The sequence below is a fragment of the Butyrivibrio sp. MC2021 genome (assembly GCF_000621605.1).
GTDB lineage: Bacteria > Bacillota > Clostridia > Lachnospirales > Lachnospiraceae > Butyrivibrio.
This window is the reverse complement of the sequence record NZ_JHXX01000012.1, coordinates 1-115,343: the sequence shown is the minus strand read 5'-3', so window position 1 is coordinate 115,343 and position 115,343 is coordinate 1. Positions and strand designations below refer to the sequence as shown.

The window sequence follows — 115,343 nt, the reverse complement described above, 5'->3', positions numbered from 1 at the left end:
TTCTTTTTCATAAAAAGCTAAACCTCTGAATCTAAAACATATTCAAGTGAAATGCACCCGACAGGAATCGAACCTGCATCAAAGGCGTCGGAGGCCTCCGTTCTATCCATTAGACTACGGGTGCATAACGTACCCGAATATAATACCATATGTGGCCCTTAGCTGTCTATGTTATGTGTTTGAAGCAAGTTTAAGGTCCAGATCCCAGATTTTAAGCTCATCCCGCTGAAGGGAATAGTAATAAAGGCTGGGGCTTAAGACCTCTTCGTCCCTGATAACACTGGTATTGACTTCACCGATCATCTGTCTGATGCATTCAGGGGGAATCTGGCATTTAAGGGCCGGCATTACGATAGTCTCATGGACTGAAGATGGGATAACAAAAAGATCCTCCCCTACCTTCTCGGCAATCTTCCTGAGGACTCCGGGATAAAGCACGGCGCCGGCCCCCTGATAACCGGACTCAGTAGTCACCACATAAACATCATCAAGGATATCCGATACCGGCAAAAATGGCATACGCAGGTACTCGGTGATTCCTTTTACGGAAGCGGGAAATACCACTGTTGTGTTGTCCATGATATTCTCCCACAGCTCCTCCTCGGAAATCTCCCACATTTTGAGATGGTCCCTTGTTATGGTGACGCTGCCGCTCTCATTGCCTTTGATGGTGACAATGCAGATAGGAATCATGACCAGGTCTTCAATGTATCTGACGGGAACATCTCTCAGCCTTTCCCTATTTGGCTCGGCCAGGGCAAGCTTGTAGCTAAGAAGAGAACATGCCATGTCAAAATCCTTGAAAAAATCGAAATTCACCTTTCCATCCAGGCGGGACTCCCTGTAGAGCTCAAGCACCGCCTGTGTAAGCTTCCCAAAAGGCTCACCCTTTTCATAGAGATCAAAGAACTCATCATAATAAATGCTGGGTGCCACATTGGAACCCTCCTGCCTGATGGTCATGGCATTATGGATTATCCCGTTGTTCTTGATGACCTCCTGAAGTGTTATATTAAAGCCCTCTCCCAGGCTCTTCTCAACGTCATTTTTTAATTCATTTCCAAAATTAATTATATCCATATCTTCCTCCGGTAAAAATAGTTTGTGATGTTTTCAGACAAAAAAAGACAATAAAGAAGCTACTTCCAGTTTCTTTATTGTCTTACAGTTCTTTTATAAGTTTCTATAATTTATGAAAACTTGTGTCAGATATGGTAAAAAAACATATAAATCAATTAAACTCTTGAGAGATACTCACCTGTTCTGGTATCAATCTTGATAACGTCGCCCTCGTTAACGAAAAGAGGAACTGCTACGTTAGCACCTGTCTCAACAGTTGCAGGCTTTGTAGCACCTGTAGCTGTATCGCCCTTGAAACCAGGCTCAGTCTCTGTGATTGTAAGCTCTACGAACATAGGAGGCTCAACTGCGAATACGTTGCCGTTGTAAGACATAACCTTACAAACCTCGTTCTCCTTAACGAACTTAAGGGAATCACCGATCTGATCAGATGTAAGTCCGATCTGCTCGAAAGTCTCCTGATCCATGAAATTGAAAATATCGCCATCCTGATAGAGATACTGCATATCCTTCTTGTCGATACGAGCTGCAGGGAACTTCTCAGTAGGACGGAAGGTTGTCTCCTTAACACCGCCATTGATGATATCCTTGAGCTTGGTTCTTACGAAAGCAGCGCCCTTACCAGGCTTAACATGCTGGAATTCTATAATCTGACATACGTTGCCATCGATCTCGATGGTTACACCATTTCTGAAATCACTTGCAGAAATCATAAAATAAATCCTCCTAATTACTTCACATCAAACAACTATCACATTTTAAACTATCATTGATGATTTTTCAACTATTTTTTTCTGAGGAGTGTTTCTGCCCGGGCGTTTTGTCCAAATCAAAGTAAGAAATCCCCGAAAATGGACTCTGTGGGCATGGATTGGTAGGCCTTAATCAATGACTGATAGTAGGAGGACTCGGTGGTGGTGCCGAGGGTGGCGTTGACCAGGGCGTTTTCGTTGAGCTTGTTCAGAGATGTGCCGGAAAAAGCGTCGCTGCTGCCGGAGGAGGATTCCTCTTCCTCGTCGGAGGATTTGAATAAAGAGCTCTGGATCATGTTGGTGTAGAAATAGGATGAGTCGGAAAGGTCACGGAGGGCATTGGTGCTGAGAAGCCCCTTGTAGGCATCGGCATTGTCCGTGGTCTGGCCGTTATTTTTCATGATGACGGCCAGGGCATCTGCAATCTCAAGATTGCCACTGCTCTTGGACGCTGTGATCAGCTTGGCAAGGCTTGTGGCATAGTCTGTGTTCCTTGCTGCTGTCTCAGATGTTTCTGCTGCAGCTGATGCCCTGGAAACGGCATTAGCAGCGTTCTCCTGCCCAGGCAGTTCATTCACCTGAGAAAGCTGGGGCGCAGTGAAATTGTGGCTCGCAATATTTTCTTTAATTTCCTTATTTAAATCAGGTATCTCCGCCTTGGCATCGGATACTGCCTTGGAGAAATATTTCTGAAAGATCCCCTTGAGGTCACTTCCGATGGAAGCCCCCTGATTATTTACACCGGATATGGAATTAAGATATGAATTTACCGCATTTGTAAGTTCACTGATTCGAAATGCCATTTTTTACCCCCAAATGAATAAACCTCAACAAATCAGATCCATGTCACCTTAAGATTCCTGTATTCAGCCACCATGAAAGGAAGCTGTCTGAATCCTATATTTCCGCCGGTGAGTATATCACCGAAGGTCATTCCGTCGTCGTAAAACTCCAATATGGAAAGGTTATTAATAAGAAAGCTCACCCTGGCTCCCCTTTTTATAACGGTCATCCTATACCATTCTGCATCCATGGACGCATCGGGAATAGGATCCGCTCCCTGCCCCACAAGATAAGCGCCGACGCTCTTTCGAAGGTTACAGGTATGGAATGAGCGCTCCGAAGGCTCCCTTCGCCTGAAATAAGAAAGATGAAAGGCATTGATATCCCCACTGTGATACTGCTCATACTCTCCTGTCCTTGGAGAAAGAGAGCTGTCAAAGATGCTGCCGGGGCCGCTCCTTGGCTTGGCTGCAAAAAACAGCATGGCAAGGCCCGGTTCCTGAATGGGGCGAAATTCCCATTCGATCCTGATATCCGCAGGAAAGACCGAAGGACACCACAAAACAAACTTCGAATCACCGGAAAGGCGCATAACACCGCCCTTAAAGCTGATATCAGCCTGTCCCTCCAGCACGAAGTCCTTTATATCTTTTTCACATGAAAGTGGATTATCGTAGATGAGTTTAGACATTATTCCCCTCTTAATGTCTTATTTCGGACATGATTTAATACTTTTTTCATAATCTATTGTATAAGAATCCCTACAAAGATGCAATTACATGCTATACTGATAAGACACACCGGAAAGGAGTATTTTATGGAAAAAGAAGTCTTTGATAAAGAACAGACTCATTTGACCGGAACCTACAATAAACTTTTAAATATAGAAAAGAACCTGAAGGAGCAGATATCCGCCCTGAACGAGAAGGCCGTGGATGACAAGAACGATATCAGGGACAATATCCGTTTTGACTATGCGGATATCGAGACCACCATGGAAACTCTGGCTGAGATCGAGGTGTGGAACCGCTATATCGACACCTACAACGTTGAGAGTTCTTCCCTGGGAAAACGCCTTGCCACTGTGGAAAAGCTGCTGGAATCCCCGTATTTTGCCAAGATATCCGTGCAGTTCGATGGGGAGGACGAGTCCGAGGATTACTACATCGGAAGGGCCGCCATTTCAGAAAACGGCTATGACCAGCTGGTGGTGGACTGGAGGTCTCCCATCGCTGAGGTCTACTACAATCAGGAGAACGGCCGAACCCAGTACACCGTGGAGGACAGAGTTATCCCGGTTAATCTGAAGCTCCGCAGGCAGTTCGACATAGACAAAAATGAGCTTAAGGCCTATTTCGATACTCAGATAGCCATCGAGGATCCCATGCTTCTTGCATCCCTGTCCCAGACCCGCTCGGACAAGATGCAGGCCATTACCGCCACCATCCAGAAGGAACAGAACGCGGTCATCCGATATCCGGAGGTTTCCACACTTCTTGTGAACGGTATCGCAGGAAGCGGCAAGACCTCAGTACTTTTGCAGCGTATCGCCTACCTCTTTTTCCAGAAAAGAAATTCCCTGAGGCCGGATCAGGTGTGCCTTATTACACCCAATCCCATTTTCAGGGACTATATAGACAACGTACTTCCGGATCTTGGCGAGACCAATCCTGTGACCCTGACCTGGAAGGAATTCGCAGAGCATGTGGATATTCCCTTTGCTTCGGGAGAATATGACTATACGGAGGCTTCAGCCCTTGAGAAGATCCACGAGGAGCTTCCCGAACTTAAGCTCACTGCTCAGGACTTTTTTGATATCAAGCAAAAAGACAAGGTTGTTTTATCCAAAAATGATGTCTTCAATGTGGTAAAAAGATTCTCCAAGTTCCCGCCGGGAGTGAGGCTTATCCAGACTGTGGCGGACGAACTTGAAAACGTCGCCAAAAACGCCATGAGAAACATAGACACCGGCAGCGATGACGACGAAGAAACAGAAGTAAACTCAAGATCTGAGCGCGGCGAAGAAAACCGTCTTGAAAATGATTTCGGCGGAGCCCTCAGCTGCATAAGGCACTGCGGTTTTGTCAATGTGACCCACATCGCCCAGAGGATCCTCGGCAGCCGCAAGATAACCGCCGCCGAGTGGTTCTTTACCAGAATGGAGCTCACCGGAGTCTGCGACCGCAACATGCGCTACGTGATGATCGACGAGGTTCAGGATTATACAAGAGCCCAGCTCATGGTATTCAGAAAGTACTTCCCCAACGCAAGGTTCATGCTGCTTGGTGATGAATTCCAGGCCATCAGAGAAGGCACCGTGAGCTTTTCCGAGATCAAGGAAATGTTCAGTCAGGACAAAAAGAGCTTTGCGGAGCTTCCGCTTCTTACCAGCTACAGAAGCTCACCGGAAGTCACCGAGATGTTCGCATCCATACTTCCTGAGGAGAAGAAAATGCTTGTCTCCTCTGTGCAGCGCCCCGGAGAAAAGACCATTGTAAAGGCCCTGGGCAGTGATGAGGATCTCAAAAAAGAGCTGGTTAAGCTCTGTGATGAATACGGCAAAAAGGACGGACTCACCGCAGTTATCTGCAGAAACGCCGGCAATCTCGAGAGAATAAGCGAAGCTCTCGGAAAAGACTGCCCGCCTGTCATCTCGGAGAACTGCTCTCTTCCCGAAAGGGGAGCCTTCTTTATAGAGCTCAAATACGCCAAGGGACTTGAATTTGACCATGTTATTCTGCCAGATGCAGATGATATATCCTATCCCGATGACGAGATAGGAAGACATTGCCTCTATACCGCAATGTCCAGAGCAACACAGCATCTTGCTGTTCTTGCCAAAGGAAAAACGGCAGGGATCTTATGATCCCCGCCGTTTTTTATTGGTATCTTTTTTATAGCTTTCATGAAGTTTTTTTCTGATCTCCAGGGCCTTCCTGCTGTCCACTTCCGATATGGCATTGCTGCCGGGGCCTGCATATTCTGCCCTGTAATAGAGTCCGAAGATTTCTCCGATCTGCTGCCTCAAAACTTCCGGAGCTCTTTTTTCATAATCCGATAAAAGTCCCCTGTCAAAGAAACTGTCTGAATGCTTTCTTATATCCTTTTTTATAAGCTCCACATCTGTGCGAAGCTTCTCCTCGAAGGTCGCCCTTTTGTACAGAGCTTCCCTAACCAGCATGGTTCCAATAAGAAGAACCAGAAAAAGGAAAAGAACGCTGAGTATAACTGCCACCACAATGGTAATAAGTCTGAAGATACCCTTTTCAACAGGCTCTACAGTAACTTCACCGACGCCCTCTGTCTGGATTTCGGGCATATTCTGCATCAGTCCTTCCAGATAGCCTTCTGCCAGTCCCACATCTTCTACGGACTGGGCCTGTTTCGGCTCACGGTTCCAGGTTCTGTCCGCTGCGGAAAGGTATGCTCCCGTGGGTTCAAAAGGTATCCAGCCGGCCCCTTCAATATAGGCCTCGGGCCAGGTATGGGCTCTTGATGCCTCAACTCTGTATTCCTCCTGCTCCTCAAAGGGATAGAGATATGAATATCCTGCATCGCATCTGGCAGGAATCCCCGAAAGCCTAAGGAGCATGGTCATGGCTGAAGCGTAGTGGACGCAGTAGCCCTCTCCCTTTTGAAAAAGAAGAACCTCTGCCAGCTCGCTCATTCCCTCAGTCTTTGACATATCAGAAACACCTGCATCTCCCATGTTCAGATTATAGGGAAACTGCCTCAGGTACTCCTCTATGATTCTGCATTTATCATATTCGTTGTCGAGATCATCAGTAAGCTTGTGGGCAAGGTCAGACAGCTGAGGACTACAGCCTGTGGTATCAATGTAAAGCGCCATGGTTTCGGCGTCATTTCCGGCAGTCCCCGTCATGGCTGCATATTCTTCCTCTGTAATAATGTAATCCAGATTGATGGTGTATATCTTCTTTCCATAATCGCAGAGCTCTTTGTAAGAAATCTCTTCAACGGGGTAGGAATCTGCATTTCTGACTACATCCACAAAATAAGGACTTCCGTAGTCGATATCAATATATGTGGCATCAAGGGTATAGCCCTTTTTATGGGGACTGTCGCTGCTGCCCTGAAGGACAGGCTTTCCGGATGAAGTAAGCTCAACACAGCCCATGGGGGCGATCTCATCCCCGGTACGAAGATACCCGTACTCAAGCTCCAGGGTAGTCTTCTGGGAAAAGGCATCCGTCAGCTCCTTGGTGGCTCCCGCCCTATAAAGCAGGGTCAGAAGGTCCACAATTCTCTCCTTATCTACACCCCTTCCGCCTACAAGGTAAACAGATCTTCTTCTCTTCATGAGTTTGCCGTTTTCCTTGTCCTTAAACAGCACATAGGTCTGACTTTTCGTCCGTAAGAAAAGCTCTGTATTATTGTTTTCGGAAGTGCTTGCTCCGGTCAGCCCAAGATTGCTGTAGCCTGTTGCAAAGTCATCGCTCTTAAAAAGTCCGGAAGCAAAATAGAATGCATCGCTGTAGGCATCCTCCGCTCTCTGCACAAATCTTTTCCCTGCATCAATAACGGGATTCCAGTTGATGGGCTCCTCCCTGGCAGGCAAAAGAACCACCGCCACTGCCATCACCACAAAGAAAGCATAGGGGAAGGGCTCTTTTCCCTTTTCAAGTATCAGATACTGAAGCCCTGACATGACCAGCATGGCAAGGCAGGCAAAGGCCGCCGTCTCCGCCTTGTCCTCGGGCCAAAAGGCTCCGTTACTGAGCCTCAGAGAAACAGCCACCGCCAGAAGAATAAAGCTTCCGAAAAGAACAACCTTTTCCCTGAAGGGAACAAAATCGGTAAAAAGCCTCAGAAGGGCCGCCACCATAACCGCAGTCTGAAGATAGGGAAAGTTCTCAATATCTTTTACCAGAAAGAACAGAACCACTGAGGGAAAAACGGAAACCAGTGCAGAAATGATCCCTCCTGTGAAGGTTCTGAAAAGGTGCTCAAGACAGCCGTAAAAAACAAAGGAAATAAGCACAGCAAGAACAAAGGCGCTTCCGTACATTTCCCGAAGATCGCCCTTTGCAAGGTATGCTCCCCAAAGGCATACACAGGTCAGTGAAAATATGAACATACAGATCTTGAGCTCAGTCGATAACAGTGCAGTAATCGTCTCCCGGCTCCTTGTCTTCTCTGATGAGAAGCCTGATATCCATGTCATCCCAGTTGTCCCCCTTTGAATCCGCAATGTCTTTCATCTTGTCGTAGTCGCTGTCGGTGCTGTAGAAGATGCCGTCAGCCACAATGTTGTAAAACTCAAGGAACGTATCATACGAATCCACCACCGACTCCCTCACTGTGCCGGCGGGATAGATCAGCTTCACAGGAATCCTCTGCTGGCCAAAATGCCAGGCTGCGGAAACAACAAATTCCAGGAAGTAATCTCTTTTTTTCAAAAACTCCGTATCCTGTTCTCTCTCAGGCACATTGACAGCCAGGAGAATCAGCGTAACGGTGCGCTTTTCCAGTTTGTCCGGAACTCTGACCATAAGCTCCGAGAGCCTAGCGGAAACCTTCCAGTTGATGGCAGAAAGAGGATCGCCGCTTCTGTAGGCCCTCATGTCACTTCCCGGGGTCTCCTCGAAGAGCCTTGCGCTCTTAAGACCGCTGCTGTTCACCATGTTCTCTATGTCCAGGAAATCATCGGCGATATCGGTGATCCTGGGACTGACAATGGCTCTGAAGGAATAGGGCACAGGATATTTGAGCCGCATGATCCTGAAGGGATCCGTAAAAAACAGATCCTCCACTCCGATATTGTAGGCCCCGGCGTATTTGCAGCTGATGCCGGAAGAGATTTCCTTCTTCTGCCTGACATCCAGCGACACCTCATCCCCGTCCCTGAGGCTCACAAATTCGCTTCTGTCCCGGTAAAGGCCGAAGGTCATGTTGTGGATTGGGAGAATTCCGCTATTTTCCACCAGAACCCTGTAGTTATGGGTATCTCCCTTGGCCAGCTTGTGGACCTCTATCTCCTGGTACAGGGAGACAGAAAAAATGTTTATTATCATGTAGATCAGAGAAATGGGAATCATCAAAAGCAGTGCATACAGCAGCACAAAGGAAACCGGCCCTCCGTAGAAGGACGCAAGGACCAGGCTTCCCAGTAGAATCAAAAGATATAGCAAAAGTCCTTTTTTACTGAAAGAAATACTCATGATACCTTCACCCTCTCAAGAATCTGTCTTACAAGAAAATCCTTGGTGGTGCGGCTCATTTTGGCCTCGGTGGTGAGAACCAGCCTGTGAGGCAGTGTAAGTTCTGCGGCCATGGCGATATCCTCAGGCACGCAGTAGTTCCTGTCATCCATATATGCAATGGCCTGACTGCATCTGATCATGGAAAGAAGGGCCCTCGGTGAAGCGCCGCAGGCAACCTGATCGTTTTTCCTGGTGGCTTCCACTATATTAACAGCGTAGGCCCTAAGCTCCTCCTTGATGGTGACAGCGGCCACCTCTTCTCTCATGGCGCAGATATCCTCACCGGAAAGCACCGGCTCCACCTTCTCATGAAGGTGCCCGGTAAGGAAACGCCCGGTCATATCTATGGAGGCCTCGGTATCGGGATAGCCCACAGAGAGCTTCATCATAAATCTGTCCATCTGAGATTCCGGGATAGGATAGGTTCCTGCCATCTCGGAAGGGTTCTGGGTTGCTATTACCATAAAGGGCTCCGGCACGGGAATAGGGGTGCCGTCAATGGTTACCCTGTGTTCCTCCATTACCTCCAAAAGCGCAGACTGGCTCTTGGGTGAAGTCCTGTTCAGCTCATCCGCCAAAACTATATTGTTAACGATGGGTCCCGGAAGGACATTGAAAGATGCCTTGGAGGGATCATAAACAGAAAAGCCTGTTATGTCCGAAGGCGTTGTATCCGGTGTACACTGAATCCTTGAAAAAGAAAGGGACAGTGAATCAGAAAGTGCCTTGGCCAGGGAGGTTTTGCCCACTCCCGGCACATCCTCCAAGAGAACATGGCCGCCGGATAGCAGTGAAATAACGAGCCTGTCTATCACCTGCTCCTTTCCTACTATTCTTTTTTCCATGCTCCCCCTGAGCTTTGCTACTTTCTCATTCATACGCTGTCCCCCATGTTAGTCTGATTTTTGAGATAATTGTCTGATAAATCTGACAATTACCATTAGATTATACTACCATCAGGCGAACTGTGCCATGTAAAGATCGTAATAAGCACCCTTTTTGTTAAGGAGCTGCTCATGGCTTCCGCTCTCTAAGATACCGCCCTTGTTGATGACAAATATCCTGTCTGCATTCTTAATAGTAGATAAGCGGTGGGCGATAACGAAGCTTGTCCTTCCTGACAAAAGAGCCTGTATGCCCTTCTGCACCAGCATCTCTGTATGGGTGTCGATGCTGCTGGTGGCCTCGTCCAGAATAAGGATCTTGGGCATTGAGATCATGGTCCTTGCAAAAGCGATGAGCTGGCGCTGTCCGATGGAAAGTCCTGCGCCCCTCTCCTTGAGCTCAGTGTCATAGCCCTTTTCCAGCTTCATGATAAAGTCGTGGGCATTGACAGCCTTGGCTGCGGCTATCATCTCCTCCTCGGTGGCATCAGGCTTGCCGTAAAGGATGTTCTCCCTGACGGTACCGCTGAAGATGAAGTTATCCTGAGTCATGACGCCCATCTGGCGGCGAAGGCTCTCGATAGTAACATCGGAAAGGTCATGTCCGTCAATAAGGATGCGGCCCTTCTGAATGTCATAGAACCTGCTGATAAGGTTGACGATGGTGGTCTTGCCGGCGCCGGTGGGGCCCACAAGGGCGATGGTCTCTCCGGACTTGGCTGTAAAAGATACATCCTCGAGAACCTTGGTCTCTTCCTTGGTTCCAACGTCATAGGTAAAGCCTACGTTTCTGAAGGTAACTTCTCCCTTTATCTCAGGAAGCTCCTCAGCCCCCTCTTTATCAACTATCTCCGCCTCGGTATCAAGAAGGTCAAATACTCTCTCTGCGGCAGACATATTTGTGACCAGCTGGTTATAGTATCCTGAAAGGCCCATGATAGGTCTCCAGAACATATTGGCATAGGTTGCAAAAGCAACGATCATGCCCACGCCGGCCTCGGTGTAACCAAGAAATACCACAGCCACCAGATACATCACCATGCTGCTGATGGCCCAGCTCATGTCGATAGCGGGTCCGAAGAGATCAGAATACATGCAGGCCTTGATATAGGCATCTCTGTGCTCGTTGGCCAGATCCCGGAAGGTACTCTTGGTCTCATTTTCCGCATTAAAACTCTGAACCACGGAAATTCCTGCTATATCCTCATGGATATAGGCACTTAAGTTGGAGGACTTCTTTCTTACATCCTGCCAGCCCTTGTGATTTTTACCCCTGATCCAGAAGATGCTCACCAGCATAAGAGGCATGGAGCAAAGGGTTCCAAGGGCCAGCTTCCAGTCCTTGATCATCATGATCACCACAACTCCAAGAACCGTTACGAAGTTGGGGATCAGATTGGTGATGGTGTTGTTCATGACCTCCTTCAGGGAGTTAACATCACCGATGATCCTTGAGAGGATCTTTCCTGTGGGTCTTGAGTCGAAAAATGTCAGTGACAGGGTCTGAACGTGCTCATAGAGCTCCTGTCTGATGTCCAGTAATATTTTGTTTCCAATCCTGCTCATGAAGTAAATACGAATTTTAACAAAGCCTGCATATACAAAGCCAAGAAGGACTATCAGTCCCGCCGTCAGCATAAGGCCCTTTATGTTTCTGTTTGCCACATGAACATCTATTGCATATTCCATAAAAAGCGGGCTAACCAGATTGATCAGCACACAGGCTACCAGTGAGATCAAAACCGGTATTATCTCTTTTATGTGAGTCTTGAGATAGCCCATCATTCTGACGAAGACCTTTTTCATGTCCGTGTTCTTGATGGTTTCGTCTTCGCGAAATGAATTAGCTGCCATTACGCACTCACCTTCCTTTCTTCAAGCTGTCCGTACTGTGCCACGTAGGTGTCGTAATATAAGCCCCTCTTTGCCATCAGCTGGTTGTGGGTTCCTCTCTCCGCGATCTGCCCGTCCTTAAGGAAAAGGATCTCATCCGCATTTCTGACAGCGGATATTCTGTGGGCAACGATGACGCGGGTTACTCCTGTGATGGTATCCAGGGTCTTTTGTATCTCCGCCTCTGTTTCCATATCAAGGGCTGAGGTTGAATCATCGAGAACCAGAATCGGTGCTTTCTTGGAGATAGCTCTTGCGATGCTGATTCGCTGCTTCTGTCCTCCGGAAAGGCCTACACCTCTTTCTCCGATAACGGTCTCGTAGGAATCCTCAAGCTTCTCGATAAAGTCGCTGGCCTGAGCCATTCTTGCGGCACTTTCTATTTCTGTTTCTGTCATCTCGTCTCTTCTTCCCATCTTGATGTTCTCAACAATGGAATCCGAGAAGAGGAATGAATCCTGCATAACTACTGCAGAGGCGCTTCTCACCTGACTAAGCTCCATATCCTTGATCTTTACTCCGTCGATACGAATATCACCCTTGGTGGGATCATAGAATCTCTGGAGAAGGTTGATGATGGTAGACTTGCCGGAGCCGGTCTCACCCATGATTCCCAGGGTCTTGCCGGAAGGAAGGCTAAAGCTTACGTCCTTAAGAACCTCTTTATCTCCGAAGGATAAGGAAACATGGTCAAACTCAATGCTTCCATTTATCCCCGGCAGGGTCACAGGGTCATCATTTTTCTCCAGAGTGGAGTGGTTCTCGTAGATCTTTTTGATCTTCTTAAGAGAGGCAAAAGAGCTGGTGAAGCCGTTAACTATCCAGCCGATCTCCTCCATGGGCCAGGTGCAGCTGCGGCTGTAGATGATGTACGCTGTAAGGCTTCCCAGTGTCATCTTGCCGTTAACAACTGCGATTCCACCAAGGACCGCGCAGATAACGGGAAGGAGCATGGCTGAAAGCTGGAAAATGGGATAATACCTGGCATCAGCCTTGGCTTCCTTCATGTTGAGTTCATAGTAGTGTCTGTTGTGCTTCATGAACTTATCAATTTCCATCTTTTCCCTGGAAAAGGCCTTAACGGTTCTGACGCCTGCCAGGTTCTCCTCTGCGATGGTGGTGATAGTTGCGTTCTCCTCACTGATCTCGTCGTAGACCTTGTCCAGCTCCTTCTCCATGACGATGGCGATGGTTCCGCAGATTGCCATGGCGATAACGGGAACGATGGTCAGGAGCGGATCGATGGAGATCATGAAGTATAAAACAAGAACCACGTTCAGGATTACCTCCATGCCCATCATGGCCTCCATGCCCACCATCTGGAAGGTCTTGTCCACGTCATCCTTCACACGGGCCATGAGTTCGCCGGTGTTGGTATCGTCAAAATAGTCCAGAGACAGGCCCTGAATGTGATTGAACAGGTCCTTTCTCATCTCTGTGCCTATGGTTATACAGTTTTTGTCAAAAGTAAATTCCTTAAAATATCCAAAGATGCTCCGTCCGATTCCGATAAGAATGATAAGCGTAAGGAAAAGGGGAAGCCTGTGAAAATCTCTTCCGACTATGGATTCATTTACTATAATTTCAGTTATTTTCGGATATATCATGTCCAGTGCAATGGCAAAGAGCATGAATATCACAGCCATGGTGTAGGTCGCCCAGTGCTTTCGCACATAACTTGTAAGTGTCTTCATTGTTCCTCCTCAATTACTGTTTCCTGGTGCTTCCAGGTTCCCCGGGATGTGATAATTTCTTGCGTTTCGGCCGAATCAGAAAAAAGGACGCAAAAAACCCCGGTTGGTCTATCTAAAGACTTAACCGGGGTACAACTATCACAATAAACTATTCAGATATGGAATGCTCCCTTATCCAAACACAGTTTCCCGAGGTAAAGTCCTAGAAATATAATGGTTATCATATCTTCTTGCCACATTTGTCATAATTCCTTACCTCGCTTTCTTAGTATTTATCGGCCCGTAGCACGGCCAACAGTCATATTATGCGCTCAGCATCTGAACTTGTCAACAGAGTTTCCGAAAGTTTTATTTTTTTCTTCTTGTGAGAATGATTGCAATGGCTGCCACAGCTGCGGCAACCAGGGCAACGGCGCCGGCTGCCACTCCGCCGTTGATGCCGGGCTTTGTGCCGGTTGAAGTGCCGGTTGAAGCCCCGGAGCCTGCAGGTCCCTTTGTAAGGATCACTGCAGATACAGGTGATACTGTAATGCTACCATTTGCTTCTCCAAGGGATGTGGTTCCTGCCTTGCCCTCGGAAACGCAGATGTTCCAGCTGCCCTCGGGAAGTGTGACCGTGGTCTCCTTCTGGTTTGGATTAAAGATCAGGAAGATTCCCTCCGCGGTCTCATCCTCCACAGCCTTGTCGGAATTATCCATGTGGAAGGCTATAACGTTCTTATCAAGGCCCTCTGCCGCTGTAACTCTCTGGGATATTTCATCGGTAGTCGTGAGTCTTAAGAGGCCGTGCTCTTTTCTGAAGGCAATAAGTCCCTTATAGTACTCAAGGTTCGCCGCATACTCAGGATCATCCAGTGTCTCCCACTTGATGCAGTTCACTTCATCTCCGGAGCTGTAGCTGTTGGAGTCATATGTTCCGTCCTCCTTAACCTTGGTACGAAGGATCTCCTCTCCTGCCTGCATAAAGGGAATTCCCTCAGAGGTCATATAATATGCTGCAGCCAGATTGCTCATTTTTATCCAGGTGTCACGGTCAAGGTCTGACCTGGCGGTGGCGATCCTGTCCAGAAGAGTGTTGTTATCGTGGCAGGATGCGTACTGAACGATCTGTGTGGGATCTTTACTCCAGCTCTCTGCTGCCAGGAAAGAGCTTATCAGCTGTCTCTCTTTTCCTGTGGAGCCGGAGGCCCAGCCTGTCTCTGCGGTATTAAATACGCTGCCCTTAAGACCGTCTCTTATATTGTCGTTAAAGAAGGCAAAGCCCGGTACCTTTGCAGAGGACTGCTGTGTGCACAATGTCACATTTTCCTTGGTGACATCGGTGTTCATGCTCCAACCCTCTCCGTAGAAGATAACATCGGGGTGAGTCTTATGTACCTCTGCCATGATCTCATTTATGGTGTCCACATCAAGAAGACCCACCAGGTCAAATCTGAAGCCGTCGATATGATACTCCTCTGCCCAGTAGCAAACTGAATCCACGATGTACTTTCTGACCATGGAGCGCTCTGAGGCTGTATCATTGCCGCAGCCAGAGCCGTTGGAATAGGTTCCGTCAGCATTTATTCTGGAAAAATATCCGGGAACCAGCCTGTTTATGCAAAAGTCCTTTCCGCTGTAAACATGGTTATAAACCACGTCCATAACCACAGAAAGACCGTTGTCATGAAGGGCCTTCACCATCTGCTTGGCCTCGGCAACTCTTACTTCTCCGTGATAAGGGTCTGTTGAATAGGAGCCTTCAGGAACATTGTAGTTCACAGGATCATAGCCCCAGTTAAACTGCTCTGTGGAGGTTGCATTCTCATCTACTGAACCGAAATCATAGAAAGGAAGCAGATGAACGTGAGTAACGCCCAGATCCTTAATATAATCAATTCCGGTGGAATTACCTCCGGCAGTCTTTGTTCCTGTTTTGGTAAAAGCGGTATATTTACCGGCATCTTCGATTCCACCGGCCTCAGAAACCGAGAAGTCCCTGATATGAAGCTCATAGATCACGGCGTCGTTTATCTTTTCCCCGCCGTGAGGATTAAGGTCGCTGTCCCAGCCTACAGGGTTGGTGCTGTCAAGATCCACCACCATGGCTCTTTTGCCGTTGACACCGGTGGTGCGGGCATAGGGGTCACAGGCCTCTACGTTGAGGCCGTCAAGGACCGCAGTAAAAGTGTAATAGGTTCCCGCAAGGTCCCCCTGTACATCAAGCTGCCAGGTTCCGTTCTCTGCCGGCTTCATCTCAAGCTTATCTGTAAGATCGTTTTCCCAGGGATCTCCTGATTTATAGAGATTAAGAAAAACAGTCTCTGCTGTGGGAGCCCAGAGGCGGAAGGAAGTCTTATCCTTACTGTAAACCGCTCCCAGGTCATCTCCCTGATATGTGTATTTATCCTCAAATTCCTGTGTGGAATAAATAATGGGCATGTTGATGGGATACTCCTCATCCTCGAAGCCCACTCTGTAATTTCTGCCGCTTTCAAGCTCGCTCTCTATAGCAAGGTCATAGTAATACTCGCTGTCAGAAGCCTTTTTGGCCAAAGTAGCTTCTGTTACCCTGATCTCCCCAAGGCGTCCGATCACATAAAAGCCTTCCAGCTGCTCCTTAGAAAGCTCACCTGTAAAAAGAACTGTAACTGTTTTTTTTCCATCATAAGTTGCGCTTTTTAATTTTGTCCCCGTCACAACGTCTCCTCCGTATTCCTTAACTGCGCCTTCTACACCTGATTCCACGTAGGCATGTACTGTTCCCGATATTACTTCCGAAATGTCAATAAACTGGTCCTTATCTATATCCTTGGTCCAGTCTGCGGTTCTGACGATAAAGCCAACCTTGGTGGCTCCGGGCTTTACCTCCATGGTTGCCACCATTTCTCCGTCCTCGTCCACAAAGGGGTATCCTGCTCCATCGCCGTTATCCGGCCAAAGCCAGGCATCCCAGGCTGCATAGTCCCCATCCTCTCTGTGATAATGGAGCTTCAAGGTAACTCCCCCTTCAGCCTTCGCTGTAATTACCATACCGGCCTCGGACAAAACCAGTGTCAGTGCCATGATCACGCCTATAAAAAGGGTGATCATTTTCTTAACTCTTTCCACTTTATAACCTCCCTATACAAAAAATTGTCATGGAAAACGTTTTCCATGACAATTTTACTACAGCTGATTTGATTCGTAAATACTAAAACTTCAAGGCAGTGAATTCATTTTCAGGCAGTGCCTTGTAGAATAAAAAGCCCTGCATCTCCGTACAACCTATCTCCTTCAGGTATTCGGCCTGCTCTTTTTCCTCCACGCCCTCTGCAATGATCTCCATTCCAAGATCCCTTACCATCATGATGATATGCTTTAAAATTATATCTCCCATGCGGCGGTTGCCGATGTTTGCCAGGAACCGGATATCCAGTTTTATCCTGTCCACGGGAACCTCTTTAAGCATATTCAGTGAAGAATAGCCGCTTCCAAAATCATCCATCTCCACCTGGAAACCATAACTTCGAAGCTTATAGGTAGTACTGATAAGAAGGTCAGGATCCTCCACATAGGAGGTCTCTGTAATCTCGATGCAGAGCTGATCCGCAGTCAGATCATATTTTGAAATAAGGTCAGAGAAATAAACCGGAAGTTCTCTGTTTTTCTGAATATCCACCCTGGACAGGTTGACGGATATCTTCCTTTTCTTTCCCATTTTGTTCCAAAGAGCCAGATCCTGACACACTCTGTTCCAGACAAAGCAGTCCATGTCATAGATAAGCCCCGCTTCCTCCAGGGCAGGGATGAACTCTGCAGGAGAAATAAAGCCAAGCTGCTCATCCTTCCATCTGCACAGAGCCTCCGCTCCTATGATCTTACCGGAAATATAGTCAACCTGGGGCTGGTACCAGACCTGCAATTCCTTGGACCTTAAAGCCACAGGGAATCTGCTGATAATATAGGCAGTGCGCTTACTCTTTTCCCATTGAACAGGGTTATAGAACTCGTAGCCATCCTTCTTGCTGTCATGGACCTTTTTCTCCGCCATTCTGGCCTTATCCAGCATAACTTCCACATCTATCTGCTGATAGTCCGAAGGCATCAGGACGTAGATTCCGCTGCAGATGCGAACCTTTAAGTCTTTTCCTCTGTCAATAAAAAAGTTTCTTAAGGGCTCAAAGACATGCTGCTCATCGAGAGCCATTTTCTCACTTCCGCCGATTTTTCTGAGCACAACAAAATGGTCACTCTCAAGGCGGCCTATGGCCTCTTCCTCTGATAAAATCTCAAGGGACCTGCTTATCCAGAAATTGAGCATTTCATCCGCAGCATTCCTTCCCATGGTGTCGTTGATAAACTTAAAGTCTCTAATGTTGTTAAAAGAGATCATGTAAGGAATATCCGGATGCTCCATAAGGAGTTTTTTCACCTCTTTTACAAAACCATCATGGCTCAGTGCTCCGGTCAGTGGATCGTGGTCTATCATCTTTTGTATCTTCTTTTCGTTTTCCAAATGAACATAGCGAAGTCTCATGACGATGATGACAATAATAAGGCTGAAGAAAACCGCTATGGCAAGTAATAAAGGTCCAATCTCATAGATTGTGTCAACAATAGTCTTCTTATATAGCCTTCTGTTGGTATAATCCAGAACAATGGCCTGCTTTTTGGTCTCAGGGATGCTGTCTATTCCTTCATTCAGGCGCCTTACAAGTTTTCTTGCTTCTACAGAGTCAAGGGTGCCGGCGCGGAAATCCATGGAAAACATGGCTGCAGCCTCAATGGAAAGGTCCGAATATGACGGTTTTTGAAGCACATAGCTCCAGACATAGGAATTATGCAAAAGAGCGTCCACCTCACCTGCGCGAAGGGCCTCTACACAGTCATCCATAGTATCGAACATATAGATATCCATTCCCGGATACAGAGTTTCTATAGTTTCCGCAGCACCTCCAAGAGACTTGATCATGCCTATGTGAAGGCTGTTCATGGGAGGCAGTACATGATTATTTTTGGTCACAAGAACAAAGGGAGTCTGGGTAAGATTGGCTGTTACTATGGAATAATGCCCGGCTGAGCTTTCCACAGCGCTTCCAAAGGGCATTATCAGATCATATTCGGGATTATCCAGAGCATCCTTGAGATTACTTTCCTTCAGAGGAACAAAAGCCGCTGTATAGCCCGCATTTTGAGCAGCCTCAGCCATAAGATCCACACCGATTCCGATAATCTCTTCCGTATCTTCATCAATGTAAAAAACAGGGCATCTGTCCGTGGGAACTCCTATGATAAGCTCTTCTCCGGAGGCTCTCCCAAGCATGCCAAAAAGTGGTATCAGTACTAAAACCAGCACCAAAACCACTGCTTCAAAGGCTCTAAGTATTAAATAAAAGCCTGCTTTTTTCTGCAAGACAGTACTCCATCCTCTCAAAAATGCTTAAAAAGCGCATTCGTATATATACTATCTCAACATACTTTCAGACTTTTTGCCAATTAAATATTGATAAATTTTTATTTGTTTTTGGATAAAAAAGAGGGGTAAGTCCCCTCTTTTCATTCTTTGATGAAGTCCATGGCTTCAAGATAGCCCTGAAGGCCGTGGCCGTAGATCTGCTTGTCGCAGGCCGGTGCTGTGACGGAAACCTTGCGGAATTCCTCCCGGGACTGGATGTCGGAGATGTGAATCTCCACCTTGGTGATGTTCTCAAGGCTCTTTAATGCATCATGAATGGCATAGCTGTAATGGGTATAGGCACCGGGATTTATCACGATGCCTTCTGTCCCATCAAAGTACGCTTCCTGAAGTCTGTCTATGATGGCACCTTCGTGGTTGGACTGGAACAGTTCAACCTCGTCGCCCTCCGTGTCAGCCTTTTCCCGGATCATATTGCAGAGATAGTCATAGTCCTGATTGCCGTATACGGCCTTCTCTCTGATGCCAAGGAAATTTAAGTTTGGTCCGTTGATTACCAGAATTTTCATATATTCACCTGTAAGTTAAATCTTCGCGATGTCAACAAGCTGCAGTGTCTCTTCGGTACTCTCGTTCTCAAGACTGGTTACCAGTGCTCTTGCGGTATCAAGGGCTGTTATTACATTAACACCGGTCTCGATGGAGGTACGGCGGATAAGGAATCCGTCACGACTCTTGTCGCGGCCCTGAGTAGGTGTATCGATAACAAGGTCGATCTTGTGGCCCAGGATAAGGTCGATGACCGTAGGCGACTCCTGGCTGATACGGTTGATCTTTCTTGCCTTAACACCGTTGTCGTTAAGAGTGTCCGCTGTGGATCTTGTGGCGTAAATGATATATCCCAGTTTTTCAAATCTTCTGGCGATGTCGATAATTTCACCCTTATCTGAATCCTTAACAGTGATGATCATCTGCTTGTACTTGGGAAGGTTGATGCCTGCTCCAAGGAAAGCCTTATAGAGAGCTTCGTTAAAGCTCTTGCTGATTCCAAGGCACTCACCGGTACTCTTCATCTCAGGTCCAAGGCTGATCTCAGCGCCTCTGATCTTCTCGAAGGAGAATACAGGCATCTTGATGGCTACATAGCCTGCCTCAGGCTGAAGTCCGGGAGTATAGCCAAGATCCTTGAGCTTCTTGCCCATCATTACCTGGGCTGCCAGATCAACGATAGGAATACCTGTTACCTTGCTGATATATGGAACAGTTCTGGAGGATCTGGGGTTGGCCTCGATGATGTAAACCTCATCTCCCACCGCAATGAACTGAACGTTGATAAGTCCGATTACATGAAGAGCCTTGGCAAGTCTTCTTGTGTATTCCGCAATGGTCTCTTTTACCTTTGCTGAAAGAGACTGGGCAGGATATACAGAGATTGAGTCTCCGGAATGGATTCCGGATCTCTCGATATGCTCCATGATACCGGGGATAACAATGTCCTCGCCGTCGCAAACCGCATCAACCTCGGTCTCGATTCCCTGAAGATACTTATCAACAAGGATCGGGTGATCCTGGGAATATCTGTTGATGATGTTCATGAACTCTTCTATCTCTTCATCGGAAAGAGCGATCTGCATGCCCTGTCCGCCCAGAACGTAGGAAGGTCTTACCAGTACTGGATAGCCCAGTCTGCCTGCAACCTCTTTTGCCTCCTCTGCGGTAAATACAGTGGCACCCTGAGCGCGCTTGATCTGGGTCTGCTCAAGAATCTGGTCAAAAATCTCTCTGTCCTCGGCTGCATCTACATCCTTGGCATCTGTGCCGTAGATCTTAACACCCATTTCCATAAGGTCCTGAGTGAGCTTGATGGCTGTCTGTCCGCCGAACTGAACCACTGCTCCGTCGGGCTTCTCAAGCTTAACGATATTCTCAACATCCTCGGGAGTAAGAGGCTCAAAGTAGAGCTTGTCTGCAATATCAAAGTCAGTACTTACTGTCTCCGGGTTGTTGTTTATGATGATTGTCTCAAATCCTGCCTTCTTAAATGCCCAGGTTGCATGTACTGAGCAGTAGTCGAACTCGATACCCTGTCCGATACGGATAGGTCCCGAACCAAGAACAAGGATTTTCTTCTTATCAGAGCTGCTCTTAAGTCCTGCCTCGTTCTCCTCATTCTCATCTCCGTATACTGAGTAGTAGTAAGGAGTCTCAGCTTCGAACTCTGCAGCGCAGGTATCAACAAGCTTGTAAGCTGCCTTGATTCCGTAGAGATCTCTGAGAGCCTTGATGGTATCTACTGAGAATCTTGTAAGTCTGCTGATTACCTTGTCCGGATACTCAAGCTTTTTAGCTTTAAGCAGAGTATCAGCGGTAATGATCTTCTTAGCTTCCTCAAACTCTGATACATTTTCTGATGTTACTTTATGGCGGGCAATAGTGCTCTTCTCGCCCAGTCTAAGGAGCTTAAGCTCCATCTTGACCAATGTATGGATCTTGTCGATGAACCAGTGATCGATCATTGTGATCTCATGGATCTCGTCATAGCTGAAGCCTCTTCTGAGGGCCTCGGCGATAACCCAGATCCTCTGGTCATCTACGATCTTGAGCCTGTCCTTAAGCTCATCATCATCAAGCTCCGAGAAATCATAGCTTGTAAGGCAGTCCACATGCTGCTCCAGGGAGCGTATAGCCTTCATCATGGCACCCTCAAAGTTGGTGCAGATACTCATTACCTCGCCGGTGGCCTTCATCTGTGTTGTAAGGGTTCTCTTGGCGGTAATGAACTTATCGAAAGGAAGCCTTGGGAACTTAACTACGCAGTAGTCCAGTGTGGGCTCGAAGCTGGCGTAGGTCTTTCCTGTGATAGCATTCTTGATCTCATCAAGTGTATATCCCAGAGCGATCTTGGCTGCAACCTTGGCAATAGGATATCCTGTAGCCTTGGAAGCAAGGGCTGAAGAACGGCTGACTCTGGGGTTAACCTCGATTACGCAGTACTCAAAGCTTGTGGGATGAAGTGCGAACTGAACGTTACAGCCGCCGGTGATCTTAAGCTCATCGATGATATTAAGAGCTGCGCTTCGAAGCATCTGGTACTCTTTGTCTGAAAGAGTCTGGGAAGGAGCCACAACGATTGAGTCTCCTGTGTGAACGCCGACAGGGTCGATGTTCTCCATGTTGCAGACTGTGATGCAGTTACCTGCTGAGTCACGCATTACCTCGTACTCGATCTCTTTCCAACCTGAGATACATCTCTCAACAAGAACCTCATTGGCTCTTGAAAGTCTCAGACCATTTTCCAGGATCTCCTCGCACTCTGCCTGGTTGTGGGCGATACCGCCGCCGGATCCTCCCAGGGTAAAAGCGGGACGAAGAACAACGGGATATCCGATCTTGGAAGCAAAGGCAACGCCGTCCTGAACGTTGTGAACTACCAGGGAAGCTGCGCAGGGCTCACCGATGCGCTCCATGGTATCCTTGAATTCCTGTCTGTCCTCAGCCTTTCTGATGGTCTCCGCAGTGGTTCCAAGAAGCTTAACATTGTGGGACTTAAGAAATCCTGACTCATCAAGCTCCATACCAAGGTTAAGTCCTGCCTGTCCTCCAAGGGTTGGAAGGATTGAGTCGGGCTTTTCCTTTTCAATAATCTGCTCAAGGACCTTCACTGTAAGGGGTTCGATATAAACCTCATCAGCGATGTCCTTATCTGTCATGATCGTTGCAGGGTTTGAGTTAACAAGAACAACCTCGATGCCCTCTTCCTTGAGAGAGCGGCATGCCTGGGTTCCTGCGTAGTCAAACTCCGCAGCCTGTCCGATTACAATAGGTCCTGAACCGATAACCAGAACCTTTTTTACATCCAAGTTTTTTGGCATTTATTTTCCTTTCCCGCCATGCCGACATACTCGAAATTGCTTCGCAATTCCTCGTTGTCGCGGCGTCGCCGTATATTCATCGTGATACATAAAAAAGTACTTGCGAGCAATTATTTTTTATGTATCGCGCTGAATGCATGGCTCTCTTTTCGCGCACATCAGTTCCACGAATCTATCGAATAAGTAGCTTGAATCCTGGGGACCGGGGCATGCTTCGGGGTGGAACTGAACTGTGAAGATGTTCTTTCCCACATAGGCAAGGCCCTCGTTGGTGCCGTCATTAACATTTATGAAAGCAGGCTCAGCTACTGTTTTGTCGAGCTTGTCCATGTCCACAACATAGCCGTGGTTCTGGGATGAAATATATACTCTTCCTGTGGCAAGATCCTTGACAGGGTGGTTACCGCCTCTGTGGCCGTACTTCATCTTGAAGGTATCTGCGCCTGTTGCCAGTGCCATGATCTGATGTCCAAGGCAGATGGCAAAGATCGGAACGTCGCTGGCATATAATTTCTTAACTTCCTCGATCACCCCAACACACTCCTTGGGATCTCCGGGACCGTTGGAAAGCATGATTCCGTCGGGCTCATCCTTAAGGATCTCCTCTGCTGTGGTGTTGTAAGGATATACTGTGACATCACAGCCTCTTGCTGCCAGGGAATCCGCAATGTTTCTCTTGGCACCCACATCGAGAAGTGCAACCTTGAAGCCCTTGCCGTTGAGCTTTTTAACAATGGCAGGTCTCTTCTCTCTCTTGGACTTATCCCCTGCAAGACTTGCCTCATAGGCCTCCTTGTCAAAAGAAGCGCTGCCGGATAAAGGTCCGTTCTCTGAAAGGTCGCTCACACCCTTAACAAGATATTTTTCTTTGCAGGAAACCTTGGAAACCACATCTCCTGTGGTGTAGGCGGAAAGTCTCTCCTTCACATCCTCGAACTTAAGGTTCTCGTTGGTGGTGATCATTCCGTTCATGGTTCCCTTTTCACGAAGAAGTCTTACAAGCTTTCTTGTATCTATGCCTTCAATTCCGGGAATCTCATACCTTTCAAGAAAGTCCTGAATTGACATATCACACCTGAAGTTGGAAGGAATATGAGAAAGCTCTCTAACAATGATTCCATCAACCCAGGGTCTTTCTGACTCCATATCATCAAGGCACACGCCGTAGTTACCGATCAGGGGATAGGTCATGCACACCGCCTGTCCCGCATATGAAGGGTCGGTAAAAACTTCCGTGTAGCCCGCCATAGAAGTATTAAAAACAATCTCGCTGATAACGTCTTTATCTGCGCCGATGTGCTTACCGGTAAAGATTGTTCCATCCTCTAAAATCAAGAATGCTTTCATAAAAACTCCTCCTGAATAATATACACATAAGGTCAGGCATGGATCTGTGCGAGCACATCCATGCCTAACTTTGAATCCCTTTATCACTCAAAGTATCTTACTCCGCTCTCAAAGATCTTAAGATCCTGCTCGCCGTAGATGTTTACTGCTACGCCGTCGCCGCGACGCTCTGAGTGAGCCATCTTACCAAGGCATCTTCCGTCAGGGGAAAGGATACCCTCAACTGCCATGTAGGAGCCGTTGATGTTCCACTCGTCATCCATGGTCACATTGCCCTCAAGGTCGCAGTACTGGGTTGCGATCTGGCCGTTCTCAAAGAGCTTCTTGAGAACATCCTCGGGAGCAACGAATCTTCCCTCACCGTGGGATGCAGGGTTGGTGTAAACGCCGCCCAGCTCAGCTCCAGTGAGCCAAGGTGAATTATTTGATACAACCTTGATGTATGCCATCTTGGAGATATGTCTTCCGATGGTGTTATAGGTAAGGGTAGGTGAATTCTCATCCTGTCCTGTAATGCTGCCGTTAGGTACAAGGCCCAGCTTGATCATAGCCTGGAAGCCGTTGCAGATACCAAGTGCAAGTCCGTCTCTGTTGTGGAGAAGGTCCTCTACTGCTGCCTTGATCTCCTCGTTCTGGAAGGCTGTTGCGAAGAACTTGGCACTTCCGTCCGGCTCGTCACCTGCGGAGAATCCGCCGGGGAACATGATGATCTGGGCATCTGAAATTGCCTTTTTAAACTCAGCAACAGACTCTGTGATATCCTGAGCATTTCTGTTTCTGAAGATCCTGGTCACTACGTTGGCGCCTGCTCTCTCAAAGGCCTGAGCACTGTCGTACTCGCAGTTGGAGCCGGGGAACACAGGGATAAATACGGTGGGCTTAGCTACCTTGTGCTTGCATACATAGATGCTGTCTGCCTTGTAAAGTCCGCTCTCAACAGGAGTCTTCTCAGCATTAACTGTTGAGTGGAATACCTTCTCAAGCTTGCCCTTCCAGCTGGAAAGCGCTTCTTCCATGGAAAGAACAGCTCCTGCTGCCTCGAAGGCTGCCTTATCTGTAACTTCACCGATCTCTCTGCTGCCCTCTGTCTGAAGAACCTCAGCCAGCTTATCAGCAGGAACCTCTGCGATGATGTCTGCGATATCGTTGGTGAAGAGCTCTTTTGCCTCGACAGCATCAGCAATCTTAACACCAAGGCCGTTACCGAAGGCCATCTTGCTGACAGCTGCTGCGATACCGTAAGCATCCTCAGCGTATGCGGAAACAATTGCTCCGCTCTTCATAAGCTCGTGGATCTCTCCGTAGAGCTTCATAATCTTCTCGTAATCAGGAAGATCGAACTCGTCTTTTGCAATCTTGAACTGTACCAGCTTGTTGCCTGCCTTCTTGAGCTCAGGAGTAACAACATCCTTGAGGCTTGCTACATCTACTGCGAAAGAAACCAGTGTAGGAGGTACGTTTATCTCATTGAAGGAACCTGACATGGAGTCCTTACCGCCGATGGATGCGATGCCGAATTTCATCTGGGCATCGAAGGCACCCAGGAGTGCGGTAAATGGCTGGCTCCAGCGTGTAGGGTCCTCAGTCATTCTCTTAAAGTATTCCTGGAAGGTGAAGTGGAGCTTCCTGTAATCACCGCCTGCAGCTACGATTCTTGCTACGGATTCTGTTACTGCGAAGGCTGCTCCGTGGTATGGGCTCCAGCTTGAAAGATAAGGATCAAAGCCGTAGCTCATCATTGTTACTGTATCTGTCTTTCCTGACAAAACAGGAAGCTTGGCGATCATGGTCTGGGTCTCTGTAAGCTGGTACTTTCCGCCGTAAGGCATTACTACTGTGCCTGCTCCGATGGAGGAGTCGAACATCTCCACAAGGCCCTTCTGGGAACAAACATTGAGATCCTCAAGTTCACCCTTCCATGCTGCCTTTACATCGCCCTTTGAAAGAGCTGCTGCAGCGCTCTCTGATGCGATCTTGCCAAAATAGTTGTCTTCCCTGGAAGGAACCTCAACCTTAACGGTAGTCTCCTGATGAGCTCCGTTGGTATCAAGGAAGGCTCTCTTGATGTCTACGATCTTCTTGCCTCTCCAGTTAAGAACAAGTCTGGGCTCCTTGGTTACAACAGCAACCTTAACTGCCTCAAGATTCTCCTCTGCTGCATAAGCAAGGAACTGCTCAGCATCCTTAGGAGCAACCACAACTGCCATTCTCTCCTGGGACTCGGAGATAGCAAGCTCTGTTCCGTCAAGACCTGCGTACTTCTTGGGTACAAGGTCAAGATTAATATCAAGACCGGGAGCCAGCTCACCGATAGCTACTGAAACACCGCCGGCACCAAAGTCGTTACACTTCTTAATAAGTTCTGAAACCTCAGGTCTTCTAAAGAGTCTCTGAAGCTTTCTCTCTGTGGGAGCGTTACCCTTCTGAACCTCTGCTCCGCAGCTGGTAAGAGACTTGGAATCGTGAGCCTTGGAGGAACCTGTTGCTCCGCCGCAGCCATCTCTTCCTGTTCTTCCCCCGAGAAGGATGATGATATCATCGGGATCTGCGCTCTCTCTGATAACGTGCTCCTGAGGAGCTGCGCCCATAACAGCACCGATCTCCATTCTCTTGGCTACATAGCCGGGATGGTAAACTTCCTTAACATATCCTGTGGCAAGACCGATCTGGTTACCATAGGATGAATAACCTGCTGCTGCGCCTCTAACCAGCTTTTTCTGTGAAAGCTTGCCCTTCATGGTCTCGGATACGGGAACTGTAGGGTCAGCCGCGCCGGTTACACGCATAGCCTGATATACATAGCCTCTTCCTGAAAGGGGATCTCTGATAGCTCCGCCCAGGCAGGTAGCAGCGCCACCGAAAGGCTCGATCTCTGTGGGATGGTTGTGGGTCTCGTTCTTGAAGAATACAAGCCAGTTCTCAGTCTCAGGTCCCTTGCCGTAGTCCACCTCAACAGGTACAACAACGGTGCAGGCATTGTTCTCTTCAGATACTTCCATATCTGTGAGCTTGCCGTCTGCCTTGAGCTTCTTCATTCCCATAAGGGCGATATCCATAAGGGAGATGAACTTCTCCTGCTTCTTCTCCTCTGTCTTGTAGAGGTCATCTCTTGCAGCCAGGTACTCGTCATAGCTCTTTTTGATGGGAGCCTTGTAGAAGCCATCCTCGAACTCAACGCTCTTAAGCTCTGTTCCGAAGGTGGTGTGACGGCAGTGATCTGACCAGTAGGTATCAAGAACCCTGATCTCAGTCATGGTAGGATCTCTGTGCTCGTCATCATTAAAGTACTGCTGTATCCACTTGAAATCGTTGAAGGTCATGGCAAGGCCAAGGGACTCATAGAGGTCCTTGAGGCTCTTCTCATCCATGTCCTTGAAGCCGTCGAATACCTTGACATCCTCAGGCTCGTCGTAGTTCTCCACAAGAGTCTCGGGCTTCTCATCGGAAGCAACTCTGCTGTCCACGGGGTTCATGGTATAGTCCTTGATCTTCTCAAGCTCTGCCTCTGAAACATCACCCATGATCATGTAGGTAACAGCTGTCTTAATTACAGGCTGCTCGTCGCCCTTTATAAAACGCACGCACTGCTCTGCAGAATCCGCTCTCTGATCGAACTGCCCGGGAAGTGCTTCAATACTGAAAACCTTCGCACCCTGGGGCACCTCAATATTTTCTCTGTAAAGGACATCTACAGGGGGCTCTGAAAATACTGTCCTGCAAGCCTTCTCAAAAACCTCGTCAGATACATTCTCTACATCATAGCGAATGAAAATCCTGACCTCTTCCACGCTCTTGATTCCAAGATAGCTTGAAATCTCGTGGCGCAGATCCCTTGCTTTTCCTGCAAAGGGAGCTTTCTTTTCAACATAGATTCTTCTTACAGTGCTCATAAAATCTCCTCATTTCCTTATTACTTTGATGCTTTTTATTAAAATAAAAGCGCTTATTCTAAAGAAAAAATAAGCACTTTTAATTAATTACTAACTATTCATATCATCGGGCACTAACCCTTCTAAAACATACATTAATTCTCTGTCAATGGCTTCTTCGGAAACGCCGATAGTCTTGGATAAGATCTTCAGCCCTTCCACCACGTACATAAGATTGCGAGCACAGCCAACAGGGTTCTCGCAATAAAATTCGCCGGTCTCAACACCGTTTTCGATAAGCTTTTCAACGATGCGTACTGCAGTATCAAATTGATTCTTTAAGGGATTATCTTTTGTCGACACTTTATGAACGGAAAAATACTCATAAGTTGCGACAGTGAGATTGTTCTTTTTTCTGAGAATAGCTTTTTTCTGTTCTTTTAAGAAAATAGCAAGCATATCGCCTGCGGAGGCATCACCGGATAATGCAGCAACAACGGCCTCTTCATCATCCTCATCCACCTCGTCCTCAAGAACCGCCAGAAACAGTTCCTGTGTACTGGAAAAATAGAGATAAAGACCCCCGCGGCTAATCTCGCAGGCGTCTACGATATCCTTCATGGTTACGTTCTTGTACCCTTTTTCAGAGAAAACTACTCTTGCCTTATCAAGAATATACTTCCTCTTCTGTGCGGACTTCTCTCCCATGTCTCCTCCACAAAATAACTGCTGTACTATGCCAGAGGCTTGGTATCCTCGTGACCCCAAAATCTTACCAGCTCATCCATCTTCTCAACAACCATGTATAACACACCGTTGCGAACACCCTCTCCCCAGACGGTGCCCTTGGTCATACCGGTAAGTATATATTTGGAAAGAATGCCGGCCAGATCATCTATATTGGAAATCTGGGCATCCTGGATAAAACTGATCTCGTCCTTAGGACTGTTTAAATGATTTCTACTATAGACATAGACATAATTTCTGTCTAAGAGGTCGGTGGACTGACAGGCCTTAACAAAAGCAAGCAGGTTGGAGTCATATACCGGAAATGGCATAGACTTAAGATCACTACTGCTGTAACTGTGGGATATGTCCTGATTAGAGGCATTATCCTTGAGCCACCTAAGGTATGGAACTATTTTCTCAAGCTGGGGGCGATATCTTGAAACGATATCCTCAACACTGTTTTCATTGACATTGTTGTCATTTTCCATGCTCATTAAAAACCGCGCCTTTCCTGGCTTACAGCCAATCACACGAACAATTAACGGTATAAAAAAACACAAGTCATAGTTCCAAAACATTATAACAAGGGGCAGGCCAAATGTACAGATAAAAATATACCGAAACCCAAATAATGATATAATAATACAGGCCACATATCTATTGACAAAATTGACACAAAAAAGGGAAATAATTTCAAAAAATATGGTTGAAAATCTAGAGTATTACAAAGTCTTTTATCAGGTAGGAAAAATCGGCAGTATAACCGGTGCCGCCAAGGAGCTGTCTATTTCCCAGCCGGCAGTGAGCCAGTCCATTCATCAGCTGGAAACCGCTCTTGGCTGTCATCTGTTCCAGAGAACCTCCAGGGGAGTCAAGCTAACCGCTGAAGGAAGCCTTCTTTTTTCATATGTGGAAAAGGGCTATCAGCAGATCGAACTGGGAGAAAAACGCCTGGCCCAGCTTCAGCACCTGGACACCGGAGAAGTTCGTATCGGTGCCAGCGACATGACCCTTCGTTTTTATCTTCTTCCCTATCTGGAACGATTCCATGAGCTCCATCCCGGCATCAAGGTCTCTGTTACCAACGGTCCCACTCCCGAGACCCTGGCATATCTATCAGAGGACAAAATTGATTTCGGCGTGGTATCTTCCCCTTTTAACCTGAGGGATGAATATTCCTCCTTCCCGGTGGCGGAGATCGAGGATGTATTTGTTGCCGGCAGAAAATTCATTCAATATAAGAACAAAATGCTGGATTTCACTGACCTGGAAAAGGTTCCCCTTATCATGCTGGAGGGTGATTCCAGTACCAAGAGCTACGTGGATTCCTATTTAGCCAAACACGGAGCGGATGTACGACCGGAATTCCAGCTGGCCACCAGCGATATGATAGTCCAGTTCGCCCTGCGAAACCTGGGAGTTGGCTGCGTGGTCAAGAGCTTTGCCCAGGAATATCTGGACAGCGGCGTGCTGTTTGAGCTCCGCTTCCATCAGATGATCCCCAAGAGACAGATCTGCGTTGTCACAGATACGGGAAGGGCCCTGTCCCCCGCCGCAGATGCGCTTCTGTCACTGATTCGGGAAAAACAATAAAAATGTTCAAAAAAATCTGCCCACAACACTGTGGACAGATTTTATTATGCTTAAAATTTGGGCTTATCTGAATCGTATACAAACATCAGGATTCCGGGAACAAGACCTACAAAAAGAAGTGTACAAATCTTGAAGGCTGTATCGAAGGGCTCACCCCTGTCGATCTTCTTGAAGGTAATAACTGTCATAGGAATCATCCATGCCAGAGGTACAAAGCATGCACATGCTCCTGCTACGCAGGAAAGGACCATGAACACCTTGATAACGGTCTCAAGGGCATCATCCTTGTGATAAGGCTGGTTGTACTGATTGTACTGGCCGTACTGATTGTACTGACCATACTGATTGTACTGACCGTTCTGAGTATACTGGTTATTCTGATAATCCTGCTGCGGCTGAGGCTGTGGCTGAAAACTTGGTACAGCCTGCGCCTGCTGGCCCGCTGTCTGTGAAAAAGCACTGTTGGGATCAAATCCCTTGATCTGAGGCTCTTCAAAGGGAGAGCTCTGTGTAGTATTCTGTGTATTCATCTGAGACTGCTGATTTCCCACCTCAACAGATGCTCCGCAATTGGCACAGAAAACACTGCCATCCGGAATCTCAGCCCCACAATTTGGACAAAACATTTTTTCTTCCTCCGTAAAAACAATGGTAAATTACCCTACTATCTTAATATCTAACCCCCAGGTTATGCAAGTCTTTTACGACCTGGTCATAGTTTTTGTATACAATACCGTTCCATCCAAGAGCCTTGGCTGCGGTAATGTTCACTTCGGTATCATCGATAAATACGGTATTCTCCGGAACAAGCTCATATCTGCTGACAAGAAGGTTATAGATTGCGGCATCAGGTTTTACCACATGCTCCCTGTAGCTGAGGATTCCACCGTCGCACTCCTCAATAAATGCCATGGAATCCGGATTGCCCTCCAGAGCCTGCTTTGAGAAATTGGAAAGGTAGTAAACCCTGTAGCCTGCTGCCTTCAGCGCTCTTATCCAGGGAATAGTCTCTTCTCTTTTGCTGATGATGTCCTTGAGATCGGTGAAGGTCTTATAAAGCTCCTCTGCTATCTCAGGATCGTTTTCCGCAAACTTCTCTGCAATCTCTCTGGTGGTAAGATTGCCCTTGTCAAACTCAACCCAGTCATCACTGAGAACCGATGCTCTGGCGATGCGGTCTGTCATCTCGGCATCATAGCCCTTGTTCTCTATAAACTCTTTCCATACGAAGGTTCCAAGAACGTTGCCTATGTCAAAAACAACGGTGTCGATCTTGCTGTCGGGAATCACATTTCCATACTTGTCATGGCGCTTGTTGCTGGTCATGGCATCCAGGGACGCTATTGTATGTCTTCCTGTGAGAGCTCCCACAACCCAGATGGTGATCCAGAGCATAATGGGAATTGCCACTGTAGCAGCCACGCAGCCAAGGAACATATTGTAGGTGGCCGGTGAACCAAGGACCGCCAGCAAAAGAAGTGCGATGTACATTCCCACGAGAAGCACTATTCCGCACAGTGCCAGCACTCTTTTATAGGTAGGAGTCTTTTCGTTATTATTAGTCATTTTTCAAGCTGCTCTTTCTATAGATAATATCAGTTCTTGCAGGTCCGTTGCTGACCATGGTGATAGGATAACCGATCTCTTTTTCAATGAACTCGATATAGTTTCTGCAGTTCTCAGGAAGATCCTCGTAGTTCTTGATTCCTCTGATGTCACATTTCCATCCGGGAAGAGTCTTGAATACAGGCTTAGCCTTCTCAAGAAGATGAGTTACAGGGAACTCTGTTGTAACCTCACCGTTGATATCATAGCCAACGCAGACAGGGATCTCATCCAGGTAGCCCAGAACATCAAGAACTGTGAAGGCAACATCTGTTGTGCCCTGAAGTCTGCAGCCATACTTACTGGCAACGCAGTCATACCAGCCCACACGTCTGGGTCTTCCTGTGGTTGCGCCGTACTCGCCGCCGTCGCCGCCTCTTCTTCTGAGTTCCTCTGCCTCGTCGCCGAAGAGCTCTGAAACGAATGCACCTGCACCTACAGCTGATGAATAAGCCTTGGATACAGTAACGATCTGCTTGATCTCATAAGGAGGAATGCCTGCACCTATCGCGCCATAAGCTGCAAGAGGTGAGGAAGAAGTAACCATGGGATAGATTCCGTGATCGGGATCCTTCATGGTTCCAAGCTGACCCTCCAAAAGAATTGTCTTGTTTTCCTTGATTGCCTTGTCAAGGTAGAGAGCTACATTGCCCACATAATCCTTAACCTGCTCTCTCCACTCAACGATCTGGTTGAAGAGCGCCTCCTGATCAATGGGCTCTGCATGATAGAGATTAACAAGAATAACGTCCTTGATCTCAGCGATTCTTGCGATTTTCTCCTTGATTACATCATCATCCTGGAAAAACTCATTGATCTGCCATCCGATCTTGGCATATTTGTCTGAATAAAAAGGAGCAATTCCTGACTTGGTGGAGCCGAAGCTCTTGCCTGCAAGTCTTGCTTCCTCCAGAGTATCGAAAAGAACATGATAAGGCATCATAACCTGTACTCTGTCGGAGATCATGATCTGAGGAGTGGGAACTCCCTTGGAAGTAACCTCCTTAAGCTCGTTCATGAACTTAGTGATATCAAAGGCAACACCGTTTCCGATGATGTTCATAATATTCTGATGAAATACTCCTGAAGGCATTGTGTGAAGAGCAAACTTGCCATACTGATTAACAATTGTATGACCTGCATTGGCTCCACCCTGAAAACGGATTACAACGTCCGCCTGGTCTGCCAGAGTATCTGTGATCTTACCCTTTCCTTCGTCGCCCCAATTAGCACCTACTACTGCTTTTACCATTTATATATCCTCCTATTGGCGTAGTTTTCCAATAATCGCCTTAATCATAGTACGCTCATTAATCCCATAAGTAAAATCAATATTTATTATATCTGTCATAAGTTATGCTTATTTTCTAAAATTTAATACTATTTTATACTGTTTTATGACAATTATCCGTTAAAAAAGTCTAAAATATAAGTTGTATATTATCGTTATATCATTTTGTCTTTTCTTCCATGGAGGAAACCGATATGCCCGGAAGCAGTAAAAACAGTAACGAATTCACTAAGGACAGTTTTAAAAGACTAACAGTTTCAGACAAATTCAAAAAAGTCTTTAACAGATTTAAAACAAATCTTATTGTCATCTTCGTAGTGATCATTCTTATAGATATTCTTGCTCTTTTCAATCTGAGCACTATCTATAGGGTCTACTACGAGCAAAACAGTCAGCAGGGTGAAATACGAATAACCATTCAGGCCCTGGCAAAATACTATTTGTGGGCTCTGGCTGCCACCGAAGAATCAGACAGAAATGAGCAGCTGGCAGGTGTTTCAGAAAAGCTGCAGGAGTTAAACGATGGCCTGGACAGCCTCAGCAAGGTATATAAAGGCGACCTGACAGCCACCTACCAACACATTAAGGACATAGATTCCGCTGATGATCAGCTTACTAACATGTATAACAGTGGTGCCTCCCAGGAAGAAATCTACAGCTACTATGTAGGCACCATCAACGAAGCCATAAAGGTTGTTGTAAAAGACTTTAAAGAGATTGGAATATCCGCCAAAGCCCAGGCAAAATCAGCTTATTTCATTGCCATGATTTCTGTAATAGCCATGACAGTAGTTTCACTTTTGGTTGTGGTCTACGCGATCCTATATTCAACGAAAGCAAGAGCAGCTCTCACAAGAAGTATCTTAGGCCCCATCGAAGCCATATCCGCTGCTGCCGATGACATGGCAAAAGGAAAGCTGGAGGTTAAGGTTGAAACCGACTCCCAAGACGAGCTTGGGAAGCTCGCCAAGGATATAACAGCATCTACCAATGTTATTGAAAACATTGTAAAAGACATAAATGAAACCCTGGAAAGAATGTCCGCCGGTGACTTTTCAAGCGGTACAACAAACTCCAAGCTTTACATCGGTGATTACGAGGCCATCAGAAGGGCTCTTGCAAATATTTCAGAGAACCTGTCCAGCACTCTCTCAGAGGTTAAAAATTCCTCCTATCAGGTATCCCAGGGGGCTACAAATATGTCCCAGGGTGCCAGTGATCTGGCAGAGGGAGCAACGGATCAGGCTGCTGCGGTTGAGGAGCTTACAGCTTCTGTTAACTCAGTGACGGAGCAGACCAGACAGCTGGCTGAAGTAGCGGATAAGAGTAAGAGCATGGCAACTTCCGTAAGGGAAAATGCAGAACTCAGCGCCCGCAAGATGCATCTTGTAACGGATGCCATGACCAGGATCACAGAAGCTTCCGCGGAGATCGAGCAGGTTACCAACTCCATCGAAGCCATTGCCAAGCAGACTTCCCTTCTTGCTCTCAATGCTTCTATCGAAGCGGCCAGAGCAGGCGAAACAGGAAAAGGCTTTGCAGTAGTTGCGGATCAGATAGGAAAACTGGCTGATCAGTCCAGCGAAGCTGCCAAGAATACCCATCAGCTCATTGCAGACACCATGGATGAGATTGGAAACGGTAATGCGGTTGTTGCAGAGACCACAAAGGCTCTGGATGCCATGCAGCACAGCGTAGAAGAAATCACCGATATGATCGTACAGACCGGTGATCTTGCACAGCAGCAGGCCCAGAGTATGGATGAAATAGACAAAGGAATTGAAATGATCTCCAACGTGGTTCAGAACAATTCCGCCACTGCCGAGGAGTCCAGCGCAGTATCCCAGGAGCTGTCGGAACAATCGGAAAGTCTCAACAGGCTTATCGGACAGTTCACAATAAACGAGTAATCCTAGGAAAAGAATACTATAATCTTGCTAACAAAGCCTTTTGCGTATGGCTTGCTCCTGCGCGGGGGGCTTTAATTTTGCCCATAAAAATATAAAGATTGCCTACAGCCCCATGGAAAACATATAATAGGTTCTATGAATAAGAAAATAACTCTCGGCATCCTTGCCCATGTGGATGCCGGCAAAACTACATTGTCCGAAGGGATGCTCTATCTCTCCGGAACCATCAGAAAGCTGGGAAGGGTCGACCATAAGGACGCCTTCCTGGATACCTATGAACTTGAAAGAGCCCGCGGGATCACCATTTTCTCCAAGCAGGCTCTTTTCGACTGGAAAAATGTGAGCTTCACTCTTCTGGACACCCCGGGGCACTCGGATTTTTCTCCCGAAATGGAGAGAACTCTCCAGGTCCTTGACGGGGCAGTGCTTATCATAAGTGCCGCTGACGGAGTCACCTCCCAGGTTCGTCTTTTGTGGAAGCTTTTGTCTCACTATCAGGTTCCCACCTATATTTTTGTCAACAAAATGGATCAGCCCGGCATGGACAAGAACCTTATTCTTGAAAAGCTAAGGACTGACCTTGGAAACAGTGTCATAGACTTTTCCGAAGGAGTCTCCTCTCCTGAGATCCAGGAGGAACTGGCAGTTTGCGATGATGAGCTTTTATCCGGTTTTCTTGAGGGAAAAGAGGTAACGGAAGGCGAGATATCCTCTCTTATCGTCGCAAGAAAGGCATTTCCTGTGATCTTTGGAAGTGCCCTGAAGATGCAGGGAGTGGAGGAACTTCTTAATCTTATTACGGATCATCTTGTGCCTGTGACCGGTTCCGATGAGGCTCCATTTGGCGCCAGAATCTATAAGATAAGCCGTGACAGCTCCGGCAACAGACTTACCCATCTCAAGGTCACCAGCGGCTGTCTTAAGGTAAGGGACCTCATCGGGGATGAAAAGATAGATCAGATAAGAATCTACAACGGCGAAAAATTTGAGGCAGTGAAGGAGGCCCCTGCGGGCACCATCTGCGCTGTCACCGGACTTGCCACCACAAAGGCCGGGGAAGGTCTTGGCACAGAGAGCAAAGAAAAAACAGCTGAGCTGATTCAGCCCATCATCTCCTGCTCTCTCATTCTTCCCGAAGATGCAGACGTTGTTTCTTTTTACAAAAAGCTTCTGATCCTGCAGGAGGAGGAACCCATGCTGAGGATCTCCCTAAAGGAGCTTCCCGGTTCTTCGGAAAAACAGATTGAGACCCAGGTTATGGGTGAAGTACAGAAGGAAATATTAAAGCACCTTATAAAGGAGCGCTTTGACATTGATGTAGCCTTCGGCCCGGGACATATCGTTTATAAAGAAACAATAGCAGGGGCTGTGGAAGGCGTGGGACACTTTGAGCCCCTTCGGCACTACGCAGAGGTTCACCTTCTTCTTGAGCCTGCAGAGCCGGGAAGCGGCATCATCCTCGAAAATACCTGCAGCACCGACGTTCTTGCCCTTAACTGGCAGAGGCTTATCCTCACTCACCTCCAGGAGAAGGCCCACAAGGGTGTTCTCACCGGTTCAGAGATCACCGATATCAGGATCACTCTTTTGACCGGAAGAGCCCATGAAAAGCACACGGAGGGCGGAGACTTCAGGCAGGCCACCTACAGAGCCGTAAGACAGGGCCTTATGGAGGCGGACAATGTCCTTCTTGAGCCCATTTACAACTATAGAATGGAGCTTCCACAGGACTGTGTGGGAAGAGCTCTTTCAGATATTCAGAGAATGAACGGAACCGTAGGACTTCCCGACATTGAGGGCGGCAAATCCGTGCTGACGGGCACAATTCCCGCCGCCTGCCTTGGAGACTACGCTTCCCAGCTCACCTCCTACACCAGGGGTGAAGGGCATATTTATACAACTTTAAGCGGCTATGCTCCCTGCCACAATGCAGAGGAGGTTATAGCTTCCTTTGATTATGACCCGGAGGCAGACCTCGACAATCCGGCCTCTTCGGTCTTCTGCTCCCACGGAGCGGGAACCCTTATTCCCTGGAACGAGGTCAGAAACTACATGCACCTGGATACGGGCTGGGATCCCCAGGAGGGCTTTGAGAAAAAGACCGATCTTACTGACAGCATTGATATGGAGGCCCTTAAAAAACTCCAGACCCACAGAATGAAGGAAACTTCTGACAACCGCTCTTTTGCAGAAATAGACAGAGAGCTAAGGGCCACCAATGATGAGCTGAAGGCCATATTTGAGAGGACCTACGGCCAGATAAAGCCCAGATACGTAGATAGCGCGGAAAGCAGAAGGCGCACCAAAGACACTCCCCCGGCGAATTCGGAGCCGGCAGCTCCTGTTTCCCTGAGCAAAAAGAAGGCCGCCGGAATCGAGGCCAAGTCTGCCCTTATAGAGCGTCCCAAGGAATACCTTCTTGTGGACGGCTACAACGTGATCTACGCTTCCGATGAGCTAGGGAGCCTTGCCCAGACCGACCTGAAGGCCGCCAGGGATGCCCTTATCGATCTTCTTGTGAACTTCTCAGGATTCAGGCGCGAGATCACTATCCTGGTCTTTGATGCCTACAAGGTTCCCGGGGGCACAGAGCACATGGAGAAACACCATGACCTTACGGTTATCTACACCAAGGAGGCTGAGACCGCAGATCAGTACATAGAAAAAGCTGCCCACGAGATTGGCAAGAAATACCGGGTCACCGTGGCCACTTCCGATGCAATTGAGCAGGTGATAGTTATGAGCAGCGGAGCCCTGAGACTCTCCGCCAGGGACTTCCTTCTTGAGGTCAAGCATACCGAGGAACTCATTAAGGAAAAAATGAATAAATATTAAATAAATCGGATTAAAATATTATTAAATATCGCCCATATATATGCTTTTTTACGGCAATAGCTGTACAATTACTGTACCGGATTATTTATGCAAGGAGGTAAGCATATATATGAAAAATAATAAAAAGCCTTTGATACAAGCCAGTTTGGCAGCTATACTGCTGCTCATTTCAATTCCTTTCGTTGTTGCACTTACTGCAAGTATTATAAACAGTGCAATTCAGATGAACAGCATTGAGCAGACCACCGAAAAGATATACTACGACACACTTTATCAGATAAGCAGCGAACTGCTTAACGCAGACAGAGATCTGTATCAGGCCATGCTGGCCGCGACTCAGCATCAGGCCTACAGAGAGTATGCTCCAAAGGAGGTCATGGATTCTTATGCTGCAGAATTCAACGAAAACTACCAACAGGTTGTGGACCGTGTGAATCTGGTCACTTCACAGGCAAAAGAATTTGATTATTTATACAATCAGATTAAGGATGACAGCGGTTCTTCCTTCTCTCAGATGGGCAGTCAGTTTATGACCAAGCTTTCTGCCTGGGGCAAAATCTATGATTTCAATTCCGGAGAAGGCGATATCGAGCAGTTTTCCATCGAATTTAACGCTACCAGAGAATATCTCAGCAGCATGTGTGACATTGTGGAGGCATGGGCCGTTGAAGAAAAGGCCATTACCAGCAAAGAGGTTTCTTCCAAAATAGTGACTACCTTTTTGGTATTTGCCTGCATCTCCACTATCCTTCTTGTATTTGCAATATATATGCTTGTTACCATTATCAAAAGTCTTAAAGCCATTAACGGCGCTGTGGAAAATGTTGCAAGTGGTGATTTTGTCACCAAGATAAGGCTTAACAGTGCTGTCACTGACTTCAATAATATGAGTGATACTCTTGAATCCATGAGACACACTCTCAGAAATGCTCTTGTTCAGGTTATTGACCACGCAGGCTCAGTCAATAGCAAAGCCGAGATTACCAAGACCAGTATTGCAGCTTCCCAGAAATCAACCACAGATATCAGTTCCGCAGTCAGCGATCTGGCCACAGGCGCCACCGCCATGGCCGAGGATGTTCAGAGCACCTCAGCTGTTACGGTTAACATGGGAAGTTCCGTAGATAACGTTCTTGAATCAGCCAACAAGAACCTTGAGATGGGCCGCCAGGTTTATGATGAATCCACCAAGGTTAAGAATCAGCTTGAGCAGATCAAGGAACAGGATCAGAAAAATGATGAGATGGCATCCCAGGTTGCCGGCTCTGTAAACGAGACCGCGGCAGTTGTATCTCAGATCACCACTGCTGCCGAGTCCATCATTTCCATAGCAAGTCAGACCAACCTGCTGGCTCTCAACGCTTCCATTGAGGCTGCAAGAGCGGGTGAAGCAGGAAAAGGCTTCGCGGTAGTTGCCGACAATATCAAGGATCTGGCCGGTGATACCAACTCCCTGGCAGGAGAGATCACCAACATGCTTTCCACCATCTCCGATTACTCCAATAAAAACAAAGAGCTCACGGAGGCCATTAAGGAAGCTATCACCAATGAGACCGCAGCTCTCGAGGAAATGAGTGAATCCTTTAATGAAATGCAGAAGCTCCTGGAAAAAACCGAAGAAGGCAACCGTCAGATCGTTGATCTGGTTGAATCCATGAATGCAGACAAGGATAACATCCTTAACTCTGTAGAATCCCTGTCCAGTATTTCTGAGGAGAATGCCGCTTCCTCTCAGGAGACCAGTGCTTCACTTATGCAGCTCGACAGCACCATGGAATCCGTGGTTACCCAGGCTGAAGACCTGCAGCGAATCGCCGAGGAACTCACCGAAGGAGTTAAGTATTTCAAGGTTGAACTTCCTGAAAAGAAGTGATGTTTTTTTGCGGGACCTCACTGGAGGCCCCGCAAGACCCCAACTTTACTCAAATGAAATATGATCGGCAACATGGTGAAGATGCGCATTTGACACATCCTCTTCAATAAATGCATCTTCAATACGCTTTATGACCATGTCACCTTCTTCCCGGGTGATGATGGGAAGGAAAACTAATATAAGGTCTGATTTGATCTGAACGATAATATCACTCTTGCGGAGTTTTTTCTTAAGGAGCTCAATAAACTTCGGCGCCAGATCCGATGCGCTCTCTGCCGCTCCGTCCACGCATATGTTAAACAGGACTTTTTCCACGCCCTTTTTATAACGTCTAAGGAATCTCATGGCAAAGCGATAGGTATGGATAAAGGTCTCTTTACCCATGACCATGGCACCCTCTGAAGAGCTTCTTTCTTCCAGGATCTTGCAGATACGGGACATATCAGAGTCAAGATTGCTCTCCTTGGCCTGGGCGTCAACAAAGACGTCGTCCTCATAGATCCTGACACCGTGCTTGCCGTTTTGCTTAACCCGGTACATGGCAGAATCCACGCACCTGTACAGAGTATCGAAATCCCTGGAGTGCTCCGGGATAAAGGCCGCACCGATGGATAAGCCGATGGGGATGTCAAACTCACTTCCCATAAGCTCAATGCATTTATTAAGGAGCTGCTCGTTAAGTCTGTCCGCCAGGGCCTTAACGGCCGCTTTAGAATTAAAATTATCAAAAAAGATCAGGAACTCATCTCCGCCTACTCTGGTGATGATATCCCCTTCTCTTGTGTTATGGCGCATGATCTCCGAGAAGGAAATCAGCACCTGGTCTCCCATATCATGTCCGTAGATGTCATTGACAAGCTTGAAATTATCCATGTCAAAAAACATAAGGGCGCCGTCTCTTTTTTTACAAAGGGTGGCTATCTTCTCGGTTCCGCTGCCCTTGTTCATAAAGCCGGTGAGCTTATCAAGGGTGGCATCGGCGGTAAGAAGCTCGATCTTCTTGTGGTTCTCTATGGTGTTTGCGATCCTGCTCTCAAGAATCTCTTTATCAAAAGGCTTCCTGATAAAGTCCGAGGCGCCATCCTTAAGACCTCTTCTCTCAGCGGCGCTGTCGTTATCTCCGGACAAAAAAATCACCGGAGTGGCATTTCTTCCTTTTTTCTCCTCCAGCTCTCTCAAAGCATGAAAGGTTTCAAATCCGTCCATGTCAGGCATGAAGATATCAAGAAGTACCAGATCCGGCGTATTATTCTCCATAAATTGTAAAAGATCCGCTCCTGAGTGCAGACAACTAACACGCATGTCACCTGCTCCAAGGAGGTTCTTTGCGTTTCTAAGCTCTATTACATCATCATCAACTATGACAATCCAATAGCCCATTAGTTTTCTCCGTCTCAATACAAATCCCTACATTTATCCGACTATATTATCTCAAAAAGTAGTATTAATTGCTAGATAGCGTTTCAGAATGAAACATTTTTACGAATATACACATTGATTAAATATCGTAAAGACTTTATTCTTAAAATATAGAGTATTTTAGGAGGGAGACTATGGCTATAGCTTTCGGAGATACTTTGAAATCTCTTCGAACAGAGAAAAACATGTCCCAGCAACAGCTGGCGGACAAGCTTTTCGTCAACAGATCAAGTATAGCCAATTGGGAAAACGGAAGACGTCTTCCCGATCTTGTTTTGCTGCATAGAATCGCCACCTTCTTCAACGTGGATATTTCCACCCTAACAGATGTGGCGATCCAGGATCAGTCACCTCCGGAGGTCATAATTGTTGATGATGAGACCATTCTTCTGGCGGGGGTTATACCGATTTTGTCCGAGGTTATGCCCGGGGCCACCATCACCGGTTTTTCCAAGCCCTCGGAAGCAATAAGCTATGCCAAAAAGAACCGGGTCTCCATTGCCTTTCTTGATATCGAGATGGGCAAAACCAGCGGCCTGGAACTGTGCAACACTCTTATGGAAATAAATCCCACAACAAATGTGATCTTCCTGACAAGTTATCCCGACTACGCGGTAAGAGCCTGGGAAACAACTGCCAGCGGCTTTGTGGCAAAGCCTCTTCATAAGGAGGATGTGGTGCTACAGCTTCAGAAAATGAGATATCCTGTAGCGGGACTAATGGGGGAAACGACGTGATAAGCGGAATTGATATAGCTAACTTTTGCATAGCGGCCATGGGACTTACTATCTCCGTCATGGGACTGGCCCTTACTTTGCATGCGGAATTTCTGCCCAGGGGCTATAAAAGATTTTTCATAATCTTCTTTTCTGTGATAATAGCCTACGTTATAGCGGATTTCTCTTCCCAGATTTCCCTGGTACTCCTTGGAGAAGGCTACTCTGTCCTCTCAAAGGTGGGAGTATTTTTTGAATCAGCCCTATCCTCAGTTCTTATGCCCCTTCTGACGGTGTCTATCCTCCACGTCTGCGGTCAGTCTGTCAAAACTCCGTTTTTTTACTTCAACATTGCCCTGTTGGCAATCTATTACATTCTGCTGATAGCCACTCAGTTCACAGAGGATATTTACTATATCACTCCCGACAACGTTTATCACCGCGGACCTCTTTATCCTGTACTTCTTTTTCCGCCGGTTTTACTTATGGTCTCAAACCTGATCGGAGCCATTGTAAGAAAGGATAAGCTTTCAAAAAAAGAATATCATTCACTTCTTTTATTCCTGATAATCCCCATGGTGGCCATGGTTCTTCAGATGCTCTCCTACGGTCTTCTTCTGATAGTGCTTGCAACCTCCGTTTCCTCCATGATCATGTTCTATTACATCATGTATGACCAGATAGATAAAAACATTCAGAAATCCAAGGAGATATCAGATCAGCAGCTGAAGATCCGCACCCTCCAGATGAGGCCTCACTTTGTCTACAATACCCTTTCCAATATTTACTACCTGTGTCAGCAGGATCCCGTCAAAGCCCAGGAAGCCATTGACGATTTCACAAAATATCTGCGCAAAAATTTTACCGCCATTACAAAAGAGGAACTTATCCCCTTTTCAGAGGAGCTGGAGCACGCCAGGGCATATCTGGCTGTGGTTAAGGTGCGCTATGAGGATCTTTTGTTTGTGGAATACGACACTGAATTCTCAGCCTTCAGACTGCCGCCCCTGACCCTGGAGCCCATAGTGGAAAATTCGGTAAAGCACGGACTGGATCCGGATGCTGCGCCGCTTCATATCCTGATAAGCAGCAAAAGACAAGGCAATCAGGTGCTTATAACCGTTGAAGATACCGGAACCGGCTTTGATTCAGAAGAAGATCTGCAAAAGAAATTGTCGGGAAAAGATGATGAGCCCCATATAGGGCTTTCGAACGTGCAGAGCCGCCTTTCGGAAATGTGCGGCGGCACTCTCACCATCGCAAAACGCCCGGAAGGCGGAACTATTGTAACGTTGGCAATTCCGTTGTAAATGAGTCAACAGGGAAGGTTCTCGCTGTTGACTCATTATTATTTTTTATGCATTCTTGTCGTATTCCAGTATATCTCCCGGCTGGCAGTCCAGGGCTTCGCAGATTGCCTCCAGTGTGGAGAAGCGAACTGCGCTGATCTTGCCTGTTTTTATCTTGGATAGGTTTACATTGCTGACGCCCACCTTCTCGGAGAGCTCATTGAGACTCATCTTGCGGTCAGCCATAACTCGGTCAAGTCTAAGTATGATTTTTCCCATAATATTCCACCTCCTTAAAGTGTCTCGTCAGATTCCTGCTGAAGAACTGCGCCATATTTGAAGATGTATGCAAGTCCAAAGAGCAGAAGGATAATAAGCACTGTGGTAAGGCTGAACTCGATGCTGAAATTAACTGTGCTTGAAAATGCTGTTGTCATTATGTTTTTAACGATGCCACCGATTACAACCCAGGGAATCGAGAACCATACGCAGCGCTGAAGCTCGTTAATGATGTTCTCTTCAAAGGGTGAGCTGCAGCCCTCAAGGGACTTACAGAGCTTTTTAACAAAGAGAACCATAACAAAGCTGATTGCCATATAAACAATAGCTGCTGCGATCATCAGCAAGAGTCTATTTGAAGTAATAACTGCGGGAAGCTGCTCAAAGGTGAAAATAATATTGCCGTCTTCTATGTTTGCCTGGCCATTAATATAGTTAGTTGAATTGATATTAAGGCTTCCGGTTGTGAAGGATCTGAAAGTTTCAGGATTCTCAAAATCTGTGTTGGGATCCAGCTGCCTGAGGGCCTCCTCATTCATAGTTACAGTTGCGTTGCCGTCAAGGGTTAAAGTAAAAAGATTCCTGGGAAGAGCAAGGTAAGTGATGATACCTATCATTGCGCATACAGCTCCTATTACTAAAATAACCTGAAGAATGGTACTGATAACTCTTCCTGCCTTACCTATTGAATTAACTTTGCTGATTGCATTTTCTTTATTCATGTTGTCCTCCTAAAATGGTAAAATAAATTGTTTGCAGTATCTCGCATGCGTTATTTAACTTAAACATTTAACATTTAATGTTTATCGTTAAATACATATTACAGTCGTAATTATCTTTTGTCAACTACTTTTTAATGATAAACATTAAATTTTATTCGGGGAATATTTACTATGACCATAAGCAGCACAAAACAAGGCATTGATCAAAAACAAATACGCAGTTCTCTTCTTCTGTTACTGGCAGCAACAGTCTGGGGCGCAGCCTTCGTGGCCCAGTCCGTTGCGGGAGAAAGCGTAGGCACCTTTACCTTCAACGGAATCCGTTTTATCATTGGAGGAATCTGCCTCCTTCCCTTTATTAAAAAACAGGGAACCAGAGTGAGATCGGTATCAAAAAATAAATATATAGGCGGTATTATCTGCGGCTCAGCTCTCTTTCTGGCCTCCACCGCTCAGCAGGCGGGAATCGCCATGGGCGCCGATGCCGGAGAAGCGGGATTTCTAACTGCCTGCTATATCGTTCTTGTGCCTGTAATAGGAATATTCATAGGCAGAAAGTGCTCGAAACTCATATGGCTTGCGGTTTTCATAGCTCTGGCCGGCCTGTATTTTCTTTGCTTTGCCAGTGCCCCTTCCCAGGGACTGTTCTCCATGCCCGGGGCGGATATGGTTCTCTTATTATGTGCACTTCTGTTTTCTGTGCAGATCCTCAGTGTTGATCACTATGCTCCCAGGATGAGCCCTGTTTCACTGGCCTGCGTTCAGTTCTTTGTAAGCGGCGCTCTTTCCTGTATATTCGCTGTATTTACAGAATTGCTTCCTGACCCGGCGGGCTGGATCAGCTCTTTATCAGGTTTTACTGCCTGGATCCCCATTCTTTATACAGGCATTTTTTCCAGCGCCGTAGGCTATACCCTTCAGGCTGTCGGACAGAGGGACTTAAATCCTACCCTGGCGTCACTTATCATGAGCATGGAATCGGTTTTTTCCACCATATTCGGATGGCTTATACTGGGTGAAATGATGACTCCCAGGGAACTTCTTGGCTGCGGGCTGATATTTGTGGCAATTATCCTTGCGCAGATTCCTATAAGTCCAAGGACAAAAACTGACTAGTCAGAAGCCCTATAAATACTTATAATGGTTACAATACTCATGGCAAATTTGTTTTTTTGAGAATAACGGAGATATCTTATGAGAAATATTACACTTGGAACCACCGGCATTACTGCTCCTCAGAATGGTTTCGGAGCGCTGCCCATTCAAAGAGATGACATGGAAACTTCCGTAAGGATCTTAAGGAAGGCCTACGAAGGCGGCATTACCTATTTTGACACCGCCAGGGCTTATTCCGACAGTGAGGAGAAGCTTGGGGAGGCCTTTGGCAATAACGGCATAAGGGAAAAAATCTTTATTGCCACCAAGACTGCAGCCAAGACCCCTGATGCATTTTGGAAGGACCTGGAGACTTCACTTAATAATCTTAAGACCGATTATATCGATATTTACCAGTTCCACATGGTTCCTCAGTGTTTTAAGCAGGGTGACGGCACCGGCCTCTACGAGTGCATGCTGAAGGCAAAAGAACAGGGCATGATAAAGCACATAGGTGTAACAGCTCACAAGATCGCAGTTGCTGAGGAGTGCATAGAAAGCGGACTCTACGAGACGCTGCAGTTCCCCTTCAGTTACCTTTCAACCAAGAGAGAACTGAATCTTGCCGCTCTTTGCAAGGAGAAAAATATGGGCTTTATCGCCATGAAGGGCCTGGCGGGCGGACTTATCAACCGCTCCGATGCGGCTATGGCATTTATGGCTCAGTACGACAATGTAATGCCTATCTGGGGAATTCAGAAGGAGTCAGAGCTGGATGAGTGGCTCTCCTATATGGACAAGACTCCTGAGCTCACCGGTGAGATAAAAGAGTTTATTGAAAAAGAGCAGACTGAGCTGGCAGGAGATTTCTGCAGAGGCTGCGGCTACTGCATGCCATGTCCCGCAGGAATTCAGATCAATAACTGTGCCCGTATGTCATTGATGCTCAGACGTGCTCCATCAGAGAGCTGGCTAAATGACCACTGGCAGGCAGAGATGAAAAAGATCGAAGGCTGCATAAACTGCAGGGCCTGCACCACCAAATGCCCTTACGAACTCAGCACTCCCGAGCTTCTTAAAAAGAATTATGAAGATTATAAGAAAGTACTTGCGGGGGAAGTTAGTGTGCGCTAAAATGATTTAGCACAATCTTTTGAGGTATAATTATGAGTTTAAAAGATTTATTCTTTGGAAACGATACAGAAAGTGAGGAGAAAGATATGTCAGAAGTTAAGGATCTTATTACTCCCGATATGCTTGTGGGAGATATAATTACCAAGCACCCTCTTGCAGCACAGTTCCTTATGGAGTGCGGCATGGGCTGCATTCACTGCCCCGCATCAGCTATGGAGTCTCTTACAGAGGCCTGCGCTGTACACGGAATCGACAGCGAAGAGATCACAGATGCCCTGAACGAGTATCTCAGTGAGCACAACGCATAATTATTTTTTATCCCCCGGTTCTGAAAACAGTCCCGGGGGATTTTTATATGCTTTGTTTCTTAAGCCAAAAACTCTTTTGCCGTCTTCAAGGCTTCCTTTGCTCTTTCCTTGTCAGCAGCACTGGCCTTTTCAAAAAGCTTATCCATATCATAGAATTCCGCGGCCGTATATGCCGGGAAGGCTTTGAATTTATACCTCTTCGAAGATATAGAGACGGGTATCTCCTGTGCGGAAGATGCGGACATCCTGATTGTGGCCTGTGCCACAGAAGTTAGGATTAAGGGCAAGTCCGTGATTGTTGAGGGAAGCACCTGTTGCAACGGCCTTCTGCTCCTCACTGTTGATGTTGACCACCCTGTCCATTATGTTATGGATGATTCCATCCTGCTTAACGTGTACGGGAGCTACGGCATTTATAAGGCTGCCGAAGTCCTTGACGCTAAGGGGAACCACTCTGTTCTTCACATTGTATAGCTTGCTATCATCAAGGCCCACTGTTCTGACACACTTATAGTCATTGTTGGGTCTTGAATTTCTCTCCACGATAAAGGATACCGCTCTTTTCTTATCCCTGCTTACGATCATGTAGCCGTAATCAGGAAGTCTGTAGTAATCACCGAACTGGAACAGCTCTCTCCAGTTCTTGTAGAACTCAACCTGATCCGCCACAACCTTTTTATCCCCATCAGACATGTCGCAGAGATTGAGCTCATAGCCAAAGCAGCCGGGAGCTGCGATCTCAAATCTTGTCTCAAGAGGAGTGTTGTTTAGGGTCTGATGGTTAGGACATGCAGAAACATGGGCTCCTACCACGCTGGCAGGATAGCCGTAGCTGTAGCCTCTCTGAATATCCAGTCTGCACATGGCATCTGTATCATCACTTCCCCAGATCTGAGGGAAATAGCTGAGGATGCCCAGGTCAAATCTGTTGCCGCCGGCAGAACATCCCTCAAACAAAATATCAGGGAAGCTCTGGGTCAGTTCCTTCATAATGCGGTAAAGTCCCAGGTAGTACCTGTGCATGAACTCTCCCTGTCTCCTCTCCCCAAGGCTCTTGGAGAATCTGTCGGAGAAGATCCTGTTCATATCCCATTTTACATAAGATATCTTACCTGCGGAAAATACCCGCTTCATGGACTCTATAACAAAATCCTGAACCTCTGTCCTTGTAAGATCAAGGTTCATCTGATTTCTTCCCTTGGAATGAGGATTGCCGGGGATCTGAACCGCCCAGTCGGGATGGGCTCTGTAAAGGTCCGAGTCCTCATTGATCATCTCGGGCTCAACCCAGATACCGAACATCATGCCAAGGCCTATTATCTTATCAGCCAGCTCCTGGATTCCTCCCGGAAGCTTCTTTTTATTCTCGTACCAGTCACCTAAAGATCTCTTGTCATCATTTCTTTCGCCAAACCAGCCATCATCCATGACAAAGAGCTCTATTCCGCACTTCTTAGCCTCTTTTGCCAGAGAAATAAGAGACCCTTGCGTAAAGTTAAAGTAGGCTGCCTCCCAGCTGTTGATAAGAATCGGTCTTTCCTTGTCACGCCAGCTGCCGCGAACCACATGCTTTCTGACAAATTCGTGCATGTTGATGCTCATGGCGTTCATGCCCCTTCCTGAGAAGGTCATAACTGCCTCGGGAGTCTCAAAGCTGTCCCCGGGGCCAAGAAGCCATGTAAAGCTGCCGGGCTGTATGCCGCTGACAAAGCGGCTCATATTGGCTCCGTTTGATGAGAGAGCCTCGTAGTGATCACCACTGTAAATGAGGTTAAAGCCATAACATTCGCCGTGCTGATCATCCGCATCTATATCACTTACAATGACAAAAGGATTGGATCTGGAACCGGACTCTCCTGCATTAAGCTCCTCGCAGACAACCTTGCCGCCGGTGCAGACGGATTCGTGCTTTCCCATCTCATCTGCCCATCTTCCGTGGAAGGAAGTCATCTTGAAAGCAGGACGGTTAAAGTCGATCTGAGTACTGAGGATCCTGTCAATTGTCACAGGCTTGTCGCTGTCATTGTATATGATGGCGCTTCTTGTGATAACATCTATAGATTCAAATACTGAATAGATCAGCATAAGTCTCACATTGTACTGTTTGTCCTTAAGGACGATAAAAAGCTGCTCGTCAGCTTCGTAGGAGGAAGGCAGAGTCTCCAGCATTGCCTTACCCTTTTTTACCTCAAAGTTCTCAAAGAGAAAATCCACAGTCTTGGAGCCGTCAGCATAAGTAAGTTCCACGAAGGGATCCCTGATATCCCCCTTACCAAAGGATGACATCTCAAGGCCCAGCTGCTCCAGGAAAATATCGGCATGCTCATCGGAATAGACATTCATATTTCCGCCGCCGAAAAAGTGCTTGGGAGCTACAGCCTCAGTTACTTTCTCTATGTTTCCCTTAATATCCGCATCTTTTGCAAAAAGAGAGGCTCCGTAATGAACGTGCTCAAGATGCCCTGAGGAGAGCTTTCTGAACAAATATGAGGTATTTTCGGTCTGAAGTAAAAATATATTTCCGTCAGCGTAGATCATAGTGCAACCTCCCTGTTATTTAACCCTGAGACCATTGATCATGATATCGATCATCTGATTCAGAGCATCCTCGTAGCTAAGATCAGTATCATTGAGGTCCTCAGAACTAAGGAATCTCTCAATGGCACCCTCGATCATCAACTTGATGATATTAAGGGGAACCTTTCTGATAAGGCCCTCCTCCATGGCCTGAAGCAGGAGCTTATCCGTCTCTTCCCAGTCTGTCTCGATTCTGTGGGCCACCTTCTGGTAAACCAGAGGATATTTCTCCTTCAGCTGGTAAACCCTTCTGAAATCGATGTTCTTATAGTTATCAGGAAGACAAACAATGAGTCTTGATATCTTTTCAATAAGATCAAGGCTGTCATCAGCCAGTACCTCTGCCTCCTTGTTCTTAATGGCAGAGAAACCGTAATCTACTGTGGCAAAAAAGAGCTCGTTCTTATCCTCAAACTCCTTGTAGATAGTCTTCTTACTGATGTGAAGTTCTCTGGAAATGTCGTCCATGGTGAACTTCATACCTTTTTTGTTAAACTGGTTGATAACGGAATCCATTATCATCTGTCTGATCTCATTCACTACTTGTAACCCTCCTTAGTTATTTGCTGATTCCCCAATCTATGTTATGCAAGAACTGCCTTCAAAAATTCCCACACATTTCTTGTTGATGCCACTGAAAGTCTCTCCTTGGCAGAGTGGATATCGTCCATATCCGGGCCGATGGAGATACAGTCAAGACCCTCAATCTTCTCGCTTAAGATACCGCACTCAAGTCCCGCATGGATAGCTTCGATAACGGGCTTTTTGCCATACATTTTCTCGTAGGTGCTGACCATATGCTCTCTGAGGTCTGATTCCTGTCTGAACTTCCAGCCGGGATATTCTCCGCTTACGGTGTAGCTTCCACCGAATACTGTGATGATGGAAGTTACCTTTCTCATAAGTGCCTTCTTGGAAGAGCCTACGCTGCTTCTTACGGACTGATCCACGGTAACCTTCTCCTCATCGCACTTGATGATGCCAAGGTTAAGTGATGTCTCCACAAGGCCCTCAACTGATGAGCTCATGGCCTGTACTCCGTCAGGCATGGAACAGATAGCTGTAAGAACTCTTCTTGTATTCTCTAAGGTAATGGCGCTCTGTTCAGCGGCCTCAGCCACCTCTGATACCTGGATCATTACACCGGGATCCTTGACCTCCAGCTCGCCCTTAACGTCAGCAAGAGTAGCAGCTACGCTCTCTGCAAAAGCGTCTTCATCCTTCTCATCCACAAGAACAAGGGCTGCTGCAGTACTGGGAATGGCATTGTCTGCCACACCGCCCTCGATGGTAACGAGCTTTGCCTCCACCTTGTCCATGGCTTCAAGAATGGTTCTTGCAAGAAGGATATTGGCATTACCTCTTCCGCACTTGATCATCTCTCCGGAATGTCCTCCGAAAAGACCTGAAATATCAACCTTGAGAAGGCTGCCTACAGCACTTTCTCTCTTAACAGGAAACTGTGAATAGATCCTTGCACCGCCGGCACAGCTGACGATGAACTGGCCTTCCTTCTCATTGTCTATATTGATGAGCTTTTTGCCCTTCAAACCTGAAAGATCGATGGCAGCGGCACCAAACATTCCTGTCTCTTCATTGGTGGTGATAACAACCTCAAGAGGAGGATGAGGAATATCCTTGGAATCAAGAATCGCAAGGCAGTAAGCTACTGCGATTCCGTCGTCTCCGCCGAGACTTGTGCCCTCAGCCCAGACATACTCTCCGTCTGTGGCAGTGCGAAGTCCCTCTGTCTTCATATCTATATCGCAGCCATCTTCCTTAACCGCAACCATATCCATATGTCCCTGAAGGATCACAGGCTCTTTATCCTCATAGCCCGCGCTTCCGGGAGCCTTGATGATAACATTAAGCTCACTGTCCTGAGTAACCTCAAGATTTCTCTCCTTAGCAAAAGAAACAAGATAATCACTGATCTGCTGAAGATTCCCTGAGCCGTGTGGGATTCTGCAGATCTCTTCAAAGAAATGAAAAACTTCCTTTGGCTCTAAATTCTCAAATGCCATAACCAAGCACCTCGCTATTTAAATAATTTCAATAAAATAAGGAGTATCGCTATATACGATACTCCCTAATAATACTCTATAAAAACTATTTAATCAATGAAAGTTTCCACCGAAAATTCCGGTAACTTTTTATGCAATCTTCTCTTTTGCAAGCTCTGCAAGTGTCTTGAATCCATCAGGATCGTTAACTGCAAGCTCAGCGAGCATCTTTCTGTTGATGTCTACGCCGGCAAGCTTAAGACCGTGCATCATGTTGCTGTATGAAAGACCATTGATTCTAGCTGCAGCATTGATACGTGTGATCCAGAGAGATCTCATATCTCTCTTCTTCTGCTTACGTCCAGCGAATGCAGAAGTAAGTGCTCTCATAACTGACTGCTTAGCTACTCTGTACTGCTTTGATCTTGCTCCTCTGTAGCCCTTTGCAAGCTTTAATACTCTTTTATGCTTCTTCTTGGCATTTAATGCGCCTTTAACTCTTGCCATCTTAAAATCCTCCTAAAATTTCAAAATCATCTTCCTATTAACAAACAATTATGGGCTTCTCACTAGACTCGAAAAAAACTCGTCAAGTGTTCTGCTCAAGCGTAAGGAAGGATGCTCTTCATTGTCTTTACATTTGTAGCGTCAACAAGTCCGGCATGTCTAAGATTTCTCTTTCTCTTTGTGGACTTCTTTGTTAAGATGTGGCGCTTATACGCTTTGTTTCTCATGAGCTTGCCAGTTCCTGTAACCTTGAATCTCTTGGCAGCAGCTCTCTTTGTCTTCATCTTTTGCTGCATAACTAAAATCCTCCTAATTCATCAATAGATTTTTATGATATATGGAATGCATACGCATCCAGGCAAATATCATAGATTTATCTTTAACCAATAAACTGGCTAAAAATCAGTTTTTCTTCTCGGTAAGGAACATGGTCATGCTACGTCCCTCAACCTTGGGCTGCTTCTCAACAACAGCCACATCAGCAAGTGCCTCTGCAAAATCTGTAAGAATGTGCACACTTGCACCCATATGAGCCATTTCTCTTCCACGGAAACGAAGAGTGATCTTAACTCTGTTTCCTTTCTCAAGGAACTTCTTGGCAGCGTTAACCTTGGTGTTAAGGTCATTGGTGTCAATGTTGGGAGAAAGTCTGATCTCTTTGATCTCGACTGTCTTCTGTTTCTTCCTTGCTTCCTTCTCCTTGCGAAGCTGCTCATACTTGAACTTGCCGTAATCAACAACTCTGCAAACAGGTGGCTTGGCTGTAGGAGCGATCATTACAAGATCAACACCCTCATCTTCAGCGATCTTCCTGGCGTCCTGAATGGACATAACACCCAGCTGATCCCCCTCGATACCAATTACACGAACTTCCTTAGCTCTGATCTGGTCATTAATAAATAACTCGCTAATGGCTTTATCCTCCAAAATATGTAAAAAAAGTGGATACTCGCAAGTATCCACAAATAATCTGATTCCAGTCTACCCTTTACTAAAGGGAAGATTTGAAAAGATATTAACCGCTACTGGCTGTGCCGCAGGGTGAGAGTGGATACTCTGCTTTGTTTTCAAATACTCAAGTACTATAACACAAACTACAAGAATGTGTCAACACATAAATTAAATTTTGTTATGGTTTCTCGATGGGATAAGTCTTACCGTCAACTGTAACATCGGTCACATCAGGGATTGAGCTGTATATCTTCTCATCCACATAGTTGAACTTATCGGGCTGCTCCCCGTTCTCAAGGGCCTTGATCAGGGCATCAACTCTGGGACCGTGCAAGGGATTGCACTCCGCGATGCAGGAAATCTTGCCCTCTCTTGCATAATTAAGAGCCTCCTGATTGACGCCGTCAAAGGAAACCACCATAACCTCACCCTTCTGGATATTCGGTCCTACTCTTCTGCCTGCGCTCTCAAGAGCTGAAATGGCGCCGATGGCCTCGTTGTCATTTTCACAGTATACCACATTTATATTGTCAAAGCGTTTTAAAAGTGCCTCCATAACCTCCCGGGCCTTGGCCTCGGTGAAGTCCCCGGAAATCTCAGCCATAAGATCCCAGCCGTAGTCCCTGGCCGCATTGGCAAGACCTCTGGTCCTTCCGATCTGAGCAGTATTTCCGATGGTACCCTGGATATTTACTATATGAAGCTCTGAAGGGTCTATTCCGCAGCCGGTGGTATAGGCATTGATCCAGGCGGTGACCTTTTTGGCCTCCAGCTCAAAGTCAGAGCCTACCCAGCAGGAATAGAGATTCTTGTCCGAGGCATTGACTCTTCTGTCCACCAGGATAACAGGGATATGGGCATCCCTGGCCTCCGACAGCACCGATTCCCAGCCCTCTTCGTTGGCGGGAGCCAGGACTATATAATCAACATCCTGCTGTATGAAAGTCCTGATGGCAGTGATCTGATTGGCCTGCTTTTGCTGTCCGTTTTTGTAGACCAGTGAATATCCGTTTTCTTCGGTGAAGGTGGCAAGCATGGAATCCGTGTTGGCGCTTCGCCAGTCCGATTCCGCCCCCAACTGAGAGAAGCCGACCGTTATTAACGTGTCGGCTTTTTCAGTGCTGTTATCAACGGCTGCCTCATCGGAGGAAACATAGTTTCCTCCGCAGCCGATCATAAATCCTATTATAAGAAATACTACTGCAAGTAATGGTAGGTATTTTTTCATTTAAGAGCCTTCTTTTTCTGTGCCATCACTATACTCTGAATAATAAGGAAGAGACAGAGCATTGCAGCAATGGTGATTCCTGTCCACCATGCATCATCAAGACCTGCTGAAGCAACGATGTTCTGAATTGTGCTAAGTGACAATACTCCGAACAGGGTTCCGATGATATTACCTACACCACCGGTAAGCATTGTTCCGCCGATAATTGAAGAAGCAATGGCGTTCATTTCCATACCCATAGCATGGCTGGCTGCTCCGGAACCTACATGAAGGAAGTAAACATATCCGCCGATTCCTGCAAGAATGCTGCAGATAAGGTGTGAAAGGAACTTGGTACGCTTAACGTTGATTCCCATCATGAGTGCACTCTGCTTATTTCCTCCTACAGCGTAGAAGTTTCTTCCAAGCTTGGTCCAGCGAAGCACCACAAACAATAATACCACAATCAGAAGAGCTACAATAACACCGATTTCAACATAGGCAGGCATCCATACACCTTTTTTGTTGTAGGATCCCAGGAAAGGAACATTGATTCTGGTGAGCTTGAGGGCTGTAAACTCCTCGTCTGCTACGTTAAAAGGAGCTGTGTTAACGATGGTTGTCATACCTCTGGCAAAGAACATACCTGCCAGCGATACTATGAAGGGCTGGATGTCCAGATATGCTACAAGGAATCCCTGTACCAGGCCGTAAGCCAGGCCGATGCCAAGAGCAATGAGGATCGATCCCAGGATGCTTCCGTCATGGTAATCAAGGTATACCGCACAGCACATGGAAACCAGTGCAACAACGCCGCCCACGGAGATATCGATTCCGCCGCAGATCATAACAATGCTCATGCCTGTGGCTGTTATGATAAGAGAAGCGTTGGCGTTAAGGATGTTAAAGAACATCTGGGGCTTGGTGAAACCGCCGCCCTGGAAAATGATCGCTCCGATATACATCATAAAGAAAATGACAATAGTGATGATAAGAAGCAGGTTTGTATCGCTTATCTTGTTGAAAATACTGCCCTTTCTAAGTCTCATTTATGCCACCTCCTTCTTGGGTGCAACCTTTTTAACAAGATTGCCCATAGTCTCTCTCACCTTAGGTGCCGAGAATACTACAAGGAGAATAACTACAACAGCCTTGTAAGCTGCAAGAGCGTCTGACTGCACATTGAACTTATAAAGAGTTGTTGTCAAAAACTGAATAACATATGCTCCAAGGATTGATGCCCAGATATTGAACTTACCTCCTGAAAGAGCATTTCCGCCAAGGGCTACCGCAAGGATAGCATCCATCTCGATATCCTTTGCAATAACAGAATAGTTGATGGTTGAAAGACGGCTTACCTTGATAAGCGCTGCAACTGCTACGCAGATACCAAGGATTACAAAAGCCAGGAACTTGATAAATGTAGGGTTGATACCGTTAAGTCTTGATGAGCTCTCGTTGATACCAACTGCCTGTGTGTAAAGTCCCAGATTGGTGAACTTCAGCACCAGTGCGATCACTACGATACAGATGGCAGCAATGAACACTGTTGTGGGAATCGGAATTCCCGGAATGAATCCACCGAAATAGGAAAATCTAGGATCCGGAACGATAGGAAGCTCGTTGTTGTTGATCCATGCTGCAATGGAACGACCTGCAGTGAACAGAATCAGTGTTGCGATCATGGGCTGGATCTTGAATACGGAAACCAGAAGTCCGTTGAAGGCTCCGCAGAGCATACCTACCAGGCAGGCTACAAGGAATGCCACGATGATGGGCGCCTGAATGGTCTCAGGTCTTGAATCGCCGCCGCAGAGAACTCTAAGCATTGCAGATCCCGCAATTGCTATGGTAGCACCTACTGAAATGTCCTGTCCGCCGGAAGCCGCTGTTACCAGTGTCATACCGATGGCAAGAATAGCCAGCTCTGAGCCGTAATCCAAAATAGTAATGAGGTATCCGGAAAGAACCGGATTTCCTGCGTTGTTGTAACCGGGTGTAACCTTTATAAAACTGGGATCAACTATCAGATTTATTGCCGCGAGAAGAATAAGTGCAAGAAGCGGAATAAAGAGCTGATTTGATGTAAGCCTTTTTAAAAAGCTCTGATCCTTTTTCTTTTTTGTATCTGACATACCTTAATCTCCTCCTGCGATAGTACTCATGATATTGTTCTGGGTGAGACTGTTTCCTGAAAGCTGTCCCACTACTTTTCTATCGCGCATTACTACAAGTCTTGAACAGGTTCTGAGCATCTCATCTGTCTCGGATGAAATGAAGGTAACGCTCATTCCCTCCGAAGCAAGCTCAAGAACCAGCTTCTGGATATCTACCTTGGTTCCTACATCGATACCTCTTGTAGGCTCATCCAGGATAAGATACTCAGGATGCATCAAAAGCCATCTGGCAAGAATAACCTTCTGCTGGTTACCGCCGGACAATGATTTGATGGGTGTGTCCGCAGATGCGGTCTTGATATTAAGTTTCTTAATATATTCATCAGCAAAAGCATTGGCCTTGGCCTTGCTGAAGGGCTTGAAGAAGCCTGTAAGTACCTGAAGAGCCAGAATAATGTTATCTCTTACGGAAAGATCCCCGATAATTCCGTCAAGCTTTCTGTCCTCAGGAAGATAAGCTATGCCGTTCTTCATGGCATCGAGAGGATTGCTGATCTTAACCTCTTTTCCATGAACCTTGACTGTACCGCCGATAACTCTGTCAGCTCCGAAGATTGCTCTTACGCACTCGCTTCGTCCTGATCCGAGAAGTCCGGTAAAGCCGTTGACTTCACCCTTTTTAATATAGAAGTCAAAAGGTCTTATGCCTGCGTTACTCTGAAGGTCCTTGGCCTCAAATACTATCTCGCCTGCATCATCTCCTGCATAAGAAGCACTCTCGCCCTTAATGTCAGAGAGGTCATCCATCTCCTTACCAAGCATCTTGGCAACAAGCTGAACTCTGGGAAGATCCTTGATCTCATACTCGCCCACCAGCTGTCCGTCACGAAGTACTGTGATCTTGTCACATACCTCATAAACCTGATCCAGGAAGTGGGTAACGAAGATGATTCCAACTCCCATTTTCTTAAGGTCTCTCATAAGGTCAAAGAGCTTCTCAACCTCCTGCTCGTCAAGTGAGGAAGTAGGCTCATCGAGAATAAGAACCTTGCAGTCCATATCTATCGCTCTGGCAATTGCCACCATCTGCTGTACTGCTATGGAGCAGCTTCCCAGCTGCTGGGTGGCCTTTGCAGGAATGTCCAATTTCTGAAGAAGTCTGTCGGATTCAGTGTTCATATGCTTCCAGTTGGTGAAAGCACCCTTTTCTCTTCCGATAAACATATTCTCTGCCACTGTAAGGTTGGGGCAGAGGGTAATCTCCTGATAAACGGTACTGATACCGTTGTTCTGAGCTTCCTGAGGTGAATGGATGGAGACTTCTCCCTTTCCCTCCAGCTCTATTGTTCCGCCGTCCTTGGTGTAAACACCTGTAAGGACCTTGATAAGTGTTGATTTTCCGGCGCCGTTTTCCCCCATAAGGGCATGGATCTCACCTTTATTCAGGGTAAAGTCCACATTCTGAAGTGCCCGCACACCCGGAAATGTTTTGTTGATGCCCCGCATCTTCAGGATTGTCGTATCGCTCACTTTTTACTCTCCTCGCCTTTTGTTTAAAAAAGACGCGGCAGACACTGCCGCCGCGCCTTGTGTAAAGCTATATTGGACTAGACCAGTTTATCGTTTAGATGCCATAGTTGTCTACATCGTCCTGAGTAATTGTTGTAGCGTCGAAGCCCTTCTCATCCATGATGATTGTCTTCTGTGAAAGTGATCCGCCACTCTCAAGAGTCTTGATGATGTCATCGATGTAGCTAGCCTGGAAAGGATTGCACTGTCCATCGTAGTTCCAGTTCTGAGCAAGAAGCTCTTCAAGAGCCCACTTGTTGCAGTCAAAGCCCATAACAACAACGTCCTTGCCAACACCGTGTGTGATACCGGCTGCATCAAGAGCTGCAACAGCGCCCTTAGCCATATCGTCGTTCTCAGCGTATACTACGTTGAAAGGTGTGCCTGCATCGATAACTGACTGAACGATCTGCTGTGCCTTCTCTGCGTTCCACTCAGCTGTCTGCTGCTTAACAATGTTCCAGTTGCCTTCTGCTGCAACCTTAGTATCAAGAGCGCCTGATCTTCCCTGCTGAGCAGCTGATCCCATAACACCCTGAATGTGAATTACGTTGTACTCTGAAAGGTTCTGACTTGCAAGCCAGTCAACAGCTGTCTGGCCTTCCTTAGCCATGTCAGATACGATTGATGCCTCGTAAAGGCTTGAGTCTGCATCGATTGTACGGTCGAAAAGGATAACCTTTACGCCTGCTGCCTGAGCATCCTGAAGAACTGAATCCCAGCCTGCTGTGTCAGCTGCAGATAAAAGAAGATAATCAACATCATCCTGAATAAATGTCTGAGCATACTGAATCTGCTCGTCGTTCTTTAAGCTGTAAGCGAAAGATGCATCATAGCCGTTCTCTTTTGTGAACTTAGCCTTAAGGTCTGCATCGTTAGCTGTACGATATCCGGACTCGTTAGGATCGTTGTTGATGATACCAACCTTGATAAGTCCGCCCTCACCGCCTGATGTCTTAGCGGGTGCTGAACCTGTGCTGCTTCCGCAGGCAACAAGTCCAAATGCCATTACAGATGCCAATACTGCTGCTAAAAACTTTTTCTTCATAGTAACCCTCCTGAATAAATTAAAGTAGTTTATTCCTGTAAGGACTATTCCTTACACATCTATAATTCTATGGATTTGGAGAAAAAGTGCCATTCAATAAAAAACGAAGATTGTTGATTTTTTTATGATTTATTTATTTTGTTTCATTTTTCTACGATTCCGGTTAAGATTTTCGGAAGCCTTATCATAACGCAGGTGCCCTCTCCCTTGGTGCTCTCAATGGAGATGCCGTATTCATCGCCGTAGTTGAGCCTTATTCTCTCATTGACATTGTAAAGGCCGTACACCTGACCGTCGTCTTCCCTGTTGTCGGAAAGAGCCTTCCTTACTTCCGAAAGTCTCTCTTCATCCATACCGATTCCGTCATCGGTAACCTGCAGGACCATGGTGTCCTCTTCATCGATTCCCTTGACCGTTATCTTTCCAAGGGCCCTCCTGTTCTTGATGCCGTGGTAAAGAGCATTTTCCACCACAGGCTGAAGGGTGATCTTTGGAATAGTGCACTCATTGAGAGAATTCGGAACATCGATCTCATAGCTCAGGATATCCTGGTATCTTATCTGCTGGATCTCCAGATAACTTCTGACATGCTGAAGTTCATCCCTGACGGATACTATCTCTTTTCCCTTGTTGAGAGATGATTTGAAGAACTCCGAAAGACTTCCTACCATGCTGACAACCTGCTTCTGATTGCCGGCCTCCGCAGACCATACGATGGCATCCAGAGTATTGTAGAGAAAGTGGGGGTTGATCTGGGCCTGAAGAACCTCGAACTCCGCTTTCCTAAGCTTCTTCTGCTCCTCAATGACCTGCTCCTCAATGGGCCTTGTGATCCACATGGGTCCCACAACGGAAACCACTATGATAGCTGCAAGAATAAAGAAAAACAGCATAACGGAGATCCTGGCGGTGTCGATATAGAGCTGCCTGTTATCCGCCTGAGCACTCTGGATCTGCCTGTTCTCGTAGTAGATATATTCGTTGATGGTCTCCTGTAAAAGAGCCGTAACTATCTGAACGTCGTTCTCCCAGATAAGCATATTTTTCTCATACCGGTTACCGTCCTCCAGATTGACCTCGATCTTTTCGATGTATCCTGAAAGGTTATTCAGATACTTCTTGGCGCTGTCTATTCTTTTTAGATTGTCGGGGGTATCGGTATAGTCCTGAAGACTGTCAACTACTCTGCCCGCATCCTCCAAAAGCCCGGGGATCCTGGACTCTTTGGGAGTCACATTCCCGACTATCAGAAGATAGGTCTCGTAGTCAAAGTCCTCCTTGAAATCCAGACTGAATTCGCTGGCCGCCACAACGGAGCTCAGCATCTTGTTATATCTTTCATTCACCAGCCAGAGATTGTAGAAGGCATAAACCATGAAGATAATATTTGGCAAAAGAAGGATCAGATACGATATACGTATCTGATTCGCTAGCCTTGATTTATTCTGTTTTCTTTTTCTGGATCCAGTATCCGTCATACAGCTTCTCCCGGATGTCCCACTCCTCTGTACTGAGTCGTGGTCACTCCCTGAGTCTTTTTAAACAAAAATGAAAAATAGTGAGGGTCCTTATAGCCCACCAGAAGTCCTATCTCGTTGCTCTTTTTGGAGGTGGACAAAAGAAGCTCTTTTGCCTTCTCCATCCTGAAGTCCGTGAGATATTTGATGAAGGGCTGTCCCGTTTCCTGTCTGAATACCGCACTTAAGTGGTTGGGTGAAAAATTGACCACCGCCGCCAGCTGGTTAAGTGACAGTTCATCCTCACAGTAGTGCTCCTCGATATAGGCGATGACCTGGTTGACCACATCCCTGTAGCTTCCCTCTGCGGTCTTTTTCCTAAGATCGATGGCCTTGTTGATGATGCTGATGAGATAATCGCAGGTGGTCTTCTCATCCGCCAGTAGCTCCGCGGAAGGAATGATGGCATCCACGTCACTGCGGGAGAGCTTCAGCTCCGACTCTGCAAAATCCGCTACGCAAAAATACACATCCATGGCGATATACTGTCTGAGCATGGTGGATTTCATGGCATTTTTACCCATGCCGTTAAAGAACTCCTCCATGAAATACTCGGTCTCGCTCTCATCACCTCTTCTGAGGAACTCCCTGATGAGCCTTCTGTCGATATGCTTGGGATCAACCTCTGAGAGGATGACATTCTCTTTCATGGAGCCAAGCTTTTCCTCCGAACCGTACAAAAAGTCGCTGTCTGAGGACAGATAGAGGTGGGCAAAGGCGCGGCTTGCCCAGTCAAAGGACCTGGGGATATCTGTGATCCTGTCGGTGCTCTGTCCCACACCGCCGTAGTATCTGATATGATTATATCCGGAAAATACTTCCTTCATTTCCAGAAGGGCATTATCAATCCTATTATTAAGCTCATCATCGGAGTCCGCCCTGAACAAAAGAGCCTTTCCCTCCAGATTGAGGTCGAAAACAAGGGCATCATACTTTGCTGCGATGCCGTCTATCTTTTCCTCCACCTGAACCACGCTGCCGGAGTACTCTCCCGCATCATGTCTGGTGGACCATATCTTAACAAGGACAATGTTGTAGCGAAGGGCAAGAATGTTCATTGAGAGCTTCTTGGCTCTGTCCAGAATCTCGGACAGGCTCTTTCCTCCGGTGACAATGTCCTTGAAAAATTCCTGTTTATCAAGCTGCGCCTTCTCCTTCATATCCTGTTCATAGCGAAGAGCCGCCTCTTTTTCTTTTCTCTTTTCGATTATTTTTTCTGCCACATGGTCTATTTCAGAAAGAAGGTTCTGTCCGCTGATGGGCTTGGACAGATAGGATGCCACACCTATTCTTATGGCCTCCTTGGCATATTCGAAATCCTCATAACCTGTGAGCAGTATTATTTCTATTCCGGGAAATTCCGCCTTGACCATGCGACTTAAGGTAAGTCCGTCCATGAAAGGCATTCTGATGTCAGTGATAAGGATATCGGGCCGCAGCTTCTGTATCATGGAGAAGGCAAGCTCTCCGTCGCCTGCCTCTCCACAGAATTCATACCCGTGATCACTCCAATTGATATTGTTTTTGATACCCTCTCGGATGACAAACTCATCCTCGGCAAGAAATACCTTTAACATTCTTTTTTCTACCTTTTTCCCCTGCCTTCTCCCTGTGATTGGAAAGAGGCTTAAATATTGTCATTCTGCCGGTCCAGCCTACTATGCGCGTAACAATTACCCCAAGCATTACGCCGCAGCTGTCGATGAAAACGTCCTTTTTCTGAGGACTTCTTCCTCCCACAAAGGTCTGATGATACTCATCAAGACAGGCAAAAGCTATACAGAAAGACCCTGCGCAGAATACAAGCCACAATCCCCTGACCCCATATACATAAAGGGGAAATGCCACCGATACCGCCAGTAAAAAGTACTCTGTAAAATGAGCGGTCTTTCTGATATAGAACTGCAAGTCCTCCGACAGCTGATGGATATGCTCTACAGTCCAGCCTTTGTCCAGAGTGTCATTGGCCACGGTAAGGACCTTGACTCCCACCTCATAGCTGAGGCGGCTGCTCTCATATCCATCCTGTTCGGAAAACATAAAAATCAAACACATCATGATGATTGCGGGCACAAAAGACATTGGCTTAAGCACAAACCGCAATGTTTGTTTTATATACAGTAAAAAATACTTCATGTAAGACTTTCCATCTCTTCGATTGCTTCGCCGAATACCTGAAGTGCTTCCTCAAGAGGAGCCTTGGTTGTAAGATCAACACCTGCGATCTTAAGAAGGCTTACAGGATCCTGTGTACATCCGCTTGAAAGGAAGTTCTTGTATGCCTCAACTACGCCTTCCTCACCCTTCATGATGCGGTTTGCAATGGCAACTGCTGCCGCAAAGCTGGTTGCGTACTGATATACGTAGAAGTTGTAGTAGAAGTGAGGAATCCTGCACCACTCATAGCGGATAAGGTCATCCATGTTCATATCCTTGCCGAAGTACTCAAGGTTCAGGTCATAGTAAAGCTGTGATAATGAATCAGCTGTAAGAGGCTCGCCGTCCTCTGCCATCTTGCCGGACTTTCTCTCAAACTCCTCAAACATAGTCTGACGGAACATTGTGGACTTGAAGCTCTCAAGAAGGTGGTTAAGGATAAATGCCTTCTCCTTGTCATCCTTGGCATTGTTCTTGAGATAATGGAAAAGAAGCATCTCATTGGTGGTAGATGCAACCTCGGCAACGAAGATCTTGTAGCTGGAATCAAATACGTTGTGAGCATGCTCTGAATACCAGGTATGCATTGAATGTCCCATCTCATGAACAAGGGTAAATACGTCGTTTAATGTATCGTTGTAGTTAAGGAGCATGTAAGGATGAACTCCGTAAACGCCGCTGGAGTAAGCGCCGCCTCTCTTGCCTTCGTTCTCGGGAACATCGATCCATCTCTCGTCATAAGCCTTTTTAACAATATCAAGGTAATCCTGGCCCAGAGGAGCAAGAGCCTTGAGAGACATCTCCTTGGCCTCCTCATAGGTAACCTTCATATCAAACTCAGGGATCATGTCAACATAAACGTCATACATATGAAGCTCGTCAACTCCAAGAAGCTTCTTACGAAGGCTTACATACTTGTGCATCTTGTCCATGTTGCTGTGAACAGCCTCGAAAAGTCTGTCGCAGACAAGAGGTGATACGTTGTTGTGATCAACTGCTGCCTCGAAGATGTTGTCATACTTTCTGGCCTTAGCCTTGAAGATACGGCCCTTAACCTCTCCGCTGTACATAGCAGCCCAGGTATTCTTGTAATCTGCGTATCTTGTGTAATATGCCTCAAAAGCGTTCTTTCTGAGAACTCTGTCCTTGGAATGCTGGATCGGAACGAATCTTCCGTCGGAGAGCTGAACATTCTCGCCCTTGCCGTCCTTAACCTCAGGGAACTTCATGTCAGCATTGGAAAGCATGCCGTAGCTGTTCTGGGATGCTCCGAGAACCTCTCCTGCAGATGCAAGAAGCTCCTCCATCTCCTTATTAAGGATGTGAGCCTTAAGTCTTCTGATCTCAGTGATGGTCACTCTGTAATTCTCAAGTTCAGCCTCTTCCTTGTAGAACTTCTCTACAGTCTCGTCTGACATCTCAAGGATCTCAGGCTCAAGGAAAGCTACCTTCTCAGACATCTGAACCAGGGCTGAATATGCTCTCTGATACATTCCTGTGTACTTGGTGTTGGATGTATCCTGATCGTGTCTCATGTGAGCATAGCCGTAGATGGCGCTCTGGAGCAGCTCGCTCTTTTCATAGAGCTTGAAGAAATCAAGGAGAGTCTTGGCACTGCCTGAAAGCTTGCCGGCAAAAGAAGCCAGCTCATCTCCAAGCTTCTCGCAGCTCTTTAAGTCCTCTTCCCATTTGTCTTCACTCTCATATATGTCCTCAAGGCGCCAGGTAAGTTCCTCCTTGACGTCTTCTCTCTTTAATAATTTGTCCTGCATAATAATTTCCTTCCTTTCAAAAAATACCAATTGGGCATAATTTCGACTCCTATAATAACACATTTTGTCCAATCAAGTGAGGTATAATTTTAATAAAATAAAGCACCGAAGCCGTAAAACTACGGCCACGGTGCAATAAGCACAAGTTCACTTATTATTTTTTCAAAATAACTATTCCATAGGGCGCTACAGTGAGGCTGCTTCCCGTAAGAGTTGACTCCTGAGCTGAGGTGTTAAGCTGGTAAGCGATGCTGTTGTAGCCCCAGGCCGCGGTGCTCTTGGAAATCTGAACCGTTATCTCCTCTGCGCTGTTGTTAAATATCACAAGGACACTGGCAGGTCCGAAGACACTGGTGTCCACGGAATCCTCCGGAACGCTTCTTATGAAAGCCCCAAGTCTTTCGCCCTCGATCTCAGTCACAGGGGTGGTGGTTCCTCTGGCTATTACCGGGAAGGTGTTTCTCATTTTGATGGCATTCCTGTAATAGTTGTAAATGGAATACTCATCATCCTTCTGCACGTAGTAAGGAGGGTTGTACATGGCAACCTCGTCCATATCCTTGGGTCCCTTGCACATCATTTTGGTAAGTCTGTCGTACTCCTGACCGGAGCCGGCTTCATTCACCCAGTACATGGGAGCTCTCTTGTTCTCATCCTTACCTGAGCCCCTCATTCCAAGCTCTTCGCCGTAGTAGATAAAGGCATTGCCTCCCATCAGAAGGTTCAGTCCTCCGGAGAGCTTGACGCTGTTGTCTGCCCCTTTTCCGGAGTAATAACCGGCGCTTCTAGCCATGTCGTGATTGGTATAAAATGGTGCGTCGATGTAATCAGGATTGTTCTCAGAAAGGAGCTTCTCAGTATTGGCCAGTTCCTCGCCGAACTTGGCTGCATTCATCTTGCTCCTGGCAAGCCTTGCTATCATGCCCTCACCGTTGGCATAGTTGAAATCAAAAAAGCTGTCAACTCCGCTCTGATAGTACTGAGCGTATTCCGCCTGGGAAGTCCAGGCCTCCCCAACTATGTATGCCTTGGGATTCTGGCTCTTGATCATGGTATTGAGTTTGGTCAAAAACTCAATGTTCTTCTCAATGTCTTTGGTGTAGTAGGAGGTTACGGCATCAAGTCTGTAACCGTCAACTCCTCTTACGGACCAGAACTTGGTGATCCCTGTTATCTCATCAAAAACTCTTTCGCTGTCAAGGTTCAGATCCGGCATTCCGGACCAGAATCTGGCCTCATAATACCAGTCCGTGCCGTTAACCTTCTCATAGCCCTCCAGCACTTCAGTGCTGAAGTTGTAGTAATCAAGATATTTACACTCTTCGATGGCCTCGGGAGTAAAATCGCCGTTCTCATCCAGGACCTCCGAAAAGTCCTGATGGGCCTTGAGATAATCAGTGGCCTCCTTGAACCAGGGATGCTCGCTGGAGGTATGATTAAGGACCAGGTCAAGATATACATTAACACCCCTCTCATGACACTCAGCCACAAGGTCATCAAAATCATCAATGGAGCCGTACTCAGGATCGATATTCTTATAATCGGTTATGTCATATTTGTGATAGGTAGGCGACGGAGAAATGGGCATAAGCCAGATGGCATTGCAACCAAGATCAGTTTCTGTCTGATCATCACCGTCATTAATATAATCAAGATTGTTAACAAGACCTCTCAGATCACCGATACCATCTCCGTTGCTGTCAGCAAAGGAGTAAACAAAAACCTCATAGGTGGTACGGTATTTGTCATCTATAACTCTCAGCGGCTCACTCTCCTCAATAACCTCCTCAGGAACAGGTTCCTCTGAGGATGCCACATTTGACGCTATATTATTTTCGCTGTCCTTATCGCGCCCCGTCTCTATCATTATCCCGGTGCACCCCACCAGCAGCGCCGCTGCGCCCAGAGCCACGATCAATTTATTCTTCTTATGCATAAAGCATTCCTCTTAGTACACAAAACTATACTCCCTTATATATGATACAACATAATCTTAACAAGTATAACACAATATTTTTTCATAGAAAACGTTTTCCTTTAAAAATTATTTCTTTACAATCAAAAACTCCTATGCTATACTAACATTCGTCGGTGCGAAAAGCACAGGACAGAACTGAATAGGGGAATCATACAATGGCTAGTATTGCGGTCTCCAAAACCGTTCATGCGGGTTCGAATCCTGCTTCCCCTGCTATTAAAAGGTCTGAAAACTTCTTGTTTTCAGACTTTTTTTTATAGCTATTATTGAATAGCCGTACACACGTTTGGCAGAATATACCCATTGGTGTCTAAGGAAATTTTTAGTTGTATTTATCGGGTTTTCTGATATAAAAAAACAACCGCAGGCAGTGCCTGCGGTTGTCAGTTGCTTACTCCATCATATTCAAAATGGGTATATAGTCTAAAAGACCTGTATCTTTGTCAAAATATAAAGTAATCTTATTTCCGTTATAACTTACTGTCTTGGATGCGGTGCTCATAACGCCGTTTTTAACGTAAATGTCCATTTCGGCCTCAACTGTCTTGCCGTTTATGGTGATCGAGTCGATGGAAAGCATGCCGGATACGGCTTTTCCTGTGCTTGCATCAACAAACTTACCCATTTTCATTTTATCATCCCAGGTCAGATTGACATTGATACTCTGACTGTTGAACGTTTTCAGGTCAGCCAAGGTTCCGTCAATATATGCAGAACCTGCCTGTTCAGCGCCCAAAAAGTACCAGGAGCCGCCCTGTTTTCTAAAGTATCCTAAATCCTCAAAGGCAACACCATACTTGTTTATATGAAGAGTCTTGCCATCCTTTACTATGGTCTTAGCGCAAACATGGCCGTCAGAATCTACGTAAACAGGCAGCTTATAGTTCTTATAATCGATAGCGGTTGAGCTTGTTGCCATTGAGCAGGCAAAGGACTGGTATTTTTCCATTACTTTTTTATCCGCTGAAGAAAGCTTGGAAAAATCGCTTACCTTATATGCCTTTTCAGTGTCATCTGCAATACGGCCGCCGCTTACCACGTAGATCTTTTTGCCAATCTTAAGCATATAGTCATTGGAAGCAGTCTGAGCCTGGTTATAGGTACATCTGCCATCATTGTCCACAACCACAGTTATAGCTTTTTCTGTTCCTGCAAAAGTATGAGTTACAAGGCCTGTAGCAGGAAGTGACTTATTTCCGATAAAGTAAAGGGCTGAGCCAAGAGTGAAGGTTGCATCTGTCACTTTTTCACCGGCTGCGTCAGCAAAATATTTAATGCTGCCGTCTTTGTTAAATACAGCTTCGGCGGTCTTTCCGTTATCAAGCTTAACTTTAAGGGAAGTAGCCTGCTGTGCGTCTTTTCCGTAGTAGTACCACTTTTTGCCGCTTTTTCTTACAACATCTGAGAGTCTGAAGGAGGTAGCGGGATCATAGTAAAAGCCGTCGATTCTTCCTGTTCCCAGGCTTCCGTCAGCCTTTTTGTAAACTATACCGCCATCCTGTTCCACAGGTCCGGGAGTTATCTTATAAACAGCACCAACACTGTCAAGGGTGTAAAGCTTGCCCTTGTACATATACTTACAGTCTCTGACAAGTGTACCGGGCTCGAGGCCTCCGAACTTTCCATCTGCAAACAAAAGAGTATTTTCCTCATCTGTAAGAACTACTTTGCCTTCCTTATCAAGGTCAAATTCGCCTCTTGCGTTAAGCTTTGGAACAAAAACTTTCTTAAAGCCTTTTACTGCTGCTTTGTCTGAAGGTGAGAAATACATGTAGCAGTCCTTGGCGCTGGTGCAGGATGCCTGGTTTCCTTTTATAAGGAGGATTCCTGTATCAAAGGTGTATCTCATCCAGCCACTGTTAAGGGTACCGTCCTGGTTAAACCAGTAGTTCTTTCCACCAATATTTGCAACGAAGGTATCCTGCTTAAAAATATAATATATTGTTGCACCGGAATACATCATAAGCGCATTTCGAGGGTTAAGGGGTTCACCCTCAAAGTAGTAATACTTTATGCCATCGATTGCTATCCAGCCGTTGTATAAAGAGCCGTCGTCGTTGACTCTGATCTTAGGATCAATCCCGCCGTTGCTGACTTTCTGAAGTCTCTTAACATCTGCAGCGGAGAGGACAAATAAGTCCTCAGGGCCGGGATTACTGGGATCATCATAGTTATACTGGTTGGTGATATAGGTCTTTCCGTTTACGCTAAAGGAAATAACACTCATTGTAGCGTCTTTTTCAAAATGGTATTTCTTTCCTTCAGGATATCTCTCGGTCTTTATGGTCCTATAGCCGGTGGCGAGCACGCCTGATGAACCGGTTACATAGTAAATATATCTGTAATTGTTTTTATAGACAAAGCCCTTTTCGGTGACCATTACTCCATTGAGGAAATAGTAATAGTTACTGCCTACTTTTTGTGCTCCGGTTGTCTTGGTAAGTCTGCCGGTTTCCTTGTCAAAATAGTAGGTGGTTCCGTCTACCTTTGTGATGCCCTTTGCAAAGTTGCCCTTTTTATTAACATAGAAGTACTTGTAGCTTTCATCACAAGTTTTTGTGGTATAAAGCCATGTTGAAGTGAGCTTTTTGGTACAATCCGCATCGGAATAATAGAAACTGCCTGCTGATGGTTTCTTTGCATTCTTGTACTTGAAATAAACAGGTGCTCCCTGCATAGCGCCGTCAACTTCGGTCAGATAATAGTAGTTGGTGCTGCCGTTTACATTAAGTAAGGCATCTTCCACATCCAGGATCTGATCATCGGAAAGTTCCTCTGAGTTTCCCTCGGAAATGCCTTCTGATGCTACCGCTGATGCCTCTTCTATCAATAATTCTTCTGATGCTTCTTCGATTATTATCTGCTCTTCTGAAGAATCTTCTGTTGCTTCCTCTGATACTTCATCAGAAGGTTCCTCTGCTGTTTCCTCAGAGCTCTCCTCAGAAGCAATATCATCTACATCGTACTCTTCTGATGAATTCTCGGCTGAAGCTACATCGTCTGATGATTCTTTGTCTTCAACGTCTTCCTCAGAGGCATCCTCCCCAGGTGCATCCTCTTCAAAGAAATCCATCAAATTTTCGTTCTCTGCAGCGTAACTTGTAACGCCAGCACTTACGCTGCCTGCCACAATTGAAAGTGCCAGCAGCATAGATAAAATCTTACTTTTCATACCTTTCCCATTTCTATCCCATTACATATTTTTGGCATTTTACCGCCAAATCCCAACCATTATACTATTAACAAAATAATATTTAAAGGAGAAAATATATCTCACTTTTTAATCCAGGTTGCGGTAAATGAAACTGCCCCGGTACTGCCCTTTTTAATGGTCAGGGTCTTACCTGTTTGTTTGATATTTGCTGTATGGGGAACGTTTTTCTCCCCGCCGGAAAAGCTATAGCCATCCCTGGTGGGTGTCGGAAGCATGCAGTCCTTGTCTGTAGTATAGGTCTTGGCAGCTGCTTTCTGCTGTTTGCCGCCCTCAAGCTTGTAGGTTATCTTATATTTCACCGATGCAGGCAGTGTTACCTCAGTAAGGTAATGGCATAAACAAAAGGCCTCACTTCCGATGGTTGTAACCTTGGAAGGAATAGTTACCTCTGTCGATAAATGCATTTTTAAGACTTTTGTAGCCATAAAATGCATTTTACCTTTTCCCTGAACAGTAAGGATAGTACTATAGCCATAACAGCAGTATTTGTCGCAACTTTCTGACGAATGACATTTGAAATGGGATGAATGACATGGGCATGGATTAAAGGGGAATATTTTTGCCCACAAAAAAACCGGCCACCGCACCTAAAAGATGCGATGGCCTCATATAAATCATAATTTACTTAACTACTACCTTAATGGTGAACTTCATTCCATTGATCCGTGTGGTAAGGGTGGCTGTTCCTGTGCCTCTTGCACTGACAACGCCAGCCTCATCAACGAAGGCAACTGCTGCCTTGTTACTTGTAAAGATAGCAGGCTGATAAGTATCATTGAGCTTAACCACGAACTTCTCGCCGTTATTAAGAGTCAGGGTAGCACTGGATTTCTTTATAGCGGACCACTTTCCTGTTGCACTGACATCGATTGTAGGATCATCAACAAATACGATTGTTGAATACTCAATATTGTTTCCTGTGTTGTAAGGATCCACAGCGCACTTAACCAGGGCTTTTCCGGCTGACACACCGGTTACCTTGCCTTTTTTTCTGTCAAGATCGATCACATTGACGCTGTCGCTGTCTCCGTAATTCCAAGTTCCGTTCTTAACATTGTAGTACTTAATGTTCTTGCTCTTGCCCTTATTTACATAGACTACATTGGCAACGGGCTCAGGAACCGTTATCTTAACCTCAGCCTGGATATTGTTTTTGCTGGTGGCTGTAATTGTGGTACTTCCTACGCCAACAGCGGTAACCTTACCTGCAGGTGTGATACGTACTACATCATTCTGATAGTAAGCTACCTTGTCACTTCCGGATACAAGGGCTCCGCTCTTATTATATGCGGGAAGTGTCTGTCCTTCTTCATCAGCCCATACAAGGCCGCTGGCCTTGAAACCGCTAATCTTGAACTTAAGAGTTGCAGACTGAAGAGGAGCAAGCTTGATAGCTTCTTTTCCTGTGATCTTGGCAGGAGTCTTGCTGTTAACTACCTTAACGGTGCAGGTATAAGCCTTGCCGTTTACAAAAGCGGATACCTTGGCTGTTCCTGCGCCGGCTGCTGTGATAAGTCCGTCATCGGCACGGGCTATCTCAGCATTGGTGGTATTCCAGGATATATCGTAGTAGTCCTCGTACTCTCCGAAGCCATCCATGGTAAGCTGAACTGTTTCACCCTTGATAAGGCTGTAGGTCTTAAGAGCTTCGGTAGTTCCATCCTTAAGCTTGGGCTCTACGATGTGGATCGCATAAACATATTCGCTGTCCGCAAGAAGGGCATTGTCGGATACATATACATTATCTTCAGGATCTGTTTCCAAAAGGGCTTTTGCCTTATAGTTACCTGTGATCTTGATGGTGGTCTTGTCTGAGGTTGTCCAGGTGATCTTTTTGGATGCATCGGCGCTCTCAGGATTTAAATCACCGTACTTAACAGGGAAGGTATAGGACTGTCCCTTAACCATATATACATCATAGAAATAGGTTGCGGTTATATCAGGATCCTCGCCATCTTCTAAGATAAGTCCTGGATCACGGCCTGATCCGGGATCAGAAGAACTGTCACCACCATCGGCTGCAATATAACGGGCCTCAAGATCGAGATGTCTGTTAACCGGTGCTGTCACATCCCAAAGAATGCTGGTTCCGTCGATATACCATCCGAGGAAAGTAGCTCCATCAGGGATGAGTGCCATTACATCTGCGGTGTCGGGAAGGACATCTACTATTGTATCGCCTGCCTCGATAGTTGCTGCCTTAAGTAACTCGTCAAATCCGTCAACATAGAATTTTACATTATAGTTCTCTACTATTGGCTCCGGCTCAGGTTCAGGTCCGGGTCCCGGTCCGGGGATATCACTCTCGGTAACTGTTACCTGACAGGTATCCTTTACTGAAGAGTCGCTCTTAAGATTGACTGTAACTGTAGCTGTTCCCTTGGCAACTGCTGTTACCTTACCATTAGCATCTACAGTTGCAACTGAAGTATTGCTGCTGCTCCATTCAACTACTTTATCTGTTGCATCTTTAGGATCAAAGGTTACAGTTAAGGTCTCTGTGGCATTTTTTTCAAGACTCAGCGTCTTCTTATTCAGAGTGACTGCTGTGGTCTTAACCACTGTGCTCTCCTCTGTTACGGTAACTTCACAGGTAGCTTTGATCTTGGAATCGCTGACAAGAGTTACGGTAACGGTAGCTGTTCCCTTAGCAATAGCAGTTACAAGACCGCTTTCATTTACTGTTGCAACTGATGTGTCATCACTTGACCATGTAACATCTGTATCTGTTGCATCCTCAGGTGTAAAGGAAGCTGTGAGGGCCTCTGTCTCTCCCTTCTTAAGGGAAAGGGTTGTCTGATTAAGTGCGATGGCTGTGGGCTTGATCTCTGAAGCGGTTACTGTGACCTTACAGGTTGCTGTCTTGTTGCCATCCTCTGTTGTTACTGTGATATTGGCTGTTCCTGCTGCAACTGCTGTTACCTTGCCGTTTGCATCAACTGTAGCAACGGACGTATTTGAGCTCTTCCAGCTGACATTTTTGTTGGTTGCTGAAACAGGTAAAACTGTTGCTGAAAGAGTCTCGCTGTCGCCAATCTTAAGGGTAAGAGTTCCCTTATTAAGTTCAACACCCCTTACATCCACTGTATCTGAAGGTGTAGGAATCTCTTGTCCTTCGAAGCTCTTAAGCTGTGGATATCCATCGTTTTCTGTGGAAGCTATGGACCATGTCTTAGCGAAGTCCCAATCAACATAAGTTGATTTTTTCTTCATATCCTCTGTTGAAACATAGGTACCCTTGTCAGTAGAGCCATCATTCTTGTTGTCATAATAAGAACTTGTTACTACATAAGTGCCATGATAATATGTGGATGCTTTGCCGATAAGACCGCCAAGATTAGCTGAATTCTTGGTTACATCCCCGGTTGCATAACAATTTGTAACAATACACTTTTGGCTATTAGCGCCATGGATCTGACCAATGAGGCCTCCAACACTGTAGGAATCACTATCAGTAATATTCGTAACTGTAACTCTTGAATAGCAATCCTGAATTGTGGCATTCTCAGCATAGCAAATCAATCCGCCTGTCGTTCTTTCACTGGCAATTGCGCCAAGTGTTGCACAATTCATCACTTTAGCATTTTCTTTAAGAACAGAACAAAGCATTCCACCGGCATGAGCATTTTTGATCGTACCGGATACTCTAAGGTTCTTAATTGTTCCGCTGACATAACCGAACAGTCCTTCATCCTCGTAACCAAGTACATTTATTGTAAGGCCTGCGATGGTATGTCCATCTCCATCAAATACACCACTGAACGCCTCTTCTCCATTACAGGATATAGGAGTCCAATACTTGGAGGTAATTATCACATCATTATCCAGGAGATAATAACCGTTGAGTTCTAGTTCGCCCTTTGCAAGTGCAGCAAGCTCATACTCATTAGTAATGTAATAAGGATCAAGTTCAACACCACTTCCTTCCGGAACAACCGGTGTATAATCTCCCTTAAATGTCAGATACGGATAACCATCATTGACTTCATCATCAACTGCCCAAACATTCTTGAAATCCCAATAAGTAAACGTTGAAGCATCCTTAATTAAGTCAGAAGTAATACCAAATCCATCAACAGTTTCCTTAACACCTGTTACTGTTGTGTCATAAAAGCTGTCATAAATAATTGTTCTTCCGTAGTAATAGGTTGATCTGTATCCTGCAAGACCACCTATTCCATTTTTAGTATTCTCTTTAATAAGCTTTCCGGCCGCGTAGGAATCCTTTATGGTTGCTACCTGGCTGTTTGCTCCATGAAGTTCTCCTACAAGTCCTCCTACACCATCTTCGGTGGCTGTGGATGAACTTGTGATATCCATCCTAGAAAATGAATTAAGGATCTTAGTGTTCTCAGCGTGACCTACAAGACCACCCATATCACCTGTACCGGATATTTCGCCAAAGGATTCGCAGGCACTGATAACTGTATTGCTTCCGCTAGAACCATAGATTGCACCGGCCTGAGTAGTTTCCTTGATCAAAACATCTTTCATGATGAGGTTGGAAATATTACCTGAGCCTTCTCCGATAAGACCTTCTGAACCGTAGCCTCTGTATATGATCGTAAGTCCTGTTATTGAATGGCCCTGACCATCAATATTTCCATTGAAAGCATCGGTACCATTTCCTCCGATAGGAGTCCAATACTCTGATGTAATGGTGATATCCTTATCCAGCTTATAATATGCAGTATAGTTATTCGCTCCGGTTTCGCCTCTTGCAACCGATGCAAGATCCTGCTCATTGGAAATAATATATGGTGATGTCGCAGTTCCCTGACCTTTAAGCTTAACCGGTTGATAATCCTTAGTATGCCTGAGTGTGGGAAGTCCTCCATTTTCAGTTGAATTACACTGCCATATATTTTCGAAGTCCCAATACACAAAGGTTTCCGGTTTCTGCATAACTTTGGGGCTAAGTGAAAATCCATTGTTCCTATCACTCTGCCTTGTTCTTGCAGAAAAGTAACTGTCCAAAATAACATTTTTTCCATAGTAATAGTTAGAACGTTTTCCAACAAGACCACCTATTGATGTAGATGACGATTCCGACTTTGAGACAACACCTGATGCATAGGACATGATAATTTTGGAATAACCACTGTTAGCACCATGAAGTCTACCAACGAGTCCGCCGATTCCATAATCACCATTATTTGAATTACCGGTAACAGTAGCTGTGGAATAGCAGTTACGTACTGTTGTATTCTCTGAATAACCTATGAGACCACCAACATTTTCTGTACCAATAACAGAACCTTCTGTTGAGCATGCTTCAACAGTTGCACCTTCGAAATCTCCACCGAGAATACCCACCGTTGCACTATCTGTAATTTTTGCATTAACAACATCAAGATTCTTTAATATTCCTTTAAAGGTTCCAAAAAGTCCCTGGTTAGAATATCCAACAGCATCAATTTTAAGATTGGAAATCTTATGTCCTGCGCCATCAAAGGTTCCCGTCAGTGCGGGCATACTGTTACCACCGATAGGAGTCCAATATGTACCTGTCAAAGTAATATCATTTCCAAGCTTATAGCAGTATGAAAAAGTATCTGTTCCTATCTCGCCACGGGCAATAGCAGCCAGTTCTTCTTCACTGGTGATTATGTATGGATTATCCACTGATCCGATACCGCTAAGTTCAAAGGTCTGATATGCCCCGGTTCTCTTAAGATAAGGGTATCCGTCATGAGTAGAGTCAAGAGCCCAAATATGATCAAAATCCCAGCCTACAAATGTAGCCGGATCCTGCAAGTGCTCATTCTTAACTCCAAAGCCGTTCTTTTTATCGGATGCACCGACTTCACCATAGAAAGAAAACTGTATTACTGTATTTCCATAGTAATAAGCTGTCCGTCTACCGGCTATGCCGCCTATTCCATCAGTAGTTGCTGTCTTGCTGATCTCTCCGAGAGCATAACAGCTGACAACCTTTGTTGTTCCGCTGTTACTACCATGCATTTCACCGATAAGTCCGCCTGCGCCATCATCACCGCTTGATGATGAATTTGTTACTGTTGCAGTAGAATAACAGTTACGAACAAAAGTATTTTCAGCATAACCAATCAAGCCACCGGTGTCCTTGGAGCCTACTACCGCGCCACTTGCAGAGCATGACTCCATCGTAACATTGTAAGCATATCCAGCAATAGCACCAACAGTCATACCTGCAGTGGTAGTAATCTGAACATCAAGATTCTTGATTGTTGCATTTTTAGCACAGCCAAAGAGTCCGAAATAATCGTAGCTTGTGCCTGATACTGTTCCGAGCTTAACAGTATGTCCATTACCGTCAAGTATTCCTGTAAAAGCCTCACTTTCGCTTACACCGATAGGTGTCCACTCTGAGTAGCTGCTTAAATCAATATCTTTTGTGAGGATAAAACTTCCGGAAAGATTATCTTTGATAGCGGCAAATTCTGCTGCACTGGAAATACTAGTAGCCGTATCAGCAAAATCAGCTGCTTCTGATTGTTCTTCATGGATGGGCTCAGCAGTTACCTCTTCGGGCACCTCTGCCTCCTCCAATAATTCAATAGACTCTTCATCGTCATCCAAAAGCTCTTCGTCCGCAGACTCCCTTTCGATGGCGATGTCCTGAACCGCTATAGGTTCGTCTTCTCCCGCAAAACCAAGTTCTCCAGGTTCCGCCGCCAGAGCAGCGCAGGGCATTTGCGTCAGTGCAAGACACAGACCCAGCATTGCAGCCAGCACTCTTTGTTTCATCATTCCACATTCCTCCTATCAATTTTTTTGTTACCGACAGGCTATCCAATATGCAATGTCTCAACCAAAAGCAGCCTAATCCCTAGCCTGTTTTCCGCACATAAACACACGCAAATAAATTATACACCCGAGACTTTTTTATGTAAATTTATTACGAAAGCATTTTTTAATCGTTTAAGTTAATAAAAAAGCCCGTCAAAAGACGGGCAAAAATACTTACTGCAAATGAACTGTAGGCAGGTTCCATTCGAAATGCATGGCCAGCCAGCGAAGGATAACAATGGTGAAAAATCCTGCCAGGGTGCAGAGTACATCATTGGCGGTATACTTCCATAAAACCACCGTCACCACTGAGCCTGCGATACAGGCAATCGCATAAACATGCTTCACAAGTACATAGGGAACCTTGTCGGCAAATACATCTCTCATGATACCTCCGCCGATTCCGGTGATAACTCCCAGGAAAGCCACCAGAAACATATTGTCTGAATAGGGGGAATTGATTCCCGTAAAGGTTCCGTCTACAGTAAAGGATGCCAGACCTAAGGTGTCCAGCCAGAACAGTGACTTGTCATACCAGGGGGATATTTCCTTGGGTATGGGCTTTTTGAAATACATGACCAGAAAGGCTATATTGGCTGTGATCAGAGTTATGATGGTATACATGGGATTAACGAACATGGCAGGAGGGGTATTATTGATGATAAGATCTCTTATCAGACCTCCTCCGGTGGCCGTCACCATAGCCAGCAGATTGATTCCGAAAATATCCATATCCTTTCTGGCTGCCACCACCGCTCCCGAAATGGCAAAAGCGATAATGCCCACATTCTCTATAAAAATCATTATTGGAAAATTCATTTCTTTACTTCTTCCACCTTTCTCAACCTATAGGAATGATCCCGCCATAGGTTTCATATTCGCTGCAGACCGATATCTGGTAATCTCCCAGTTCGTACCTGTGGATAAAAAGTCCGCTGCAATCATGTTCCCGGGCAGTAGCCTTAAGGCACTGCATATCCTCGTTCATCTCAAGATGAATCTTAACAGGATCCATGCCAAGACCGATACCGAAGAACTTCATCACACTCTCCTTGGCAGTCCACATCCCGGTGTAAAGGACATCCGCATTTCTGCTGCAGGTGGCGCTGAAGGTCTCTGCACCGGATAGTATATCATTGGCAAAAGATATCTCCTCTTCATCAAAGATGTGCTTTATCAATGAGTCCTCAAATTTCTTGTTCTTTTCTATATCGATTCCGACTTCCCTGTCAGAGATTGTCATTATCGCATATTTCCCGGAGTGAGACAAATTAAAAAACAGACCACTGTCTCCCTCAAGATACGGTTTATCATTTTTACCATACTTAAGTTCATAGTCTCTTATCCCTACATCAGAGAGCACTGTCTTCAAAAGAACCCCCGCTCCCAAAGACAGGTACTTGTCGCTGGCATTTTTAAAGCGGTCTATCTTCTCTTTTCTTTTGTCATCCATCTGTCCGTAGAACTTATCAAAGAGCTCTCTGTCGGAAAAAACGCTGACATCATAAACGTATACTTTATTGCAAACGCCCATATTTCCTCGCAAAACCAAGATCAGGGTCAGACCCCGAATTATTTTCTGTAACAAATCACATTTAATATGATAAACTAACTGTTGATGACTGTCATCAAAAAAGGAGGAACGAAAATGGCACAGAATCCTATAGTTACCATTACTATGGAAAACGGCGATGTGATAAAGGCTGAGCTTTATCCCGAGATTGCGCCTAACACAGTTAATAATTTCATTTCACTTATCAAGAAGAATTTCTATGACGGACTTATCTTCCACCGCGTAATCAGCGGTTTCATGCTTCAGGGCGGAGATCCTGAAGGAACAGGAATGGGCGGCCCCGGCTACGGCATCAAGGGCGAGTTCTCATCCAACGGTTTTGAGAATAACTTAAAGCACACTGAGGGTGTTCTTTCCATGGCACGTTCAATGATGCCCAACTCAGCAGGATCCCAGTTCTTTATCATGCACAAGACATCTCCTCATCTCGACGGAGACTACGCTGCATTCGGTAAGGTTACTGAAGGCATGGAGGTTGTTAATACCATCGCAGAGACCCAGACTGACTGGAACGACAGACCTACAACTCCACAGGTTATGAAGACTGTAACCGTTGAGACCTTCGGAGTAGATTATCCGGAACCGGAGAAATACTGATCTTAGTTTAATAAAAAATATAAAAGAAAAAGCAGGAGAATGGATGGGAGCCATTCTCCTGCTTTTGTGTTGCAAGGAGTTAACTACATTATTTCTTCTGATTACTTCTTAACAGTAACCTTAACTGAAATTGTGTTGCCTGTGGAGTTCGGTGCCTGATCCTTATACTGAACTGAGAAGTTCAAAGTATAGACCTGGTTCAGAACCAATGCAGCAGGGTTAACAAGTTCTACCTTAAGGTCGCTGCTGGTAAGATCAGCATCATTGAAATCATATCTGATCTTGAATGCCTTCTTAACTGATGCCGGTGTATCCTTAGCCCAGGTGATTGCATAGATCTCAGGCTCTTTTACAACAGCCTTCTTATCAATCACATGGGAAACATGTACGTTGAAGCTTCTGTCATCAGCCAGTGCGAATACTGTCTTGGACTTAACATCTGACTTAACCTTAGGAAGGATCTGCTTTGGCTTAATTGTAAGCTTGCTTACCTTAGCGCTTGGAATATTGGTGTACATAAGGCGGATGGTATAGCTCTTGGCGTTATCTACACTCATGTCATCCTTAACCTTAACATGAACAACATTTGTATTTTTCTCATCAGGTACAAGCTCGAAATGATAATCCTCTTCTTTAATATCTCTGCCCTTTGAATCAAGCTCAACCAACTTAAATCCGGGATTTGTTGTAACAAGGTTCTTAACAGTAGCTGTGTAGGTAACCATTGTGGTTCTGTCTATAGGATTGATGGAGCCTGAAGCCTTAACACTTACCTTAGGAGTTGCATCCTTAAGCTTGATTGAAATATAGAAAGGATCAACAAATTTATCAGCTACCTTGGCTTTTACTTCATACTTAAGTGTCTTGCCCTTGTTTACTCTAACCTCAGGAGTATCAAGAAGAACCATTGAAATATTGCCGCCTTCAAAACTCTTAAGTTCTGCAATCTTCTCTAACTTATAGCTATGTCCTGAAGCAGTAAAGCTAACTTCCTTGATATCGACAGTCTTCTCTGTTCCTGCAGGAAGATTGGTGATTGTGTAGGTTGTTGATACAGTCTCCATTCCGGGATAGTTTGCGTTAAAGTTAAGAGTATTGCTCTTAAGCTTAACTGCAGGAAGGCTGTCTGTTACTACAATCTTGATCTTGGCAGGAGCAAGGCTCTCTGTCATGGAGTCGTAGCTTACCTTTGGAACAACGCTGAAGGTATAGGTTCCGCTGGCAACTGCTGTCTTATCAAAGGATACTGTAACTGTATTCTTTCCTGTAAGCTCAAACTTTGCAAAGTCAAAAGCATTCTTTCCTGTAGGAACAGCCTCAACATCTACATATTCTCCGTCAGAGAGTTCTGCAAGATCAAAGGTTGCTGTCTCCTCGGGATGATTTCTGTTAAGTGTAAGCTTGCTCAATGAAAGCTTGTTCTCAGGGAGCTTATTTGTTGCTTTAAGGTTGAAAGTATAGGTAAGGTCATCTCCCCACTCATCCTTGTGAACAACGATCTGTGCCTTGGAATCTGCTGCATATCCTTTGTGTCTGAGTTTGATGGTATCATTTTCTACACTTACGATCTCATATGCATACTTGGAATCATGTGTAAGTTCTACTTCTGACTCATCAAGTTCAAGAACCTGCTGAACCTTCTTCTTATTTACCTTTACTTTTCTAACCAGCTGAAGGTCAAATTCATGATCCTGGTTGCGGACATTTCTGGTGGCCTTCTTGGTGCTCAGGGAATATCCGGGATCTGCTGTCTCTGTAGGAACAGTAAGTGCAAGATAAACGGGATCACTATAGCCTGCATAGGTGATTGAAAGGAATCCGGAAGTAACTGCATTTCCGCTCTTGTCCTTTTCTACCTTGGTACCTGTTCTTGTAATTGTAAAGGTTCTGTCCTCTTCATTGTATGAAACATTGAAGTTTGCTCTGAACTTGTCCTCTGCCTTGGAATTGGCCTTTCTTTCCTTTGAAACAAGCTCATACTTAGTTACTGCTGAATTCTTAACGCTCTGGGTTACATCTACGGCTCCTGCTGAGGATCCCTTGTAGAAAAGATTGATCATGCCCTTAACGGTAAGGGTTGGTGCCAGAGGCTTATCTGTAAGAATGATCTTGGTAATACCCAGCTTGTTAAATTCAACTCCCTTGGAGTTTCCACCAAACTCACCCGCAATGAAGAGCTGTGTATCTCCGGTGTATTCCTTGCTCTTAACCTTGGTATTGTTGTCATGCTTGGCAATGTAGAACTTGCCGTCTACGCTCTGGTAAACCTTGAGTTCCTTGGACTCCTTGCCCTTGCTGTCCACAAGTCTGATGGAGCTGCCCTCCACAGGATATCCTTTGACAGGAACGATACCAAGCTCAGTTCCTGTGCTTGATGAATAGTTTACTGTGATCTCAGAATTCCTAAGTCTCGGTGTAGGATCAACAATACGAACAATAAAGCTCTTGGTGTTGGCAGCTGTTGCTGTCTTATCTCCCTTGTTAAGAACTGAAACGGTGATCATGGTCTCACCACGAACGCCCTTCTTAACAATGATATTGTTCTCATTTGTATATGAGGATTCAGACTCTACTGCAGCAATGCTGCCGTCAACAGATGTCCAGGTGGACTTGGCATATAATGCCTTGCCGGTGCCATCCTCTGTGGCAAAAGCCTTCATTTTTACCTTGAATACAATGTCTGAGGTTCTGTTGTAATAGCTCATGACCTCAATAACATCATAGTCTCCTCTGTCGTATTCAGCAGGAATGAATGCTGCATCCTTGGGCTTGGTCTCATCAAGTTTGTCCAGAGCTATGCTCTTAACTACCACTGAATCCAATACTGACAGCTTAATAGTTGCCTTAACGGATGAATCAGTCTTAAGTGTGGCTGTGATGGTGATACCCTCTTTTGCCTTGATGGCTGTGATGGTACCGTCCTCAGTTATTGAAAGGGAGCTGTTGGCACTGGAAGTGAAATTCCATAACCATGGTCCTACTACAGTACTTCCGTTATAAACAATTACCTTGTCCTGGATTCCTGCAGTGTCGATCTTGTTATCTCCCTTATTATCTCTGATCTTCAGTGAAGGAGAATTAAACTTGATCTTGTCATTGGCGATCATGTCAATGACAATAAAAGTATCCTCATCCTGCATTGTAAACTCAAAGGTAAGGGCCTTATCCTTCTCACCTACATATTTCCATTCTGTAGCAGGAATATCCACATAGTTTGCACCGTTCGCAGTAGCAAACCTGATATTTTCCAGGGCGTATCCTTCTTTAGGAGTTACCACTGCTGTAACCATTACATCTTCTTCAGCCTTAGTTGCAGCCTTGTTATTAACCAATGTCTTTACAGTAACAAACTGACGATCATCGTTATATTTGTAATCTACATGTATATCATACTCATCACCGTAGTAAACATATCCGCGTCTTACAGCATAGGCCTTAACCGCAGGAGATTTACCTCTCATGGCAATCTTCCAGTTGGCCGGATTGGCAGGGAATGCATTATCAGAAATAGCGATGTCCTCACCTGCATAATTGATCTCGATGGACTTAAGTGCGGAGCATCCGGAAAACGCAAGACTTCCAAAGGTCTTAACATTATAGAACTCAAGGTTGGCGATAGCCTTACATCCTTCAAAAGCACTTACTCCGATGGTATGAAGCAGTCCCTTCTTGGTTCCGAAGATAACAGTCTTAAGTGCGATACAGTCTCTGAAAGCCTCTGTGGGAACCTCTTCAAGAACATCGGGAAGCTTCACATCAGTGAGCTTCTCGCAGGCTTCGAAGGCCTTAGATCCCATGGTGAACCCTTCTGCTGTAACCTCTGTAAGATCAAGCTCCTGAAGCTGTGTGCAATAGAATGCATACTCACCGATACGCTTAAGAGAGCCGCCTACTACAAGGCTCTTAAGCTTGGTACAGTTATAAAATGCAAAATCATCAATCTTTTCAGCATTCTCAAGAGTTACGGAAACTACTCCACTTCCTGAAAAAGCATTCTTCTCAACAGTCTTGATGGCTGCACCCTTAACAGTGAAGGGCTTGGAACAATACTTAAAGGCATCCTCTTCAACTACAACCTTGGGCTCCTTCGCCTCAAAACGAATTGTAGTAGTATCCTTACTGAATCTGGTGTCTACGAATACTCCTGAAGGAATGCTGGTTACTGCCTCAGGAATAACCGCATCCGTAGGAATCTTGCCGCTTCCGCCTTCCCAGGTAAGAGCTCCGTTCTCATCAACACCGAAGCACTTGGAAGGATTCGCCATAAGCTCAGCTGTTTCCTCATCTGCTTCCTGAAGCTCCTGTGAATCCTCTAAGGAAGCTGCCTCATCTGATAGTTCTACTTCTTCCTCGGAAGCATCCTCCAGCGAAAGTTCCTCGGAAACATCCTCAAGGGAAATCTCAAAGGAAGCTTCGTCATCACTAATGTCCTCTGTGGCCACATCCCCGGTGGTCTCATCCTCTGAGGTTTCAGAAGATGAAGCCTCGTCAGCTGCTGCCTCTTCCAGGAAAATCGCACCGTCTTCTGCAGCGAAGCTCGGAACAGCGGAAGAAACAATCATTGCCGCACTTAAGGCCACGGCCAAAAATCTCTTCATGTGCACTATCTTACTCCTCCTAACATAATAAACCTTTTCACACTATATATTGTGTTTGCATTATCGGAATAAAGAGCAATATTTTGGGCATAATATCACAAAATATCGTCTTATATTCCTGTTAATTATACATCATATTGTATTTAGATAAAAGACTGACAAATCATTATTTTTCTGTGATTTTCACTATATATAGAAAAAGAGTTATCCGACCTGATAAGATCGGATAACTCTTTATGTTTACCATGGATTGGTATAACCGGAATCACTGCTGCTTCCTGTCTTGTTGCCGCTGTTTCGGCCGCCGTTATAACCCTTTTCAAGGTCCTCCTGCTGCTCTGTTTTTTCATCAAGAGCATCCTTCTGCTGCTTACGAAGCCTGTTCTTCATCTTGTCGTCGCCGCTTGAAGGCTGCTGAGGATCATCTCCGCTGCCCCCTGAAGGCTGCTGGGTATCCGGCTCATCTCCGCTGCCACCGCCCTTCTCAGGGTTCTCCAACATTTCGATAAGTTTGTCTATATCCTCTTTGAGCTGCTGTGCTGTTGCATTATGGGCATCCTCAGGATTTTCTGCTGCGCAGCCCTTTTCCAGAAGGACATCCCTTGCCTTATAGAGAATGATCAATGCTGTATTGATCTTGTCCTGTGAATCCAGGTGATTGAAATCTATGGTGTATACCATAGAAAGCGCAAGGTTAATCCTGATATCACACTCCCTGCCCTTGGGAGGATTGAGCTGAAGCGCCTGATTGTAATAGGCAATGGCGCTGTTGTAATCGCCGTTCTTATAAGCTGCATTTCCCAGGTTGTAGTATGGAAGATAACTCTCAGGCACATTCATCACAAGAAGAGCCTGTTCCTTTTCTGCAGCATATACCTTTTTGTTGTATTGCGAAATAAAGCTGTGGTTGATTCCAACCTTAATGAAAATTGATAATCCGAGGATCAGAAGGATCACTCCCACCACTCCAAGAATCACTGTAAGTCCAGGGAATTTCTTTTTGTCGTTCATAGTCTTTCCCTCCTTATCACAAAGAATAATTCCACTAAAAGCATCACTGCCAGAGCGATAGCAAAATAGTAGTAAATATCCTCATAAACCTCTGCTCCGTCGCCCTTCTCGATCACCACTGCGGAACCGTCCTTGATCATCTGAAGAAGTCCGCTCAGAGAATTGGAACCGGAATTGAGGTTCAGATAATCTACGCCAAGATCCTCAGCGATCTGCTTGAGGTTATCCTCATTGATCTTGGACAAAGCATCCTCTCTTGTCTTGTAATCGTAGATATATCCCGACTCAACCTTCATCTTGCCGCCCTGGGCAGAACCATAGCCAAGAACCGCGCCTCCGGAGACATACTCTGAAAGGGGCTCAAAGGAAATGAGTTCCTTGTTATTGGTGATCTCACCGTCGCTTATGAAAAAGATGATGCTCTTTCTGTCTTCCTTTTTGGCAGTTGATAATAAAAGAGCCTCCATATCATGGTAGGGAATTGACATATCACTTCCTGTGGCGGAGGAGCTGTCAGGATATCTCAGGGTATCCGCAAGATCGTTTATATAACCGAAGTCCTGGGTAAAAGGAGAAAGAACCCTTGCCTTGTCATCGAAGGCCACCAGTGCAAAATTGCTTCCTGCCAGGGTCTGTGTGATGCCCTTAATGTCGGCCACAACGCCCTTCATCCTCTCCTTGTTTCCGTCATAATCCCTGGCCCACATACTGATGGTAGTATCCACAACTATCATAACGTCCAGGTTCTTCATGGCAAACTCATAATCTGTTTTGACACTTACGGGTCTGAGTCCGATGGTAAAAAGCAGGATGTAGATAATCCCCAGTCTTACCATGGAAAAAATCTTTTCTTTTATATCAGTTTTGTTTTTGAATAGTACATAGGCTGTTGCTCCCATCAGAGCCACCAATATGACTATCATTATAAAAATAGGAAAAATCGGCCTTATACTCATTTCTGCAACACCAATCCTGCCGCACTTCCAAGAGCGAGGCAAATTAATAATATTACAAAGGGAATCTCCGGGAGATCCACTGTCTGGCTGGACATTACCGTCTTAACGATCATGGCTTCCTGTCTCTGGATGTCCTGCACGATCTCGGAAACCGACTGGTCAGCGGTTCTTACATAGAACTTGCCGCCGGTGTTCTCAATGGCAGACTTGAACTCACCAAGACATGAAGCATAGTTGTAACTCATGGGATCATAGAACTTCTCCTCTGAAGGGAAGATACCGAAAACCGTAACCTTATGGCTCTTGCAGGCATTGGAAGCTTCCTTGAGGTTCATGATCTGTCCGCCGATGGCATTGAGCTCGTTATCTGTGCACATGATGATAACTCTTGTTCTCTCGGAATCATCAATATAAGGGAATGTATAAAGTGCTGTTCCCAGGCCCTCTCCGATAAGAGATGAACCTCTTGTCATATTGTCATACAGAGTTCCCGCATTATAATAACGGAGCTTGTAGCTAAGCTCATCATAGTGTTCTCTCTCAGCTTCTGACATCTGAGAATAGCTGAAATACGGATTGTCCTCGTAGTTCTCCATGTACTCCTTCTGCATTATGAAGTACTCGGACAGCTCATCCAGTTTGGTGATAACATAGTCGTAATCATCTGTAAGGGGAACGTAAGTAACTGTTGAAGTATTGAAGATATTTACTCCAATCCTGTCTCCCTTAAGTCCTGCAACCACACCCTTGAGGTAATCGGTGATCTCATAGTTAAGATCGTACAGTGAATAGGAAACATCCAGGCAAAGGATGATATCTCTTTTCTTAACTCCGTTCATAACCTCATCTGTCCTGTAGGGCCTTGCCGCAAGGACGAGACAGGAAATTATGGAAGCTATGAGACTTGCGATCAGCACTCCACGCAGTATGTTATATCTTCCGGTAAGTTTCTTATAAAGAGCTGTGTTTCTGATTTTCTGAGTGTTGGCAGCCCTTATTCCGCTGTTGTACTCTTCACTTTTTTTCCTCTTGATAAAAAAGGTAAGCCCCAAAACCACTATCGTGACTATAACGCCAATGACAATGGCCTGTTTATGCATTAACTCCATGTTCTGATCACTCCTAAAGCTGTATTACAGGAAACATTAAAGTCCTTGTGCTTTGCTCTGAATTCTTCCGCAAATTCAGGAACATAATACTCATCCATCAGCATGTCCAGTCTTCTGATGCCAAGGGATCTGATCTCTTTTACCGTGTAGTTCTCCACATGGATTCCTGTGGCATCATGGACAAACTCTCTGATCAGCATGCTAAGATCCTGATATGCTTCTCTCTTTTCAATCTGATTGCTTGCGTAGGTGTTGAGAAGTCCCTGAAGCTGGCCCTCATATTTTCTCTTAAGAGCAAACAGTTCCTGAGGTGAAAGGCTTCTGACCTTGGGAAGATTATTCTTCTTTCTCTCCGGAAGATACTTCTTAAGCGCTGTCGCAAAAAAGAAAATGCATACGCCTGCTCCTGCCAGCAGAAACAGCCCCAGAATCGGCACCCACCAGCTGTATTCAAACGGAGCTTGTAAAGTAACCGTAGTAACCATGTTTGTACCTCTCTAATAAATCTATTGTCTTGTCGATGATCTCACTTTCCGCAGAAACGCTGGTCATGCTGATCTTGCACTGTTTGCACATCTCGTTGAAACTTTCGATCATTGCCCTTCTCTGTCTTCTCTCTTCCTCGTGGAGCTCTCTGTGGTGGGATAAAAACAGTCTCTCATATCTCCTGATCACGGTATCATATACGTGATCGCCGGTGAGCCATGCGTCCTCAATGTTGAAAATAAGAAGGTCATGGGTCTTGGTAATGGCCCTGAGCATCTTGGGATCAAGGCTCTCAATGCCGGCACTGTCGGTAACAAGGAAAATGATCATCCTCTTATTGATGGAACCCACCACCTGATCAAGGACATTGCCCAGTGAACATGAGGCATCATCGGGCAAATGCTGTTCATAATCATAAAGAAGCTTCTCAAGATGTTCCGGTCCCGACCTGAACATACTGATGTTGGCCTTGTCTCCCTTGGGATAAGCCAGTGCGTAATCGGCGCCGTTTCTTCCGGTGATATAAGCCAGAGTTCCGAAAAGCATAAGAGCAAGTTCCTTCTTGGGCTGGCCCTTATCGGTATCTCCCAGCATCTTGTCTCCGCAGTCGCAGATAAACATTACATTGTGACGACGGTCTGTCATATATCGTCTTACAACGATGGAACCCATTCGTGAGGAGCTCTTCCAGTCGATGTCGTGTACATCATCACCGAAGTTATACTCCTTGAGATCGTCGAACTCCATGCTGCGGCCTCTGTGGATTGAATGAAAATCACCGTCAAGAATATTGGAAGTCTTCTTGTTTGTGTAAAGAGCTACCGCTCTTCTGATTCTTGATAAATACTCGTAATCAATCTTCATTGCTGCACCTTGTAGATTTCTTAATTATCATGGAGTCTTAACAGAATTAACGATTCCGTCGATTACCTGCTCTACTGTCACATTATCGGCAACAGCTGAATAGTTAAGGCCGATTCTGTGTCTGAGAACCTGATGTCTAACCATCTTGACATCATCAGGGGTAACATAGGTTCTTCCATGCATAAGGGCTGAAGCCTTGGCCATCTTAAGGAAGGCGATGGAAGCACGGGGGCTGGCTCCGATTCTTACATACTTGCCAAGTTCAAGGCCCTGGATCTGGTTGGCTCTTCTGCTGGCAACAACGATACTGGAAATGTACCATTTGATGGATTCATCAACATATACCTTATCAACGATATCCTGAACCTGATCGATATCCTTGATGGTAAGAACCGCGGGATCAACTCTTGAGATAACACCGCTCTCTAATCTGTTAAGGATCTCAACCTCCTCGGATGCAAGAGGATATGTGATAACCTCCTTGACAATGAAACGGTCTGTCTGAGCCTCTGAAAGAGGATAGGTTCCCTCCTGCTCGATGGGGTTCTGGGTTGCGATTACGATGAATACGTCCTCAGGCATGTTGTATGTGGTTCCGCCGATGGTTACATGCTTCTCCTGCATGGCCTCCAGCATGGCTGACTGTGTCTTGGCGCTGGAACGGTTAACCTCATCAAGAAGTACGAAGTTGGCGAAAACAGGACCAAGGATGGTCTCGAATTTGCCGTTGGCCTGATTGTAGATCTGTGTACCTACGATATCGCCGGGAAGAAGGTCAGGTGTGCACTGGATTCTTGCAAACTTGCCGTCTACCGCATCTGAAATAGCCTTGGCTGCTGTGGTCTTGGCAAGACCGGGAACAGACTCCACAAGGATATGTCCGTCTGCCAGGATAGCTGCGATAAGTGAAAACTTAAGCTGCTGCTGTCCTACAACCTTGGCATCGAAATAATCTGAAAGCTTCTTGATAACTTCCTGAGAGTAATGATATTCGCTCTCCACAATGGCGCTCTTTGCGCCTGTATTAACTGGTTCACTCATAATATATATCTCCTTATCTGATTATTGTCGCAATGTTTCTCATGATTCCCGCTGCGATATCAGGCTTGTTCATTGAATATACGTGGATATGGCTGACGCCGTTGGAAATAAGATCGATGATCTGATCGCTGGCGTAAATGATTCCCGCTTCCTTCATCTTCTGGGGATCATCAGCAAATCTGTCCACCATTATCTTCATCTTCTGAGGAATAGTGGAACCTGAAAGAGCAACGCTCCTTGCTACCTGCCTTGCGTTTGTTATAGGCATGATTCCCGGAAGCACCGGAACGTTAATACCCTTTTCCCTGATTCTGTACAGGAACTGGTACAATGTGGAATTGTCAAAAAACATCTGGGTGGTCAAAAAGTCGCATCCTGCATCAACCTTTTCTTTAAGATGCTGAATGTCCTCCGACTGCCTTGCGCACTCAACATGTCCCTCGGGATAACAGGCACCGCCTATACAAATGCTCTCGTCCAGAGACTTGATGTCATATATAAGCTCTGTGGCATAATTGTAATCGAAGCAGACACGGCCTTCCTTGGGAATATCACCCCTGAGGGCCATTATGTTCTCAATGCCCTTCTCCTTATAAACGGAGATCATATTCCTCACATGCTCCTTGGTGGATGATACGCAGGTAAGATGAGCAAGAACATTGGTACCGTACTTGTTCTGAAGGTCAGCTGCGATATTGGCTGTGTTCTTGCTGGTGCCGCCGCCTGCTCCGTAGGTAACGCTCATGAAATCAGGCTTAAGAGCTGCGATCTCCGCTGCAGCCCTCTCAACCGCCTCGTATCCGTCATCGGTTTTGGGTGGAAAAACTTCGAAAGAAAGAGTAACTTCTTTTTCTTTAATAAGATCACTAATTTTCATACACTAATCCCCATCAGATAAAATAACAAAACTTCTTTTCATTCATCATATACTACCAAATCAGGGCGCCTTTTTCAATAAAATAAGATGCCTGATTCGGCGAGTTGAAAGTCTCTAATCAGAAAAAAGAGAAGCTGCTTATCCGGCAGCTCCTCTCTGATTTTCCTATATCAAACATTGATTTCTGCTGTAACTCCGAGGATGTCCTTGTTCTCATCAAGGATAGGCTGTACCACCTCTCCAAGGAACTTCTCAACCTGGTGAGCACTGCATCCAACGTACTTCTTGGGATCCATTGATGCCTGAAGCTCCTCAAGGCTTAAGTTAAAGGCAGGATCAGCTGCGATGAGCTCAAGAAGATTGTTGTCCTTACCCTCTACCTTTACAGTCTTGCCGGCTTCCATTGAAAGCTCTCTGATTCTCTCATGAAGCTCCTGTCTGTCGCCGCCCTTCTTAACTGCATCCATCATGATATTCTCTGTTGCCATGAAAGGAAGCTCAGCCAGCATATGCTTTTCGATAACCTTGGGATATACCACAAGACCGTCCACAACGTTGAGGCAAAGGTCCAGAACACCGTCTGTTGCCAGGAAGCCCTCGGGAACTGATAGTCTCTTGTTGGCTGAATCGTCCAGGGTTCTCTCAAACCACTGTGAAACCTCTGTGATGGCGGGATTAAGCATATCTACGATCACATATCTTGAAAGAGAGCAGATTCTCTCACTTCTCATGGGATTTCTCTTGTAGGCCATGGCTGAAGAACCGATCTGGCTCTTCTCAAAGGGCTCCTCAACCTCCTTGAGGTGCTGAAGAAGTCTGATGTCCTGTGCCATCTTGGTAGCTGATGAGCAGATGCCTGCAAGAACGTTCACAACCTTCATGTCGATCTTACGGGAATAGGTCTGTCCTGAAACTGCCATGCAGCCCTTAAAGCCCATCTTCTCCGCAAGCATGGGATCAAGTCTGTCAACCTTGGAAAGATCTCCGTCAAAAAGCTCCAGGAAGGAAGCCTGTGTTCCTGTGGTTCCCTTGGAACCGAGGAGCTTCATATTATCAAGTACAAAGTCCAGATCCTCAAGATCGATGGTGAAATCCTGCAGCCAGAGGGTTGCTCTTTTTCCTACTGTTGTAGGCTGTGCAGGCTGGAAATGTGTAAAGCCGAGAGTGGGCTGATCCTTGTATTTGTCTGCGAATTTGGCAAGCTCTGCGATGACGTTAACAAGCTTCTTACGAACCAGCTTCAGTCCCTCAGTCATAATGATAATGTCGGTATTGTCACCAACGTAGCAGCTGGTGGCGCCCAGGTGGATGATTCCCTTGGCCTTGGGGCACTGCTGTCCGTAGGCATAAACATGGCTCATTACGTCATGTCTTACTTCCTTTTCTCTGGCTCTTGCAACATCATAGTTGATGTCATCCTGATGAGCCTTGAGCTCGTCGATCTGCTCCTGAGTAATGTTAAGGCCCAGGTCCTTCTCTATCTCTGCCAGGGCGATCCAAAGCTTTCTCCAAGTCCTGAACTTCATGTCCTGGGAAAAGATATACTGCATTTCCTTACTTGCGTAACGCTCTGATAATGGGCTGCTGTAGCGGTCTGTACTCATAATACTCCTCCTATTGGTTATTTATCGTAGCTTCCTCTGATATCTTCTGTGGGCGGATCAACAGGGTAATTTCCGGTAAAGCATCCCTTGCAGATGCCAAGATTGCCGCCAACCATTTCTTCAAGTCTGTCTATTCCGAGATATGCCAGTGAATCTGCGCCAATGATCTTACAGATGTCATCAACGTTCCTGTTGTAGGCAATGAGCTGATCCCTGGCGGGTACATCGGTTCCAAAGTAGCAGGGCCACAAAAACGGCGGCGAGCTGACTCTCATATGTACCTCTTTTGCCCCGGCATCGCGAAGCATTCTCACAATGCGGTCCGAGGTGGTTCCTCTTACGATGGAATCGTCGATCATAATGATCTTCTTGCCGTAAACAGCGCTCTTTAAAGCATTGAGCTTGACCTGAACACTGGATTCTCTGTTTTTCTGTTTGGGTTTGATAAAGGTTCTTCCTATATAAGTGTTCTTTACAAAGGCCTGTCCGTAAGGAATTCCGGATTCCAGGGCATAACCCAGAGCTGCCACGTTACCGGACTCGGGAACACCCACAACCATGTCTGCATCCACCGGTGAATCCTTGGCAAGGAATCTGCCTGCGGCTATTCTGGCGTCATATACGCTGATGCCGTCGATGGTGCTGTCGGGCCTTGCAAAATAGATATATTCAAAAATACAACGGGCATGCTTATCCTTGGAAATACACATGCTCTTATCGGACTGAATTCCGTACTCGGGAGAGATAGTGACGATCTCACCGGGCTCAACGTCTCTGATAAATGTGGCTCCTATGGTGTCAAGAGCGCAGGTCTCTGAAGCCAGGACGTAGCAGTTCTCTCTTCTTCCTATAACAAGGGGCTTGAATCCGTAGGGATCTCTTGCTCCGATGAGCTTCCTGGGAGACATGATAACAAGGCTGTATGCTCCTCTGATCCTCTGCATGGCTCTGCCTACCGCCTCTTCTACAGACTGGGAAACAAGTCTCTCTCTGGCGATATAATATGCAATTACCTCTGAATCAATTGTTGTCTGGAAAATAGCACCGGTGTAAGAAAGCTCGTGTCTGAGCTCAGGTGCGTTGACAAGGTTACCGTTGTGGGCCATAGCCAGGGTACCCTTAACATAATTAAGAACCAGCGGCTGCGCATTCTCTCTGGTGCTGCTGCCTGCTGTGGAATAACGAACATGACCGACGCCTATATCACCCTTAAGGCTGTCTAAAATCTCCGGAGTAAAAGTCTCATTAACAAGGCCCATATCCTTGTAGCTGGAAACCTTGCCCTTGGGACCCATGGTCTCGCTGACGGCGATACCGCAGCTCTCCTGACCTCTGTGCTGAAGGGAAACAAGGCCGTAATAGATGGACCCCGCCACATCGCCTCCGTCGAAGTCGTACATTCCGAAAACGCCGCATTCTTCCCCGAGGCGTTTATAATTCTCCGTCCTGCTTTCGTTCATAATAATCTCCTCATGTGAAGCATTCATAAAAAAATGTGCCACAAACACGACAATAATAACATCATACCGTGTCTGTGGCAATCATCATTTTTAACAAGAATAAAGTATATTCTGTACCCTATTCGTTGGGATATTTATCTTCATAGCGGGAAACCATATCCAGGATTTCCTGGGTGTATTCGGGATACTGCCGGGCCATATCCTCGATCTCCAGCTTGGCATTGCCGGCAACCACATCCCTGTTGTATTCCATGCGCTTCCTGAGCTTGGAGCGCTGAACGTTCAGGGCGTGTCGGATCTCCACCTCTTCGTTGTGATCAAGAAGGGCCTCGATCTGGTGAAGCCAGATATCAGGATCCTTGACCCTGTAGTGACGGAGCATGAATACAAGATCCTTCTGATTGGCATCCAGGAGCTTGCGGGCATCCTCCACCATCTCACGGTCCTTTTTCTCCTGAAGATACTTCTCGTAAAGGGCTGTGAGCTCCTTGGCGCTGTTAACGCCATACTTAAGGCAGAGATAATCTATGAGATTGGTGTTGTTGACATATCTGATCTTGACCTGGTTCTGCAGCATGATGAGCCTTGAAATGGACTTCTTGACACCCTTCATCTCAAGCTGGGCATTGGTGCTGTGAACATATAAAAGAGTTACGGCGCCTCCCGCCAGAAGCACAGCCACCATGTAGCCGTATATGACGTTGAGCCCCAGCCCGTACTGCAGTACAAGCAGCAGGATTATTATAAGTAAAAGAGCAACTCCCACAATTATGATCAGATTCTTGGAGTTGTCGATAGCCTTCTGAAGCTCCTCCTGTCTGAAAAGATAGGCCTCATGCTCCCCGTCCAGACGCTTTAAGTCGTTACGGATCTTCTTCTGGTAGTTCTCGGCTTCGGAGAGCTTTTTGATACCGGAGACAGCTTCCTTCTCAAGCCTCTCCATGTGCTCATACTCCGCATCGGTTATGCGGTTCTTGCGCTTATTGTATTTGTCCTGCTTCTCCTGGGATTCCAGGATCCTGGAGGCACAGACGTTGATCTCCGCTCTCTGCTCCGGCGGAAGGGCATCTATCTCCTCCATGTCCCTCAGATGGCTGGTGACGTCGTTGTACTCCATCTCCAGTACATCCAGTTCCCTGGCAGCCTCCTCCATCTGCTGAAGACAGCTGTTTATATATTCCCTTCGCTGAACCGGGTCGTCCATATCCAGATCTTTTCTGGTATAGACAATATCACTCCAGCTCTCCAGTTCGTTCTTGGTAGCGGTATCAATTTTGGTGTTTCTTCCAAAGATGGTGTCGAATATCCCCATTATCTCACCTGCTCACACTTTTTTCCTTGACTACATATCTATAATCTTCCTTGAGCTCCTCAGTAAGGCTTCCTACCTTCTCATAGTACTCATGCATCTTGCCCTCGGCCTTGTAGACCAGAAGGCTCTTGAGCATAAGATTGTCCTCCCCCGCAGCGTAGAGATCCGCCGCCTCATTCATTCTGGCTTCAAGCTCCAGAGAGGCCTCATAGGCGTCCTCGTTCTCTGCTATAAAGGAGACGTATTGCTTATCCGTAAGTCCCATTCTCACAGCAGATAAATACTGCAGATAGGACTCGTAGTTGTGGTCATCCTCATAGGCCTTGGCAAACATCTTGGCTGCCATGTCAAAGAGGAACAGCTTGGCATACATGACGCCTTCGTTGTGCTCAATCCTGGCCCGAAGCTTCCTGTCTATGTCCGGGGTGTTATTAAGAAGAAACTCGTATTCCTTGAAGGCCATGCTGAATTTCTCATTCTTCATAAGAAACTCGGCTCTTGCCAGCTTCTTCTTGTAGATGTCCATGCCGGCGTTCTCACGAAGGATCTCCTCGGTCCTGTCCACCTCTTCCTTGGAGTTGTAGCCCACGTAGTCCAGAATGGTTCCTGCAATGGAAGCCATGGAGCAGCGCTTGGCCGCCATGTTCCTGAGTTCGTCCGCCAGCCTCGTGAGAGAGCACTCTCTGTCTATCCAGTTAAAAAGCTCTCTGTCAAAGCTCTCCTCATCCAGAAGAAAGGCGTTCTGAACCAGGCAGTAGCAAAGCTCCTCTATACAATATACATTTCGCCCGATCCTCTCTATGTTGTAGGGCTCTTTTGCATAGGTTCCTATACAAAGAATTGGTCTGCTCATAAAACGCTCCCTGATTACAATTCAATAAGCTGCTCCCAGACCTGTCCGGTTCCCGGGAATAGTTCTCCAAAGCCCATATCCTGGACCTTCACATTGACCTCGTCCACGGAGGGCATATCCAGTGATATGTGAAGTCTTGTGGTTCCGTTGGGTCTCTTCTCCAGACCCTCCAGATAGAACTGCACAAGTCTTGGGCTCTTGCCTGTAAGAGGTGTAACCTGAATATTGATGATGCCGCTGGGATCCATGATTATGTCAAAAGAATTCTCGGCCTCATACCAGTTAACACCTGCGTCCAGAAGGGCAAAATACACTTCCTTTCCGCATTTTAAAAGATTCATTCCAAGGTTGGCCTTGAGCTTGTCCTCCCCCAGGAAGACATATTTTTTGTCCACCAGAGTGGGACGGATCCTCTCTCTGGCCGCAATGCTGGCCCCCTTGCTAAAGAGGTTGTTGCCCTGGAAAACACGCCTTGTTCTGCACAAAAACTCCAGGGATCTCTTGGTCCATTTTTCATGGAAGCCGTCACCCAGCAAAAATATGGTGGAAACGATCCTCTCGGAACATATCTTCTGCATTATGGTCAAAAACTCATCATCCAGCCTGTCGCAGGTCCTGTGGAACAGGGCCGCATCCTTGGGAAAGCCGTCGGGCCCGAGCCTTAAGCTATCGTAGTTCTTGACATCTATGGTTGCCACCACCGGCTTGGTGTTGTGATTGAGGTTCATCCGGAAAATGTTCATATTCTCCAGATCATAGTCACAGGCCAGGATGGTGTGGTGCATCAGCTCATCGGGCTGATACAGCATATAGTTGAAAAAACTCTCCTCATGACTCTGGTAAAAGATGTTGGTGGTCTTAAGCTCCAGTGCCGCTGTCACCGCATTAAGGACCTGAACCATTCTGTGGTCAAGGCTTCCGGTGGTGAACATAATGGCTTCCACCATGTCCAGAGACAGCTCCATGGACAGCAGGGAAAGACTTCTTTTTATAAAAAGAGTAAGAAGGGCAATGGGGTCATACTCCGAATCCCCCACCTTGACCGGCTTGCCTTCCCTGGCCGACGCAAGAAGGTTGTTCACGGGGATTCCGTCTCCCTCCCGGATGTGACGCACAGCTTCCTTACCGTAGAACCACTGATTCACATCCTTCCTCTTGCAAAGGACTGTGGGAATATTATAAAGTTCAGCTCCCGCCAGTACTGACAACGTCTCCGGCATGTCCGCATCGGAGGCAAGAAAGCTTATCTGTGAAACCTTCTCCCCCAGATCGTAGCCCAGTACAAAGCGTTTTTCATCCGCACTTCCAAAAAGCATAATCACTGATCCTCTTTCAAGGGTTTAAATAAATGATCGCATAAAGATTTTTTCTTGTAATACTGCGCCAGCAGTTTATCAACGGTGTCGTAGTCCTGAAGGGTCTCTCCGATCATGATGTCGTTGATAAGGCTGTATCTTGAATTGAAGCCGTTCTTGACGATATCACTCTTGGAGACCATTCCGCTCTCTGTGGTGATGGCGCTTCCGTCGCTTCTCTCCTCGGAGACATAGTACTGAAGCTGCTCTCCGAAGAACAGTACAAAGGAGCAGACATAAATGCCGTCGTACATCTCCCTCATCTCCATGCTGTGGTACTCATTGTCCTCTCCCCCGGCAAGTCTGTAGTGAAGAACACAGCTGGTGCCCGGAAGGGTCCTGTACTCTATCATGGTCTTGTCGGAGAACTGCAGCATATCGGGACAGAGCTCCGAATAATCCATAAAGAAGGGGAAAAAGATTCCCTGATCAAGAAGCTCTCTCAAAAAGCTGATAACCACCTCGGGATTGTACTCCTCCTCAGCCTTCTTCTCACTGGCGTAGTGACGAAGGTAAGAAAGCTTGCACACTCCGTTGAGAGGAAGTCTCTCCTGAGCCAGCTTCTCGATTCTTTCGAATAAATACTTATCCGCAACCTTGCCGTGAACAAAATTGTCATAGCTGTTGCAGGCAAGAAATGCCAGCTCAATATCGGTATTGGCGCCGCTTCGCACGTAGGATTCGTAGATCACATTCTTCTCTCCCACGTAGGAGCCGCTGTACATCATCTGAATAAGTATCCTCTCGGAAAGATGATATGTATCTATTCCGAAGGACTCGGCAGCCTTCCAGATATTTCTCATACCCTTGACGGTGCCGTTATAATTGGCCACCAGGTATTTGAGAAGCTGCTCGTCATATTTGCTGCTGGCGAAGGCATAAAATGCAATCTCAGTCTCGGGCCAGGTTCCCGGAAGGGCATCCCTGTCTATGAGCCTTCCGCAAAGTCTCAATATGATCTTGGGATCCACGCCATAGGTTCCGTAGTTCCTGACCCACTCAAGAGCCCTGTCATAAAGGCCGCCCATTACCATCAACTCAAGGATCTCGTTTCTCTCCTTGGTCTGAAGTCCCGAAGGATCAATCTCCATAAGGTACTCCGTCAGCTGCCTTGTAAAATCATTGTCATAGTAGAAACGGACAAGATTGTTTCTGATCTCATCCCTGCAGCTCTTCCTTACAAATTCGGAAGCCGCAAGGTCCTTGTATCTGCCCACATTGTCCATGTTGATGGTGTAGGCATTTTTGCCCAGGTCGCAGAGGAAAAGATCCAGGTTCTCCTTGCCCTTCTGGATATAGGGAATGGCATAGGCTGCGATCCTTCCGGGAGCCATAAGTCTGGTGCTGCTGTAGGGAACACTGGCTGCATATCTGTTTTCCTGCCTGTCGGAAAGAATGACACAGAAGTCAGTTCCATACAGCGGAACGTAGGCCACACCGTCGGTCAGGGGATATCTCATCTCCCTTTCACACTTGTCATATATTACATGAACAGAAGTGATACGTCTGTCATCTGTCCTGATCTCCGCTGTGTAAAGGACGCTGAGGACTCTGGAAGCATTGGCCGCATCCACCATCTGTTTGGTCAGAAGGTTCTTGTACAAATATCCCAGGTCTCTGTTGATCCTGCCCTTGTCCAGCTGGGCCAGCATAAACCTCTCTATCTGGGGCTGGTAGCTCTCATAGAGCTCAGGGAACTCCTCCTTGCGCTCATGAACATATCTGTAGAGAATGGCATTTTTATCGTATTCAAGATCCGACTGATAGGAGAAATACATAAGGGCCATTCTGCTGATCTCACAGGGAAGATTGCCCTCGGCATCAGTATAGATGGACATCATGTAATATTCGTAGAGTCTTGTGATATGAAGCTCTCTCTCCACACCCTTGGCATACCAGGCAAAGGATGCCCTGTCGGTCTTACCGCCTTTTATCAAAAGGGAGACCATGGCCTCCAGTACTTCGTCGCTCTCCTTGACCTCATAGCAGGACCTCAATATATCAAAGAGTTTCTTGTCGTAGTTCCTGACTCTGAGAGCGTGGTATACGATCTGGTCCATAAGATTGAGGTTAATTATTTTCCTTTTGGCGCCGTAGGCAAGGACATGGAGCTCGTACTCGTCAAGCCTTGTCAGAATAGACGGTGTCTCATTCAGAAGGTTCATGGCCTCCATATAGATAATGGGGCTTCTGGAGCCAAAAGAGAACTGCTGCTCCAGCATCATCCACTTCCTGGGAGTGCTGGATGAATACTCCTCAGCCACAAACTGAAGAAGCCATGCTATGCGCCAGTCGTCGGGATTGCGTCTGAAGATCCCCTCCATTCTCTCAGCGATATCGTTGATAAAAGCATCCTCTCTGCTGCAGAGAGTCGAAAGATAGAGGTAGTAGCAGTAAAGGGTATCCCCCGGTGCTTCCTCCACTTCTTTTGCGGCATGGTCCAGGATCCATTTGCCCTCGTTGACCCTGCCTGCAGTTATATAATAGTGAGCTGTATAGAGTCTGAACTCCAGATCCTTCTCATCCAGAGCGTTCATCTTGGAAATGATCTTGCCGGTCTCGGAAACCCAGGCTCTGGAAGTTATCTTTTTACAGCTGAAATTCTCGTATACTTTAATAAGCTCCACAATGAGCTTTTTCTTCTCGTGGTAGTCACTTCTGAAATGGTTCCCGGCAAAATCCACGGAAACGGTAACAGGGATCCTGACGGAAACATAGGCATTTTCGAAGGTAATGCAGCCAAAATTGTTGCCGGCGTGAAGCTTGTCTGTTCGAAGTCTCATCCTCACCCTGCAGGAACTACCTGTGAAATCCTCTTCATTGATCTCAGTCTTATCCAGCATGAGGAAATCGCCGTCAAGCCTTACCTGAAGGTGTGTGTAGCCCCAGCCGCTTCTTGTGAGCATAAAGGTGGTGTCATGAGACAGCCCCGAAAAATCAAGAAGAATTTCCTGCTGATCCGGAATATAGGTCACAGGCTGCTTCTTGTTGATGGCAATGAGGAACTCCTCCACATTCTGCTGGCTGCCGGGGATCTGAGACAGACCTCTGTAGAGGCTCTCGTACTGGCCGTCAGTGCCCTTGAATATTGAAATGAAATCCCTGGAATAGAAAAGATCTACCGCCTCAGCCCAATCACTCTTGGCCAGATTGGCGAAATGGAACAAATTCTTGATATCTCCAAGGCTCGATGCGATATGATCAAGTCTGACGGAGGCCACAAAGGGAAGCAGATACTCTCCCTGATTGGAGATAATGCGAAATTCCCCCTGAAGAACGTCTCCCGGAGTCATGCCTATGGCGTTGAATCTGTAGGATGCCTCATAAGGCGAGCCTGAAAAATCCGGAGTGAGAACCTCCATGCGGACATCGCTGGAATAGATATGGCCCTCAGACAGCCTGTTCTCGGGGCCAAAAATAGTAAAGGTACCCTCGATGGTCTCGCCGGTACCTAAAGAAAGCTCCACCCTTGGAGTGGAGAAGTCTAATTTTTTCTCAGTATATTCAAAATTCCCCTTAAGAAACTGCTCTATTATCTCTCTCAAAATCTCACCCCAATAAACCTAATTATCCTATATAGTATATCATATGGCCACAGGGCTTGGAACACTTTTATTCGGTTCTGAGAGCCTCGATGGGGTCAAGTTTCGCTGCACGTTTGGCAGGATAAATTCCAAAGAAAAGACCTATTGCTGTAGAGATGGCAACTACAAGAACCACCAGCTCCGGACGCACAACAAAGGAGAAATCAACAATCCTGCATATAACAAAGGAAATACCCATGCCAAAGGCCATACCGATAATACCTCCGGTAAAAGTAAGAATGGCCGCTTCTGCCAGGAACTGCGTAAGAATGGAACTGGTACGTGCTCCCAGGGATTTTCTGATACCGATTTCTCTGGTTCTCTCTGTTACTGATACAGTCATGATGTTCATAACGCCGATTCCGCCTACAAGAAGGGAAATGGCTGCGATGATGGCCACAACGGAAGTGATGATATTGAGGATGGATTCCGTGGTCTGGTCAAAGCCTGAACCGGATGAGATCTTTACCGCATTTTCCCCGCGAAGTCCCAGGATGTTCTCCACAACGGAGCGGGCTCTTGAAAGGACCTCATCCTTATTAACACTGTCAAGATAAATGGTAAAACTACTAATATAACTGTCCACATCATATCCAAAAGAATCTGCCACTGCTGTAAAAGGAGCTTCTCCCATAACTATGACCTCGTCTCCTCCATATAAGGCATAGGCTTTGTCCATGGTGTTATCCTCCCGGATTCCCACAACGGTAAACTCAGAAGTCAAGCCGTAGCAGTCCATCTCAAAGGTCTCTCCCACCACCTCTTCGTATCCGAAGATATAATCAGCGGCAGTCTGACTGAGAACCACAACTCTTTTATCCTCATCAACATCAGAGCGGGAAAAATATCTGCCATGGACCATTTTGATCTGACCTCGCTCTATCATGGACTCGCTGCCACCGGTCATGTACATGTCCACAGTGCCCTTTCTTCCGACAACTGTGCCAAAATCCGTGGTGCTGGGTGATATGCCGTAGATACCTTCGATATTGTTCTCAATATCCCTGAGCTGCTGTTTGGTTATGGTTTTATCGGTCTTGGTGTTATCAAGGCTGACGGAGATACTGGTGGCTCCGATGGAGTCCATCTCGGAATTGACTGTAGCCTTCATACCGTCACCGATTATAAGCACAGTAAGAACAGCTGCGATACCGATGATGATACCCAGCATGGTCAGAAATGATCTTCCTTTATTATTGCGTATACTTGAAATCGCGCTTTTTACATATTCGCCAAAGCTTCCCAATTTTCAGCCTTTCTTATAGCCTTAATGCATCTATAGGTTTCATTTTTGCAGCTTTTCTTGCAGGATAGATTCCAAAGAAAAGTCCGATAAGCACAGAGAAAAATGCCGCTCCCAAAACGGATGTGGGAGTGATGATAACCTTGAATCCAATGAGAGTACAGATGATGTATGCCATCACAATACCCACAATAATACCGACAATTCCTCCAAGCAGAGTAAGGATCGCAGCCTCTGACAGGAACTGGGTCATAATGGCTCCCGTGCTGGCTCCGATGGATTTTCTTATTCCGATTTCTCTGGTTCTCTCGGTAACAGACACCAGCATGATATTCATAACACCGATTCCGCCTACGATAAGGGAGATAACGGATACAAGAAGAAGGAAGGTTCTGGCGTATCCCAGAATCTCATCCAGCTCCTGGCTAAAGTCCGCCATGCTGTAGGCACTAAGGGCACTGGTCCCTCTGAGTCCATGCTTATTGGTGAGGATCTCTCTGGCTTTATCAACGCTCTCTGTAAGGATACTCTGATCCGCAAAAAGCATCATTGAATAAAATTCCTCTATATTAAAGTCAAAGTCAGCTCCCATGGAGGTATAGGGAACCTCAAGCGTGGCATAATAATCCTGGCCTTCCATAAGGAACTGATACATTCTGTTCATGCTGTCTCTGAGTCCGATAATGGTATAGTTGACAGACTTGCCCCAGACTTCAATCTCCACTTCCATGCCGATGACATTTTCTGTTCCAAAAAGCTTTTTGGCATCGTCCCTTAGCATGATGCACACTCTTTGGTTGCTGGCTACCTGCTGAGCGTTAAAGTACTGCCCCGCTATGATGTCATTGCTCATGGAATATCTGTAGGCGGGAGCTACGCCTGCAATGCTGGCTTCAAGGGTTGCTCTTTTTCCCTTAACCTTGCCATAGGTTGAGAAATTGGGAGAGATACCCTTTATGTCAGGAATCTGTTCCTCCAGAAGATCGATGTCATCCTGGGAAAAAGTCTCGGAGGTCTTACTTGTATTCAGTGAAATACTTCCGTAATTTCCCGCGATGCCGTTGATCTCACTCTGAACGAACTCACTCATTCCGTTACCCAGAGAAACTACCGCTATAACCGCAGCGATTCCTATAACAATACCCAGCATGGTCATGGCAGTACGATAGCCGTTGCCTATTATCTGTTTAATTGCACTTTTAAAATACTCGCCAAATTTACCCATCTGCTAAATCTCATTTCCTATCAGCCGCCAAGCTGTGCGTTGTCAACTACAGGCATGCCTTCTGTAAGAATGGAGGTGTCTGATGTAATGATCCTGTCTCCTAAGCTGATGCCTTCAAGAATCTGGGCATCGGTGCTGGTGGCGATTCCGATAGTTACATTCTTTCTCTTAACAAGGCCCTCTTCAACCACATATACGTAGTCTCCGTCAGAATCGGTCTGGATGTATTCATAAGGAAGAACCATGGTATTCTCAGCCTTCTCGGCGTGGATCTTATTGTTGGCCTCAACTCCCAGGATAATGTCTGAGTCGGGATTGGTTATCTTGATGGTGGTTGCAACAACCGCAACACCGTTATTGTTCTTGGTGGCATTACCGGATATCTGTGTAACCTCTCCGTTGTATGCCTTGCCGTTGATGGTAACATCAACCTTCTGTCCCACTGAGATCTTGGGAAGATCACTCTTGGAAACAGAGATAGAAACCTGCACATCATCAAGGTTGGCCATGGAAAGAACCTGAGCTCCTGTTGTTACGGTAGCGCCTTCAACTGCGCTGATGGCTGTAACAACTCCGTTAAAGTCAGCCTTAACTCCCTCAGCAGCCTTCTCAAGTTTGGAGATGGTATCGTTCTGAGTAAGCTCCGTGGACTCATACTGAGCCTTGGTGGACTGAGCTGTTCCGGGATTTACCAGTGAAGCCTTGGCAGACTGAAGATGGCTCTGCTCCTCCTGAAGAGCTGTGACCTGATTCTTCCAGGCCAGGATCTCCTGATCGGTGTTGAGCTTGTACTGAACATCTGTCAGTGTCTGCTGAAGAGCAAGGCTGGCCTGTCTGTTCTCAGCTGAAGGCTCCTTATTGTCTGATGAGCTGTCCTCAATTCTGGTAATGAATTCTGTATTGCCGTTTTCAAAATACTGCTCGTAATTATCTCCGATACCATTCTGGTTCACATCCTGCATGGTGTTCTGGATGTCCTTGATGGTCTGGTTGATCCTGTTGGTCTTTTCTGTGATCTTGTTGTTGATGGTATCGATCTCAGCTGTGATGGCATCAAGTCTTGCATTGATCTGCTGAGCATTCATGCCCTGAGCATACTGTCTGTCAGCAGCTGCTGTGCCTGAATAAAGGCTGTTGTAGCTTCCCTTGGCCTGAGTGATGGAAAGCTCCGCTGTCTTCTTGGCAAGCTCGATGGACTCTGCATCATAGGTATAAAGCATATCGCCGTTTTTAACCTTATCTCCCACCTTGACGTTGATCTCGTTTATAGGTGCTGTTACATCAGAGAAAAAGGTCTTGGTCTCTGCGCTCTCAACTGTTCCTGAAATGGAAAGGACATTCTCGATATCCCCCAGGGAAGCCTCGTAGGTATCAACCAAAACTACAGCGTTCTTGGTTGCCAAAACTCCTCTGACCACGAAAAAAGCAATAAGAAGCACCACTACTCCGAGAACTATCCATCTTTTCTTGAATCTCTTTTTCTTAACCGGTGTGTCATGAAGGTCTATATTGTCATCCTCGTCATAGATCTCAACGGCTGCGCCGGTGGTCTCCTTGATCTCAGTACCGCTCTCTTTGTTCTCGGTGCTGTTCTCAGCCGCAACAACCTGATTTTCTTCGTTAGCTTTATTGTTCTTTTCTTTATTGTTTGCCATGATTCTCCTCCTGGTTCTGCTTACTCTTTGTAGTCCGGATTTATAATGTCGCTTTGTATCATTCCATCAGAAATGGTAATTATTCTCTTGGCCTGTTTGGCGATACCCGGGTCATGGGTGATGATGATAACCGTTCTTCCCTCGTGGTAAAGCCTCTTGATGATCCTGATGATCTCCTTGGTGGATGCAGTGTCGAGGTTACCTGTGGGCTCGTCCGCAAGAAGTATGGGTGGCGCCTGGGCTATGGCCCTTGCAATGGCAACTCTCTGCTGCTGTCCTCCTGACATCTCATTGGGCTTGTGGGTCTTTCTTTTCTCAAGTCCAACGCTGTTAAGGGCAGAATTGGCAAGGCGTTCTCTCTCTTTTTTGCTGACGCCTCTGTATATCAGCGGAAGCTCCACATTCTCAAGGGCTGTCAGAGACGGTATAAGGTTGAAGCCCTGGAATATAAAGCCTATCTCCCTGTTTCGTACATCAGACTGCTCGTCGTCTGTCATATGGGAAACATCCTGTCCATGCAAAAAATATTTTCCGCTGGTGGGGGTATCAAGGCACCCCAGCATATTCATAAGTGTGGATTTTCCTGAGCCGGACTGGCCGATGATGGCGACAAACTCGCCCTCTCCGATGGTCAGGGTAACATGATTAAGGGCCCTGACTTCATTTTCTCCAGGATTGTATATCTTGCATACATCCTTTATCTCAACTAGTTTCTTCATAGTTCTCCTCTAATCCTCCACATGGTATCAGTTTCCTAAACACCATTTCCCGAAACCGCCGACCACGTCTGGTTATGCGCAAATAAAATTGCACGCAACCTATTCAAGTATATACCGTTTCCAAAAATAAATAAAGCCATTTAGCCGGGCATATTATAAAAAAAGTATAAACTGTTTCACGGAAACCACCATGAACACACGAGTTTTGCCCTTATTTGCACGGATATGGCCAAGTATTGTATTATAAAGGAAAGTTTTGATTTGGAGGAATTATATTATGAAATCACCTGCTGAAATTGCTAGCAGATACGAAGCCGCAGGAAAGGGGAAGACTGAGCTTTCTTCGGGAAAGACTTTTCTTTTGGGAATCCTAGCGGGCGCCTACATTGCCCTGGGAGGTCTCGGAAGCCAGATTGCCAGCTGCTGCGCCGCTGACCCGTCCAGTGCCAGAGTCATCAGCTCTGTTGTATTCCCTATAGGTCTTTTTATGGTACTTATCGGCGGCGCCGAGCTCTTTACCGGCAACTGCCTTATCATCGTTCCTGTTCTGTCAGGAAAGGCCAAGCTTTCAGGAATGCTCCGAAACTGGCTTCTTGTTTATCTGGGAAATATGGTGGGAGGCTTTATCATCGCCCTCATTGCCACCTTCAGCCACATCTATTCCTTTGATGGCGGCAATCTCGCCACTATGGTTGTAAACACTGCAGTGACCAAGGCCAATATCTCCTTTGGAGACGGCTTCCTTCGCGGAATTCTTTGTAACGTTCTGGTCTGCCTTGCTGTATGGTGTTCCTTTGCAGCGGATGAGCTGGCGGGCAAGGTACTGGCTCTGTGGCTTCCGGTTATGCTCTTTATCATCTGCGGATTTGAGCACTGCGTAGCAAATATGTACTTCATCCCCGCGGGACTTCTCACATCGGCCGTATACGGCGTACCTGCGGAAGGATTGTCACTGTTTGGATTCTTTGTAACCAACCTCATTCCCGTAACTTTGGGCAATATAATAGGCGGAAGCCTATGTGTTGGCGCCGCCTACTATGTAGCATATCTGAAGGATTAAGCCCCGGGGCTTATCCTTCTTTTTTATTCTTTTTTCTGTGGCATTGATCACTTTGCCAGAAGCATCATGATGTCGTTGCTTCTCTGAATAAACTTGGTCATGGCCTCGCCCTCAAGGGGTGCGTTCTGGATGCGGGCAAGATCATAGAGCTGCTCGCAGATCATTCTTGTGTTGGTGCCCTCTTCGTTCTCAAGAACATACTGTACAAGAGGATGGTTGGCATTGAGGATAAGTGTCTGGCCCTCGTTGCCGAAGTCGCCCATGCTCATTCCGTTCATGGCGTACATCTTCATCATCTCAGCCATGCGTCTTGATTCCTCAGAAACTGTGAGCATTGAAGATACCTTCTTGTCCTTGAGCTTCTCAAGCTTGACAGTGAGCTTGTCGTTCTTAAGTGCCTTCTTGATCTTGTCTGAAAGGCTCTTCTCCTGCTCCTCAAGCTCCTTGGCAGCCTTCTTGGAGGTCTTGGCCTTGAAAGCTTCTGTGAGATCGGCATCGATTCTAAGGAAGCGGATTCCCTCGTTCTTGCCCTCAAGCTGCTGCATGAAAGGTACATCGATGTTGTGGTTCATGATGAAGGCTTCCATCTTCTGGGCCTTGAACATGTTGATGTACTGGCTCTGCTGCTGTTCGTCTGTTACATAGTAGATAACACGGGGCTCTTTTTCCTTGTCCTCTTCCTGGCTGGTCGTCTGATTCAACGAATCGTCTGCGCCATTCTGGCTTGACTCTTCGGAATCATTGACCTGGGCTCCACCATCAACAACTTCAGCTTCAACCTTATTACCCTCAGCGTCAACTGCTTCTTCCTTGGCAGCCTCTTCCTCGGCCTCCTTGTTGATCTGAAGAGCCTCGGGAGTTGTGAGATACTTGCCCTCAAGGTTCTTAAAGAGGATGTAGTCTGTCATCTTCTCGCAGAACTTGTCGTCACGAAGGCAACCGTATTTAATGAAGGGACTGATATCATCCCAGTACTTGTCATAGTTCTCTTTGTCAGTCTTGCAAAGGCCTGCCAGCTTCTCGGCAACCTTCTTGCTGATGTATTCGGAAATCTTCTTAACAAAGCCGTCGTTCTGAAGGGCTGATCTTGATACGTTAAGAGGAAGATCAGGACAGTCGATAACGCCCTTAAGAAGCATCAGATACTCAGGGATAACCTCCTTGATGTTATCTGCGATAAATACCTGGTTGTTGTAAAGCTTGATGGTTCCCTCGATGGATTCAAACTCCATGTTGATCTTGGGGAAGTAAAGGATTCCCTTGAGGTTGAAGGGATAATCCATATTGAGGTGGATCCAGAAAAGAGGCTCCTTGTAATCTCTGAAGACCTTTCTGTAGAACTCCTTGTACTCCTCATCTGTGCAGTCCTTGGGAGTCTTGGCCCAAAGAGGATGTGTGTCGTTAAGAAGCTGAGGACGGCGCTTAATCTTGTACTGAAGCTCAGGCTCCTCTGTCTCTCCCTCCTTCTTCTCGGGATGAACCTCCTCTATAACAACATCAGACTCAAGCTTCTCTGAAGCCTTGATGGTCTCTGTGCCCTCTTCGTTCTCTCTTGAAAGGTAGATCTCGTAAGGCATGAAGGAGCAGTACTTCTGAATAACCTCTCTTGCCTTGTACTCGTTGCAGAACTCAAGGCAGTCATCAGAAAGATGCAGTGTGATGGTTGTACCAACCTCTGTCTTATCTCCGTCGCTCATCTCGAAATCAGAGCCGCCGTCGCAGGTCCAGTGAACCGAAGCTGCGTCTGACTTATAAGAAAGTGTGTCGATATCTACATTCTCAGCAACCATGAAGGTTGAATAGAAACCAAGACCGAAGTGGCCGATGATCTGGTCAGCGTTAGCCTTGTCCTTATACTTGTTAAGGAAGTCTGTAGCTCCTGAAAAAGCAACCTGGTTGATGTACTCCTCAACCTCCTCTGCTGTCATACCGATACCGTTATCCACGATCTTGATGGTCTTGTCCTTGTCATTGAGGATAACGTCCACACGGGGCTTGAAGCCCTCGGGAAGCTCGTACTCACCCATCATGTCCATCTTACGGATCTTGGTGATAGCGTCGCAGGCGTTGGATATTACTTCTCTGTAAAAAATATCATGGTCCGAATAAAGCCATTTCTTGATTATCGGAAACATGTTCTCGCTGTTAATTGATAAATTTCCCTTTTTTGAAGCCATAGTTCTCACTCCTTTTCATCAATTCATTTGGTACAAAAACAAGTTTAAATCCCAAAAAAATAAAAGTCAACAAAAAATTAGCACTCGTTTAAAACGAGTGCTAACAAAAAACTTATCAGTTTATTTTAATTTTCTGAGTGTATTTACTCTTGCTGCAATCATTGGCTGTTACCTTTACTGTATATTTTCCCTTCTTGGTTACAGAAATCTTTCCGTCAGGAGTGATTGTCATTCCCTTCTTGGGAGATACTGTAATGGTCACAAGAGAAAGATCTATAGCCTTGCCTGAAGGATCTGTAACAACCAGGGTTGCTCCGTTAAGCTTATCCCCTGCAACAGGGTTCTTAAGGTTATCAACACCTTCAACGCTGATGCCTACGGGCCTAACCATCTCAGATGTAACAAAGAATGAAATCTGATCTGTGGCAGCCTTGGAATTAGAACTTCCAAGATCAGCTGCGGTAGCCTTTACTGAAAATGTATCCTTGCTCTTGTCTCCTGTAGGTATGTAGGTCTTTGCTACAGTGACAACGCCGTCCTTAACGCTGACAGCATCTCTGAGCTCTTCGTTGGAAGAAGTGATTGTCCATTCAACCTTATTGGATGCAGGCTTGCCATCCTCGGACTTACTTGAGATGCAGCTTGCATTAACCTTGACAGTTGCTGCCTTATTGCCGATCTTGTACAGTCTTCCTGTATTTGCTGTAAGCTTGATATTAGTCACGGGAGCCTTGGCAACAATTGTGAGAGTTGCAGGCTTGCCGGCGCCCTCTGCAGCTACAGGATATACCTTAAGGGTATATTTTCCGGCTGCAAATTTGGTTGTATCTTTAACTATTACATTGCCGTCCTGAATAAGGATCTCACCTTTGCCGGAGTTAAGAAGTGCTGTCTCCGAACCCTGAGCAATTATCTCTGCTTTTGCAATGGTCTTGAAGGTGGTTGCTGCCCGGAACTTGGCTGTTGCAAGAAGTACATCCTTCTCATAAATAGTGAAAGAAGTCTGCTTCTTGACAAGTGCAAGCTTGGTCTCATACCCGGGATTTTTGGTTGCTGCGCTTACCTTTGCCGCCTTACCTTCTGAGAAAACTTCTGTAGCGCTTGAGCCGGTATACTGAACAAGTTTTACAACCACGTTGTACTTTTGGACGGTTCCGTTTTTATTATCAGAAAGCTTCAGAGTTGCGGAAGTCTCTGTTACATCGACAGTCTTCTTAACAGAAGCCTTCATTCCCTGAGCCACCTGAGGATTCTTTTTAGTTGTAACGGCAGTTGCCTCAATCACATACTTAAGGTTCTTATAATCAGAAACTCCCTTAGGAAGTGAAAGTGAAAGTGTTACTGATGTATCATCGGATCCTGTTACCTTAACTGCAGGTGCAGCAAGTGATGCCTTCACAGGTGTGATCACAAACTCTGATCCGATGGTGCTTCCGTCCTTACCAACAAAGTTAAATACAATATCTTCGTTTTCTTTTGCAAAAGAGCTTCCCTTGAAGGTCTGAACTGTAAGAGTTCTTTCCTCTGTATCAAGGGTAACGGTTGCATTTACCCGGCTGACTACAGATACCTTAAGTCCCTTGTAATCGAACTTATCATTGAGCTTGACAGGATATACGGCTGTTGTGCCAACAGCAAGCTTAGCCTTGCCCTTCTTAAAGCCTGAAACTGTGATGGCTGAAGGCTTCTGCTTAACAACTATATCTACCTGACGAGCCTTTTTCTCACCCTGGCAGAAAATGCTGAGGGTGATCTTCTTGGAAACGCCCTTGGCAGCCTTACCGTCAAGCACGATGGTGCCTGTACCTGCAACTGTGGCGAAGCCTGTTTCTTCTTTAATATTCTTGAGCTTGATACCTGTTATATCAATCAGTTTGCCACCGGCTACTACCTTGATGGTAGCCTTCTCTTCGGTGGTCATTGTAAGATTAGCCTTACCTCTGAAATCAACAGTTCCGGATTCACTCTGTATGGATGTACAATCCTCTCCTGTTGTCTTGATGGTGATGGTCTCATTCTTTTCAGGAGCGGTAAAGGATATCTCCCTGCCCTTTACTGTGATCTTGGTTCCGCCGGAGCAGGTAACATCACCGACAGTATAGCCTTCCTTACAATTAACAGTGAGAACCACCTTGGACTTACTTAAAATCTTGAGCACATCGCTGTACTCCATGTTCTCTCCGTCCACGGAAACATTGATGGATTCAACATTCCCATCGGCAACTATGCTGATATTGGAAAGAATTCTCTTAACCTCAACTACAGTTTCAACGGTTGCCGGCTTATTGTCCTGAATCTTGCCCAGGGTGTAGTATTTATGGAATCCGTCATCCATAAGCTTAAGGGTCTTGGAGCCGTACTTAACCGCTTTGATCTCGGAAGTCGATGCTTTCTCATCATCAAGGTATACAACAAACTTGTACTCCAGTCCATAATCAGCTTCTATGGTTCCGTCAATACGATTGCCAACCCTGCCATCACCTAAGTATGTACAGTATGTGATACCGTCAGCGGGCTTAAAGGTTACCTTCTTTGGTTCCTTTTTGGAACCTTCGATTTCTATATAGATATCGTTGCGGTCCTTTTTGGCCTTATCCACTTCGGCTCTGTCTATCTTATAGTAATATCTTACTTTTGCATCCTCATCGCTTCTTCTTTCATCATACTTGGTAAGCTCTTTGAATTTGCCGTCTTTTCCAATCTTATATTTCACAGAGTCAATGGAAACGCCTTCAGAATATGGTAGGATGACCATGTCAATGGTACTGTCATATCCTTCCTCATCCATAAAACTAACTTCAGTCCTATATTCCCCAAGCTTTGAATCAAAATCTGCGCCGTTACTAAACCAGAAGTCCAAAAGTTTATCAATTCCGTCATATCCGCACTTCTGTCCGTTAACACTTACGAAGACATTAACAGGTTCCTCATCGGTAGATATATTGATGAATATCTCATTTCCTTCTTCAGCAAGGCTGCGAACCCTCTTTGATGGGATTATATAAGATCCATCTGCTTCAGGGCTAAGTTTTCCGTCGGAATCTTCAGTACGATAGTCGACGTCAGCAATTACTCTGCCCTGGGCAGGAGTAATCTTTATTATGATATCTTCATTTTTGGTAACATATTTACCTGAAACAGTATCAACTCCTTCAAATACTACAGTTGCATTCTTAGAGTCTTTCTTTTCATCAATAACCGGAGTTACTGTAACACCGGGGCATTGCTTTGAAAGAACAGTGACAGTGGTCGCAGATGTCAACTTTGAAATCTTGTAATAAGCCTTGAGATCTTTATATTCATCATCATAATATTCCGGTGCTTCCTCTTCATCCATGGGAGAAAGGATCTGCTTGCCATTTTTAACAGAATCAATCCTATAGCCTTTAGCAGCTTCTACTTTGAAGATCAGATCTTCACCCTTTTTCACATAAAAAGCCTTATTATCGGCAGAATTATAAAAACACTCTGAAGCATCATTTGTAAGTCGGAACAGCTTATTGTCATAGCTCAGAGATACTTTTATAAGGCTCTGAAGCGCCACTGAAAAACTTACGTTACCATAGGCAGTCTTTTCTGTCTTTTCATTTTCCTCGAAGTTATAGCTGAAGCTAAAGCTGCCCTCATCTTCATCATAAGAAAAATCATAATCAAATTCATCGGCTTTTTTATCACCAAATTTGACAGTAGCAACAACTTCACCATCCTCAGGTATCTGATAATAATAGCCTTCCGCAACCTTGATCGTTGCCCTGATCTTGTCGCCGGTGTTAAGGATATACCACTTCTTGGTCTTGGTATCGTACTGAAGGCCATCTACAGAATCAGGATCCTCCGGATCAATCATAAGACCTGTTCCAACGGACAAAGTGTAGCTGGTTCTGTCGCTTGAATCAGCCTGTGCTTTGTAGCTTACAACAATATTTCCGCTTCTGAGACGTGCTTCCTCGTCATCCTCATTAGCATAGTACTCTCTGTAAACTTTGAGAGTAACCAATCCGCTATCCATATCATATTGAGCGTCAAAATCATAATTATCGGAACTGAGTGTTTTATCTCCAAACTTTACTCTGAGACCATCTGTAGTAAAGTCATCAGCTATATTGGAATTAACCTTTAAAATCGCAGTAAATTCCGTCTCCCCACGTCTCTGATAGTATTTGGAGCTGTCATAAATCAATCCGGAACCCTCTTCTACAGTAGAGGGATCAATTGTGATATAGCCGGTGCTTCCGGAATCCACAGAAAAAGTATTGCCGGTTTTTTCGGATACAATTGTAGGTGCAATGCTGACGTTGCCACGCTTGATCTGGTCAGTTTTTTCATCAACAGGAAAATCATAATAGAACGAAAAAACTCCATCGCAATAATCGCAATTCACATTGTCATTATTAATCCAGGACTTACCGCCTATGGTTCCCTTCAGATTTCCTTCTGAGTCAACATCAACCATGTATCCTTCATCAACGATCAAGTCCACGTAAAAACCGGTAGCCTCCGGATCTATCAGGAATGATTTGTCTCCGGTTCTTCTGAGAATTCCATTCAATTCACTGTCAGGTGTAACCTTTATATGATCTCCACTCCAGCTGAAGCTATAGCTTGACTTGGCTGTATCTGCTACCAGAGTCGCTTTCACAGTTATATCTCCGGGGACTGCAATATTATAATTGTCACAGGGAAGTTCATAACTAAACTCGCAAAATCCCGTTTCTCTGCTGTAATCACATCTGTATAAGCCCTCATCCACAGGAGTACCGTTATACAACACCTCAAAATTGGACTTGTCAAAGTCTCCACCTTTAGGCATCTTATTTACAGGTACACTAAGAAAAGCAGATATACTGTCATTTTCTAACAACACGTGATATTTCTTATCCGACCGATATACAAGTCCGGAATCCTCAGGAAGAAAAGCTACCGAAAGCCCGCCCTCCAAAGTTAAGGTATAATCAGTGATTATTGAATAGGTCTTAATATTGAACTCAACGTCTCCTCCGTAAGGAAGATCCGCATCCGCGTATGAAAATCTGATGTTTCTGACAGAATCATCATCTCCTAAATCAAAACTGATAAAATCGTCTTTTCCATAAAGAGTATAGGTCTTGCCGGCAGATGTAACCACTACGTAGGTATTTTCTTCATCCAAACGGTAACTGTCAGCAATTTTAACGGAAAAGGAAATGGAGTTGAGTGAATTTTCCGGATCATAAACGTTGTCATCCGGATCAATAAAGCCATCATTCTCTTCTTCACTATTGCTTTCTCCGACAAGATACTCACTTCCCACCTTCTCAGCACCCTGAAGGCTGCTTTCAATAAGTGAGGTGTTGGCATCTGTTTTTATTGATAATTTAAATCTGTTTACTGCTTCGAATTCTGCATCATCATCTGCAGGCTCCTCCGGATCTTCCGCAACGTCCGCTGTTTCTTCGGTTGCAAAAAGCTCTTCCTGAGATTCTTCGAAACATTCCTCTTCATCAAGCAGAATTTCCCCATCTTCTGCTTCTTCCGAGAGCAATAAATCTTCCTGAGTGATTTCTTCCTGAATCAGGTCAGAATATGCACTGTCCGCTGCATTAACATGTCCGGTGCATGAAAAAGATACCGTGATTGCCGCAAGATTAGCAGCCAGAAAACGGTACCATCCCCTTTTGGCACTTCTCATTACTGACTTCCTCCGTTATAATACTTTCCTCATATTTTCCTCCTCTCCCTCATACTCACACCGTGAGCGAATTCATTATACTATCACAGAGGGAAAAAGCAAGTGAAAAAAAGTTCACAAAAAACGGAAAAAAGCAGCCTTTCGACTGCTCCTTTCCTTCCTGTTGTTGTGGTATTAGCTATGAAATTTAATTGTTTGCGTTGGACCAGATCTTGTACTCTACGTTGGGGTTAACACCCTTTTTCTCAAAGAGCTCACTTACTGTTACAAAGGTGTAGCCCTGATTCTGAAGGCTCTCAATGATCTGAGGAAGAGCCTGTACTGTCTGGCTGTTGCCCTGGAAGTCATGAAGAAGGATGATCTGTCCGTCCTTGGCTCCGCTGAGGGCATTGTTTACTCTCTGCTGTACTGAAGTGCTGTTTTCCCAGTCATTGATCAGATGTCCCTGGATGAAAGGATAATCAATGTTCTGGTACATTGTGTTGTTAACAGAGATGTACGGAGGTCTGAAGAATTTAACGTCTACTCCTACGGAGTTCTTGATGGCTGATGAAGTCCACTCCATCTCGTTGCGAATCTGCTGTGCACTCATTCTTGTCATATCCTGGTGTGTATAGGAGTGGCTTGCAAGCTCGCATCCCATTCTTACCTGTCTCTGCATGATGGAAAGAGTATTGCTGTTAACATTCTGTCCGATCAGGAAGAAGGTTGCCTTAACGTTGTATTTCTCAAGAACATCAAGAACCTGGCTTGTGGTGCTTGATGGGCCATCATCAAAGGTAAGAGCGATAAGCTTCTGGTTAGCGGGAGCAGGCTGGTTGCCCTGGTTGTTTCCACCCTGGTTGCCGGTATTGGCGCTGCTGCCTTCGCTGCTGCCTTCGCTGCTGCCTGTGCCTGCGCCTACGATCTTGAGGTAATCAATATATGCATCCCACTGGCCGTCGTCTGCTGTTACTACAAGTTCGATGGTCTGATTGCCGCTTCCGTGGCTTACATTCTCGATGGTGTACTCTGCAGGATAGGAGCCGCCATAGTAGAAGGTTCCCTTGTTCTGGCCGCCGATCTTAAGGTCTACTCTTGCCATGTTGCTGTTATTGGAGCAGCCGCGAAGTGTAAAGTTATGGGTTCCTGCTGCAAAATACTGTGTATAGGAAACTCTGTCGTTGTTGGCATAAAGTGCTACGCCGCCGAAAGGATTGTTGATGTTTCCTGTGTACTGTCCTGCCTTCTGCATGGACTCGCACTGAACTATGGTTCCGCCGCCCTGGCTCTGGCTTCCGGTGTTACCACCCTGATTGCCGCCCTGGTTACCCCCCTGGTTTCCGCCCTGGTTGCCACCCTGGTTGCCGCCTGATGAGCCGCCGACAGTCATAACGTTCTTATAAACGTTGGCTGAGCCGCTGCTCTGATAGCCTTCTACATTGAGAGCTGCCTCGTAGATCTTGCCGATTCTCATGCCCATGCGCTCCCAGGCCTTGAAGTGCTCAGTTACGCTGATGGTTCCACTTGTCCTCTTGGATGTTCGTACACTAAAGTACTGCTGGAAAGTGGTGTTGCCCTGGATTGAAGGCTGATTGTAACGGGTTGTCTCATATACATCATAAGTTCCGCCGTCTACTGTGATCTGTCCCTTAGGTGATCCCCCCGGTGGACGCCATGATCCCCAGCTGTCTACGATGTAGTACTCTACTAACGGATCCGTTGCCCATCCATAGACGCACAGATATGAATTTCCGTTTGGACGATAGTCACAGCCATAATCAAAAGTGATGTTACCGATCTGCTGATAGGTCTGTGTACTGCCGAATTTTTTACCTTTTCTAAAAAGACAATTGTTGATGTTGCTCCACTGACAGCTGAATGTTCCCCCTTCATTCAATGTCATGCTGGTGTTACCGGAATCTTTCCAAAGCTCGTAATCGTATCCGTCCTGATTACCGGTCTTGTTCTCGTAAAGAGTTGTCGCCGCCTGGACCTTGACTGAAGGAACAAGCATGGATACTCCCACCAGCAGAGCAAGTGCTACTGCTTTAATGCTACGTTTTTTCACCCAAATACCTCCTCTCTTTTCTCTCTCGTCTAGTGTTTTCCTTCGTTCGCCACAACAAAAGGGTGGGTTGTTAAGACATATTATAACGGCTAGTCCCAGATGTATCTATTACTTAGGCAAAATTAGACAACTTTTTTACAAAAGTTGACACATTTTAGCAACAATTTAAAAGAAAAGGCATAAAAAAACCAGGCACCGGAGTGCCTGGTTTCAGACTGTAGACAAAGTGGTCCTGAGAGCGTAGCTCTCAAGACCATTTTTCTTTTTCGCGAGTGTTTTATTGATAATAAAGGATAGAAACGGCC

Annotated in this window: 78 protein-coding genes and 2 tRNA genes (1 of these 80 running past the window's edge); 13 read left to right on the top strand and 67 right to left on the bottom strand. The window is 46.0% G+C overall.

Annotated features, from left to right (window positions below; translation table 11 throughout):
- The 6 genes from T359_RS0114960 to T359_RS0114935 all read right to left on the bottom strand — a co-directional run.
- Positions 1 to 11: the start of an SH3 domain-containing protein gene (locus T359_RS0114960; protein ID WP_026518172.1), read on the bottom strand. Its footprint begins 1,285 nt before the window's first position; 11 of the gene's 1,296 nt are visible here — the first part of the coding sequence; its start codon is at positions 9 to 11; its stop codon lies off the left edge, out of view.
- A gap of 41 nt (positions 12 to 52) precedes the next feature.
- A tRNA-Arg gene (locus T359_RS0114955) sits at positions 53 to 124 on the bottom strand.
- A 47-nt stretch (positions 125 to 171) separates the two neighbouring features.
- Positions 172 to 1,080, bottom strand: coding sequence for a DUF5688 family protein (locus T359_RS0114950; RefSeq protein ID WP_026518171.1), 909 nt, complete (start codon positions 1,078 to 1,080; stop codon positions 172 to 174).
- A gap of 155 nt (positions 1,081 to 1,235) precedes the next feature.
- A complete protein-coding gene (gene efp / locus T359_RS0114945; RefSeq protein WP_026518170.1) occupies positions 1,236 to 1,793 on the bottom strand; it encodes an elongation factor P in 558 nt (185 codons plus the stop codon).
- Positions 1,794 to 1,909: 116 nt separating this feature from the next.
- Positions 1,910 to 2,635, bottom strand: coding sequence for a hypothetical protein (locus T359_RS0114940; protein WP_026518169.1), 726 nt, complete (start codon positions 2,633 to 2,635; stop codon positions 1,910 to 1,912).
- A gap of 32 nt (positions 2,636 to 2,667) precedes the next feature.
- On the bottom strand, positions 2,668 to 3,306 hold the full coding sequence (locus tag T359_RS0114935; RefSeq protein ID WP_155840138.1) for a DUF1961 family protein: 639 nt from the start codon (positions 3,304 to 3,306) through the stop codon (positions 2,668 to 2,670).
- Between the two features lie 126 nt (positions 3,307 to 3,432).
- Here T359_RS0114935 and T359_RS0114930 point away from each other — a divergent pair, with 126 nt between their 5' ends.
- Positions 3,433 to 5,481: a HelD family protein gene (locus T359_RS0114930; RefSeq protein ID WP_026518167.1), complete on the top strand. Its 2,049-nt coding sequence runs from the start codon at positions 3,433 to 3,435 to the stop codon at positions 5,479 to 5,481.
- Here the strand turns inward: T359_RS0114930 and T359_RS0114925 are convergent.
- From T359_RS0114925 to T359_RS0114865, 13 genes are all read right to left on the bottom strand, one after another.
- On the bottom strand, positions 5,476 to 7,800 hold the full coding sequence (locus tag T359_RS0114925) for a transglutaminase-like domain-containing protein (protein WP_081795606.1): 2,325 nt from the start codon (positions 7,798 to 7,800) through the stop codon (positions 5,476 to 5,478). The genes T359_RS0114930 and T359_RS0114925 overlap by 6 nt on opposite strands.
- Positions 7,727 to 8,797 carry a DUF58 domain-containing protein gene (locus tag T359_RS0114920; protein WP_026518165.1) on the bottom strand — a complete coding sequence of 357 codons (1,071 nt, stop codon included), beginning with the start codon at positions 8,795 to 8,797 and terminating at the stop codon, positions 7,727 to 7,729. Before T359_RS0114920 ends, T359_RS0114925 begins: the two co-directional genes overlap by 74 nt.
- Positions 8,794 to 9,717, bottom strand: coding sequence for an AAA family ATPase (locus T359_RS0114915; RefSeq protein ID WP_026518164.1), 924 nt, complete (start codon positions 9,715 to 9,717; stop codon positions 8,794 to 8,796). Before T359_RS0114915 ends, T359_RS0114920 begins: the two co-directional genes overlap by 4 nt.
- A gap of 78 nt (positions 9,718 to 9,795) precedes the next feature.
- A complete protein-coding gene (locus tag T359_RS0114910) occupies positions 9,796 to 11,577 on the bottom strand; it encodes an ABC transporter ATP-binding protein (RefSeq protein WP_026518163.1) in 1,782 nt (593 codons plus the stop codon).
- Positions 11,577 to 13,310, bottom strand: coding sequence for an ABC transporter ATP-binding protein (locus T359_RS0114905; RefSeq protein WP_026518162.1), 1,734 nt, complete (start codon positions 13,308 to 13,310; stop codon positions 11,577 to 11,579). Before T359_RS0114905 ends, T359_RS0114910 begins: the two co-directional genes overlap by 1 nt.
- A gap of 348 nt (positions 13,311 to 13,658) precedes the next feature.
- Positions 13,659 to 16,400: a type I pullulanase gene (pulA, locus tag T359_RS0114900; protein WP_026518161.1), complete on the bottom strand. Its 2,742-nt coding sequence runs from the start codon at positions 16,398 to 16,400 to the stop codon at positions 13,659 to 13,661.
- A gap of 82 nt (positions 16,401 to 16,482) precedes the next feature.
- Positions 16,483 to 18,684, bottom strand: coding sequence for an EAL domain-containing protein (locus tag T359_RS0114895; protein ID WP_051545489.1), 2,202 nt, complete (start codon positions 18,682 to 18,684; stop codon positions 16,483 to 16,485).
- A gap of 143 nt (positions 18,685 to 18,827) precedes the next feature.
- Complete coding sequence (locus T359_RS0114890) at positions 18,828 to 19,256, bottom strand: type II 3-dehydroquinate dehydratase (RefSeq protein ID WP_026518159.1); 429 nt, start codon at positions 19,254 to 19,256, stop codon at positions 18,828 to 18,830.
- A 15-nt stretch (positions 19,257 to 19,271) separates the two neighbouring features.
- Positions 19,272 to 22,559 (bottom strand): carbamoyl-phosphate synthase large subunit, encoded by a 3,288-nt coding sequence (gene carB, locus T359_RS0114885; RefSeq protein WP_026518158.1) that lies wholly within the window; start codon positions 22,557 to 22,559, stop codon positions 19,272 to 19,274.
- Between the two features lie 117 nt (positions 22,560 to 22,676).
- Positions 22,677 to 23,906, bottom strand: coding sequence for a carbamoyl phosphate synthase small subunit (locus T359_RS20620; protein WP_035784641.1), 1,230 nt, complete (start codon positions 23,904 to 23,906; stop codon positions 22,677 to 22,679).
- Between the two features lie 83 nt (positions 23,907 to 23,989).
- Entirely contained in the window at positions 23,990 to 27,796 is a 3,807-nt protein-coding gene (locus T359_RS0114875; RefSeq protein WP_026518157.1) for a phosphoribosylformylglycinamidine synthase, read from the bottom strand.
- Positions 27,797 to 27,886: 90 nt separating this feature from the next.
- On the bottom strand, positions 27,887 to 28,483 hold the full coding sequence (locus tag T359_RS0114870; protein ID WP_026518156.1) for a TetR/AcrR family transcriptional regulator: 597 nt from the start codon (positions 28,481 to 28,483) through the stop codon (positions 27,887 to 27,889).
- Positions 28,484 to 28,509: 26 nt separating this feature from the next.
- Positions 28,510 to 28,998, bottom strand: a complete 489-nt coding sequence (locus tag T359_RS0114865; protein ID WP_051545487.1) for a hypothetical protein — start codon at positions 28,996 to 28,998, stop codon at positions 28,510 to 28,512.
- Between the two features lie 208 nt (positions 28,999 to 29,206).
- Between T359_RS0114865 and T359_RS0114860 the strand changes: the two genes are divergently transcribed.
- Complete coding sequence (locus T359_RS0114860; RefSeq protein WP_026518154.1) at positions 29,207 to 30,097, top strand: LysR family transcriptional regulator; 891 nt, start codon at positions 29,207 to 29,209, stop codon at positions 30,095 to 30,097.
- Between the two features lie 50 nt (positions 30,098 to 30,147).
- On the opposite strand, the gene T359_RS20615 is transcribed toward T359_RS0114860, so the two are convergent.
- From T359_RS20615 to T359_RS0114845, 3 genes are read right to left on the bottom strand one after another with little or no spacing between them, the layout of a single operon-like run.
- Positions 30,148 to 30,723 (bottom strand): zinc-ribbon domain-containing protein, encoded by a 576-nt coding sequence (locus T359_RS20615; protein ID WP_035784639.1) that lies wholly within the window; start codon positions 30,721 to 30,723, stop codon positions 30,148 to 30,150.
- 43 nt (positions 30,724 to 30,766) lie between these two features.
- Positions 30,767 to 31,663, bottom strand: coding sequence for an HAD family hydrolase (locus T359_RS0114850; protein WP_051545485.1), 897 nt, complete (start codon positions 31,661 to 31,663; stop codon positions 30,767 to 30,769).
- Complete coding sequence (locus T359_RS0114845) at positions 31,656 to 32,954, bottom strand: adenylosuccinate synthase (RefSeq protein WP_026518152.1); 1,299 nt, start codon at positions 32,952 to 32,954, stop codon at positions 31,656 to 31,658. Before T359_RS0114845 ends, T359_RS0114850 begins: the two co-directional genes overlap by 8 nt.
- A 233-nt stretch (positions 32,955 to 33,187) precedes the next feature.
- Between T359_RS0114845 and T359_RS0114840 the strand changes: the two genes are divergently transcribed.
- The 3 genes from T359_RS0114840 to T359_RS0114830 all read left to right on the top strand — a co-directional run bounded on the left by T359_RS0114840 (position 33,188) and on the right by T359_RS0114830 (position 39,611).
- Positions 33,188 to 34,903: a methyl-accepting chemotaxis protein gene (locus T359_RS0114840; protein WP_026518151.1), complete on the top strand. Its 1,716-nt coding sequence runs from the start codon at positions 33,188 to 33,190 to the stop codon at positions 34,901 to 34,903.
- A 135-nt stretch (positions 34,904 to 35,038) separates the two neighbouring features.
- Positions 35,039 to 37,738 carry a translation factor GTPase family protein gene (locus T359_RS0114835; protein WP_026518150.1) on the top strand — a complete coding sequence of 900 codons (2,700 nt, stop codon included), beginning with the start codon at positions 35,039 to 35,041 and terminating at the stop codon, positions 37,736 to 37,738.
- A gap of 109 nt (positions 37,739 to 37,847) precedes the next feature.
- On the top strand, positions 37,848 to 39,611 hold the full coding sequence (locus tag T359_RS0114830; RefSeq protein WP_026518149.1) for a methyl-accepting chemotaxis protein: 1,764 nt from the start codon (positions 37,848 to 37,850) through the stop codon (positions 39,609 to 39,611).
- Positions 39,612 to 39,656: 45 nt separating this feature from the next.
- On the opposite strand, the gene T359_RS0114825 is transcribed toward T359_RS0114830, so the two are convergent.
- Positions 39,657 to 40,991: a GGDEF domain-containing response regulator gene (locus T359_RS0114825; protein ID WP_026518148.1), complete on the bottom strand. Its 1,335-nt coding sequence runs from the start codon at positions 40,989 to 40,991 to the stop codon at positions 39,657 to 39,659.
- A gap of 173 nt (positions 40,992 to 41,164) precedes the next feature.
- Between T359_RS0114825 and T359_RS21800 the strand changes: the two genes are divergently transcribed.
- Positions 41,165 to 41,767 carry a response regulator gene (locus T359_RS21800; RefSeq protein ID WP_051545483.1) on the top strand — a complete coding sequence of 201 codons (603 nt, stop codon included), beginning with the start codon at positions 41,165 to 41,167 and terminating at the stop codon, positions 41,765 to 41,767.
- Positions 41,764 to 43,056, top strand: coding sequence for a sensor histidine kinase (locus tag T359_RS0114815; RefSeq protein WP_026518147.1), 1,293 nt, complete (start codon positions 41,764 to 41,766; stop codon positions 43,054 to 43,056). The genes T359_RS21800 and T359_RS0114815 overlap by 4 nt, the downstream gene beginning before the upstream one ends.
- Positions 43,057 to 43,101: 45 nt before the next feature.
- Here the strand turns inward: T359_RS0114815 and T359_RS0114810 are convergent, their stop codons facing one another.
- On the bottom strand, positions 43,102 to 43,314 hold the full coding sequence (locus tag T359_RS0114810) for a helix-turn-helix domain-containing protein (RefSeq protein ID WP_026518146.1): 213 nt from the start codon (positions 43,312 to 43,314) through the stop codon (positions 43,102 to 43,104).
- A 14-nt stretch (positions 43,315 to 43,328) separates the two neighbouring features.
- Entirely contained in the window at positions 43,329 to 44,036 is a 708-nt protein-coding gene (locus tag T359_RS0114805) for a DUF2975 domain-containing protein (protein WP_026518145.1), read from the bottom strand.
- 171 nt (positions 44,037 to 44,207) lie between these two features.
- Between T359_RS0114805 and T359_RS0114800 the strand changes: the two genes are divergently transcribed.
- The 3 genes from T359_RS0114800 to T359_RS20605 all read left to right on the top strand — a co-directional run bounded on the left by T359_RS0114800 (position 44,208) and on the right by T359_RS20605 (position 46,573).
- The gene (locus T359_RS0114800; protein ID WP_051545480.1) at positions 44,208 to 45,152 is read left to right on the top strand and encodes a DMT family transporter; all 945 of its coding nucleotides are present in this window, start codon (positions 44,208 to 44,210) and stop codon (positions 45,150 to 45,152) included.
- A 78-nt stretch (positions 45,153 to 45,230) separates the two neighbouring features.
- On the top strand, positions 45,231 to 46,265 hold the full coding sequence (locus tag T359_RS0114795) for an aldo/keto reductase (protein ID WP_026518143.1): 1,035 nt from the start codon (positions 45,231 to 45,233) through the stop codon (positions 46,263 to 46,265).
- A gap of 32 nt (positions 46,266 to 46,297) precedes the next feature.
- A complete protein-coding gene (locus T359_RS20605; protein ID WP_155840137.1) occupies positions 46,298 to 46,573 on the top strand; it encodes a DUF1858 domain-containing protein in 276 nt (91 codons plus the stop codon).
- A gap of 189 nt (positions 46,574 to 46,762) precedes the next feature.
- On the opposite strand, the gene T359_RS0114780 is transcribed toward T359_RS20605, so the two are convergent.
- The 16 genes from T359_RS0114780 to T359_RS20595 form a co-directional block, all read right to left on the bottom strand.
- Positions 46,763 to 49,111 (bottom strand): alpha-galactosidase, encoded by a 2,349-nt coding sequence (locus tag T359_RS0114780; protein ID WP_026518141.1) that lies wholly within the window; start codon positions 49,109 to 49,111, stop codon positions 46,763 to 46,765.
- A 15-nt stretch (positions 49,112 to 49,126) separates the two neighbouring features.
- A complete protein-coding gene (locus T359_RS0114775; protein ID WP_026518140.1) occupies positions 49,127 to 49,690 on the bottom strand; it encodes a TetR/AcrR family transcriptional regulator in 564 nt (187 codons plus the stop codon).
- A gap of 44 nt (positions 49,691 to 49,734) precedes the next feature.
- The gene (locus tag T359_RS0114770; protein ID WP_035784638.1) at positions 49,735 to 51,174 is read right to left on the bottom strand and encodes an aminoacyl-histidine dipeptidase; all 1,440 of its coding nucleotides are present in this window, start codon (positions 51,172 to 51,174) and stop codon (positions 49,735 to 49,737) included.
- A 129-nt stretch (positions 51,175 to 51,303) separates the two neighbouring features.
- Positions 51,304 to 51,660 carry a 50S ribosomal protein L20 gene (rplT, locus tag T359_RS0114765; RefSeq protein WP_022777866.1) on the bottom strand — a complete coding sequence of 119 codons (357 nt, stop codon included), beginning with the start codon at positions 51,658 to 51,660 and terminating at the stop codon, positions 51,304 to 51,306.
- Between the two features lie 95 nt (positions 51,661 to 51,755).
- Positions 51,756 to 51,956 (bottom strand): 50S ribosomal protein L35, encoded by a 201-nt coding sequence (gene rpmI, locus T359_RS0114760; RefSeq protein ID WP_022777867.1) that lies wholly within the window; start codon positions 51,954 to 51,956, stop codon positions 51,756 to 51,758.
- A 106-nt stretch (positions 51,957 to 52,062) separates the two neighbouring features.
- Positions 52,063 to 52,587, bottom strand: a complete 525-nt coding sequence (gene infC, locus T359_RS0114755; protein ID WP_242839106.1) for a translation initiation factor IF-3 — start codon at positions 52,585 to 52,587, stop codon at positions 52,063 to 52,065.
- A 202-nt stretch (positions 52,588 to 52,789) separates the two neighbouring features.
- Positions 52,790 to 53,839, bottom strand: coding sequence for an ABC transporter substrate-binding protein (locus T359_RS0114750; RefSeq protein ID WP_026518137.1), 1,050 nt, complete (start codon positions 53,837 to 53,839; stop codon positions 52,790 to 52,792).
- Positions 53,836 to 54,867: an ABC transporter permease subunit gene (locus tag T359_RS0114745; RefSeq protein WP_026518136.1), complete on the bottom strand. Its 1,032-nt coding sequence runs from the start codon at positions 54,865 to 54,867 to the stop codon at positions 53,836 to 53,838. The genes T359_RS0114750 and T359_RS0114745 overlap by 4 nt, the downstream gene beginning before the upstream one ends.
- Positions 54,868 to 55,953, bottom strand: a complete 1,086-nt coding sequence (locus T359_RS0114740) for an ABC transporter permease (RefSeq protein WP_026518135.1) — start codon at positions 55,951 to 55,953, stop codon at positions 54,868 to 54,870. It abuts the gene before it with no gap.
- Positions 55,954 to 55,956: 3 nt separating this feature from the next.
- Complete coding sequence (locus tag T359_RS0114735; RefSeq protein WP_051545492.1) at positions 55,957 to 57,441, bottom strand: sugar ABC transporter ATP-binding protein; 1,485 nt, start codon at positions 57,439 to 57,441, stop codon at positions 55,957 to 55,959.
- 118 nt (positions 57,442 to 57,559) lie between these two features.
- A complete protein-coding gene (locus tag T359_RS0114730) occupies positions 57,560 to 58,552 on the bottom strand; it encodes an ABC transporter substrate-binding protein (RefSeq protein WP_026518133.1) in 993 nt (330 codons plus the stop codon).
- Between the two features lie 143 nt (positions 58,553 to 58,695).
- Positions 58,696 to 60,030 (bottom strand): sensor histidine kinase, encoded by a 1,335-nt coding sequence (locus T359_RS0114725; RefSeq protein WP_026518132.1) that lies wholly within the window; start codon positions 60,028 to 60,030, stop codon positions 58,696 to 58,698.
- A complete protein-coding gene (locus tag T359_RS0114720) occupies positions 60,027 to 61,646 on the bottom strand; it encodes a response regulator (RefSeq protein WP_026518131.1) in 1,620 nt (539 codons plus the stop codon). The genes T359_RS0114725 and T359_RS0114720 overlap by 4 nt, the downstream gene beginning before the upstream one ends.
- Entirely contained in the window at positions 61,618 to 62,151 is a 534-nt protein-coding gene (locus T359_RS20600; RefSeq protein WP_256374490.1) for a VanZ family protein, read from the bottom strand. Before T359_RS20600 ends, T359_RS0114720 begins: the two co-directional genes overlap by 29 nt.
- A gap of 50 nt (positions 62,152 to 62,201) precedes the next feature.
- The gene (pepF, locus tag T359_RS0114710) at positions 62,202 to 63,998 is read right to left on the bottom strand and encodes an oligoendopeptidase F (protein ID WP_026518130.1); all 1,797 of its coding nucleotides are present in this window, start codon (positions 63,996 to 63,998) and stop codon (positions 62,202 to 62,204) included.
- A 154-nt stretch (positions 63,999 to 64,152) separates the two neighbouring features.
- Positions 64,153 to 65,934 carry an alpha-amylase family glycosyl hydrolase gene (locus tag T359_RS20595; protein WP_035784635.1) on the bottom strand — a complete coding sequence of 594 codons (1,782 nt, stop codon included), beginning with the start codon at positions 65,932 to 65,934 and terminating at the stop codon, positions 64,153 to 64,155.
- 183 nt (positions 65,935 to 66,117) lie between these two features.
- Here T359_RS20595 and T359_RS0114700 point away from each other — a divergent pair.
- Positions 66,118 to 66,189: transfer RNA gene (locus T359_RS0114700), tRNA-Trp, on the top strand.
- A gap of 178 nt (positions 66,190 to 66,367) precedes the next feature.
- On the opposite strand, the gene T359_RS0114695 is transcribed toward T359_RS0114700, so the two are convergent.
- The 5 genes from T359_RS0114695 to T359_RS0114670 all read right to left on the bottom strand — a co-directional run bounded on the left by T359_RS0114695 (position 66,368) and on the right by T359_RS0114670 (position 77,495).
- Positions 66,368 to 69,148, bottom strand: a complete 2,781-nt coding sequence (locus T359_RS0114695; protein WP_026518129.1) for a hypothetical protein — start codon at positions 69,146 to 69,148, stop codon at positions 66,368 to 66,370.
- A gap of 101 nt (positions 69,149 to 69,249) precedes the next feature.
- Entirely contained in the window at positions 69,250 to 69,615 is a 366-nt protein-coding gene (locus tag T359_RS0114690; protein ID WP_197027102.1) for a leucine-rich repeat protein, read from the bottom strand.
- 196 nt (positions 69,616 to 69,811) lie between these two features.
- Entirely contained in the window at positions 69,812 to 75,922 is a 6,111-nt protein-coding gene (locus T359_RS21795) for an Ig-like domain-containing protein (protein ID WP_051545478.1), read from the bottom strand.
- 213 nt (positions 75,923 to 76,135) lie between these two features.
- Positions 76,136 to 76,780, bottom strand: a complete 645-nt coding sequence (locus T359_RS0114675; protein WP_026518127.1) for a trimeric intracellular cation channel family protein — start codon at positions 76,778 to 76,780, stop codon at positions 76,136 to 76,138.
- A 22-nt stretch (positions 76,781 to 76,802) separates the two neighbouring features.
- Complete coding sequence (locus T359_RS0114670) at positions 76,803 to 77,495, bottom strand: 4'-phosphopantetheinyl transferase family protein (protein ID WP_026518126.1); 693 nt, start codon at positions 77,493 to 77,495, stop codon at positions 76,803 to 76,805.
- A 114-nt stretch (positions 77,496 to 77,609) separates the two neighbouring features.
- Here T359_RS0114670 and T359_RS0114665 point away from each other — a divergent pair, with 114 nt between their 5' ends.
- Positions 77,610 to 78,131 (top strand): peptidylprolyl isomerase, encoded by a 522-nt coding sequence (locus T359_RS0114665; protein ID WP_026518125.1) that lies wholly within the window; start codon positions 77,610 to 77,612, stop codon positions 78,129 to 78,131.
- A gap of 101 nt (positions 78,132 to 78,232) precedes the next feature.
- On the opposite strand, the gene T359_RS21790 is transcribed toward T359_RS0114665, so the two are convergent.
- From T359_RS21790 to T359_RS0114575, 18 genes are all read right to left on the bottom strand, one after another.
- The gene (locus T359_RS21790) at positions 78,233 to 82,729 is read right to left on the bottom strand and encodes a leucine-rich repeat domain-containing protein (RefSeq protein ID WP_026518124.1); all 4,497 of its coding nucleotides are present in this window, start codon (positions 82,727 to 82,729) and stop codon (positions 78,233 to 78,235) included.
- A gap of 240 nt (positions 82,730 to 82,969) precedes the next feature.
- Positions 82,970 to 83,740 carry a tetratricopeptide repeat protein gene (locus T359_RS0114655; protein ID WP_026518123.1) on the bottom strand — a complete coding sequence of 257 codons (771 nt, stop codon included), beginning with the start codon at positions 83,738 to 83,740 and terminating at the stop codon, positions 82,970 to 82,972.
- The gene (locus T359_RS0114650) at positions 83,737 to 84,639 is read right to left on the bottom strand and encodes a vWA domain-containing protein (RefSeq protein WP_026518122.1); all 903 of its coding nucleotides are present in this window, start codon (positions 84,637 to 84,639) and stop codon (positions 83,737 to 83,739) included. Before T359_RS0114650 ends, T359_RS0114655 begins: the two co-directional genes overlap by 4 nt.
- A 53-nt stretch (positions 84,640 to 84,692) precedes the next feature.
- Positions 84,693 to 85,805, bottom strand: a complete 1,113-nt coding sequence (locus tag T359_RS0114645) for a hypothetical protein (protein WP_026518121.1) — start codon at positions 85,803 to 85,805, stop codon at positions 84,693 to 84,695.
- Positions 85,796 to 86,290: a hypothetical protein gene (locus tag T359_RS20580; RefSeq protein WP_051545476.1), complete on the bottom strand. Its 495-nt coding sequence runs from the start codon at positions 86,288 to 86,290 to the stop codon at positions 85,796 to 85,798. Before T359_RS20580 ends, T359_RS0114645 begins: the two co-directional genes overlap by 10 nt.
- Positions 86,256 to 87,155 carry a DUF58 domain-containing protein gene (locus tag T359_RS0114635; RefSeq protein ID WP_026518120.1) on the bottom strand — a complete coding sequence of 300 codons (900 nt, stop codon included), beginning with the start codon at positions 87,153 to 87,155 and terminating at the stop codon, positions 86,256 to 86,258. Before T359_RS0114635 ends, T359_RS20580 begins: the two co-directional genes overlap by 35 nt.
- A gap of 27 nt (positions 87,156 to 87,182) precedes the next feature.
- Positions 87,183 to 88,196, bottom strand: a complete 1,014-nt coding sequence (locus T359_RS0114630; RefSeq protein ID WP_051545474.1) for an AAA family ATPase — start codon at positions 88,194 to 88,196, stop codon at positions 87,183 to 87,185.
- Between the two features lie 13 nt (positions 88,197 to 88,209).
- Positions 88,210 to 89,073, bottom strand: coding sequence for a methylenetetrahydrofolate reductase [NAD(P)H] (gene metF, locus T359_RS0114625; protein WP_026518118.1), 864 nt, complete (start codon positions 89,071 to 89,073; stop codon positions 88,210 to 88,212).
- 170 nt (positions 89,074 to 89,243) lie between these two features.
- Complete coding sequence (purB, locus tag T359_RS0114620; RefSeq protein WP_026518117.1) at positions 89,244 to 90,677, bottom strand: adenylosuccinate lyase; 1,434 nt, start codon at positions 90,675 to 90,677, stop codon at positions 89,244 to 89,246.
- Positions 90,678 to 90,694: 17 nt separating this feature from the next.
- Complete coding sequence (purF, locus tag T359_RS0114615) at positions 90,695 to 92,137, bottom strand: amidophosphoribosyltransferase (protein ID WP_026518116.1); 1,443 nt, start codon at positions 92,135 to 92,137, stop codon at positions 90,695 to 90,697.
- A gap of 118 nt (positions 92,138 to 92,255) precedes the next feature.
- Complete coding sequence (locus tag T359_RS0114610) at positions 92,256 to 93,449, bottom strand: hypothetical protein (protein WP_026518115.1); 1,194 nt, start codon at positions 93,447 to 93,449, stop codon at positions 92,256 to 92,258.
- A gap of 4 nt (positions 93,450 to 93,453) precedes the next feature.
- Positions 93,454 to 94,302 carry a hypothetical protein gene (locus T359_RS21785; RefSeq protein ID WP_026518114.1) on the bottom strand — a complete coding sequence of 283 codons (849 nt, stop codon included), beginning with the start codon at positions 94,300 to 94,302 and terminating at the stop codon, positions 93,454 to 93,456.
- Positions 94,303 to 94,316: 14 nt separating this feature from the next.
- Positions 94,317 to 95,618, bottom strand: a complete 1,302-nt coding sequence (locus tag T359_RS0114600; RefSeq protein ID WP_026518113.1) for a DUF5716 family protein — start codon at positions 95,616 to 95,618, stop codon at positions 94,317 to 94,319.
- A 2-nt stretch (positions 95,619 to 95,620) separates the two neighbouring features.
- Positions 95,621 to 99,202: a DUF5717 family protein gene (locus T359_RS0114595; protein WP_026518112.1), complete on the bottom strand. Its 3,582-nt coding sequence runs from the start codon at positions 99,200 to 99,202 to the stop codon at positions 95,621 to 95,623.
- A gap of 67 nt (positions 99,203 to 99,269) precedes the next feature.
- On the bottom strand, positions 99,270 to 100,487 hold the full coding sequence (locus T359_RS0114590) for an ABC transporter permease (protein ID WP_026518111.1): 1,218 nt from the start codon (positions 100,485 to 100,487) through the stop codon (positions 99,270 to 99,272).
- Positions 100,488 to 100,500: 13 nt separating this feature from the next.
- Entirely contained in the window at positions 100,501 to 101,709 is a 1,209-nt protein-coding gene (locus T359_RS0114585; protein ID WP_026518110.1) for an ABC transporter permease, read from the bottom strand.
- Between the two features lie 20 nt (positions 101,710 to 101,729).
- Positions 101,730 to 103,364: an efflux RND transporter periplasmic adaptor subunit gene (locus tag T359_RS0114580; protein ID WP_026518109.1), complete on the bottom strand. Its 1,635-nt coding sequence runs from the start codon at positions 103,362 to 103,364 to the stop codon at positions 101,730 to 101,732.
- A gap of 20 nt (positions 103,365 to 103,384) precedes the next feature.
- Positions 103,385 to 104,083 carry an ABC transporter ATP-binding protein gene (locus T359_RS0114575; RefSeq protein WP_026518108.1) on the bottom strand — a complete coding sequence of 233 codons (699 nt, stop codon included), beginning with the start codon at positions 104,081 to 104,083 and terminating at the stop codon, positions 103,385 to 103,387.
- A gap of 277 nt (positions 104,084 to 104,360) precedes the next feature.
- Between T359_RS0114575 and T359_RS0114570 the strand changes: the two genes are divergently transcribed.
- Complete coding sequence (locus T359_RS0114570; protein ID WP_026518107.1) at positions 104,361 to 105,143, top strand: formate/nitrite transporter family protein; 783 nt, start codon at positions 104,361 to 104,363, stop codon at positions 105,141 to 105,143.
- 47 nt (positions 105,144 to 105,190) lie between these two features.
- Here the strand turns inward: T359_RS0114570 and htpG are convergent, their stop codons facing one another.
- From htpG to T359_RS23300, 3 genes are all read right to left on the bottom strand, one after another.
- Positions 105,191 to 107,320, bottom strand: a complete 2,130-nt coding sequence (gene htpG / locus T359_RS0114565; protein ID WP_026518106.1) for a molecular chaperone HtpG — start codon at positions 107,318 to 107,320, stop codon at positions 105,191 to 105,193.
- A gap of 115 nt (positions 107,321 to 107,435) precedes the next feature.
- Positions 107,436 to 112,988 (bottom strand): hypothetical protein, encoded by a 5,553-nt coding sequence (locus T359_RS0114560; protein ID WP_026518105.1) that lies wholly within the window; start codon positions 112,986 to 112,988, stop codon positions 107,436 to 107,438.
- A 187-nt stretch (positions 112,989 to 113,175) separates the two neighbouring features.
- Positions 113,176 to 115,038 carry a glycoside hydrolase family 11 protein gene (locus T359_RS23300; protein WP_197027101.1) on the bottom strand — a complete coding sequence of 621 codons (1,863 nt, stop codon included), beginning with the start codon at positions 115,036 to 115,038 and terminating at the stop codon, positions 113,176 to 113,178.
- Between the last annotated feature and the right edge of the window lie 305 nt (positions 115,039 to 115,343).

Excerpts from the sequence above, each read along its gene's own strand:
- T359_RS0114950 (WP_026518171.1), bottom strand. The coding sequence starts at position 1,080 with ATGGATATAATTAATTTTGGAAATGAATTAAAAAATGACGTTGAGAAG.
- efp (WP_026518170.1), bottom strand. The coding sequence starts at position 1,793 with ATGATTTCTGCAAGTGATTTCAGAAATGGTGTAACCATCGAGATCGAT.
- T359_RS0114940 (WP_026518169.1), bottom strand. The coding sequence starts at position 2,635 with ATGGCATTTCGAATCAGTGAACTTACAAATGCGGTAAATTCATATCTT.
- T359_RS0114935 (WP_155840138.1), bottom strand. The coding sequence starts at position 3,306 with ATGTCTAAACTCATCTACGATAATCCACTTTCATGTGAAAAAGATATA.
- T359_RS0114930 (WP_026518167.1), top strand. The coding sequence starts at position 3,433 with ATGGAAAAAGAAGTCTTTGATAAAGAACAGACTCATTTGACCGGAACC.
- T359_RS0114925 (WP_081795606.1), bottom strand. The coding sequence starts at position 7,800 with ATGACATGGATATCAGGCTTCTCATCAGAGAAGACAAGGAGCCGGGAG.
- T359_RS0114920 (WP_026518165.1), bottom strand. The coding sequence starts at position 8,797 with ATGAGTATTTCTTTCAGTAAAAAAGGACTTTTGCTATATCTTTTGATT.
- T359_RS0114915 (WP_026518164.1), bottom strand. The coding sequence starts at position 9,717 with ATGAATGAGAAAGTAGCAAAGCTCAGGGGGAGCATGGAAAAAAGAATA.
- T359_RS0114910 (WP_026518163.1), bottom strand. The coding sequence starts at position 11,577 with ATGGCAGCTAATTCATTTCGCGAAGACGAAACCATCAAGAACACGGAC.
- T359_RS0114905 (WP_026518162.1), bottom strand. The coding sequence starts at position 13,310 with ATGAAGACACTTACAAGTTATGTGCGAAAGCACTGGGCGACCTACACC.
- T359_RS0114890 (WP_026518159.1), bottom strand. The coding sequence starts at position 19,256 with ATGAAAATTCTGGTAATCAACGGACCAAACTTAAATTTCCTTGGCATC.
- carB (WP_026518158.1), bottom strand. The coding sequence starts at position 22,559 with ATGCCAAAAAACTTGGATGTAAAAAAGGTTCTGGTTATCGGTTCAGGA.
- T359_RS20620 (WP_035784641.1), bottom strand. The coding sequence starts at position 23,906 with ATGAAAGCATTCTTGATTTTAGAGGATGGAACAATCTTTACCGGTAAG.
- T359_RS0114875 (WP_026518157.1), bottom strand. The coding sequence starts at position 27,796 with ATGAGCACTGTAAGAAGAATCTATGTTGAAAAGAAAGCTCCCTTTGCA.
- T359_RS0114870 (WP_026518156.1), bottom strand. The coding sequence starts at position 28,483 with ATGGGAGAGAAGTCCGCACAGAAGAGGAAGTATATTCTTGATAAGGCA.
- T359_RS0114865 (WP_051545487.1), bottom strand. The coding sequence starts at position 28,998 with ATGAGCATGGAAAATGACAACAATGTCAATGAAAACAGTGTTGAGGAT.
- T359_RS0114860 (WP_026518154.1), top strand. The coding sequence starts at position 29,207 with ATGGTTGAAAATCTAGAGTATTACAAAGTCTTTTATCAGGTAGGAAAA.
- T359_RS20615 (WP_035784639.1), bottom strand. The coding sequence starts at position 30,723 with ATGTTTTGTCCAAATTGTGGGGCTGAGATTCCGGATGGCAGTGTTTTC.
- T359_RS0114850 (WP_051545485.1), bottom strand. The coding sequence starts at position 31,663 with ATGACTAATAATAACGAAAAGACTCCTACCTATAAAAGAGTGCTGGCA.
- T359_RS0114845 (WP_026518152.1), bottom strand. The coding sequence starts at position 32,954 with ATGGTAAAAGCAGTAGTAGGTGCTAATTGGGGCGACGAAGGAAAGGGT.
- T359_RS0114840 (WP_026518151.1), top strand. The coding sequence starts at position 33,188 with ATGCCCGGAAGCAGTAAAAACAGTAACGAATTCACTAAGGACAGTTTT.
- T359_RS0114835 (WP_026518150.1), top strand. The coding sequence starts at position 35,039 with ATGAATAAGAAAATAACTCTCGGCATCCTTGCCCATGTGGATGCCGGC.
- T359_RS0114830 (WP_026518149.1), top strand. The coding sequence starts at position 37,848 with ATGAAAAATAATAAAAAGCCTTTGATACAAGCCAGTTTGGCAGCTATA.
- T359_RS0114825 (WP_026518148.1), bottom strand. The coding sequence starts at position 40,991 with ATGGGCTATTGGATTGTCATAGTTGATGATGATGTAATAGAGCTTAGA.
- T359_RS21800 (WP_051545483.1), top strand. The coding sequence starts at position 41,165 with ATGGCTATAGCTTTCGGAGATACTTTGAAATCTCTTCGAACAGAGAAA.
- T359_RS0114810 (WP_026518146.1), bottom strand. The coding sequence starts at position 43,314 with ATGGGAAAAATCATACTTAGACTTGACCGAGTTATGGCTGACCGCAAG.
- T359_RS0114805 (WP_026518145.1), bottom strand. The coding sequence starts at position 44,036 with ATGAATAAAGAAAATGCAATCAGCAAAGTTAATTCAATAGGTAAGGCA.
- T359_RS0114800 (WP_051545480.1), top strand. The coding sequence starts at position 44,208 with ATGACCATAAGCAGCACAAAACAAGGCATTGATCAAAAACAAATACGC.
- T359_RS0114795 (WP_026518143.1), top strand. The coding sequence starts at position 45,231 with ATGAGAAATATTACACTTGGAACCACCGGCATTACTGCTCCTCAGAAT.
- T359_RS20605 (WP_155840137.1), top strand. The coding sequence starts at position 46,298 with ATGAGTTTAAAAGATTTATTCTTTGGAAACGATACAGAAAGTGAGGAG.
- T359_RS0114780 (WP_026518141.1), bottom strand. The coding sequence starts at position 49,111 with ATGATCTACGCTGACGGAAATATATTTTTACTTCAGACCGAAAATACC.
- T359_RS0114770 (WP_035784638.1), bottom strand. The coding sequence starts at position 51,174 with ATGGCATTTGAGAATTTAGAGCCAAAGGAAGTTTTTCATTTCTTTGAA.
- rplT (WP_022777866.1), bottom strand. The coding sequence starts at position 51,660 with ATGGCAAGAGTTAAAGGCGCATTAAATGCCAAGAAGAAGCATAAAAGA.
- rpmI (WP_022777867.1), bottom strand. The coding sequence starts at position 51,956 with ATGCAGCAAAAGATGAAGACAAAGAGAGCTGCTGCCAAGAGATTCAAG.
- T359_RS0114750 (WP_026518137.1), bottom strand. The coding sequence starts at position 53,839 with ATGAAAAAATACCTACCATTACTTGCAGTAGTATTTCTTATAATAGGA.
- T359_RS0114745 (WP_026518136.1), bottom strand. The coding sequence starts at position 54,867 with ATGAGACTTAGAAAGGGCAGTATTTTCAACAAGATAAGCGATACAAAC.
- T359_RS0114740 (WP_026518135.1), bottom strand. The coding sequence starts at position 55,953 with ATGTCAGATACAAAAAAGAAAAAGGATCAGAGCTTTTTAAAAAGGCTT.
- T359_RS0114735 (WP_051545492.1), bottom strand. The coding sequence starts at position 57,441 with ATGCGGGGCATCAACAAAACATTTCCGGGTGTGCGGGCACTTCAGAAT.
- T359_RS0114730 (WP_026518133.1), bottom strand. The coding sequence starts at position 58,552 with ATGAAGAAAAAGTTTTTAGCAGCAGTATTGGCATCTGTAATGGCATTT.
- T359_RS0114725 (WP_026518132.1), bottom strand. The coding sequence starts at position 60,030 with ATGACGGATACTGGATCCAGAAAAAGAAAACAGAATAAATCAAGGCTA.
- T359_RS0114720 (WP_026518131.1), bottom strand. The coding sequence starts at position 61,646 with ATGTTAAAGGTATTTCTTGCCGAGGATGAGTTTGTCATCCGAGAGGGT.
- T359_RS20600 (WP_256374490.1), bottom strand. The coding sequence starts at position 62,151 with ATGTCTTTTGTGCCCGCAATCATCATGATGTGTTTGATTTTTATGTTT.
- pepF (WP_026518130.1), bottom strand. The coding sequence starts at position 63,998 with ATGCAGGACAAATTATTAAAGAGAGAAGACGTCAAGGAGGAACTTACC.
- T359_RS20595 (WP_035784635.1), bottom strand. The coding sequence starts at position 65,934 with ATGCATAAGAAGAATAAATTGATCGTGGCTCTGGGCGCAGCGGCGCTG.
- T359_RS0114695 (WP_026518129.1), bottom strand. The coding sequence starts at position 69,148 with ATGAAAAGTAAGATTTTATCTATGCTGCTGGCACTTTCAATTGTGGCA.
- T359_RS0114690 (WP_197027102.1), bottom strand. The coding sequence starts at position 69,615 with ATGGCTACAAAAGTCTTAAAAATGCATTTATCGACAGAGGTAACTATT.
- T359_RS21795 (WP_051545478.1), bottom strand. The coding sequence starts at position 75,922 with ATGATGAAACAAAGAGTGCTGGCTGCAATGCTGGGTCTGTGTCTTGCA.
- T359_RS0114675 (WP_026518127.1), bottom strand. The coding sequence starts at position 76,780 with ATGAATTTTCCAATAATGATTTTTATAGAGAATGTGGGCATTATCGCT.
- T359_RS0114670 (WP_026518126.1), bottom strand. The coding sequence starts at position 77,495 with ATGGGCGTTTGCAATAAAGTATACGTTTATGATGTCAGCGTTTTTTCC.
- T359_RS0114665 (WP_026518125.1), top strand. The coding sequence starts at position 77,610 with ATGGCACAGAATCCTATAGTTACCATTACTATGGAAAACGGCGATGTG.
- T359_RS21790 (WP_026518124.1), bottom strand. The coding sequence starts at position 82,729 with ATGAAGAGATTTTTGGCCGTGGCCTTAAGTGCGGCAATGATTGTTTCT.
- T359_RS0114655 (WP_026518123.1), bottom strand. The coding sequence starts at position 83,740 with ATGAACGACAAAAAGAAATTCCCTGGACTTACAGTGATTCTTGGAGTG.
- T359_RS0114650 (WP_026518122.1), bottom strand. The coding sequence starts at position 84,639 with ATGGGAGCAACAGCCTATGTACTATTCAAAAACAAAACTGATATAAAA.
- T359_RS0114645 (WP_026518121.1), bottom strand. The coding sequence starts at position 85,805 with ATGGAGTTAATGCATAAACAGGCCATTGTCATTGGCGTTATAGTCACG.
- T359_RS20580 (WP_051545476.1), bottom strand. The coding sequence starts at position 86,290 with ATGGTTACTACGGTTACTTTACAAGCTCCGTTTGAATACAGCTGGTGG.
- T359_RS0114635 (WP_026518120.1), bottom strand. The coding sequence starts at position 87,155 with ATGAAGATTGATTACGAGTATTTATCAAGAATCAGAAGAGCGGTAGCT.
- T359_RS0114630 (WP_051545474.1), bottom strand. The coding sequence starts at position 88,196 with ATGAGTGAACCAGTTAATACAGGCGCAAAGAGCGCCATTGTGGAGAGC.
- metF (WP_026518118.1), bottom strand. The coding sequence starts at position 89,073 with ATGAAAATTAGTGATCTTATTAAAGAAAAAGAAGTTACTCTTTCTTTC.
- purB (WP_026518117.1), bottom strand. The coding sequence starts at position 90,677 with ATGAGTACAGACCGCTACAGCAGCCCATTATCAGAGCGTTACGCAAGT.
- purF (WP_026518116.1), bottom strand. The coding sequence starts at position 92,137 with ATGAACGAAAGCAGGACGGAGAATTATAAACGCCTCGGGGAAGAATGC.
- T359_RS0114610 (WP_026518115.1), bottom strand. The coding sequence starts at position 93,449 with ATGGGGATATTCGACACCATCTTTGGAAGAAACACCAAAATTGATACC.
- T359_RS21785 (WP_026518114.1), bottom strand. The coding sequence starts at position 94,302 with ATGAGCAGACCAATTCTTTGTATAGGAACCTATGCAAAAGAGCCCTAC.
- T359_RS0114600 (WP_026518113.1), bottom strand. The coding sequence starts at position 95,618 with ATGCTTTTTGGAAGTGCGGATGAAAAACGCTTTGTACTGGGCTACGAT.
- T359_RS0114585 (WP_026518110.1), bottom strand. The coding sequence starts at position 101,709 with ATGGGTAAATTTGGCGAGTATTTTAAAAGTGCAATTAAACAGATAATA.
- T359_RS0114580 (WP_026518109.1), bottom strand. The coding sequence starts at position 103,364 with ATGGCAAACAATAAAGAAAAGAACAATAAAGCTAACGAAGAAAATCAG.
- T359_RS0114575 (WP_026518108.1), bottom strand. The coding sequence starts at position 104,083 with ATGAAGAAACTAGTTGAGATAAAGGATGTATGCAAGATATACAATCCT.
- T359_RS0114570 (WP_026518107.1), top strand. The coding sequence starts at position 104,361 with ATGAAATCACCTGCTGAAATTGCTAGCAGATACGAAGCCGCAGGAAAG.
- htpG (WP_026518106.1), bottom strand. The coding sequence starts at position 107,320 with ATGGCTTCAAAAAAGGGAAATTTATCAATTAACAGCGAGAACATGTTT.
- T359_RS0114560 (WP_026518105.1), bottom strand. The coding sequence starts at position 112,988 with ATGAGAAGTGCCAAAAGGGGATGGTACCGTTTTCTGGCTGCTAATCTT.